The sequence below is a fragment of the Microbacterium sp. LS_15 genome, from assembly GCF_041954735.1.
Lineage (GTDB): Bacteria > Actinomycetota > Actinomycetes > Actinomycetales > Microbacteriaceae > Microbacterium.
On sequence record NZ_JAVAYD010000013.1, the window covers coordinates 1 to 93,624 of the forward strand.

At 69.7% G+C, this 93,624-nt stretch carries 93 protein-coding genes; 41 read left to right on the top strand and 52 right to left on the bottom strand.

What is annotated here, in order from left to right; genetic code table 11:
- Together deoD and RAC69_RS14075 are read left to right on the top strand one after the other, a co-directional pair.
- On the top strand, positions 1-714 hold the full coding sequence (gene deoD / locus RAC69_RS14070) for a purine-nucleoside phosphorylase (RefSeq protein WP_375087361.1): 714 nt from the start codon (positions 1-3) through the stop codon (positions 712-714).
- Positions 715-813: 99 nt separating this feature from the next.
- A complete protein-coding gene (locus RAC69_RS14075) occupies positions 814-3,321 on the top strand; it encodes a DEAD/DEAH box helicase (protein WP_375087362.1) in 2,508 nt (835 codons plus the stop codon).
- Here the strand turns inward: RAC69_RS14075 and RAC69_RS14080 are convergent.
- The 7 genes from RAC69_RS14080 to amiA form a co-directional block, all read right to left on the bottom strand.
- Positions 3,293-4,972 carry an ATP-binding cassette domain-containing protein gene (locus RAC69_RS14080; protein ID WP_375087363.1) on the bottom strand — a complete coding sequence of 560 codons (1,680 nt, stop codon included), beginning with the start codon at positions 4,970-4,972 and terminating at the stop codon, positions 3,293-3,295. The genes RAC69_RS14075 and RAC69_RS14080 overlap by 29 nt on opposite strands.
- On the bottom strand, positions 4,969-6,615 hold the full coding sequence (locus RAC69_RS14085) for an ATP-binding cassette domain-containing protein (RefSeq protein WP_375087364.1): 1,647 nt from the start codon (positions 6,613-6,615) through the stop codon (positions 4,969-4,971). Before RAC69_RS14085 ends, RAC69_RS14080 begins: the two co-directional genes overlap by 4 nt.
- On the bottom strand, positions 6,612-7,616 hold the full coding sequence (locus RAC69_RS14090; RefSeq protein WP_375087365.1) for a hypothetical protein: 1,005 nt from the start codon (positions 7,614-7,616) through the stop codon (positions 6,612-6,614). Before RAC69_RS14090 ends, RAC69_RS14085 begins: the two co-directional genes overlap by 4 nt.
- A 25-nt stretch (positions 7,617-7,641) precedes the next feature.
- Positions 7,642-9,021: a YcaO-like family protein gene (locus RAC69_RS14095; protein WP_375087366.1), complete on the bottom strand. Its 1,380-nt coding sequence runs from the start codon at positions 9,019-9,021 to the stop codon at positions 7,642-7,644.
- Entirely contained in the window at positions 9,018-9,992 is a 975-nt protein-coding gene (locus tag RAC69_RS14100; protein ID WP_375087367.1) for a CocE/NonD family hydrolase, read from the bottom strand. Before RAC69_RS14100 ends, RAC69_RS14095 begins: the two co-directional genes overlap by 4 nt.
- The gene (locus RAC69_RS14105; RefSeq protein WP_375087368.1) at positions 9,989-10,798 is read right to left on the bottom strand and encodes a hypothetical protein; all 810 of its coding nucleotides are present in this window, start codon (positions 10,796-10,798) and stop codon (positions 9,989-9,991) included. The genes RAC69_RS14100 and RAC69_RS14105 overlap by 4 nt, the downstream gene beginning before the upstream one ends.
- A 77-nt stretch (positions 10,799-10,875) precedes the next feature.
- Positions 10,876-10,974 carry a streptamidine family RiPP gene (gene amiA / locus RAC69_RS14110; protein ID WP_268768111.1) on the bottom strand — a complete coding sequence of 33 codons (99 nt, stop codon included), beginning with the start codon at positions 10,972-10,974 and terminating at the stop codon, positions 10,876-10,878.
- 110 nt (positions 10,975-11,084) lie between these two features.
- Between amiA and RAC69_RS14115 the strand changes: the two genes are divergently transcribed.
- The 5 genes from RAC69_RS14115 to RAC69_RS14135 are packed head-to-tail and all read left to right on the top strand — an operon-like array spanning position 11,085 to position 16,902.
- Positions 11,085-12,290 (top strand): hypothetical protein, encoded by a 1,206-nt coding sequence (locus RAC69_RS14115; RefSeq protein ID WP_375087369.1) that lies wholly within the window; start codon positions 11,085-11,087, stop codon positions 12,288-12,290.
- Positions 12,287-13,972 carry a prolyl oligopeptidase family serine peptidase gene (locus RAC69_RS14120; RefSeq protein ID WP_375087370.1) on the top strand — a complete coding sequence of 562 codons (1,686 nt, stop codon included), beginning with the start codon at positions 12,287-12,289 and terminating at the stop codon, positions 13,970-13,972. The genes RAC69_RS14115 and RAC69_RS14120 overlap by 4 nt, the downstream gene beginning before the upstream one ends.
- Positions 13,969-15,078: a FecCD family ABC transporter permease gene (locus tag RAC69_RS14125; protein ID WP_375087371.1), complete on the top strand. Its 1,110-nt coding sequence runs from the start codon at positions 13,969-13,971 to the stop codon at positions 15,076-15,078. The genes RAC69_RS14120 and RAC69_RS14125 overlap by 4 nt, the downstream gene beginning before the upstream one ends.
- Positions 15,075-15,872, top strand: coding sequence for an ABC transporter ATP-binding protein (locus RAC69_RS14130; protein WP_375087372.1), 798 nt, complete (start codon positions 15,075-15,077; stop codon positions 15,870-15,872). Before RAC69_RS14125 ends, RAC69_RS14130 begins: the two co-directional genes overlap by 4 nt.
- A 10-nt stretch (positions 15,873-15,882) precedes the next feature.
- Positions 15,883-16,902, top strand: a complete 1,020-nt coding sequence (locus RAC69_RS14135; protein WP_375087373.1) for an ABC transporter substrate-binding protein — start codon at positions 15,883-15,885, stop codon at positions 16,900-16,902.
- A gap of 66 nt (positions 16,903-16,968) precedes the next feature.
- Here RAC69_RS14135 and RAC69_RS14140 read toward each other — a convergent pair whose 3' ends face one another.
- The 5 genes from RAC69_RS14140 to RAC69_RS14160 all read right to left on the bottom strand — a co-directional run bounded on the left by RAC69_RS14140 (position 16,969) and on the right by RAC69_RS14160 (position 20,767).
- Complete coding sequence (locus tag RAC69_RS14140) at positions 16,969-17,124, bottom strand: zinc transporter permease (protein WP_375087374.1); 156 nt, start codon at positions 17,122-17,124, stop codon at positions 16,969-16,971.
- 108 nt (positions 17,125-17,232) lie between these two features.
- The gene (locus tag RAC69_RS14145) at positions 17,233-17,514 is read right to left on the bottom strand and encodes an ArsR/SmtB family transcription factor (RefSeq protein ID WP_375087375.1); all 282 of its coding nucleotides are present in this window, start codon (positions 17,512-17,514) and stop codon (positions 17,233-17,235) included.
- Positions 17,515-17,574: 60 nt separating this feature from the next.
- Positions 17,575-18,873, bottom strand: a complete 1,299-nt coding sequence (locus RAC69_RS14150; RefSeq protein WP_375087376.1) for a glycosyltransferase family 2 protein — start codon at positions 18,871-18,873, stop codon at positions 17,575-17,577.
- Complete coding sequence (locus RAC69_RS14155; protein ID WP_375087377.1) at positions 18,870-19,841, bottom strand: hypothetical protein; 972 nt, start codon at positions 19,839-19,841, stop codon at positions 18,870-18,872. The genes RAC69_RS14150 and RAC69_RS14155 overlap by 4 nt, the downstream gene beginning before the upstream one ends.
- A complete protein-coding gene (locus tag RAC69_RS14160) occupies positions 19,838-20,767 on the bottom strand; it encodes a WcbI family polysaccharide biosynthesis putative acetyltransferase (protein ID WP_375087378.1) in 930 nt (309 codons plus the stop codon). Before RAC69_RS14160 ends, RAC69_RS14155 begins: the two co-directional genes overlap by 4 nt.
- Positions 20,768-20,965: 198 nt before the next feature.
- Between RAC69_RS14160 and RAC69_RS14165 the strand changes: the two genes are divergently transcribed.
- From RAC69_RS14165 to RAC69_RS14180, 4 genes are read left to right on the top strand one after another with little or no spacing between them, the layout of a single operon-like run.
- Positions 20,966-21,967 (top strand): glycosyltransferase, encoded by a 1,002-nt coding sequence (locus RAC69_RS14165; protein ID WP_375087446.1) that lies wholly within the window; start codon positions 20,966-20,968, stop codon positions 21,965-21,967.
- Entirely contained in the window at positions 21,964-23,121 is a 1,158-nt protein-coding gene (locus RAC69_RS14170; protein WP_375087379.1) for a glycosyltransferase, read from the top strand. Before RAC69_RS14165 ends, RAC69_RS14170 begins: the two co-directional genes overlap by 4 nt.
- Positions 23,118-24,131, top strand: coding sequence for a hypothetical protein (locus tag RAC69_RS14175; RefSeq protein ID WP_375087380.1), 1,014 nt, complete (start codon positions 23,118-23,120; stop codon positions 24,129-24,131). Before RAC69_RS14170 ends, RAC69_RS14175 begins: the two co-directional genes overlap by 4 nt.
- Positions 24,128-24,952 carry a galactosyltransferase-related protein gene (locus tag RAC69_RS14180; protein ID WP_375087381.1) on the top strand — a complete coding sequence of 275 codons (825 nt, stop codon included), beginning with the start codon at positions 24,128-24,130 and terminating at the stop codon, positions 24,950-24,952. The genes RAC69_RS14175 and RAC69_RS14180 overlap by 4 nt, the downstream gene beginning before the upstream one ends.
- Before the next feature lie 36 nt (positions 24,953-24,988).
- Here the strand turns inward: RAC69_RS14180 and RAC69_RS14185 are convergent, their stop codons facing one another.
- Genes RAC69_RS14185 through RAC69_RS14215 form a run of 7 tightly spaced genes read right to left on the bottom strand, consistent with a single transcriptional unit; the run spans position 24,989 to position 32,735 of the window.
- On the bottom strand, positions 24,989-26,521 hold the full coding sequence (locus RAC69_RS14185; RefSeq protein ID WP_375087382.1) for a GMC family oxidoreductase: 1,533 nt from the start codon (positions 26,519-26,521) through the stop codon (positions 24,989-24,991).
- Between the two features lie 11 nt (positions 26,522-26,532).
- On the bottom strand, positions 26,533-27,942 hold the full coding sequence (locus tag RAC69_RS14190; RefSeq protein ID WP_375087383.1) for an alpha/beta fold hydrolase: 1,410 nt from the start codon (positions 27,940-27,942) through the stop codon (positions 26,533-26,535).
- Positions 27,939-28,838, bottom strand: coding sequence for an SDR family oxidoreductase (locus tag RAC69_RS14195; RefSeq protein ID WP_375087384.1), 900 nt, complete (start codon positions 28,836-28,838; stop codon positions 27,939-27,941). The genes RAC69_RS14190 and RAC69_RS14195 overlap by 4 nt, the downstream gene beginning before the upstream one ends.
- Before the next feature lie 9 nt (positions 28,839-28,847).
- Positions 28,848-29,927 (bottom strand): acyltransferase family protein, encoded by a 1,080-nt coding sequence (locus RAC69_RS14200; protein ID WP_375087385.1) that lies wholly within the window; start codon positions 29,925-29,927, stop codon positions 28,848-28,850.
- Complete coding sequence (locus tag RAC69_RS14205; RefSeq protein WP_375087386.1) at positions 29,924-30,880, bottom strand: D-alanine--D-alanine ligase; 957 nt, start codon at positions 30,878-30,880, stop codon at positions 29,924-29,926. Before RAC69_RS14205 ends, RAC69_RS14200 begins: the two co-directional genes overlap by 4 nt.
- The gene (gene alr, locus RAC69_RS14210) at positions 30,877-32,133 is read right to left on the bottom strand and encodes an alanine racemase (protein WP_375087387.1); all 1,257 of its coding nucleotides are present in this window, start codon (positions 32,131-32,133) and stop codon (positions 30,877-30,879) included. The genes RAC69_RS14205 and alr overlap by 4 nt, the downstream gene beginning before the upstream one ends.
- Positions 32,130-32,735 (bottom strand): M15 family metallopeptidase, encoded by a 606-nt coding sequence (locus RAC69_RS14215; RefSeq protein ID WP_375087388.1) that lies wholly within the window; start codon positions 32,733-32,735, stop codon positions 32,130-32,132. Before RAC69_RS14215 ends, alr begins: the two co-directional genes overlap by 4 nt.
- 103 nt (positions 32,736-32,838) lie before the next feature.
- Here RAC69_RS14215 and RAC69_RS14220 point away from each other — a divergent pair, with 103 nt between their 5' ends.
- The gene (locus tag RAC69_RS14220; protein ID WP_375087389.1) at positions 32,839-33,528 is read left to right on the top strand and encodes a response regulator transcription factor; all 690 of its coding nucleotides are present in this window, start codon (positions 32,839-32,841) and stop codon (positions 33,526-33,528) included.
- Positions 33,509-34,615: a sensor histidine kinase gene (locus tag RAC69_RS14225; RefSeq protein ID WP_375087390.1), complete on the top strand. Its 1,107-nt coding sequence runs from the start codon at positions 33,509-33,511 to the stop codon at positions 34,613-34,615. Before RAC69_RS14220 ends, RAC69_RS14225 begins: the two co-directional genes overlap by 20 nt.
- Positions 34,616-34,646: 31 nt before the next feature.
- On the opposite strand, the gene RAC69_RS14230 is transcribed toward RAC69_RS14225, so the two are convergent.
- Positions 34,647-35,300: an FMN-dependent NADH-azoreductase gene (locus RAC69_RS14230; protein WP_375087391.1), complete on the bottom strand. Its 654-nt coding sequence runs from the start codon at positions 35,298-35,300 to the stop codon at positions 34,647-34,649.
- Positions 35,301-35,377: 77 nt separating this feature from the next.
- On the opposite strand from RAC69_RS14230, the gene RAC69_RS14235 reads away from it, so the two are divergent.
- Positions 35,378-35,716, top strand: a complete 339-nt coding sequence (locus RAC69_RS14235; protein ID WP_341935849.1) for a helix-turn-helix domain-containing protein — start codon at positions 35,378-35,380, stop codon at positions 35,714-35,716.
- 95 nt (positions 35,717-35,811) lie between these two features.
- On the opposite strand, the gene RAC69_RS14240 is transcribed toward RAC69_RS14235, so the two are convergent.
- The 3 genes from RAC69_RS14240 to RAC69_RS14250 form a co-directional block, all read right to left on the bottom strand.
- Complete coding sequence (locus RAC69_RS14240) at positions 35,812-37,332, bottom strand: SDR family NAD(P)-dependent oxidoreductase (protein ID WP_375087392.1); 1,521 nt, start codon at positions 37,330-37,332, stop codon at positions 35,812-35,814.
- A 224-nt stretch (positions 37,333-37,556) separates the two neighbouring features.
- Positions 37,557-38,765, bottom strand: a complete 1,209-nt coding sequence (locus tag RAC69_RS14245) for a hypothetical protein (protein WP_375087393.1) — start codon at positions 38,763-38,765, stop codon at positions 37,557-37,559.
- A gap of 66 nt (positions 38,766-38,831) precedes the next feature.
- Entirely contained in the window at positions 38,832-40,031 is a 1,200-nt protein-coding gene (locus RAC69_RS14250; RefSeq protein ID WP_375087394.1) for an ABC transporter, read from the bottom strand.
- Between the two features lie 129 nt (positions 40,032-40,160).
- On the opposite strand from RAC69_RS14250, the gene RAC69_RS14255 reads away from it, so the two are divergent.
- The 5 genes from RAC69_RS14255 to RAC69_RS14275 all read left to right on the top strand — a co-directional run bounded on the left by RAC69_RS14255 (position 40,161) and on the right by RAC69_RS14275 (position 43,165).
- Positions 40,161-41,225, top strand: coding sequence for a M4 family metallopeptidase (locus RAC69_RS14255; RefSeq protein ID WP_375087395.1), 1,065 nt, complete (start codon positions 40,161-40,163; stop codon positions 41,223-41,225).
- On the top strand, positions 41,200-41,505 hold the full coding sequence (locus RAC69_RS14260; protein ID WP_375087396.1) for a protealysin inhibitor emfourin: 306 nt from the start codon (positions 41,200-41,202) through the stop codon (positions 41,503-41,505). Before RAC69_RS14255 ends, RAC69_RS14260 begins: the two co-directional genes overlap by 26 nt.
- A gap of 69 nt (positions 41,506-41,574) precedes the next feature.
- On the top strand, positions 41,575-41,808 hold the full coding sequence (locus RAC69_RS14265; protein WP_375087397.1) for a hypothetical protein: 234 nt from the start codon (positions 41,575-41,577) through the stop codon (positions 41,806-41,808).
- Positions 41,809-41,924: 116 nt separating this feature from the next.
- A complete protein-coding gene (locus RAC69_RS14270; RefSeq protein WP_375087398.1) occupies positions 41,925-42,755 on the top strand; it encodes a ribonuclease H in 831 nt (276 codons plus the stop codon).
- 20 nt (positions 42,756-42,775) lie between these two features.
- Positions 42,776-43,165: a DoxX family membrane protein gene (locus RAC69_RS14275; RefSeq protein WP_375087399.1), complete on the top strand. Its 390-nt coding sequence runs from the start codon at positions 42,776-42,778 to the stop codon at positions 43,163-43,165.
- Positions 43,166-43,222: 57 nt separating this feature from the next.
- Here the strand turns inward: RAC69_RS14275 and RAC69_RS14280 are convergent, their stop codons facing one another.
- Positions 43,223-44,200, bottom strand: a complete 978-nt coding sequence (locus RAC69_RS14280) for an SRPBCC family protein (RefSeq protein ID WP_341935860.1) — start codon at positions 44,198-44,200, stop codon at positions 43,223-43,225.
- Position 44,201: 1 nt separating this feature from the next.
- Positions 44,202-44,609 (bottom strand): ArsR/SmtB family transcription factor, encoded by a 408-nt coding sequence (locus RAC69_RS14285; protein WP_375087400.1) that lies wholly within the window; start codon positions 44,607-44,609, stop codon positions 44,202-44,204.
- Between the two features lie 116 nt (positions 44,610-44,725).
- Here RAC69_RS14285 and RAC69_RS14290 point away from each other — a divergent pair, with 116 nt between their 5' ends.
- From RAC69_RS14290 to RAC69_RS14300, 3 genes are all read left to right on the top strand, one after another.
- Complete coding sequence (locus RAC69_RS14290; protein ID WP_375087401.1) at positions 44,726-45,409, top strand: TetR/AcrR family transcriptional regulator; 684 nt, start codon at positions 44,726-44,728, stop codon at positions 45,407-45,409.
- A complete protein-coding gene (locus RAC69_RS14295) occupies positions 45,406-46,452 on the top strand; it encodes a lysostaphin resistance A-like protein (RefSeq protein ID WP_375087402.1) in 1,047 nt (348 codons plus the stop codon). Before RAC69_RS14290 ends, RAC69_RS14295 begins: the two co-directional genes overlap by 4 nt.
- Before the next feature lie 133 nt (positions 46,453-46,585).
- Entirely contained in the window at positions 46,586-47,338 is a 753-nt protein-coding gene (locus RAC69_RS14300) for an SDR family NAD(P)-dependent oxidoreductase (RefSeq protein ID WP_375087403.1), read from the top strand.
- A 10-nt stretch (positions 47,339-47,348) separates the two neighbouring features.
- On the opposite strand, the gene RAC69_RS14305 is transcribed toward RAC69_RS14300, so the two are convergent.
- The 4 genes from RAC69_RS14305 to RAC69_RS14320 all read right to left on the bottom strand — a co-directional run bounded on the left by RAC69_RS14305 (position 47,349) and on the right by RAC69_RS14320 (position 49,795).
- The gene (locus RAC69_RS14305) at positions 47,349-48,572 is read right to left on the bottom strand and encodes an MFS transporter (protein ID WP_375087404.1); all 1,224 of its coding nucleotides are present in this window, start codon (positions 48,570-48,572) and stop codon (positions 47,349-47,351) included.
- A 55-nt stretch (positions 48,573-48,627) separates the two neighbouring features.
- Positions 48,628-48,912, bottom strand: coding sequence for a hypothetical protein (locus RAC69_RS14310; protein ID WP_375087405.1), 285 nt, complete (start codon positions 48,910-48,912; stop codon positions 48,628-48,630).
- 2 nt (positions 48,913-48,914) lie between these two features.
- Positions 48,915-49,250 carry a hypothetical protein gene (locus RAC69_RS14315; protein WP_375087406.1) on the bottom strand — a complete coding sequence of 112 codons (336 nt, stop codon included), beginning with the start codon at positions 49,248-49,250 and terminating at the stop codon, positions 48,915-48,917.
- Positions 49,251-49,318: 68 nt separating this feature from the next.
- On the bottom strand, positions 49,319-49,795 hold the full coding sequence (locus tag RAC69_RS14320; protein ID WP_375087407.1) for a MarR family winged helix-turn-helix transcriptional regulator: 477 nt from the start codon (positions 49,793-49,795) through the stop codon (positions 49,319-49,321).
- 97 nt (positions 49,796-49,892) lie between these two features.
- On the opposite strand from RAC69_RS14320, the gene RAC69_RS14325 reads away from it, so the two are divergent.
- Positions 49,893-50,132, top strand: a complete 240-nt coding sequence (locus RAC69_RS14325) for a hypothetical protein (RefSeq protein ID WP_375087408.1) — start codon at positions 49,893-49,895, stop codon at positions 50,130-50,132.
- Positions 50,132-50,692 (top strand): MarR family winged helix-turn-helix transcriptional regulator, encoded by a 561-nt coding sequence (locus RAC69_RS14330; protein WP_375087409.1) that lies wholly within the window; start codon positions 50,132-50,134, stop codon positions 50,690-50,692. The genes RAC69_RS14325 and RAC69_RS14330 overlap by 1 nt, the downstream gene beginning before the upstream one ends.
- Positions 50,693-50,701: 9 nt before the next feature.
- Here the strand turns inward: RAC69_RS14330 and RAC69_RS14335 are convergent, their stop codons facing one another.
- From RAC69_RS14335 to RAC69_RS14345, 3 genes are all read right to left on the bottom strand, one after another.
- Positions 50,702-52,285, bottom strand: coding sequence for an MFS transporter (locus RAC69_RS14335; protein ID WP_375087410.1), 1,584 nt, complete (start codon positions 52,283-52,285; stop codon positions 50,702-50,704).
- A gap of 96 nt (positions 52,286-52,381) precedes the next feature.
- Entirely contained in the window at positions 52,382-52,555 is a 174-nt protein-coding gene (locus RAC69_RS14340) for a CsbD family protein (RefSeq protein WP_375087411.1), read from the bottom strand.
- Positions 52,556-52,600: 45 nt separating this feature from the next.
- On the bottom strand, positions 52,601-52,858 hold the full coding sequence (locus RAC69_RS14345) for a hypothetical protein (RefSeq protein WP_375087412.1): 258 nt from the start codon (positions 52,856-52,858) through the stop codon (positions 52,601-52,603).
- A gap of 93 nt (positions 52,859-52,951) precedes the next feature.
- Between RAC69_RS14345 and RAC69_RS14350 the strand changes: the two genes are divergently transcribed.
- Positions 52,952-54,535, top strand: a complete 1,584-nt coding sequence (locus RAC69_RS14350; protein ID WP_375087413.1) for an SDR family oxidoreductase — start codon at positions 52,952-52,954, stop codon at positions 54,533-54,535.
- A 15-nt stretch (positions 54,536-54,550) separates the two neighbouring features.
- Here the strand turns inward: RAC69_RS14350 and RAC69_RS14355 are convergent, their stop codons facing one another.
- The 3 genes from RAC69_RS14355 to RAC69_RS14365 form a co-directional block, all read right to left on the bottom strand.
- Complete coding sequence (locus tag RAC69_RS14355; RefSeq protein ID WP_375087414.1) at positions 54,551-56,551, bottom strand: BCCT family transporter; 2,001 nt, start codon at positions 56,549-56,551, stop codon at positions 54,551-54,553.
- A gap of 138 nt (positions 56,552-56,689) precedes the next feature.
- A complete protein-coding gene (locus tag RAC69_RS14360) occupies positions 56,690-58,378 on the bottom strand; it encodes an ABC1 kinase family protein (RefSeq protein WP_375087415.1) in 1,689 nt (562 codons plus the stop codon).
- Positions 58,379-58,401: 23 nt separating this feature from the next.
- A complete protein-coding gene (locus RAC69_RS14365) occupies positions 58,402-59,025 on the bottom strand; it encodes a helix-turn-helix transcriptional regulator (RefSeq protein WP_341935876.1) in 624 nt (207 codons plus the stop codon).
- Positions 59,026-59,192: 167 nt separating this feature from the next.
- Between RAC69_RS14365 and RAC69_RS14370 the strand changes: the two genes are divergently transcribed.
- Entirely contained in the window at positions 59,193-60,770 is a 1,578-nt protein-coding gene (locus tag RAC69_RS14370) for a glycosyltransferase family 2 protein (protein ID WP_375087416.1), read from the top strand.
- A 36-nt stretch (positions 60,771-60,806) separates the two neighbouring features.
- Here the strand turns inward: RAC69_RS14370 and map are convergent, their stop codons facing one another.
- Entirely contained in the window at positions 60,807-61,577 is a 771-nt protein-coding gene (map, locus tag RAC69_RS14375; RefSeq protein WP_375087417.1) for a type I methionyl aminopeptidase, read from the bottom strand.
- 68 nt (positions 61,578-61,645) lie between these two features.
- On the opposite strand from map, the gene RAC69_RS14380 reads away from it, so the two are divergent.
- Together RAC69_RS14380 and RAC69_RS14385 are read left to right on the top strand one after the other, a co-directional pair.
- Entirely contained in the window at positions 61,646-61,927 is a 282-nt protein-coding gene (locus tag RAC69_RS14380) for a helix-turn-helix transcriptional regulator (protein WP_341936179.1), read from the top strand.
- A gap of 1 nt (position 61,928) precedes the next feature.
- A complete protein-coding gene (locus RAC69_RS14385) occupies positions 61,929-62,687 on the top strand; it encodes an SDR family oxidoreductase (protein ID WP_341935879.1) in 759 nt (252 codons plus the stop codon).
- A 115-nt stretch (positions 62,688-62,802) separates the two neighbouring features.
- Here RAC69_RS14385 and RAC69_RS14390 read toward each other — a convergent pair whose 3' ends face one another.
- Entirely contained in the window at positions 62,803-63,108 is a 306-nt protein-coding gene (locus tag RAC69_RS14390; protein WP_144876006.1) for a helix-turn-helix transcriptional regulator, read from the bottom strand.
- Positions 63,109-63,189: 81 nt separating this feature from the next.
- On the opposite strand from RAC69_RS14390, the gene RAC69_RS14395 reads away from it, so the two are divergent.
- Positions 63,190-64,428: an MFS transporter gene (locus RAC69_RS14395; RefSeq protein ID WP_375087418.1), complete on the top strand. Its 1,239-nt coding sequence runs from the start codon at positions 63,190-63,192 to the stop codon at positions 64,426-64,428.
- Between the two features lie 169 nt (positions 64,429-64,597).
- On the opposite strand, the gene panB is transcribed toward RAC69_RS14395, so the two are convergent.
- The 3 genes from panB to RAC69_RS14410 are packed head-to-tail and all read right to left on the bottom strand — an operon-like array spanning position 64,598 to position 67,028.
- Positions 64,598-65,467 carry a 3-methyl-2-oxobutanoate hydroxymethyltransferase gene (gene panB, locus RAC69_RS14400; RefSeq protein ID WP_375087419.1) on the bottom strand — a complete coding sequence of 290 codons (870 nt, stop codon included), beginning with the start codon at positions 65,465-65,467 and terminating at the stop codon, positions 64,598-64,600.
- Positions 65,464-66,306 (bottom strand): pantoate--beta-alanine ligase, encoded by an 843-nt coding sequence (gene panC / locus RAC69_RS14405; protein WP_375087420.1) that lies wholly within the window; start codon positions 66,304-66,306, stop codon positions 65,464-65,466. The genes panB and panC overlap by 4 nt, the downstream gene beginning before the upstream one ends.
- Positions 66,303-67,028, bottom strand: coding sequence for a DUF2520 domain-containing protein (locus RAC69_RS14410; RefSeq protein ID WP_375087421.1), 726 nt, complete (start codon positions 67,026-67,028; stop codon positions 66,303-66,305). The genes panC and RAC69_RS14410 overlap by 4 nt, the downstream gene beginning before the upstream one ends.
- 238 nt (positions 67,029-67,266) lie before the next feature.
- Here RAC69_RS14410 and RAC69_RS14415 point away from each other — a divergent pair, with 238 nt between their 5' ends.
- From RAC69_RS14415 to RAC69_RS14425, 3 genes are all read left to right on the top strand, one after another.
- Positions 67,267-67,830 carry a TetR/AcrR family transcriptional regulator gene (locus RAC69_RS14415; RefSeq protein WP_375087422.1) on the top strand — a complete coding sequence of 188 codons (564 nt, stop codon included), beginning with the start codon at positions 67,267-67,269 and terminating at the stop codon, positions 67,828-67,830.
- Between the two features lie 82 nt (positions 67,831-67,912).
- On the top strand, positions 67,913-69,328 hold the full coding sequence (locus RAC69_RS14420) for an MFS transporter (protein ID WP_375087423.1): 1,416 nt from the start codon (positions 67,913-67,915) through the stop codon (positions 69,326-69,328).
- Between the two features lie 209 nt (positions 69,329-69,537).
- Positions 69,538-71,040: a SulP family inorganic anion transporter gene (locus RAC69_RS14425; protein WP_375087424.1), complete on the top strand. Its 1,503-nt coding sequence runs from the start codon at positions 69,538-69,540 to the stop codon at positions 71,038-71,040.
- 21 nt (positions 71,041-71,061) lie between these two features.
- On the opposite strand, the gene RAC69_RS14430 is transcribed toward RAC69_RS14425, so the two are convergent.
- Together RAC69_RS14430 and RAC69_RS14435 are read right to left on the bottom strand one after the other, a co-directional pair.
- Positions 71,062-72,153, bottom strand: a complete 1,092-nt coding sequence (locus RAC69_RS14430) for a Fic family protein (RefSeq protein ID WP_375087425.1) — start codon at positions 72,151-72,153, stop codon at positions 71,062-71,064.
- 261 nt (positions 72,154-72,414) lie between these two features.
- A complete protein-coding gene (locus tag RAC69_RS14435; RefSeq protein WP_375087426.1) occupies positions 72,415-72,738 on the bottom strand; it encodes a hypothetical protein in 324 nt (107 codons plus the stop codon).
- 204 nt (positions 72,739-72,942) lie between these two features.
- Between RAC69_RS14435 and RAC69_RS14440 the strand changes: the two genes are divergently transcribed.
- The 5 genes from RAC69_RS14440 (at position 72,943) to RAC69_RS14460 (ending at position 78,954) form a co-directional block, all read left to right on the top strand.
- The gene (locus tag RAC69_RS14440; RefSeq protein ID WP_375087427.1) at positions 72,943-74,019 is read left to right on the top strand and encodes an extracellular solute-binding protein; all 1,077 of its coding nucleotides are present in this window, start codon (positions 72,943-72,945) and stop codon (positions 74,017-74,019) included.
- A 37-nt stretch (positions 74,020-74,056) separates the two neighbouring features.
- On the top strand, positions 74,057-75,073 hold the full coding sequence (locus RAC69_RS14445) for an ABC transporter ATP-binding protein (RefSeq protein ID WP_375087428.1): 1,017 nt from the start codon (positions 74,057-74,059) through the stop codon (positions 75,071-75,073).
- Between the two features lie 97 nt (positions 75,074-75,170).
- A complete protein-coding gene (locus RAC69_RS14450) occupies positions 75,171-76,982 on the top strand; it encodes an ABC transporter permease (protein WP_375087429.1) in 1,812 nt (603 codons plus the stop codon).
- Positions 76,979-77,992 (top strand): LacI family DNA-binding transcriptional regulator, encoded by a 1,014-nt coding sequence (locus RAC69_RS14455; protein WP_375087430.1) that lies wholly within the window; start codon positions 76,979-76,981, stop codon positions 77,990-77,992. The genes RAC69_RS14450 and RAC69_RS14455 overlap by 4 nt, the downstream gene beginning before the upstream one ends.
- A 68-nt stretch (positions 77,993-78,060) precedes the next feature.
- Positions 78,061-78,954 (top strand): phosphodiesterase, encoded by an 894-nt coding sequence (locus RAC69_RS14460; protein ID WP_375087431.1) that lies wholly within the window; start codon positions 78,061-78,063, stop codon positions 78,952-78,954.
- A gap of 167 nt (positions 78,955-79,121) precedes the next feature.
- Here RAC69_RS14460 and RAC69_RS14465 read toward each other — a convergent pair whose 3' ends face one another.
- From RAC69_RS14465 to RAC69_RS14485, 5 genes are all read right to left on the bottom strand, one after another.
- Positions 79,122-79,502 carry a hypothetical protein gene (locus RAC69_RS14465; RefSeq protein WP_375087432.1) on the bottom strand — a complete coding sequence of 127 codons (381 nt, stop codon included), beginning with the start codon at positions 79,500-79,502 and terminating at the stop codon, positions 79,122-79,124.
- Positions 79,492-79,638: a hypothetical protein gene (locus RAC69_RS14470; protein WP_375087433.1), complete on the bottom strand. Its 147-nt coding sequence runs from the start codon at positions 79,636-79,638 to the stop codon at positions 79,492-79,494. Before RAC69_RS14470 ends, RAC69_RS14465 begins: the two co-directional genes overlap by 11 nt.
- A 106-nt stretch (positions 79,639-79,744) precedes the next feature.
- Complete coding sequence (locus RAC69_RS14475; RefSeq protein WP_375087434.1) at positions 79,745-80,761, bottom strand: hypothetical protein; 1,017 nt, start codon at positions 80,759-80,761, stop codon at positions 79,745-79,747.
- On the bottom strand, positions 80,758-81,477 hold the full coding sequence (locus RAC69_RS14480) for a hypothetical protein (protein WP_375087435.1): 720 nt from the start codon (positions 81,475-81,477) through the stop codon (positions 80,758-80,760). The genes RAC69_RS14475 and RAC69_RS14480 overlap by 4 nt, the downstream gene beginning before the upstream one ends.
- A gap of 118 nt (positions 81,478-81,595) precedes the next feature.
- Entirely contained in the window at positions 81,596-82,525 is a 930-nt protein-coding gene (locus RAC69_RS14485) for an NADP-dependent oxidoreductase (RefSeq protein WP_375087436.1), read from the bottom strand.
- A gap of 88 nt (positions 82,526-82,613) precedes the next feature.
- Here RAC69_RS14485 and RAC69_RS14490 point away from each other — a divergent pair, with 88 nt between their 5' ends.
- A complete protein-coding gene (locus RAC69_RS14490; RefSeq protein ID WP_375087437.1) occupies positions 82,614-83,111 on the top strand; it encodes a MarR family winged helix-turn-helix transcriptional regulator in 498 nt (165 codons plus the stop codon).
- A gap of 454 nt (positions 83,112-83,565) precedes the next feature.
- Here RAC69_RS14490 and RAC69_RS14495 read toward each other — a convergent pair whose 3' ends face one another.
- The 3 genes from RAC69_RS14495 to RAC69_RS14505 all read right to left on the bottom strand — a co-directional run bounded on the left by RAC69_RS14495 (position 83,566) and on the right by RAC69_RS14505 (position 90,041).
- The gene (locus RAC69_RS14495) at positions 83,566-86,538 is read right to left on the bottom strand and encodes a DEAD/DEAH box helicase family protein (protein ID WP_375087438.1); all 2,973 of its coding nucleotides are present in this window, start codon (positions 86,536-86,538) and stop codon (positions 83,566-83,568) included.
- A complete protein-coding gene (locus RAC69_RS14500) occupies positions 86,538-88,577 on the bottom strand; it encodes a site-specific DNA-methyltransferase (protein WP_375087439.1) in 2,040 nt (679 codons plus the stop codon). The genes RAC69_RS14495 and RAC69_RS14500 overlap by 1 nt, the downstream gene beginning before the upstream one ends.
- Before the next feature lie 528 nt (positions 88,578-89,105).
- Positions 89,106-90,041: an FRG domain-containing protein gene (locus tag RAC69_RS14505; RefSeq protein WP_375087440.1), complete on the bottom strand. Its 936-nt coding sequence runs from the start codon at positions 90,039-90,041 to the stop codon at positions 89,106-89,108.
- 415 nt (positions 90,042-90,456) lie between these two features.
- Here RAC69_RS14505 and RAC69_RS14510 point away from each other — a divergent pair, with 415 nt between their 5' ends.
- Positions 90,457-91,452, top strand: a complete 996-nt coding sequence (locus RAC69_RS14510; RefSeq protein WP_375087441.1) for an SDR family NAD(P)-dependent oxidoreductase — start codon at positions 90,457-90,459, stop codon at positions 91,450-91,452.
- Positions 91,453-91,611: 159 nt separating this feature from the next.
- Positions 91,612-92,334 carry a protein NO VEIN domain-containing protein gene (locus RAC69_RS14515; RefSeq protein WP_375087442.1) on the top strand — a complete coding sequence of 241 codons (723 nt, stop codon included), beginning with the start codon at positions 91,612-91,614 and terminating at the stop codon, positions 92,332-92,334.
- Positions 92,335-92,532: 198 nt separating this feature from the next.
- Here RAC69_RS14515 and RAC69_RS14520 read toward each other — a convergent pair whose 3' ends face one another.
- Positions 92,533-92,811, bottom strand: coding sequence for a hypothetical protein (locus tag RAC69_RS14520; protein ID WP_375087443.1), 279 nt, complete (start codon positions 92,809-92,811; stop codon positions 92,533-92,535).
- Positions 92,808-93,146: a hypothetical protein gene (locus RAC69_RS14525; RefSeq protein WP_375087444.1), complete on the bottom strand. Its 339-nt coding sequence runs from the start codon at positions 93,144-93,146 to the stop codon at positions 92,808-92,810. Before RAC69_RS14525 ends, RAC69_RS14520 begins: the two co-directional genes overlap by 4 nt.
- Positions 93,147-93,205: 59 nt before the next feature.
- On the opposite strand from RAC69_RS14525, the gene RAC69_RS14530 reads away from it, so the two are divergent.
- A complete protein-coding gene (locus RAC69_RS14530) occupies positions 93,206-93,589 on the top strand; it encodes a hypothetical protein (protein WP_375087445.1) in 384 nt (127 codons plus the stop codon).
- Positions 93,590-93,624: the final 35 nt, after the last annotated feature.

Genomic DNA, 93,624 nt, shown 5'->3' on the forward strand with positions numbered 1-93,624 from the left:
ATAAGGGGCGGCACCGCCGCAGAGCCCGGCCAGATCGCCCCCCTCGTCCTGTTCCCCGGCGACCCGCTCAGGGCGAAGTGGATCGCCGAGACGTTCCTCGAAGACGCCGAGCTCTACTCCGAGACCCGCGGGATGCTGGGATACACCGGCACCTGGGAGGGGCACCGCGTCTCGGTGCAGGGGTCGGGCATGGGGCAGCCGTCGATGGCGATCTACGCGAACGAGCTGTTCGACTCCTACGGGGTCGAGACGATCGTGCGCGTCGGCTCGTGCGGCGCCCTGACCGAGAAGCTCGCGGTGCGCGACATCGTCATCGCGAACGGCGCGTGCACCGACTCCGGCATCAACCGCGTGCGGTTCCACGGGCTCGACTACGCGCCCGTCGCCGACTTCGGTCTGCTGCGCGCGGCCGTCGAGGCGAGCGAGTCCGAGCCGATCGACTCCGCCGTGCACGTCGGCCTGCTCTTCTCGAGCGACCAGTTCTACAGCACCCGCCCCGAGCTCACCGAGCCGTTCGTGAAGCACGGCGTGCTCGGCGTCGAGATGGAGGCCGCCGGCCTGTACACGCTCGCCGCCTACTACGAGCGCCGCGCGCTGGCCATCTGCACGGTCTCCGATCACATCGTCACGGGCGAGGAGACCACCGCGCAGGAGCGCGAGCAGACGTTCGGCGACATGGTCCGCATCGCGCTGCGCGCCGCGACCGCGGTCTGAGGTCACGCCCTTTCGAATCGCTTGACTTGCAGATCTCCGGGCGTCGGAGCTGCAAGTCAAGCGATTCGAAAGCGGACGCGGGGATGAAAGGATCGAAGGATGCTCCTCGACCCGACGACCCTGGCTGACGGATCAGACGCGGATGCCGTCAACACGGCGTTCGTCGACTGGGTCGAGTCGACCGGCATCAGCCTCTACCCCGCGCAGGACGAGGCGCTGATCGAGATCGTGTCCGGCAACAACCTCATCCTCTCGACGCCCACCGGCACGGGGAAGTCGCTCGTGGCGGTCGGCGCCCACTACGCGGCCCTCGTCACCGGGCGCCGCTCGTACTACACGGCACCGATCAAAGCTCTCGTGAGCGAGAAGTTCTTCGCGCTCGTCGACGTGTTCGGCGCCGCGAACGTCGGGATGATCACGGGCGACTCGTCGGTGAACCCCGACGCCCCCATCATCTGCTGCACGGCCGAGATCCTCGCCAACCTCGCGTTGCGACAGGGACCGGATGCCGCGGTGCAGCAGGTCGTGATGGACGAGTTCCACTTCTACGCCGACCCCGACCGCGGCTGGGCGTGGCAGGTTCCGCTGCTCGAACTGCCGCAGGCGCAGTTCATCCTCATGTCGGCGACCCTCGGCGACGTCACGCAGCTCGCGTCCGACCTCACCCGGCGGACCGGCCGCGAGACGGCATCCGTCACGGGCGTCGAGCGCCCGGTGCCCCTGCACTTCTTCTACGAGGCGACGCCGATCCACGAGACGATCGACGACCTGCTGGGCACGGGGCAGGCGCCGGTCTACGTCGTGCACTTCTCGCAGGCGGCGGCCATGGAGCGCGCGCAGGCCCTGTCGAGCACCAAGGTCGCGACGCGCGAGCAGCGCGACGAGATCGCGGCGCTGATCGGCGGGTTCCGCTTCACCACGGCGTTCGGCAAGACGCTCTCGCGCTTCCTGCGTGCGGGGATCGGCGTGCACCACGCGGGGATGCTTCCGAAGTACCGCCGCCTCGTCGAGCAGCTCGCGCAGCGCGGCCTGCTGCGCGTGATCTGCGGCACCGACACCCTCGGCGTCGGCATCAACGTGCCGATCCGCACCGTGCTGCTCACGGCGCTGACGAAGTTCGACGGCACCAGGATGCGGCAGCTCAACGCGCGGGAGTTCCACCAGATCGCGGGGCGCGCAGGACGCGCGGGGTACGACACCGCCGGCACGGTCGTGGCACAGGCCCCCGAGCACGAGAGCGAGAACATCGCGGCGATCAAGAAGGCCGGCGACGACCCGAAGAAGAAGCGGAAGATCATCCGTAAGAAGGCTCCGGACGGGTTCGTGTCATGGGGCGAGCCGTCGTTCCGAAAGCTGATCGACGCGGAGCCGGAGACCCTGACCTCGCACATGCAGATCACGAGCGCCATGATGCTCAACGTGATCGCCCGCGGCGGCGACGTCTTCGCGAACATGCGCGCGCTGGTGTACGACAATCACGAGCCGCGCGCGCGGCAGCGCGAGCTGGCCCGACGCGCGATCGGGATCTTCCGCACGCTGCTCGAATCGGGCGTCGTGGAGCGCGCGCCCGACGGCGCCATCCGCCTCACGGTCGACCTGCAGCCCAACTTCGCGCTCAACCAGCCGCTGTCGCCGTTCGCGCTCGCCGCGTTCGAGCTGCTCGACCCGGATCCGTCCGCCGGCACGGGCACGGGCTCGTACGCGCTCGACATGATCTCGATCGTCGAGGCCACGCTCGACGACCCGCGCGCCGTGCTCGGGCAGCAGGAGTTCCTCGCGCGCGGCGAAGCCGTTGCGGCGATGAAGCGCGAGGGCATCGAGTACGACGAGCGCATGGAGCTGCTCGAAGAGGTGACGTATCCGAAGCCGCTCGACGAGCTCCTGACGGCGGCCTTCGAGACGTACAGCGCGGCGCAGCCGTGGATCCGCGATTTCGAACTGCATCCGAAGTCCGTCGTCCGCGACATGTACGAGCGGGCCATGTCGTTCGGCGAGTACGTCGCCCACTACAAGATCGCCCGCTCCGAGGGCGTCGTGCTGCGCTACCTGTCCGATGCGTACCGTGCAGCGTCGCAGACCATCCCCGAGGAGCTCAAGGACGAGGATCTGCGCGACCTCATCGAGTGGCTGGGAGAGCTCGTTCGCCAGGTCGACTCGAGCCTGTTGGACGAGTGGGAGGAGCTCGTGGCCGGCGTCCCGCAGGACCACGACGACGAGCCCATCGTGCCGCCGGCGCCCAAGCGCCTCACCGCGAACGTCCGCGCCTTCCGCATCCTGGTGCGCAACGAGCTGTTCCGTCGAGTGCAGCTCGCGGCCCGCGAGGATGTCGCGGCGCTCGCGGAACTCGACCCGTCGTTCGGCGCCGATGCCTGGTCGCACGCGCTCGACGGGTACTTCGCCGACCACGACGAGATCCTCACCGGCGCGAACGCTCGCAGCTCCCAACTGCTCCTCCTCACCGAGGGCGCGACGGAGTGGACCGTCCGTCAGATCATCGATGATCCGGCCGCCGACCACGACTGGGGCATCTCGGCGACCGTCGACCTCGCCGCCTCCGACGAGGAGGGCGCCGCCGTCGTCACCGTGACGGCGGTCGATCGGCTCTAGCAGCGCTGCGAGACCCATCAACGCGGAGGACCCGGTCGAGCCGATCGAGCGTCTCCCGCCGATGCGAGGCCACGACGACGGTCGCCTCGACCTCGACGAGCACCTGGGAGATCACCCGCTCCGTCGCCGGGTCGAGGCTCGCCGTGATCTCGTCCACGAGGAGGATCCGCGGTCTCCGGCACAGGGCCCTGGCGAGCGCCAGCCGGGCCCGTTGCCCCCCGGAGAGGCGGGCGCCGTGCTCGCCGATCTCGTCGTCGAGAGTGATCCACTCGCGCGCGCCGACGATCTCGAGCGCCCGTTCGAGCTCCTCGTCACCCCGGAGCGCGGAGCCGCGCCGCAGGTTGTCGCGGACGCTGCCATGGAACAGCCGGGCGTCCTGTTCGACCACCGCGACCGTGCGGCGGAGCTCGGCATCCGGAACTCGGTCCAGGCGATAACCGCGCCCCTCGTCGTCGACCAGTTCCACGACCCCCGCCGACGGATCCCAGAGGCGCGCGGCGAGCGCGATGACGGTGCTCTTGCCCGCACCGGACGCCCCGGCGAGGCCCACGTGCTCGCCCGGGGCGACCTCGGCCGACCATCCCTGCAGCACCCGGGTGCGGTCGTCGTACGAGAAGTCCACATCGCGCAGGCGCAGCCCGAGCGGCCCGTCCGGCAGCGGCACCGGGTCGGTGACGGGGGCGACCACGGGTGCGCGGCGGAGTCCGGCGTCCACCCTGGCCGCACTCGCGACCAGCGGATGCAGTTCCGACAGCGTGTGCGCGGCGTCGGCGATCGCCGCGACCCCGGCGACGGCGAGCGCGACCACGGCGGGGAGCAGGGAGGCGGTGCGACTGTCGCCGACCCCGTCGTTCACGAGGGTCGCGGCGATGACGCCGATCACCACGCCGGTCAGGGTGAGTTCGCGCGTGCCGTCGACGACGCGGGCGACCAGTTCGCGACGATGGGCCGTCACGGCCGACCGGCGGGTGCCGGCCGCTGCTTCGTCGATCACCCGCCGCTGCAGACCGTAGGAGAGCACCTCGCGGAGGGCCCCGAGGGCGTCGACCAGACGCTCGGACTGCTCCTCGCGCTCCGCCTGCTCGTCCGCGCCGATACGACGGGAGGGGCCCGCACCGAGCCAGGCCGTGAGTCCGACGAGCGCCGCGCCGGCGACCATCACGAGCGCGGCGGGGGGCATGAGCGCGAGTGCCGCACCGAGCGCCGCGAGGAACAGCGTCAGTGAGGCGCCGATCTGAGCCAGGGTGTGCGCGTAGAAGAACTCGAGCTTCTCGATGTCGGTCATCGCGACGGCCGCCGCCCGGCCGGAGTGCTCGCGGCGGCGACCGGGAACGCTGCGCGCGTACGCGTCGAACAGTGCGACCCGCAGTCGGGCGAGCACGCGGTAGGCGAGCGCGTGCGAGACGTCCATCTCGCGCCAGGTGAGCAGCGTGCGCAGCAGCACGAGGAGCACCATCGCGAGCCACCACGGCGCCGACGGCACCGCGCCGTGCACCACGGCGCCGCCGACCCCGAGCGCCGCGAGCACGGCGATCGCCGACAGCGCGAGCAGGCTGGTCGTCGACAGCGCGAACGTGCCGAGGATGCCGCGCCACTCGGGACGCAGCGGCGGGACGAGTCGGGCGAGCACGCGCACCGTGCCGCCGGTCACGACGACACCTCCACGAGTGCGCCCCCGTTGAGCGCATGCACACGGGTCACGCGGCGAAGCGCTTCGGGACGGTGGCTGATCATCAGCACGATCCGGTCGGCCGCCACTCGTGCGAGGGTCTCGGCGACCACCTCGGCGCTGCGGTCGTCGAGAGCGCTCGTCGGCTCGTCGACCAGGAGCACGGGACGCCGCGCCAGCAGCGCGCGGGCGAGCGCGAGCCGCTGCCGCTGCCCTCCCGACAGGCTCGCTCCGGCCTCGGCGACCGGGGCGTCGAAGCCGCCGGGGAGCGCGAGGATCTCGTCGAGCACGCCGGCCGCGGCGCAGGCCTCCACCAGCTCGCGCTCACCGGCGCCGAACAGGTCGATGTTCTCGCGCACGGTCGCGGAGAACAGCACCGGACGCTGCGAGACCACGGCGATGTCGGCGACGCTCAGCGGACGGCCGTCGAGCGCGATCGTCCCGCTCGCCGGCGGCAGGAAGCCGAGGATCAGGTCGAACAGCGTCGACTTCCCCGCTCCCGACGGTCCCACGATCGCCTGAACCGCTCCGCGCGTCGCCCGGAGGTCGACGCCGTCGATCACCGCACGCTCGGCACCCGGATACCTGTACGAGAGTCCGGAGATCACGAGCTCGGATCCGGCGGGTGCGGGCCGCCGCGCGGCATCCAGCGGGGAGCTGACGTCGCCAGCGGGAGCCGTGGCGAAAGCACCGAGAGCGCGCAGCCCCGGCACCGCCGTGAGACCGAGGAAGCCCGCGTGCCAGTGCCGGGAGAGCTCGCGCACCGGACGGAACACCTCCGACGACAGCAGCAGCAGCACGTACACCTCGACGGTCGTGGCGCGCCCCGAGAGCACGTCGACGATCGCGACGGCCGCGGCGACGACCACTCCGGCCTGCACGGCGAAGTCCGTGATGGCCGTCTCGGCGAGCGACGAGCGCATGACCCGCTCGGTCGCGCGACGCAGCGCCTCCGACCGCGTCTGCAGTCGCTCTCGGGTGCCCGGCACGTCACCGAGGGTGCGCAATGTCGACATGCCGCGCAGCGATTCGAGCATGTCGCCGCTCAGCTCCTCGTAGCTGTCCCAGTGCGAGAAGCCGCGGCGCGACAGCATCCGCTTCCAGACCAGGGGCCCGAGCACCGCGAGCAGCACCGCGAGGGCGAGGAAGGAGGCGACCACCGGCGACACGAGGGCGAGCAGCACAACGACTGCGGCGCTGCCGACGACGAGCTGCACGACCGCCGGGATGTACTTCGCGACGTAGGCCTCGGTGCCGTCGATGCCGTCGCCGAGAGCGAGCCTGGTCGACCCGTCGCGCAGCGTCGCATCGTGCAGACGCCCCGGAACGAGCACCGCCGCCACGGCCCGCGTGCGCAGACCCTCGCGCACGCGCCCGCCGAGACGCGTCGAGGCGTCGCCCTGCGCGAGGCCCAGGAGCAGCCGGACCACGCCGATCCCGAGGATCGCGCCGAGTCCGGCGAGCGCTCGTCCGCCGTCGCCGTGCACGAACGCCGCCAGCGCTGTGGCGAGGGCGAGGGCCTGCAGCACATGCGTGGTGAAGACGAGGAGCTGGAGGGAGATGCCGGCGGAGAGGATACGCGGGTGACGCGCGGCCTCCCGCCAGAGCTCGGGCACGATCATCATGGGCGGTCTCCGGGGACGTCGAGGAAGGCGAGAGCATGGAAGGTCCAGCGGTCGGCGGCGGCGGGGAAGCCGGACACCGCGCGGCTGCGCAGGCCCTGCAGTGCCGCGGCGTAGGTGAGGCGGGCGGCGGCGAGGTGCCCGCGCCAGAGCGCGGCGGCCATCTCGGCGGGCGGGGCGGTGACCGGCGCCGACCACGAACGGATCGACGCGGCCCCGCGCACCCACCCCTGGCCGGAGGCGCGTGCTATCCGCTCGACGCGGGAGGCCGGGCGACGGCGCACCTCGCCCGAGAGGAACTGCTGCGGCGACGGCGACCGGCGCCGGGCGAGAGCATGCACGGCGTCGGGTCGCAGCGTCGGCCGCTCCGGGATCTCGACCGCGACGAGGGGGATCTCGGGGGCGAGTCCCCGATCCGTCCAGCGCTGCGCGTCGGCACCCGCAGGCACCCCGAGCAGCGCGCGCAGTGCCGCGGAGGGGCCGTGGGTCACGGCATCCGCTCGACCGTCGAGAACGAACTCCGCGGCGGCGAGAGCGTAGGCGGTGTCGGCGATCCACAGCGGCCAGGCCCGGTGCCGGTAGCGTCCGAACGAGCGGCCGGGCTGCACCGCGAACACCAGCCGCGTCGCCGTGGTCGGCGTCTCGAGGCCCCACCCCGCCGCTCGTTCCGCAGCGGGGTCGCGGCGTCGGGCGACACCGTGCTCGTGGTCGAACACCCAGCGCTCGCGGTCCACGACCAGATGCGTCTGCACCGGATAGCAGCCTCCGGCCGAGGGCACGGGACGACGACGGATGCCGGTCGCTGCGCCATCCGCCGCGCGATGGAAGTCGCCCGGACGCCACAGCGCATCCAGCAGTGCGCGCAGCGCAGGGTCGAGCACGCTCGCCTCTGCTCCCGCCCTCCGCCAGTCGTTCACGCGGGGTCCGGGAGGACGCGGGGCACCGGGATGCTCGGGCGTGAGCGCGCGTGCGAGCGGATCGCCGAGATCCGCTCGCTCGCTCATCCGTCGAGGAGTCATGGTCGTCCGTTCACATGTGCGGCGCAGGCAGGAGCGTGACATCGTCGGGGCCGCCCGTCCACGTCGTGCGCCATCCCCGCTGCGCGGCGGCCTCGCGGAACCGCGGCATCCCGAGATACGAGAACGCGGCCGGCGCGTTGGGAACCAGGCCCGTGACGATCGTGCGCACCACCCGCAGCCGGGTGCGGCGCACATCGGAGGTCGTGAGGTCGCGCGTGAGCACCCGGTGACCACCGCGGCGGAGACGTCGGTGCACCTCGGCCATCGTCACGGCTGGCACGGCGCTCAGAGGCCGCACGCCCAGCACCGGGTCGGTGAACCGGCGAGCCTCGCTGTGCACCGCGGGGTCGAGCCACACCTGCACATGCGCCCCCAGGTCGATCACGTTCTGGCAGTGCGGACCGGCCGCCACGAGGTAGTCGGCGTCCGGGCGGAAGTCGAGCATGAGCCCCTTCGCCATGACCCCGGCCTCGACCGCGCGGAACACCCAGCCGTCGGCAGCCGTGCATCCCTGCGTGTAGATCCAGGTGTGCACGGCTTCGAGCACGGCCTTGCGCGCGGCCTTCGCCGGATCCAGCGCGACCGAGAATCCCGCGGCGTAGAGTCCGCGCTCCTCGTCGTGCACGAGCGCGGCGATCGCGGGCGCGAACTCCGTCGGCATGGCGACGAGATGCACACGCAGGCTGCTGCCGCGCAGGTCGTCGAGCAGGCCGGGCACGGTGGCCGGGTCGATGCCGAACGTCGGGCCGTCGAGGTGCCACCACACCTCGAGAGCGTCGCGTTCGATCACCTCGAGCACGCCCCGGTCGCGGGCGTCGTGGTGGCCGGCGCCGGTCGCGATGCCGGCGTAGTTCAGGTGGTGCGTGCGCGGCAGGTCGCGGAAGCGGGACTGGCGCCAGTTGAGGTGCACGAGGGCGTCGGGCAGCCAGACCCCGAGGTCCTGCTCGTCGCGGCACAGCGCCCACAGCGTGCGGGTGTCTGCATCGAGCCGGCGGTAGGCGAAGTCCGGGCGTGCGAGCTGCCAATCGGCGAAGCGCGGCAGCGCGTCGAGGTCGATCAGGTGCTCCCCGTCGGCCTGCAGCTCTGCGGCGCTCGCGATGCGGAGGTCGTCGGGCGCGAGGTGCTCGGGCAGCCAGTTGCCGCAGTAGCGCTCCACTCCCTCGCCCACCGCCGCGATCCATGCCTGGTCCACGTCGCCGAACGATGTGCCGAGCGACACCCGGTCGGCGGGCCACTCGCCCAGGGCCCTGGCATCCGAGACCGACGCGGTGAGCGCGAGGTAGCGGTGCGGGGCTCCGGGCGGATGCGGCACCTCGCGCACCGAACGGATGATGCCGGTCTCGGTGTCGACGAGCGCCTCCACGGGCAATGTCGTGTCGTGCGGGGTCATGCTGTCCTCTCGTGCTGCCAGCGGCCGGTGAGCGGGTCGAACGCCGACCGAGAGCGGTGCCCCGCCGGGACGCGGTGACGCACCGTGTCGACGCCCGAGGGCAGCCCGGCGTGCGCGAGCCAGGCGTCGAGCACACCGCCGATCCCTCCGGAGTCGCGCAGCCGCGCGCGCACCTCGTCGTCGGCGATGTCGGCCCCGAGCCGGTGCCCCCAGGGTCCGTCGACCAGGTGCACGTCGCCGCTCCACGAGGCCGCGAGGCGTCCGGCGTCGTCGTGGAAGAAGTCGTCGTCGCCGCGCACGAGCAGCAGCGGTGCGTCGATCGCGCCGTAGGCACGCGGGAGGTCGAGCGGCGGCGCCGCCCACAACCGTCGCCATCCGGCGAGCACGGTCGGGGCCCAGCCCCACTCCTCTGCCGCACGATGCACGCCGACCTCGGCGGCATGTGCGACCCTGCCGACCAGCTGCTCCTCCGTGAGCGGCGTGTGCGACCGCGGACCACGGCCGTGCTGGTGCCACCACCCGATCCGGTGGTAGAGCTGCGGCCTGCCGTCGGCATCCCACGCGGTCTCGGAGAGCCCCAGCGCCGGCACCATCAGCACGAGCGCCTCGACCTCGATCTCGCGCGCGGCCTCGAGGGCGGCGTGCGCGTCGTACGATCCACCCGAGAGCACGAGAGGGAGTCCCCGGCTCTCCGCGCGGATCGCCTCGACGACCGCGCGCCCATCGTCGCGTTCGGCGAGATACGGATTCCACTCGCCATCGGACGCGTGGCGCCCGCGTACGTCCTGCACGAGGCAGCGATAGCCGCGGCGCGCCCATGACCTCGCCGTGTCCCCCTGCCGCCAGGCGCCGTACGGGGTGCGCAGCACGACGACGCCGCGTGGCACGGCCGGCTCCCAGATCCAGCCGCGCAGGGCGATGCCGTCGTCGGCGAGGCACACATGCGGGCGGGCATCGCGCGGCGGGGTCATCGGCGCGCCCTCGGGTGCGCGGCGGGGTAGGCGAGCACGGGATGCTCGGTCACCCGGCCCAGCGCGGGCACGAGCTTCCACAGCGTGGTGCGAAGATCGGCGAGGGCCGGGGCATCCTGCGCCCAGGCGAGGGTCATCGTGAGCACGCGCGCGGTCACGAGGGCGACGGTCGGGGCGTCCAGCGGATGCTCGGATGCGGGGCCGTGGCCGTGCCACGCCTCGACGGCGCCCGGTGCGGTGCTCGCTGCGACCCGACGCCTCGACACGTGCGTCGCGGTGGCGTCTGCCGGATCGAGCGCGAGCGGGTCGACGAGCACGCATTCCCCCTCGCGGTACACACGCAGGCGAGCGGCGCCAGGCGCGGGGAGATCGTCGAGCACGGCGCGGTCGTGACGCTCGTCGGCGCCGTCGGCGACCGAGACGAGCAGGGCGGTGTCGTCCAGGACGGCGGGCTCATCCAGTGCCGCGGCCGAGGCCGCCCTGGTCACACGCGCACCCCAGTCCTCCAGCGCGCGGGCGATCTCCTCCGCGAGCACCCCCGTACCCACCACCCCGACGTGCCGGCGGGCGGCGGGCCAGCGGCGCTCGTCGTCGCGGCGCTCCCGCTCCTGCACCTCGAAGACCAGGCGGCGGAGGTAGCCGGATGGAGCGGTGTCGGCGGCGAGTTCGTCGTGCAGCGTCGCGGGCGGGGAGTCGAGTGCGACGTGGTGGCCGGTGCGGAGACGGAGCAGCGGCGGTGCGCCGTCGACCGCGACGACGTGGGCGCCGGTGGACGGCAGGGGGCTGATGCGGGGGGCGCGATTCATTCGGGTCTTTCCGGTGGTCCCGGCCGGGCGTGGAACGCCCGGCCGGGGAGGTCGCGCCGCAGGACGCGACCTCGGTGTCACTCGAAGGGGTTCTCGACGAGCGCGTTCGAGTGGGTCGCCGACAGATGTGCCAGCTGCTCGGTCTCTTCGATCTCGGACAGGATCTGCTTGTCCATTTCCTTCTCCTTCTCTCTGCGTCCGCCTCGCGGGTGCGAGGCGGGGTTCACGATGTGAACACGACCGACTTTAATGAGAATGATTCTCAATATCTACTAGGATCGTCGACATGATCCTCTCGATCCCCCTCCTCGCCGCTGACCACCGGGCCGGAACCGTGTTCGCGATCACCCCCGGCTCTCGGCGTGTCGCCGCCCCGCACGCCTGGCTCGCCGAGCATGCCGGCGCGCTGCGGCTCCCCACCGGAGACCACGGCGACTGGGCCTTCGCCGACGACCGGGGCGGCGCGCTGGTCGTCGCCGGGCGCGAGGGGATTCGACGGATCCCGATCGCGATCCCCGCCGAGCACCTCGCCGCCGCCCCCGACGGCCGCCACATCGTCGTCACCCCGGGGCTGGGCGAGAACGCGGAGGCGTGGAACGACGTCGTCACCGTCGTCGACCTCGCCGACGACTCCTCCGTGCGCTTCCGCACCCGCGTCGGCGAGCCCGGCGTCGTCGTCGTGCCCGATCGCGTCACCGGAGAGCCGACGATCGTGCTGCGCCACCGCGAGCCCGGCGCGATCGAGGCCGTGCGGCTCACCGACGCGCTCTCCCTCGGCGCACACGTTCCCGTGCTGCGCGGAACGCTGTGCGACGACCTCGCCGACGACGGTCACGGCGACGTCGTCGATCACGGATCCGGCGTCCTCGCCGTCGCCACCGGTCGCGGCCTCGAGCGGTTCGCGGTCGACGACGGCGTGCCCGTCGCGCTCGGCGTGCTCCCCTGGCCCGTCGAGGGCCGAGCCTTCTTCCTGCGCCGCGCCGCCGACACGGGGCATGCGACCGGCGTGCTCCGCGGCGGGTCCGCCGACCCCTCGCGCTGGCCCGAGTGGACGAACGCGTTCGCCGAGATCGACCTGCACACCGGCGCCTCCCGCAGTGTGCCGCTGCCGCCGGGCCTCGTGTTCCGCTTCGCGCTCGCCGCCGGCATCGCCGCCGCGGCCGTGATCCACCCCGACGGCGACGCGCTCGTCGTCGTCGACCGCGACCGGGCGCGGGTCGCGCGCACCGTGCCGCTGCCGCCGCTGACCTCGCCACCGCAGCCCGGACGGATGCCGTGGGATGCGGTGGACGGACGCCCGGCCCAACGACGCGCCGTGGCGATCGACCCCGCCACGGGCGTCATCGCCGTGACGGCCGGCGGCGACGCCGCGATCCACCTGATCGACGGCGACCGTGTCGAGACGATCGAGATGCCGACGCCCATGGACGAGGGCGGGCACCTGCTGTGGCCGGGGGGATCCGGCGCGTTCACGGATCCGGTGGGCCGATGAGCGCGCTCCGCTCCTCGCTCGACGCCGCACTCGCCCGGCACGAACGCCACGGCCGGCCCGGTCTGCCGGTGCGCGGATTCGCGCTCGACCGAGCCCCGGGGCGTCCGCTACCCGGCATCCGCCACACCTCCGGACGCCGCGTCCTCGACCCCGACGCGCACCTGCATCGGATCTCGCCCTCGCCCGACGGCACCCGCATCGCCGTGGAGTGGGCCGACACCGCCGACGAGGACGCCGTGCTCGGCATCGTCGACGTCGCCTCCGGCGCTGTGGCGCTGCACCCCGGCATCCGTCTCCGCTACGACGAGGTGCTGTGGGGCGACGATTCCCGCAGCCTCGAGGTCGTGTCGAGTCGCGACGACCTGATCGTCGCACTCGATGTCGACTGCGGCGAGTGGACGGCGACGCCCACCGAGCCGGCCGCGCGTACGCGACTGTTCCCCGGCGGCGCTCGCGGACTGCTCGCGCAGACCAGGAGCGGGAGCGGAAGCGGAACGACGCTGCGCGACCGCGCCACCGGATCTCTGCTCGGACGATGGGCCGCGCTGCACCGCGCACTGCCCAACGGCTCCGGCGTGGTCGCGTGGCACAGGGACGGCCTCGACGTGGTCGACCCGGCCGGCGCCGTACGGTGGACGCTGCGAGACGACGCCCTGAAGATCACCGACGTCGCCGTGCTCGACGACCGCGTCGTGGTGCTCGGGGTCAGGGACGGACGCACGGTCGTCGACGTGATCGATGCCACACGCACCCGGCCGGTCGCCGTCCCGTCCGGAGTCACCGTCACGGGGCTGGCGGTGGACGACGGCATCCTGCACCTCGCCGTGGAGGGCCCGCTCGTCCCGCCGCGCGTCGTCACCGGAGCGGATGCCGGAGCCGATGCCCTCCCCGGCACCACGACGCGCGTCGAGCTGCGCGCCACCGACGGCGAGACCCTCACGGTCGACCTCACCGTCCCCGCGGCCGGCGACGGACCATGGCCGACGCTGTTGACGTGCTATGGCGGGTTCGGCGTGCCGCACCTGCCCGTGTTCGAGCCGACCGTCCCCGCGTGGATCGAGCACGGCGGAGCCTACGCGACGGCGCAGATCCGCGGCGGCGGTGAGCGCGGCGACGCGTGGCGCGCCGCCGGGCGCGGGGCCCGCAAGCAGCAGGCCGTCGACGACCTCGCCGACATCGCACGCGGGCTCGTCGAGCTCGGCCTCACGCGCCACGACCTGCTCGTGCTCGTGGGCGCCTCCCTCGGAGGCGTCGTGGCAGCGAGCTGTGCGTTCCAGCATCCGGAGGTGTGCGCGGGCGTCGTGACCACGGCGGCCCCGCTCGACCTCCTCGCCCTCGCGCAGCACCCGCTCGGCTTTCGCTGGCGCGACGAGTTCGGCGACGACGGCACGGTCGACGCGCAGGCACGTCTCCGTCGGCTCTCGCCGCTCGCCCTCGCCGAGGCCGCGACAGATGCCGCCGAGCTCCCCGCGTTCCTCGGAATCGTCCTCGGCGCCGACACGCGAGTGCGCGCCGACGACACACGACGCACGGTCGAGGCCGTGCAGCGCGGCGGCGGCTCGGCGCGCCTGTGGACGGCGTCCGAGGCGGGTCACGGCGGGAATGCCCTGGGGGATCTGCACGACCTCGGGCTCGCGGTGCTGGACTTCGCAGCCGAGCTGACGATGGGGGCGTCCCGATGAGCGCGACGGCGCAGCGCGCGACCCGCACGCACTCGGCTCCTCCCCGCGCACCGCGCGGACGGCGGATGCTGCCGCTCGGCGCGACCGTGGCCGGCAGCACCGTGCTCATCGTCGTGACCGTGGTGCTGTCGGGGGCGATCGGCCCGGTCCCGGTGCCGCCGCTCGACGCCGCGAAGATCGTGCTCGGCCACCTGCTGCCCGGTATGCCGTGGATGACGGACGGTTCGCTCACGCCGCTGCAGGATCAGGCCGTCTGGCAGTTCCGCCTGCCGCGCGCCCTCCTCGCGGGACTCGCGGGCGCCGGCCTCGCTCTCGCAGGGGCCACGATGCAGGCCGTCGTGCGCAACCCGCTCGCCGAGCCGTACATCCTCGGCGTCTCCTCCGGTGCGAGCGTCGGCGCGGTGCTGGTGATCGTGTCGGGAGGCGCCGCGTTCCTCGGGCTCACGATGAGCGGCGCGGCGTTCGCGGGGGCGGTGGGCTCCTGCATCCTCGTGGCCCTGCTTGCTCGCGCTCGCGGTGAGCTGTCCCCGACCCGCATGATCCTCGCGGGAGTCGCGCTCGGGTCCCTGCTGAGCGCGGTCACCAGCTACCTCACGCTCACGACCGACGCACAGAATGTGGTGAGCGTCATGTTCTTCCTCCTCGGCAGCGTGTCGGCGGCCACCATGCCGTCTCTCGCGATCCCCGCACTGGCCCTGGTGATCGCGCTGATCGCGGTCGCCGGGCTCTCCCGGTCGATGAACGCGCTGCTCGCGGGCGACGAATCGGCCGTCGCGGTCGGCGTGCGCACCACCCGGGTGCGCGCCCTGCTTCTCGTGGTCGCGTCGCTGCTCACCGGAGTGATCGTCGCGGTGAGCGGCGGCATCGGGTTCGTCGGACTCGTCGTCCCGCACGTCGCGCGACTGCTCGTGGGATCCGACCATCGGCGGATGCTGCCGGTCGCCGTACTCGGCGGCGCGCTGTTCCTCATGGTCGCCGACCTTCTCGCGCGCACTGTCGCGGCGCCGACCGAGATCCCCCTCGGCATCCTCACCGCCTTCGTGGGCGCCCCGTTCTTCCTGTGGCTCATGCGCCGCGGTGGCGAGCGGGCGGGGTTCGACCGATGAGCGTGGTGTTCGACGCGGTGAGCGTGGAACTCGGCGGGCGCCGGGTGCTGCACGGCATCGACCTCGAGGTCGGCGAGGGGCGCATCCTCGGACTGCTGGGCCCCAACGGCAGCGGCAAATCGACCCTCCTGCGCACCCTGTTCACGGGCCGACGTCCACACGCGGGCCGGGTCACGATCGACGGCGCCGACGTCGCGACGCTGCCGCCGCGCACGCTCGCACGCACCGTCGCCGTCATGCTGCAGGATGCGCCGTCGGAGTTCGACCTCACGGTGCGCGAGACCGTCATGGTCGGGCGTTCGCCGCATCGACCGCCGTTCAGCCGCGACAGCGCCGACGACCACCGCATCGTCACCGAAGCGCTGCGCACGGCCGACGTGCTCGACCTCGAGCACAGACTCGTACGTCGCCTCTCCGGAGGGCAGCGGCAGCGGGTCATGCTCGCGCGCGCGCTGGCGCAGCAGGGGTCGATCCTCGTGCTCGACGAACCGACCAATCACCTCGACATCGCTCACCAGCTCGACCTCATGCGCGTGGTCAGCGGCCTCGGCACCACCGTGATCGCGGCTCTGCACGACCTCAACATCGCCGCCGCGTTCTGCGACGAGGTGGTCGTGCTCGACGAGGGGCGCCTGGTGGCCGCCGGGCCACCGGACGCCGTGCTCACGCCCGCGCTCGTCGCCGAGGTGTTCCACGTGACCGCGCGGGTCGCGACCGAAGCAGGCACGGGCGCCCGCGTCCTCGCCTTCCACCCCCGTCCACCACACGGATCACCGGGATCCGACCCGGTATAAGGAGAACCGAATGACACAGCATCCCACCCGCCCCCTGCGCCTGATCGTGGCCGCCGCCGGAAGCCTCGGGCTGCTCGCGCTGACCGCGTGCGGCACCGCGGTCGCCCCCGCCGGTGACGCCGCGTCGGCGGGAGACGCCCTGACGATCGAGAACTGCGGTGCCACGGTGACGATCCCCGACGTCCCGACCGCCGCGGTCGGCTTGCACCCCTCGCAGACCGAGCTGCTGCTGCGCCTCGGACTCGCCGACTCCCTCGTCGGCCAGGCCCAGGCCACCGTCGAGGAGCTGCCGGACGACGTCGCCGGTCTCGCGGCGGACGTGCCGGTGATCGGCGGCGCGACGCCGCCGAGCCGCGAGGACCTCCTCGCCGTGCACCCCGACTTCGTCTACGCGCCGACCACCTACGAGTTCACGGCCGAGCAGGGCTTCGCGAGCATCGAGCAGTTGAGCGAGGCCGGGGTCGCGGCCTACACGGCGACGGGCGGATGCTTCGACCGACGCATGTCGGGCACGGTCGACGACCTGTTCGTCGACCTCGAGAACCTCGGCGAGATCTTCCACGTGCAGGATGAGGCAGATCAGCTGATCGCCGACTCGAAGGCGCAGCTCGAGTCGGTGCACGCGGCGATCGAGGGGCTCGAGAAGCCGCGCGTCGCGCAGATCTACGTCGACGGCACGACACTGAGCGGCATCGGCGCGGGCGTGGAGTACGACATCCTCCGCCACGCGGGCGCCGACACCGTCTTCACGCCGGAGGACCCTGCCTTCGCGGACTTCTTCGCGGCGGAGATCACACCGGAGTCGCTGGCGGCCGAGGCGCCGGACGCGCTCGTGTTCGCCGTGACGGATGCCGAGCACGAGAAGGCGACGCGGGCCTACCTCGCGGCGACGTTCCCCGACATGCCCGCGGTGCGCGACGATCGCCTGATCGCCGTGTCGAGCTCGGACATGTTCCCCGGCACGCTGGGCAACGTCTCGGTCGTGCGACGGATCGCCGAGGGGCTCTACCCCGACGCGACCTTCGAGTGAGACGACGCTGCCGGGCTCCCCGACCAGGGGAGTCCGGCAGCGATCGCTCGTGACTGCGCCGGGCGTTCAGTGCTCGTCGTAGTGGCCGTCGTGCAGCGCGTGCTTGTGACCGTCGTGCACGTAGTCGACATGGTCGTCGTGCGCCACGGCCTCATGCCCGCAGGAGGTGCCGTGCTCGTGGTCGGCGACGGTGTGCTCGGCGTGGATGTCAGCAGTGCTCATGGTGGTCTCCTTCTCCGGATGAGCCGCGGGGTCCCCCGGGGCTTCGAGGTCCGAGTCGACCATATACATAAACACATTGCAATATATTTTTGCAATTGCGAGTGATTATCATCCCTCGGAGGCGTGCTTGACCGCGTCGTCGACGATACGGGTGACGTGCTGGTCCGACACCGAGTAGTGGGCCTCGCGACCCGACCGCTCGACTGCCACGAGCCCGGCAGCCCGCAGCGACCGCAGGTGCTGTGAGACGAGGGGCTGCGAGAGCCCGCTCGCCTCGACCATCCGCGTGACGGACAGCGGGCCGTCGGCGAGGATGCGGAGGAGTGTCAGGCGCGATTCGGAGGACAGGGCCTTGAACAGCTCAGCAGCCGCCCGCAGTTCCTCATGCATGACCCCATATAAGCAGACCGCGATACATCGCGGCCGCCGCACCGCCCCGACGGCGGACCGTCAGCAGAAGGACTCGACGCCACCCCATCCGCCGACCCAGGCCTCGACCCGCGGATCGGCTCGCAGCGCGTGGATGCCCTCGGCCGGCATCCGCACGCTCTCGAAGCCGTGCTCCGTTCCCCAGCGCGCTGCGCGGTGCGTGGCGCGGCGGGAATGCAGCGACCCGAGCGACGAGCCGTCCTCGGTGACGAGCTCGACCGAGCCAACGCGCCCCGCGCCGAGGCCGTGCACCAGGTCCTGGATCCACGCGGCATCGAGCACGACGACCGGGCGAGGCATCTCCCAGACGACGCGGGCGTCGATGTCTCCCGACGCCACGGCCACGCGGGGATCCTCGGCCAGCTCCGCCGGCACGTCGTCCACGAACAGCCTCGCTCGAGGGAACGCGGCGAACAGCGAGTCCGCGGCGACGAACAGGGCTGCCGTCGAATGCTCCCCGCGCAGTCGCGCGACGAGGTCCGCCGATCCCGACCACAGCGCGCGCGGCGACGAGCCGGGCACCGGGATCGACGACTGCAGCCGCAGGGTCTGCGCGTTGGCGCGGTCCATCCCCGACCCGTCACGGTCGGCCCATTCGGGGCCGTCGTGCCATGCCACCGCATCCGGCACATGCGCGAGCACCGCGCCCGCCTGCCACATGCGGTGCGCCCACTCCCAGTCCTCGCCGCCGTAGGACGTGAACGTCTCGTCGAACCCGCCGACCTCGTCGAACAGACGCCGTGAGCAGCCCATGACCGCACCGATCACGAACCGGTACGAGCGATCGTCGGCGTCGAGGAGGCCTCGGCTGCGCGCATACTCCTCCGCCAACCAGGCGGGTTCCGCCAACTCGCGGCCGACGGCGGCCTCGACGACGGGCGCTTCCGGGGCGATGCCCGTGAAGTCGGCGTGACGACGACGCCCGACCACGACCGCCTCGGGCAGTAGAGCCGGCAGCCGCGTGAGCGCCCGCACATATCCCGGCTCCGGCGACGTGTCGGCGTCGAGGAAGCACAGCACGTCCCCGCTGCTGGCGCGGACGCCGAGATTGCGTACGGCGGCGAGGCGGAATCCGCGATCCTCCTGCCGCACGAGGACCACGCCCTCCGGCACCTCGACCTCACCGGGCGAGCCGTCGTCGGCCACGACGATCTCGAGCAGCTCCCGCGGATAGTCCTGCGCGGCGAGCGCATGCAGCGTGCGGGCGAGCTCGCCGGGCTGGTCGTAGTGCGAGACGATGACCGACACGGGCGGCAGCGGGTCCGGCACGACGCCGTCGACCGCATCCCACGCATTGCCGACGGCCCACGGCGTCGTCATGAGCCCTGTCCGTCCCACAGGCGCAGGTAGGCGTCAGCGGCATCCGCCCGCGAGTGCGGCAGGCGCGCGAGTCCGTGCCAGGTCGTGTCGGGGTCGGCCGCCGCCACACGCAGCGCACGGGAGAGCTGCGCCTCGTCGACCGTCGTCAGCGTTCCCGGTCGCAGGGCCGCCATCTCGTCGATGTAGCGGTTGCGCACCGCGACGGGGCGGCGGCCCCAGCCGACCCAGGAGGCCAGAGATCCGGATGCCGAGATGTGCCGGTGCGCGATCACCGGCACCGTCACGGCGCGTCCGCGTCGCGCGATCTCGTCGTCGTCGAGCCACCCCGTGACGTCGACCGCGACGCCGAGGTCGGCGGCGCGGCGGACGAACGTCTCGAGCTCGCCGGCATGGCCGTCGGACGCACGCCCGAGCACGGTCAGCGTGCGGATACCGGCCGCCGCTGCGGCATCCGCCGCCTCGTCGTGCCCCTTGCCGGGGTAGAAGTACCCGAGGACGCCGACCGATCCGTCCGCAGCAGCCCGTCCGGCATCCGTCGCGAGCTCGACCGGCAACGGGATGGCGGCAGAGGGCCCCGTCCACACGTCCTCCTCGCGCAGCAGCGCCCGCTCGTGCTCGCTGTTCACGACCACGGCCTGCGCGGCAGCCGCGACGAGCCCGTACGCGGCGCGACGTCGGTGGCGGTTCTGCTCGCCGTCGGACTCCTGCGGCACGTCGTGCAGGGTGACGCTCAGGCGCAGCCGGGTCGCGAGGTCGGCGAAGGTCCGCGAGGCATCCTCGGGGGTGTCGCCCCAGAGCCGGTCGGTGAAGTGCGCGTGCACGGCGGCGCCGTCTGGCACGTGCGCGAGGTCGGCCGGATCGACCGTCTGCACGTCGGCGAGGCCGCCGATCGCAGACGCCATGTCGCGGGCGTAGACCGCGACGCCGTGCTCGCCGGGGTGGACGAGCAGCAGGGGCGCGCGGGTCACGCCGCACGCCAGATCGCGAGCAGCGGCGCGAGGCGCTCGATCGCCGCGTCGACGAACTCGGGGTGGGCGGCGTACCAGGCGGTGTGCGCCTCGCGCACCTCCTCGTCGTCGACCGTCTCCCCCTCGACGATCCACTCCGCGCGCGGCTCATCGGGCAGGTCCCATGCCTCGACGACCTCGGGGGCGAGCGGAGCCCGCACGGCGTCGAGCAGCGGTCGACCAGGGTCGACGGGCCCGTCGGTGTCGCCCAGCGCGTCGAGCACCCGCGCTCCGAGCGGGAGCCAGATGGCGTTGCCCGGGTGGTTCACCGTGCGCGCGTGATCGGCGGTGACCGCGTCGAACAGATCGGACACCCGCACGCCCGCAGTCGACTCGCGGGTGCGGAGGACCTCGACCGAGGAGCGGCCGATCGCGCGCACGGCCTCCGGTGAGATCGACACCGACACCGGCAGACCGGCCGCCGCCGCGAGGGTGCGGATGTCGTGATACGCCACCACGGGCGGCTCCTCCTCGACTCCGGGGACGCGGATCGCCGCCTGGAACGGATGCAGACCGGCGAACCGGACCGGTGGCACCGTGAGCACTCTCGCCGACGTGGCTGCGGCGACCTGCCGCGTGCCGAGCGGGAGGTCGTGATAGTCGTCGCGCACGGGCTGGGTGACCACGGTGTGCGCAGCGGGGACGAGCTCGTGCAGACGCCGCGCGTCCTCTTCCGTCATCTCGTGCACCGGCGGGACGCGGACGAACCGTCGCTCGGGAGAGTCCATCACGAGCCGCAGCGATTCGGCCTGACAGTTGCCCAGCACGACGCCGAAACTCTCGGGAAGCGGGGCGAGGCCGTAGAACTCCCCGTAGTGCTTACGGCGTCCTAGCACCGCCGACCCGGCGGGCGCAACGGTCGTGACGTCAGGGGCAGAGAGGTTCATGATTCGAACGTATACCTCTCCCTTTCCCTCCCTGACCCCGTTGCATTTCGGCGCTTCCGCCCCCGCGATTGTGAACTCACAGCGCTCAGTCATGCAAGGAAGACTCCCATCGTCACAGTCTCCGGACCCATTCGGGTCACCTCCATCCCGTCCTCTCACCCCTACATCCACGCGATCACCGACCCGCACCGGGTCTCGCTGCTGCCCGACCCTCCCGTGCCCGGAGCCCCACCCGAGCAGTGGTGGCCGCCGATCGCCCTGACCGCGCCCTGGCTCAGCGAGAACGCCGCCCGGTACGATCTGCTGCACGTGCACTTCGGCCTGGAGTCGTTCTCGCCGGACGACCTGCGCGCCGGCATCGATGCGGCTCGGCAGGCGGGGCACCCCGTGGTCTTCACGGTGCACGACCTCGACAATCCCCAGATCGTCGACCAGGAGCCGTACCGGGCACTGCTCGACGTGATCGTGCCCGCCGCCGACCGGCTCGTGACGCTCACGCCGTCCGCCGCGGCCGAGATCGAGCGGCGCTGGGGTCGCACGAGCCTGGTGCTCGCCCACCCCACACTGCTCGACGACGCTGCCGCGCCGGTTGGCGAGGACGACCCGGTTCGCGAGGACGACCCGGTGCGCGTCGGCATCCATCTGCGCGATCTCCGTCCCAACATCGACGCGGAGCGCGCGGTGCACGCGGCGGTGGACGCGGTGCGGATGCGCGACGGGGCCGGTCGGCCGGTCGAGGTCGAGGTGCTGCTGAACGAGCGGGTGCGCGACGAGCGCGTCGCCGAGCGGGTGCTCGCCGCGGCCTCCGGGCAGACCGCCGTGCGAGTGCAACGCACCCCGTACCTGGACGATGCCGAGGTCGAGGCCTGGCTCGGCGGACTGGACCTGTTCGTCCTCCCCTACCGCCATGGAACTCATTCCGGGTGGGTCGAGCTCTGCTACGACCTGGGCGTGCGCGTGGCAGGAACCGACGTCGGACACATTCGGGCGCAGCATCCGTCCGAGTTCCACGTCGTGGATCTCGACGACCCCCGCACGCTGGCGGACGCCGTGACGTGGGCGGGCGATGCCCGGCACCCGTCCTCGCCCGTCGGAGACCGTCTGGCGAGCCGCCGGGCCGAGCGGCGCGAAGAGCGACTGTCGGTCCGCGATGCGCACGCCCGCCTCTACGCCGACGCGATCGCGGGGGTTCCGGCATGAGCGCCGGTCTCCGGCTGCGGGTGCTCGTCGTGGCGCCCGAACGGCACGCGCTCCGCCAGCCGCACGCCGGCGGCCTCGAGGCGGTCGTGTGGAACCGGGTGCGGTGGTTGCGGCGCCGTGGACATCATGTCGATCTGTGCGCTGCCGAGGGCTCCGACTTCCTCGATTCCGCGGTCGACCTGCACCTGCCGCGACCCCGCTGGCATCACGCGCGCGACGTGTCCGATACCGAGAACCCCGCGGGGCACCGCGGACGGATGTCGGATGCCTTCGCCCGTGTCCGCGCCCGGCTCACCGATCCGCTCGATCGCGTGGACGTCATCGACAACCACAGCCTCCACGGCGATCCGATCCTCTGGAGCAGGGACATCGGGGTGCCCGTCGTGACGACGCTGCACACCCCGCCGCTCCCCGACATGGTGCAGGCCGCACGCTCACTTCCACCGTCCGCCCCACACCGCTTCCTCGCCGTGAGCCAGTACACGGCTCGCGCGTGGTCGGCGGAGGGCGTCGACGCGTTCGTCTTCCCCAACGGGGTCGACAGCGCGCAGTGGCAACGAGGGGCGGGCGGCGACCACTGGGTCTGGTTCGGGCGCATCGTCCCCGAGAAGGCCCCGCACCTCGCGATCCGCGCCGCCCGCCTGGCCGGTGCGCGGATCCGGCTCGCCGGGCGCATCGGCGACGCGGACTACTTCACCCGCGAGGTCGAACCGCTCCTCGGCGAAGACGTCGAGTACGTCGGCGCGTTGCGTCAGCCCGAGCTGTGCGCTCTCGTCGGCGCCTCGTCGGTCGCGCTCGTCACCCCCGTCTGGTCCGAGCCTTTCGGGCTGGTGCTGGCGGAGACTCTCATGACGGGCACGCCGGTGGTCGCATTCGACGAAGGGGGCGCAAGCGAGGTGCTGGCCGGCCTCCCGGGATGCTCCGTCGTCGCCGCCGGGGACGTCGCCGCGCTCGCCCAGACGGCCGCCGCGCTCGCCCGCGGCTCGGGCTCGAGCGAGATGCGCGATCGGGTGCGGGCTGCCGCGATCACCCGTCACTCGCTCGCCCGCCGCCATCGCGAGGTCGAACGCGTGCTGGCCGTCGCGGCACAGAGTCCTGCCTCGGTCGCCGAGGAGACCCGGCCCGTCGAAGAGGTGGAGGCGGTCGGAGCATGATCGGCTGGTACGTGCATCATCACGGGTGGGGACACGTGACGCGGATGCGAGCGATCCGTCGCCATCTGGGCGAGGAGGTCACGGTGTTCTCGAGCCTCCCCGCTCCCGACTCCCTCGACGACGGCACGACGTGGATCCGTCTGCCCGCGGATGCCGACCCCGTGGTCGGACCCGACGGAGTGAGCCGCAACGCGCACGAGCTCGGCGATGTCACGGCGGGTGGCGCCCTGCACTGGGCTCCCATCGGACACCCGGGGCACCGAGAGCGCCTTGCGCTCATCGCCGACTGGATCGCCCGCAACCCGGTCTCGGTGTTCGTCGTCGACGTCAGCGTCGAGGTGACCGCGTTCGTGCGCCTGCTGGGTGTGCCGACCGTCGTGTTCGCGCAGCCCGGCGACCGCACCGACTCCCCGCACCGCCTCGGCTACGACATCGCGGATCGGATCGTGGCGCCGTGGGCGTCCGGCACGATCGACGCCGCGGAGCTGGCGGGCCGTATCGACCGCGTCCGTCATGTCGGAGCGATCTCCCGATACGACGGACGGGACCGCGACGGAGGAGAGGATGACGCCGCGAGGCGGGTGCTCTTCCTCAGCCGCACGCTCGATCAGTCGGAGCTCGCAGAGACGGCCGATCTGCTGACTGCGCGGGGCTGGGTGGTCGAGAGCGCGGGCGCGCGGGGCGACGACCGGGTCGACGACGTCTGGCCGATGCTGTGCCGGGCGACCGTGGTGGTGAGCGCGGCCGGCCAGAACGGCGTGGCCGACCTGGCGGCCGCCGGAGCCCGTGCCGTCGTCCTCCCGCAGGACCGGCCGTTCGGCGAGCAGGAGCACACCGGGCGGGTGCTGCAGTCCGACGGCTACGCGTGGACGGGCCCGGCCGATTCGACGCCGCAGCAGATCGTCGAGCTCATCGAGCGGGCCGCCGCCTCGACGCCCGACTGGGCGGGATGGGGCGTGCGAGGCGCCGCCGCGCGCGCCGCCAGGGCGATCGAGGAGGTCGCATCATGACCGCCCGCATCGCCGTGATCACGCCGGCATCCGAGAACAGGCTCGCCCACCTGCACCGCCAGCGCCGCTTCCTCCGCGAGGTCTCGTCGCCGGGGCACGAGGTCGTGCGCATCGAAGCCTGGCTCGACGAGTCGGAGCCGCCCGCGTTCGATGCCGCCGTGCACGTGCACGTCCCGCCGGGGCGCGACGGCATGCGGGTCGGAGCCGCGCGCAACGCGGCGGCCGAGGTCGCTCTCGCCGGGGGCGCCGACCTGCTCGTGTTCCTCGACGTCGACTGCCTGCCGGGGCCAGACCTCCTCGACGGGTACGTCGCGGCCTCGCACTCGCACCCCGACGGTCTGCTCTGCGGACCGGTCACCTACCTCGAGAGCGTGCAGCGGCCGTCGTCCCCCGACGACCTCGCGGCGGCGACGAACCCGCATCCGGTGCGTCCGGATCCTTCGACCGGGACCATCGAGACCGCCGGCTTCGCCGAGTACGACCTGTTCTGGTCGCTCTCCTTCGCCGTCACGCCCACCACCTGGGGGCAGCTGGGCGGTTTCGACGAGCGGTACGAGGGCTACGGCGCGGAGGACACGGATCTCGGCCGTCGCGCACGATCGCTCGGCATCCCGCTGCACTGGGTCGGCGGAGCGCACGCATACCACCAGTGGCATCCGGCCGGTACCCCGCCCTGGCGCCATCTCGACGACATCCTCCGCAACGGCGCGCTGTTCGCCGAGCGCTGGGGCGAGTGGCCGATGGGCGGCTGGATCGACGATTTCGTCGCCGCGGGCGCCGTCGAGGAGCACGCGGGCGGGTACCGCCGCACGACGGTCTGACCGGTGGGGGATGCCGCGGCATCCCCCACCGCCGGGTCACCGCGCCGCGAGCATCCGATCCGCGGTGCGCAGCGACAGCGCCATCTGGGTGAGCCCGGGGTTTGCGGCCAGCGCGCTCGGGAACGTCGAGTTGTCGCACACCCAGAGGTTGTCGATGTCGTGCGAGCGCCCGTCGGCGTCGACCACGCCGTCATCGGGATCGTCGCTCATGCGGCAGGTCCCGAGCGTGTGAGCGGTGCGCGCGAGCACCCGCGTGCTGCGGGCCCCGGCCGCCTCGAGGATCGCGGTCATCGTGCGCACGGCATGCTTGTCGAGCGCCTTCTCGTTGACCCCCTGCGAGAACGAGATGCTCGCGCGGGGCAGACCCCACTCGTCCTCCTCCGACGACAGCTCGAGCAGGTTGTCGTCCGACGGCAGGCAGTCGGCGTTCATGCCGATGCCGGCGCTGTAGCGCGAGACCTCGAGGTCGGCCATGAGCTCGGGCCCCCAGAGACCGCCGCCGCGGACGAGGGTCGTGGCGTAGGTGAACGGCATGACGCCGAGGCTCTGCAGCAGGTACCCGCCGGCGAAGTCCGCGTCGTTCGGACGCAGGAAGTCCTCGGTGATGAGGGCCGACGGGTAGCCGCGGTAGCCGCGGATCTGCTCGTCGAAGCGACCCCACACCTGGACGGCGCCGTGGGCGAGGAAGTTGCGTCCGACCTGGCCGCTGGAGTTGGCGATGCCGTTGTGCAGCAGCAGCCGAGGCGTCTCGACACCGCCGCCCGCCAGCACCAGCGCAGCGCAGCGCTGCCGGTGATCGGTGCCGTCCTTGCGGTAGACGACGGCGGTGACCCGACCGTGCGCATCGCGTTCGATCGTGTGCACGACGGCATCCGGTCTGATCTCCGCGCCGGCTGCGACGGCGGCGGGCAGGTAGGTGATCGCCGTGGTGGCCTTCGCGCCATGCCGCTCGCCCTGGTGGATCGAACCGACGTTCGTGGTGGCATGCCGGAGTCCGTGATGCGGCTGGTGCCGGTCGCGGGTGATGATCGCGGCCGGGGCATCGGCCGAGCGGATGCCGAGCGCTGCCGTGCCGACGGCCATGAGGTCGGCCGGGGCGTTGCGCTGCGGCGGCTCGTACAGGTACCTCCGCGAGGGGTCCCACGGGTAGGGGGTGGGTCCGGAGACGCCGATGTACGCCTCGACCTCCGCCACGTAGCGGGTGAGTTCGGCGTGGTCCACGGGCCAGTCACGGCCGACGCCCGTCTCGGTGCGCAGCCGCAGGTCGCGTTCGTCGGGCCGGGGCGTGAAGGCCCCCCAGTGCACGGTGCCGCCGCCGACTCCGAAGCCGCTGTTGTTGGGGCCGAACGCGGTCGGGGCGTCGCCGCCGCTGAAGCGGCTCGACATCCAGTTGATCGCCGTCGCGTCGATCTCGTCGGGGGTGTAGTCGGCGGGGTCGTGGTTGGGTCCGGCTTCGAGGGCCACGACGCGCAGGCCGTGCTCGGCCAGTCGGGCCAGCAGCGGCGCCCCGCCCGCTCCGGTGCCGACGACGACCACGTCGACCACCTCGTCGAGCGGGTGTGTCTTCATCGCGTCGAGTTTCACGCGGCATCCTCCTTCGACGCGCCCGGAGTGGCATCGGGTGTCGTGCTGACTCCGAGGTCGGAGGGCTCCCAGTCGTCCCGCGCACCGGCCGCGAGGTCGCGGTAGCCGGCGAAGTCGACGTCTTCCGCGCCGGTCGCGAATCCGTCGTAGCCGACCCGCGCCAGGGAGGCCGGGTGCGTGAGCCACTCCCGCGCGACATCGACCCGCAGATCTTCGAACCAGCGCCGCAGGGCGTCGGCTGTCAGGCGCCCCCCGGTCTCGCTCGTGCCGTCGATGACGTCGCGGATGAGCGCATCCTGCTCGTCGGTCGCCTCCGGCCAGACGGTCGCGAGGGCGTCCAGACCCTCCTGGTACGCCTCGTCGTCGGAGAGGGCTCCCGCCGGTCGCCACCCGTCGCCTCCCCCGGCCGCCAGGTCGGAGTCGACGCGCGCCGCGAGATCGATGCGTCCGCCGTCGGGCTGCGGCACGAGTCGGTCGGCGATGCGACGGAGCAGGTCCAGCTGCGCCGGGCTCAGGACGCGCGGGCGGTACCGCGGATCGTCGGGCAGCGCTCGGCGGGCCAGTGCACTGCGCACCTTCGGCGTCGTGCGCGCCGAGGCGATGACGAGTCCCCACTCGTGCGGCACGAGCGCGCTGTGCGCGGAGGCGTCGTCCCACAGCTCACCGAGCGCACAGGCGACCTCGGCCGGACGCTCGTACGAGAGCAGGTGCCCTGCCCCGGGCAGCGTCACGAACCGGGCACGGGGGTAGACGTCGGACAGCAGCTCCGGCTGCGCGTCGGCGCCGAGCAGGTCGTCCTGATCCCCGCCGAGCACGGTGCACGGCAGGTCGAGGATGCCGATGCCGGCCGACACGTCTTCGACGCTGCCCTGCTCGAGCCAGCGCCGCCACGCGACCGGTGACATCGCCCGCACGGATTCCACGACCGAAGCCTGGAACTCGGCGGGCAACGACGCTCCGACGTTGTCGTCGACGAAGGTGCGGGCGTCGGCGTCGGAGATCGGTCCGTCGTCGACCCAGGAGAGCATCTCGTGCCGCTTCGAGTCGGGCATGGGCTCGGGCGTCGGCGGTGACGGGGCGAGCAGCACCACGCCCATCAGCCCGAACAGCGGTGCGCAGCCGTCGCGCACGCGCGCGGCGATCCCCGCCGCGATCTTCCCGCCCATGCTGTGCGCGCACAGGACCCACGGCCCGCCGTCGGCGCGCGCCGCGATGGCCGCGACCGCGGCATCCACCTGCGCCGTCACCGATCCGTCCGGGGCGTCGGGCGCGTCGCCCTGCCCCGGCAGCTCGATCGCGATCACGCGGAAGCGCGCGTCGAGTTCGCGTGCCACCGGGACGACGGCCGAGGCGTCGAGCCCGAGGCCGGGGAGGAAGACGACCGTGCACTCCGCCGCGACGGTCACGGGGTGACCATCCCGCCGTTGACGTTGAGCGTGGCGCCCGAGACGTAGCCGGACTCCGCCGACGCGAGGAACACGAAGGCCGGCGCGAGCTCGGCCGGCTGACCCGCGCGCTGGTAGGTGTTCTCGTCGTCGAAGTTCTGCATCTGCTCGTCGGAGACGCCGTCGGACACCTGCAGCGCGGTCCACACCGGGCCGGGAGCGACCACGTTCACGCGGATGCCGCGCGAGGCGAGCTGCAGCGCGAGACCCTTCGAGAGGTTGTTGATCGCCGCCTTGGTCGCCGCGTAGTCGATGCGGTCGGGAGACGGCTTGTACGCTTCGAGCGACGCGGTGTTGACGATGCTCGCCCCCTCGCCGAGGTGTGCGAGCGCCGCCTTGGTGATCCAGAAGTTCGCGAAGACGTTGGTGCGGAAGGTCTCCTCGAACTGCTCGTCGCTGAGGTCCTCGACCCGGTCGACGGCGATCTGCTTGCCGGCGTTGTTCACGAGCACGTCCAGACCGCCGAGGAACTCGACGGCCTCCGACACGAGACGCCGGCACTGCTCGGCCTGGGAGATGTCGGCGACGACGGCGCGTCCCCGCTGGCCGGCGCCCTCGATGAGGGACAGCACGTGCGCGGCATCCTCCTCCTCGCCCGGCAGGTGGGCGATCACGACGTCTGCGCCCTCGCGCGCGAACGCGATCGCCGCGGCAGCGCCGATGCCGGAGTCGCCGCCGGTGATGAGCGCCCTGCGCCCGGCCAGGCGGCCGGTGCCCCGGTAGGTGGCCTCGCCGAGATCGGGGACGGGCGTCATCTTCGCCTGCACCCCCGGCTCCGGCTGATGTTGCACGGGCGGTTCCACGCGCTCGTACTGGGTGACGGGATTGACCTGGTCGTACTGATCGCGCTGCGGCATGCGACCACGCTAGGAGGAAGAGGCACTCGGTTTCGCGGGCTTGCTTTTCCGACTCGAAAGATGCAGTCGAATGGATCGGGCGCGGTCGAACAGGGGCAGCGGGTCGAACAGCATCCCCAATCCGCACCGCACGAGGAGGGCGTGCAGCGCGAGGCAGATGACGATGACGACAGCGGTGAGCACGACGGGCCCGATGGCCTCGATCATGGGGGCGACCCGCCACCCGGCGGTCCGCAGGCCCGCGTCGAGCAGCGCGAGCGGGATCATGTGCAGCACGTAGATCGGCAGCGTCCTGCGGCCGATCCACCGCAGCGGTCGGGCGAGCGGCGCCGCACTCCGGTCGACGAGCGCGCACACGGCGACCCCGCACGCCACGGCCACGGCGCCGAGCAGCGGCCACACCCCCGGCCACTGCCGCATCCCCAGCACACCGACCACGGCCGCCGCCCCGAGGTACAGCAGGCCGAGACCCACCGCGCGCACGGGATCGGATGCCGCGGCGAACCGCTCGATCCCCTCGCGAAGCCTCAGCCCGGCGAGGAAGAAGAGCAGGTTCTGCGCGACCTGCCACAGGTTGCCCAGGTCGGGGATGACGCCGGCGGCGGCCACCGCCGACACCGCGAACGCCACCGGCAGCACGACCGCCGTCGACACGTCGCGGGTGAGCCGCGCCACGGCGAGGTAGGCGGCGAGCGCGAGCAGGTACCAGAGGTTGGTCGGACTGATCGTCAGTTGCGCGAGCAGCTCCCATCCGGTCTCGGCCCTGGCCGTATCGAAGTCGGGCGTGAGCGCGAGCACGGCGGTCTGGATGAGCACCCAGATGACGTACACCGCGAGCAGTCGTCCTGCTCGCCGCCGCCACGTCGACCCGTCGGCCGCCAGCACGGCCCGCCCCGCGAACATCCCCGAGATCAGGAAGAACAACGGCATGCGCAACGGCAGCAGCTGGGCGTTCACCGTGGCCCACACGTCGGTCACGGTGCCGGCGCCCGGCATCCCGACCGCGTGCTTGGTCACGACGTGCCACAGCACGACGAGGATGATGCAGACGCCCTTCGCGACGTCCGGCCAACCGACCCGCGCGCTCACCGGCCCGGCACCTCGGCGGCGCGCACGAGGCGTTCCACCAGGTCGGGGTAGGAGACGTCGGCGGCGGCGAACATCCGCGGGACCTGGGATGCGGCGGTGAGGCCCGGCATCGTGTTGACCTCGTTCAGCACCGGCCCGTCGGCGGTGAGGAAGAAGTCCATGCGCGCGACACCCGCGCAGCCCAGGGCGTCGAACATGGTCAGCGCCGCCCTGGTGAGCCCCGTGTGCTCGGCCGCGGTGAGAGCGGCGGGCACCGTGAAGCGCGCCGTGCCGTCGTACTTCGTCGCGGTGTCGAACAGACCGGTCGTCTCGATCTCGAGCGGCGGAGCCGCCCACCGCACACCGCCCGCCTCCCGGATCACGGCCACGTCGATCTCGCGCCCCCGCACGACCTCCTCGACGAGCACCCTCCGGTCGTAACGCGCCGCCTCGCGCAGCGCCGCCGCGAGCCCTCCTTCCTCGCGCACGAGCCCGACGCCGTAGCTCGATCCGCTCGACACGGGCTTCACGACGACCGGGCCGTCGAACTCGGCATCCCCCAGGTCGGCGGCGTCGACGACCCGGCCGCGCGCGATCCGCAGACCGGCTGCCTGCGCGGTGAGCTTCGTGGCCCATTTGTCCATGCCGATCGCCCCGGCGCGCAGACCGGAGCCGACAACCCGAACCCCCGCGAGGGCGCACAGCGCGGCGAGCGCCCCGTCTTCCCCGAGCGGGCCGTGCACGGCGGGGAACACCACGTCGGCGTCGCCGAGCAGCGGCAGTGCGGCGGCCAGTGAGGCCGCCGCATCCGCTCCCTCCGCGAGCCCCGGTACCTGCCACACCCCCTCCCGGGAGATCGTCACCTCGCTCACCGCGTGCCCGCGCGACCGCAGCGCCTCCGCCACCGCGGCGGCCGAGGCGAGCGACACCGCATGCTCGGCGTTCTGTCCCCCTCCGATCACCAGCACCCTCATGCGGGCCCCTCCTGCTCGCGCACTGCGTGCCCGCGCTCTGCCGGCCCGCGCCCGCAACGAAGGAGGTCTCTCGCAACGAAGGACGACATCTGCCCTTCCGTCCTTCGAGACGCGAGATCTCCTGCGATCCCCCGCTGCACACGCGCTCCGATCCCCGTGACGATCGTGTGCGGGATGCTGCCGGCCCACCGCGCCCACTCCTGCACACTCGGCACCGCACCACCCTCGGGCCCGAACACCACCGCCGTGGCACCTCGCGGCACGCGGCGGTCTCCGGTGTCGACGACGATCTGGTCCATCGACACCCGCCCGACGAGCGGGCAGCGGATGCCGTCGATCGCGACAGCCGCCCCCGATGCGAGCTCGCGAGGGATGCCGTCGGCGTACCCGACCCCGATCACGGCGAGGTGCGTGTCGCGGTCGGTCGTGTGCGCCCCGCCGTAGCCGACGGGCGTCCCCGCCGCGACGGCGCTGCTGTGCACGACGGATGCCGTGAGCCGCGCCGCTCCCTGCAGTGCGACGGTCTCCGACGGGTCGATGCCGACGAGCCCCGCGCCGACCCGCACGAGGTCGAAGTGGGTCGCACGGTCGGTGAGCGCGCCTGAGGTCGCTGCGAGGTGCACGAGCAGCGGCCCGAACCCCGCCCGCAGCACCGTGTCGCGGCCGTGTCGCAGACGCCGCACGGCCGGCGCGTTCGCCGCAGGGTCCGCCCTGTCGGCGTCGGGGAGATGCCCCATGACCCCGACGACGTCGAGGCGGTCGCGGGCCCCTCGCGCCACGCGAAGCAGCTCTGCCCAGTCGTCGAGCGGCACCCCGCCCCGCGTCATTCCCGTGTCCAGGTGCAGGTGCACGCGCAGCAGCGGCGCCCCGGGCGCCGCATCCGCCACGAGCTGGCGCAGTTCGTCGACCGAGCCGACGGCGATGTCGATGCGGTCGGCCGCGGCCTGCGCGGCATCCACCCCCGACGGGTTCAGCCAGGCGAGGATCGGCGCCTCGATGCCGGCCGCACGCAGGGCGCCGCCGTCTGCGGCATCCGTGACTCCGAGCCATTCCGCACCGGCGGCGAGCGCAGCCCTGGCGACCGTGAGCGCGCCGAGTCCGTAGCCGTCGGCCTTGACGACCGCCATGATGCGGGCGTCCGTCGCCTCGCGGATCCGCGCGACGTTCGCGGCGACAGCCGCGGCAAGCGTCTCGAGCGTCGGAGCGTGCAGTCGTGACAGGGTGAGGCGCGTCGTCGGCGCCGTCAGGGTCATCGCTGCACCCGCGGGTCGGCGGTGGGATCGGCGTACATGAGCGGGCAGCCGTTCGCGACGGCACCCGGCCGCAGCTCGAAGTGCCAGCGCTCGTTGGCGTAGATCTGACACAGACCGAACTCTGCACCGTGCTGCGACAGCCAGTCCTGCGCCGCCACGGGGCCGAGGTCCACGGCATCCCCCGACACGTGCTCGGAGTTCTCCGGCGTCGCCACCCAGCGCGCCGCCTCCTCCTCGGAGCCGTACCGGCTGACGGCATCCTGTCGCAGCTGCTGCTGGTACGCGGCCGAGCGCCACCCGCTGTTCACGTGCATGCGCACGCCGTCGCGCTCGGCAGCGGCCGTCGCTGCCGAGCGCACGGCGGCGAGCAGGTCTGCGTCGAGGTTCGTCACCGCCGGCACGTCGTCGAACACCGACACCGTCCCCTCTTCGCGGATCAGCCCGTCGGCCTGCGTCACGGGTCCGGAGAGGAGGGGAGTGGATGCCGCGGCCAGCGACTGCTGTCCGATCAGCAGCGCCGATCCGGCGATCACGGCGGCGAGCAGCACGGCGCCGATCACCGTCACGCGGCGGCGCTGTCTGAGAGCGGGAGAAGTGTTCATGGCACTCAGTCAACGAGCGCGGGTGTTGCCGGGTCGTATGCGATTTTGCATATGCTCGCGATATGTCGGGGTGCGTAAGCTCTCAGCACATGGGAGTCCTGTCGTGCGCGTGCTGATCGTCGAGGACGAGCCGTATCTGGCCGAGGCCGTGCGCGACGGGCTTCGCCTCGAGGCGATCGCCGCCGACATCGCCGGAGACGGCGACACCGCGCTCGAACTGCTCGGCATCAACAGCTACGACCTCGCCGTGCTCGACCGCGACATCCCTGGACCCTCCGGCGACGATGTGGCCCGGTGGATCGTGGCGTCGGGCAGCGGCATCCCCATCCTCATGCTCACGGCCGCCGACCGCCTCGACGACAAGGCCAGCGGCTTCGAGCTCGGCGCCGACGACTACCTCACCAAGCCGTTCGAGCTGCGCGAGCTCGTGCTGCGCCTGCGCGCCCTCGACAGGCGTCGTCAGCGCGTGCGGCCGCCGGTGCTCGAGATCGCGGGGCTGCGGCTCGACCCGTTCCGCCGCGAGGTGTATCGCGACGGTCGCTATGTCGCCCTCACCCGCAAGCAGTTCGCCGTCTTGGAGGTGCTCGTCGACGCGGCGGGCGGCGTCGTGAGCGCCGAGGAGCTGCTGGAACGCGCCTGGGACGAGAACGCCGATCCCTTCACGAACGCCGTGCGCATCACCGTGTCATCGCTGCGCAAGCGCCTCGGGGAACCGTGGCTCATCCGCACCGTGCCGGGAGTCGGCTACCGCATCGGAGCGGAGGAGACGGCGGATGCCGACGCCGAGGCGTAGACGGCGCGGGATCACCGCCCGCTGGAAGCTCACCCTCAGCTACGCGGGCGTCGTCGTCGTGTCGGGGGCGCTGCTGCTCGCCGCCGTGGCGCTGTGGCTGCTGCGGTACGTGCCGGATGCCGTCGATGTGTTCCCGAACCGCTACGACCTGACTCGCGCATTCATCCCCGCAGCGGTCGTGGTGATGTTCGTGCTGCTCGCGATCGGCATCGGCGGCGGTTGGCTGCTCGCCGGTCGGATGCTGGCGCCGCTCGACCGCATCGGCCGCGCCGCCCAGCTCGCCGCGCAGGGGTCGCTGTCGCACCGTGTCGACCTGGAGGGGCCGCGCGACGAGTTCCGCGACCTCGCCGACGTCTTCGACGCCATGCTCGAACAGCTCGAAGCGCAGGTCGCGGAGCAGCAGCGGTTCGCGGCGAACGCCTCTCATGAGCTGCGCACCCCGCTCGCGATCTCGCAGACGATGCTCGAGGTCGCCCGCGACGACCCCCGCCGCGACGTCGACGGGCTCATCGACCGTCTGCAAGACGTCAACACCCGGGCGATCGAGCTCACGGAGGCTCTGCTCCTGCTCAGTCGCGCCGAGCGACGGGTGTTCACGCGCGAGCCGATCGACCTGTCGCTGCTGGCCGAGGAGTCCGTCGAGACGCTGCTTCCGCTCGCCGAGCGCCGCAGGGTGACGATCGACGAGGGCGGCGACACCGCGAACGTGCTCGGCTCCCCCGCGCTGCTGCAGCAGCTGATCATGAACCTCGTGCACAACGCGATCGTGCACAACCTGCCGGCCGACGGCACCGTCGTGGTGCGGACGCACGTGCTGCCGGAAGCGGTCGCGGTCGTCGTCGAGAACACGGGACCGGCGCTCGCGCCGCACGTCGTGTCGACTCTCGTCGAGCCGTTCCAGCGGGGCGCGGAGCGGGTGCGCACCGAGGGCCGATCCGGCGATCACGTCGGCGTCGGGCTCGGCCTCGCGATCGTGCAGCGCATCGCACAGGCCCACGACGGATCGCTCGTGCTCACCCCGCGGCAGGGCGGCGGCCTGAACGTCACGGTGTGGCTCCCGCATCCCTATCCCCCGCGCCCGGCCTGACGCGCCCGACACCGGGGACCGGATGCCGGGGTCAGGCGACCTCGCCCCGGCGCGCCGCGAGCTCGCGGCCGTAGGTGCGGGCGTCGGACTCGGCGTTCTCCTTGAGCTCGCGCGCGGTGTCGGCGAAGGCGTCGAGCGCGGGGTTCACTCCGACCAGGGTGAAGGGTCGCTCGACGACGCGCAGGTCGAGACCCCACACGTCCGCGAGCACGCGGCGGAGCCATCCGGTGGAGTGGTCCCAGCCCTCCTTGGGCGTGCCGGGGGCGTAGTTGCCGCCGAGCACCGTCACGAGGGTGGCGGGCTTGCCGCGCAGCGCGGTGCCCTGCGGGTCGATGCGCGGGTCGGTGTACGCGAGGTCGAACCAGGTCTTGAAGTGCTGCGAGACGCCGTAGTTGTAGAGCGGCACGGCGAAGAGCAGGGCGTCGGCGCCGATCAGTTCATCGGCGAACGTGGTCGCGAGCGCGCGCGCCTCGTTCTGCGCCGGAGTGCGCTGCGCCTCGTCGACGAAACCGCCCGTCACCGCATCCGCCCAGGCGGTCGCGGGCACGGGGTCGGCGGCCAGATCGCGGCGCGTCACGGTGGAGTCGGGGTGGGATGCCGTCCACTCGGCCTCGACGAGGTCGGCGAGCGATCGGCTGGCGGACGACGCGGGGAGGATGCTGGCATCCAGGCGGAACAGGGACATGGGACTGCCTTTCGTTTTCGTAGTCGCTCTGTTTTTCTTAGCGACTCGCCTTAACGTAGCACAGTTACAATGGGGACATGCCCGAGGCCGACCACGACCTGACCAGGTGCGACGCCGCCGTCACCCTGGCCTTCAGCGTGCTCGGGAAGCGATGGAACGGCATGATCGTGTCATCCCTCGGCGGCGGACCGTCGACCTTCGTCGCCCTGCGCCGCGCGGTCACCGGGATCAGCGACACCGTTCTGTCCGACCGCCTCGCCGAGCTCTCCGATGCCGGACTCGTCGCCCGGTCGGTCGACGCCGGTCCGCCCGTCACGGTGTCCTACGAACTCACGCACGGCGGACGCGGTCTGCTGCCGATCCTCGACCAGCTCGGCGAGTGGGCGTCGGCCACCCTCGAGGTGCGGCCGCGGTAGCCCCCTCTCCCGGCGTTCGAATCGCTTGATGTGCAGATTCCGGCGGTCGAAACCTGCACATCAAGCGATTCGAAACGCGGTGCGGGGCCGTCAGCTCACCAGGGGCTGGGCTCGTAGTCCTTGAGGAACACGCCCTGGATGTCTTCGCCGGCCTCGCCGCGCACGATCGGGTCGTACACGCGGGCGGCGCCGTCGACGAGGTCGAGCGGGGCGTGGAAGCCCTCCTCCGCGAGGCGCACCTTCGTGTAGTGCGGGCGCTCGTCGGTGATCCAGCCCGTGTCGACGGCGGTCATGAGGATGCCGTCGGTCTCGAGCATCTCCCCCGCGCTCGTGCGCGTGAGCATGTTGAGCGCGGCTTTCGCCATGTTGGTGTGCGGGTGACCCGGTCCCTTGTAGCGGCGCGAGAACTGCCCCTCCATCGCCGAGACGTTCACGACGTACTTGCGGCGGGCGGGCGACGCGGCCATCGACGCGCGCAGGCGGCTGATGAGCAGGAAAGGGGCGGTCGTGTTCGCGAGCTGCACCTCGAGCATCTCGAGCGGATCGACCTGGTCGACCGACTGCACCCAGCTGTTCACGCGGTTGACGTCCGGCACGAGACCGCCGGCGTCGATCGCGGTGCCGTCGGCGTGCTTCTCGAGCGACGACGATCCCGGCGCCATCGCGAGACGGGCGAGGTCTTCGGCGGTGAGCGCCTGGCCGCCCTGCTCCGCGACGGTTCCTCCGAGTGCCGCGACCGACAGCAGCGGGTGCGCGTCGACCGACGCCTGCAGCGCCTGCGGATGCGGATCGGCGGTGTGCCCGAAGGTCTCCATCTCGGGCAGCGGACCGTCGGGGAGCGGCTGCAGCTCGGCATCCGCCAGCAGCGAGTACGCACCCGGCGAGCGCCGAACCGTCTGCGCGGCGTTGTTGATGAGGATGTCGAGGGGGCCCTGTGCGGCGACGGAATCCGCGAGGCCGATCACCTGGGCCGGGTCGCGCAGGTCGATGCCGACCACACGAAGGCGGTGCAGCCAGTCCGCGGCATCCGGGAGCGCCGAGAAGCGCCGCACGGCGTCGCGCGGGAACCGCGTCGTGATGGTGGTGTGGGCGCCGTCGCGCAGCAGACGGAGTGCGATGTGCATGCCGATCTTCGCGCGGCCGCCGGTGAGCAGGGCGCGCTTGCCTGTGAGGTCGGTGCGGGCGTTGCGCTTGCCGTGGCTGAACCGGGCGCAGTCGGGGCAGAGCTGGTGGTAGAACGCGTCGACGAGCGTGTACGGCTGCTTGCAGATGTAGCAGTTGCGCGGCTTGAGCAGCTCGCCGGCGATCGGAGCGTCGACCACGCTCGATGCGAGGTCATTGCCACGGGTCTCGTCGTCGATGCGGTCGGGAGCACCCGTCGCGGTGCGCGCGACGACGGCCTTGTCGGCCTCGGCGATCGCGTCGCGGATCTGCTTGCGGCGCACACGCTTGACGTCTTTGAACATCGCGGCGGTCGCCTGGCGCACGGCGATGAAATCAGGATGCTGGTTGTCGACCTTGTGCAGTTCGGAGAGCACGCGCAGCGTCGTGGCGAGGTCTGCGGGGTCGAGGCCCGGTCCGAGGTCGGGTGCGGCGTCGGAGTGGGCGTCGGTCATTGTCCTGATTTTACGCGACTGACCTGGGCGGCGGAGGCGCGTGCTCGCGCTGCCGCACGGCATCCGTTCTCCGTCGCGATCCGCGCGTGCCGTGCCGCCCCTCGCCGGACCGCGCTGCCCGCGCCGCCCCCTTCGCCGAGTCGGCACCTCCGGCGGGAATCCGCGCGGGATTCCCACCAGAGGTGCCGACCGAACACGCGGGCGGGCGAGCCGCACACGCGGGCTCAGTGCCCGGCGGCCCCCACGACGACGAACTCGTTGGGCGTGACGTCGAGGGTCACGTCGGCCGTGATCTCGCCGGTGTGCAGGTCGACGGCGAGGATGCGGTCGGACGCCGGCTCCGTCACGTAGGCGATGTCGCCGACGACGCGCAGGCCGGGGTGCGGCTGCTGCCATTCCTCGGGGCTCTCCCACGGGTCGATGATGTCCCAGGAGTCGACGATCTCGCCCGACTCGTCGAGCACGTTCAGTGACCCGTCCGCGGCGAGCAGCACGATGTCGTCGTGACCGCTGCGACCGACGCCGCGCCACGTGTACTCGACCCCCTCGGGCAGGTCGACGATCGAGAGGGACTTGGCGTCGGCGTCGACGAGGGCGAGCTTCGAGAGCAGGTAGCCCTCGGCATCCGGGTCGGTCTTGTAGTCCATCGCGGCGAGTGCGCTGGTGTCGGTGACGTACGCGTTGCCCGAGCGGCCGAAGGCGTCAGGCGCGGCGATCTTGGTGAACTCGCCGCCGTCGAACAGCAGCACGCCGTTCTCGCAGCCGAACACGACGGCTTCGCCCTTCAGTGCGCCCTCTCCGTGCACGCCGGGGCACTCCTCGTTGCGGGCGAGCTCCGAGCCGTCGGCGGCGAGGTGCCGCACGCCGCTGCGGGATTCCGACGTGCCGATGGTCGACAGCAGGGTCCCGTCGGAGAGTTCGATCGCGACGCCGTGGTGCGCCTGCTCCGAGGTGACGGTGTCGTAGTCGGGCAGCGTCCCGGTGCCGATCGCGTCGGTGTCGAAGATACGGACGTCGCCGGTGCCGTCGTCGAACAGCGCGGTGCGTCCGGCGTGCGGGGTGGCGTGCCCGGCGGCTGCGGCTTCGAAGACCTCGCCGGTGAGTTCGACGGTGTCGGAGGTGAGCCCAGTGTCGAGCACATGGAAGCCGTCGGCCGCGGTGATGAAGACGTGTCCGTCGTGGTCGCCGGCACCGTTCACGCGCAGGAATCCGTCGAGGTCGACGGCGTCGATCGGCTCGAGCGTCTCGCCGTCGAGCACGGTGACGCCGCCGTCGTACGCGACGGCGACGCGGGTGTCGGCCTGGTGGTCGTGCTCGGGCGCCTCGGATCCGCCGGATGCCGACGGCTCGGCGCTCGCGCATCCGGCGAGCGCGACTGCGGCGAGCGCGGCCAGCGCGCCGGCCGCGAGGCGGCTGCGTGCAGGTCGGGACATGGATGTTCTCCTTCTTCTCGGTGGGTGCGCGGGTGCGCGTGACGGCTGGGCCGTCGGTGGGTCTGGTCAGCCGACGAGCTGGACGTATCGGGGCTCGAGGTCGCTGAAGGTGCGCGTGACGGCACCGTCGCGGTGGTCGATCTCGTGGACGGCTCCGGATGCCGGGTCGGCCACGTACGCGTGGCGCGCGTCGACGAGCACGGCGATCCGGTCGCGGGCGGCGGGGTCGGAGGCGGATGCTGCGAGCAGCGGCTCCGTGCGGGAGATCTCGACGCCGTCGTGGCCGAGCACGCGCGCCGTTCCGTCGGCGGCGACCACGACCGTGCGGCTGTCGTCATCGCCGATCGCGGCGGCGGCGACGAGCGGAGCATCGGTGGCCAGGAGCGTCCAGGAGCGGGCCCGCGTGTCGAGCAGCAGGGCGCCGTGATCTCCCGCGATGCCGGCGAGGTCGGGTCGGTCGGCGCGACCGACGAGCTGCGCGGGCGGCTGCGATCCGGCCGGGTACGGGATGCTCTCGGCGGCGAGCTGTCCCCCGATCTCCCGCGTCACCAGCACCGCTCCCTCCGCGCAGGCGATCACCGCGCCGACGCGGGTGATGTCGGCATCCCTCGGCTGCGTGCAGGGCGCGGAGACGCCGATCGGCTCGCCCGCCGCGTCGAGCACGTCGACCGTGCTGCCGGCGGCTGAGATCAGGTGGGCCGCGAAGGGGATGACCGGGCCGGTGCCTGGCAGGTCGAGGCGGGTCACGTCATCGAGGTCGAGCGTCTCGTGGTCGAGCAGGACGACTTCGCCGCCGAGGCGTATCGCCGTCGCCTGATCCCCGACAGTCGCGAGGGCCGGCCCCTCGCCCTGGATCGTGCCGACGACCCGCGCCTCGCCGCGGAAGGAGTGGGAGTGGTCGCCGTGCGGCACTGTCCAGCGCCCGGAGTCGACGACCTCGACGACCGTCTCGCCGCCGGACTCGCGGGTGCGGTGGAGGAACCGCCCCGTTCCCGTCGCGACACCGTCTCCGTCGAGCTCTTCGCGCTCATCGGTCTCGAGGTCGAGCAGGGTGAGGGCGCCGTCGTCGTCGGCGATGACCAGAGCGGATGCCGGGGACGCGACCTCCGCGGCTCCGCCGCCGTCGACGCCGTCGTTCGACGGGAGGGCGGTGGAGGTCGGGTCCGCGGCCGGGACCGAATGGTCGGCGCACGCGGTGAGCGCGAGGGCGGTCGAGAGGGAGAGGGCGAGCAGGGCGCCGGCGCGGCGGGAGGTCGTGGGCGTCACGATATTCCACAGTATTGAGAACGATTCTCAATCTCAAATCGGAGGCGTGCGATGCAGAGCGACGAGCGAGCACGCCGAGCCGCCGCCGGGACCCACCCCGACGTCGGCGCCCCGGCGTATGGTCGGAGCATGAGCAGCCACGTCGCATCCCCCGGAGTCGTCCCGTCCTACCTGCTCGCGCGTCTGGCCGCGTCCGGCCGCTACCCGCGCGCGGCGGCCGCAGCCAGACAGACGCTCACCGCCGGGCGTCCGCCCTTCCGTGCGCGGCTCGACCTCTCCATCGACGAGAACGGCGACCTCGTCGCGCAGCTCTCCGACGCGCCCAACCGCACGATCAGCGACGCGGGCAACACTCAGAACCTGCCCGGCGCGGTCGTCCGGAGCGAAGACGAGCCGCCCGTCGACGACACCTCCGTCAACGAGGCCTACGACGGGCTCGGGGCCACCTTCGAGATGCTGCTCGCGGCCTTCTCCCGCAACTCCCTCGACGACGCCGGCGCTCCGCTCGACGCGACCGTCCACTACGGAGTCGACTACGACAATGCGTTCTGGGACGGTCAGCGCATGGTGTTCGGAGACGGCGACGGCGAGGTGTTCCAGGGCTTCACCTCCTCCACCACCGTGATCGGGCACGAGCTCGCGCACGGCGTCGTGCAGTTCACCGCCAACCTCGAGTACCAGGGGCAGCCCGGGGCGCTGAACGAGTCGATCGCCGACGTGTTCGGGGCGCTCACCGAGCAGTACCTGCTGGGGCAGACCGCCGATCAGGCGACCTGGCTGGTCGGAGCCGAGATCTTCACGGATGCCGTCGAAGGGCGCGCGCTGCGCTCGATGATCGAACCGGGCACCGCCTACGACGACGACGAGCTCGGCAAAGACCCGCAGCCCGCACACATGGACGGGTTCGTCCGCACCACGGAAGACAACGGCGGGGTGCACATCAACTCCGGCATCCCGAACCGCGCGTTCGCGCTGTTCGCGATCGATCTGGGCGGCAACGCCTGGGAGACCGCGGGGTCGGTCTGGTACGCGGCGCTCACGGGCGGACTGTCGAGCACGGCCGACTTCACGGAGTTCGCCGACGCGACCGTCGCCGCGGCGGCCGCCGTCGACGAGGCGACCGAGGCTGCCGCTCGACGCGCCTGGACGACCGTGGGAGTCTATGGAGATGAGCGAGTCCCCTCGACAGACTGACGGCCCCGTCGTCATCGCGGTGGTGCGCACCGGCGGGATCGCCGGCATCCGCCGCCAGTGGACCGTCGAGCCCGACCCCGCCGAAGCACCGCGGTGGATCACCATGGTCGAGCGACTCCCGTGGGACGACGACGCGGATGCCGGGCGCGGCGCCGACCGTTTCGTGTGGCTGATCCGCGTCCGGACCCCCTCGGAGCGCCGCGAACGCGAACTTCCCGACTCCGCCCTGGACGGCCCGTGGCGGGAGCTGGTCGACGCCGTGCGCGCGGCATCCCGCTGACCTTCCGCCATCCGATCGATCCGGTGTGAATCCGTGCCGGCCCGTGTCCCGCAGGGCGACAATGGGTGCATGGGACTGTTCCAGCAACGACCCGAAGAAGAAGAGAAGCAGTGGGCATTGCCGTCCGAGCCGCTCGAACGCGGTGCGTCCGAGGTGCTCGACACCGCGCCCGCGGTCGACCCGCTGTCGATCGGCCTCGGCGCCGAGACCGGCGGGAGCGTGAGTTCGATCGTCTTTCCCGTCGCGCCCCCGGCTCCGTCGGCCCCCTCGACCGGACGCCGCGAGCCGGACCCCGAGGACTGATCGCACTTTCGAGTCGCCTGACGTGCAGTTCTCGACGCCTACGACCTGCCCGTCGCGCGATTCGAACGGAGAGGGTGCGGGCCGGCAGTGTCGCCCGCCGCGGCTACGGTGGAGGGATGACGATCACCGCCGCGGCAGACGGTTCCGCCCTGGGCAACCCGGGCCCCAACGGATGGGCCTGGTACATCGACGACGCGAACTGGGCCGCGGGCGGCTCGCCGCACGGCACGAACAACCAGGGTGAGCTGCAGGCCGTGCTCGAACTGCTGCGCGCGACCGCCGGTACGACCGAGAAGCTGCTGATCGAGTGCGACAGTCGCTACGTGATCGACTCGGTGACCAAGTGGATGCCGGGCTGGAAGCGCAAGGGGTGGCGCAAGTCCGACGGCGGCCCGGTGCTGAACCGCGACCTGCTCGAGGGCATCGACGAGGCGATCCGCGGGCGCGACGTCGAGTTCTCGTGGGTGAAGGGTCACGCCGGCCACCCGCTCAACGAGGCGGCCGACGAGCGCGCGAACGCCGCCGCGAAGGCGTACCAGCAGAAGCAGGAACCGCGCCGGGGCCCCGGATTCACGATGGCGACGGACGCAGGAGCCGCCGTCGCAGCCTCCGCGCCGATCGCCGCGAACGCGGGCGGCTGGTCGCCCTCCGACGATGACGCCGCCTGGGCGGATGCCGTCGAGGCCGACGCCGCACGCGTCGGAGTCGACGGCGGGGGGAACGCGTCGGTCGGCGCCGCCGCGGCCACGTCCCCCGCCACTGCCGCGTCGCTCGCCGAGCCGCTGTGGGCGGAGGCCCCCGACCTGTTCGACGGCTTCGACGACGAGCCGTCGACCGACCCGATCGAGCTCCGCGTGCAGCTGTCGGGCGAGGAGCACGCGCGCCTCGCCGACCGCGCCGATGCCCAGGGCGTCTCGCTCGAAGAGGCGCTCCGCCGCCTCATCTGACCGCGGCGTAGACTCGCGCCATGTCGACACCTGCGCGCACGATCGGCCGCCTGTTCCTCGGATCCTCGCTCGTGTTCGCGGGCGTCTCGCATCTGACGTTCGCCAGGGAGGAGTTCCAGGCGCAGGTGCCCGAATCGCTGCCGCTCGATCCGGATACGACGGTGCTCACGTCCGGCGTGGTCGAGATCGGCCTCGGCTCCGCGCTGCTGTTCGCACACGGTAAGCGCCGACTCGTCGGAGTGATCGCCGCCCTGTTCTTCATCGCCGTCTTCCCGGGCAACCTCGCCCAGTGGGTGCACCATCGCGACGGCTTCGGCCTCGACACCGAGATCAAACGGTTCGTGCGGCTGTTCTTCCAGCCCGTTCTCGTGCTGCTCGCGCTCTGGTCGACGCGCGGACCACGCCGTTGACACCGACGCACCGCCCGGCTCGCGAGAACCGGGCGGTGCGACTGCGGCGACTCGAGCTCAGACCGCGAGCAGTTCCCGCTCGAGCCGGTCGTACGACGCCTCCATGCCGTCGGCCATGCCGGTGGCGAGGATCATGTCGCGCGTCTCCTTGTCGGGGTACTCGATGTAGAGCGTGATGAGGGTCGCGCCGTCCTCCTCGTAGAGGTTGAGGTCGTTCAGCGTCTCGACCGGCATCCCGATCATCCGCTCGGTCTGCACCGAGCGCCGAGGTGCGTCGATCACGAGCGCCTCACCCTCGAACCCAAAGGGCTGACCCTCGGTGTCGCCGACCGGTGCCCAGGAGGTGCGGTACGTCTGTCCGACCTCGGTCGCGACCACGCACTCGGTCATCTCCCATCCGTCGGGTCCGAGCAGCCACTTCTTCATGAGCTCCGGATCGTTGTGGGCACGCCACACGAGATCGCGCGGGCCGTTCACGAGGCGCGTGATGCGCACGTGGGTGTCGTCGAGGATGTCGACGACCGTGCCCTTGCCCTGCGCGTAGTCACGGAGGTCCTGCAGCACGGCGTCGAGCTGGCTCATCGCCATGCGGATGCCCTCGACCTGACCCATCTCGACGACCTGTTCGAGTGCATCGACCGAATCGAAGTGGCTCGTGGTCACCATGCGCGTGCCGTCGGCGGTGGATTCGAACGCGAACGTCATGCGCTGCGCGGGGAAGCCGTCGAGCGGGTTGCCGTCGGCATCCGCGAAGGAGTCGAGCACCTCGAAGCCGCGGGGCTCGTCGATCGACAGGAACTCCCACGAGCCCGACGAGGACTCGCCCCGCGGGCCGTTCATCGTGTAGTTCGCGCGCCCGCCGACCGTGTGGTCCCAGGCGGTGAACGTGGCCGGCCAGCCGGGAGGGCCCCAGAAGCGCTCCAACTGGCGGGGGTCGCTGTACGCGCTCCAGACCCGCTCGATCGGCGCCGCGAAGTCCGCGACGACGGTCATGGTGAGGTTCTCGGCATCCGTGGTGATATCGGTGACAGGCATGTCAGTCTCCTTCGTCGGTTCGTGAGGTGCTGCTGTTGTCGGTGGAGGTGGTTCGCTGGGTGCCCGAGCTTGGCGAAGGCTCGGCCAGCAGATCGTCGAGGCGGGCGATGCGCGACCGCCACAGCTCTTCGTATCGGGCGAGGAGCGCCCTGGCGCGGGCGATCATCTCGGGGTTCGCGCGGACGAGCCGCTCGCGTCCCTCGGCGCGCTTGACGATGAGGTTCGCGGCCTCGAGCACGGCGACGTGCTTCTGCACCGCGGCGAACGACATCTCGTATTCGGAGGCGAGGGTCGAGACGGACTGCTCCCGCTCGATGGTCCGACGCAGGATGTCGCGTCGGGTCGACGTCGCCAGTGCGTGGAACACACGGTCGACCTCCGCTTCGCTCAGTTCTCTTTGTGCAACCATTTGGTTGTACGTTAGACCCGGGCAGGGCGGGTGTCAACAGCGAGTCGTCGAGGGATTCCACCGATGGAACCGCCGTTGCGGCCGTGGAGGCCCGCGACGCGTGATACTGTCACAAAGTGACAGATGAGACAGCTGGGCTTCCACGTCCCACTCTTCAGCCGGAGGCGGCGCCGGACCTCCGCCGCGACCCCACCGCACCGCTGAAGGTGTCCCGCGTCGCGGCAGCGTTGTTCTGGCGGGACGGACTCACCGCCGCACGCGGAGAGGACATCGCCGCTTCAGCGGGGATCTCCGTGCGGACGCTCTGGCGCTACTTCCGGTCGAAGGAAGCGTGCGTCGAACCCATCCTCGAAAGCCTCGCCGCCCCGCTGCTCGAACTTCTCGACGCATGGCCGGACGAGATGAGCTTCGAGGCCTACATCCGCGGCGTCACCAGGCGCGGTCCGGTCGAGTTCTCCGCCGACCAGGTGCACGGCATGCAGATGGTCACCCTCGCCGACACCGAGCCCGCGCTGCGAGCGATCTGGCTGGTCATCTGTGACGCCTACGAGAAGCGCCTGCGTCACATCGTCGCCCGCCGCCTCCACGAGCCTGCAGATAGCGCCGATGTCGTCCGCATCACCGCGGCCGTTGCTGCCGCGAACCGCGCTCTGAATGACCACCTCGCGGAGGAGTACACCCGCACCGGGCGCAGCCCCGAAGCCGAGACCCTGGCCGCGGCCCTGAACGCGTGCGTCACCGAATCTTCCGGCGGACGCCTCGGCCCATCGACCACCACGACGACGGAAGACGAGAAGTGACCTCCACCACCCACCCCACCCCCGGACGCACACTGCGCGTCTGGCAGTTCCTCGCCGTCGTGATCGGCTACCTCGTGATCGTCCAGGGTCTGGCCATCGCCCTGGCCGCAGGCGACGACGACCGCGGCGCCATCGGGTCCGTGGACGCTCTCGTCCGCGGCATCGTCGTACCCGTCGGCATCGGCGCCGCCTACGTCCTGGTGGTGACCGCGTTTCTCGGGAAGTGGCAGCGCCTGTTCACAGACCCGAGGCGGTTGCGGCCCTGGACGTGGTGGCTGGTCGCAGCACTCGGTCTCGGCATCCTCGCCATCGCCAACTACGGCGGCCTGGCCGCCGCTGGACTGCTGCACGCCCTCGTGTTGCTCGTGGCGGTGCTGCTGGTCGGCTTCTCCGAAGAGTTGCTGTTCCGCGGTATCGGCCTGGACACTTTTCGTGCCGGCGGGCGCCGGGAGGTAATGGTCGCCGTGTGGAGCTCACTCGCATTCGGTCTCGCACACGGGACCAACGCCGTAGTCACGGGCGACGTTCCTGGAGCGCTCCTACAGGTGGTCCTGACGACCACGGTCGGTGCAGTGCTCTACCTGGTCCTCCGGGTCACCGGCAGCCTCGTCGCAGCGATGGCGGCTCACGCGCTGTGGGACTTCTCGGTCCTGTCCACCCAGATCGACCTGTCGAACACGCACGACATCGTCAACGCTGCGCCGATCGTCATCATCGGAATCCTGGTGACGGTGATGTTCCTTCGAAAGCGGTTGACCCGGGAGCCGGCGCATGCCGTCGGAGCGAAGATCGACGAGATCCGCGATGCCATCGCGCGGCTACGAGCCGCAGCGACGCACGACGACGACGCTCCTCGGGGCGAGGTGGCCGACCGGCTCGCGCGCCGGTTCGAGGGCATCGACGGACCCGCCGACGCGCGCGCGGCGGCCCGCGACGCCCTGCGCCTCTATCGCGGGGGCATGGGATCGTTCTCCGACACGGGGACCGCCGTCATGGACGCTGCCGTCGAGCGCCTGCGTCGCGCGCTCGAGCGCGCGGTCTAGCGAGCCGGACTCGGTCGCGATAGTTCCATTCAACTGAATCCATATCCCGTATTCGGGCGTAAGGTGGAAGGAAGGACGGACCCGTCCGAGAAGATCTCCCGGAACCGGTGCCCGCCCGGGAAGAAGCCCACCCATGGCTCAGTACGACGTCTCCGACCGCTCCGCGATCGTGACCGGGGGAGGCAGCGGGATCGGCCGGTCGACGGCACTCCTGCTGGCGAAGAACGGCGCATCCGTCGTGATCAACGACCTGAACGCAGACAACGCGAACGCGGTGGTCGAGGAGATCCGCGCCGCCGGCGGCACTGCCGAGGCCTCGGTGGGCGACGCGACCGACACCGACTGGATCGCATCGTCGATCACGCTCGCCAACTCGCTGGCCCCGCTGCGCATCGGCGTGAACAACGCGGGCATCGGGGGGGCATCCGCTCCCACCGCCGACTACGACGACGACGCGTGGGACAAGGTGATCTCGATCAACCTGAACGCCGTGTTCCGCAACATGAAGGCGCAGATCTCATCGATGCTCGAGAACGGCGGCGGCTCCGTCGTGAACATCGCGTCGATCCTCGGCAGCGTCGGGTTCGCCAACTCCCCGGCCTACGTCACCGCCAAGCACGGCGTGGTGGGCATGACCAAGTCGGCCGCACTGGAGTACTCCGACAAGGGCGTTCGCGTGAACTCCGTCGGCCCCGGCTTCATCGACACCCCACTGCTCGCGACCATGGGCGACGAGGCGAAGGCGTTCCTCGTGAGCAAGCACCCGATCGGTCGTCTCGGCCGCCCGGACGAGGTGGCGAACCTCATCGCGTTCCTCGCCAGCGACGCCGCGAGCTTCATCACGGGCAGCTACCACCTCGTCGACGGTGGTTACACCGCGCCCTGATCGCGCACCGTCATGCGCGGGGCTTGCGCGCCTCGAGCACGCCGGCGAGCAGCGCCGCGACGAGCGCTGCCGCCGGCGCCACGATGAGACCGACCCGCAGGCCCTCGGTCTCGGCGAGGAAACCGACGAACGGCGGGGACAGCAGGAATCCGAGGCGCAGCAACCACGAGACGATCGTGAGCCCGGCACCGGCACGGAGTCCTGGTAACTCGTCGGCGGCATGCATCGCGGCGGGGATGAGCGTGGCGATGCCGAACCCGACGGCAGCGAATCCGGCGATCGTGCCCGGCACGCTGGGGAACACGAGCGCGAGGGTCATGCCGGCGGCGGCGATGAGTCCGCCCAGGCGGGCCACCGCGCGCTGGCCGAACCGATCGGTGAGGCCGTCGCCCAGCATCCGTCCGATGAACTGCGCACCGACGAGCGCGATGAAGCCGAGCGGGGCGACGGCCGCCGCGGCGCCCAGCGACTCCGAGAGGTAGAGCGTCGCCCACGAGTTGCCCGCGTCCTCGGCGACCGCGCCGGCCATGGCGATGAGAGTGAGCGCGACGAGGATCAGGACGAGTCGCGGCGTGACGCGCCGGCGCACGGCCGTGGCGACCTCGGCCGGATCGGCTGTCGCCTCGGCATCCGCGTCCTCATCCCGCCCCGGCAGACAGAACGCCAGCGCGACGAGCGCGACCGTCACGAACACGGCGGTCGAGATACCCAGGTGCACGCCGAGCGGCAGCTGCAGCGCGATGGCCGCCGCGGCCATACCGCCGCCGAGCACGGCGCCGATCGACCAGATTGCGTGGAACGAGTTGATGATCGACCGCCCGTAGCGGCGCTGCACCCGCAGCCCGTGGGCGTTCTGCGCGACGTCGGTGATCGCATCCGACGCGCCGCCGATCAGCAGGGCGACGGCGAACAGGATGCCGGAGGGCGACAGCGCCGCCGCGAGCAACCCGAGGCCGGTCGCGATCGTGCCGAAGACGGCCATACGCGCCGAGCCGAAGCGACGGATGAGCACGGCGGCGAGGAGTCCGGCGGCGATGGCTCCGGCGGGGAACGCGGCGATCGCGAGACCGTAGCCGACATTGTCGAGACCCAGGCTCGCCTTGATCTCGGGATAGCGCGGGAGGATGTTCGCGAACAGCGCGCCGTTCGTGAGGAAGAGTGCCGAGACGGCGATGCGCGCACGACGGACGGTGCGGTCTGGCGTGGTGCGTCGAATCGTTTCGGCGGAGCTCATGCGTACGATCGTACACGTAGCGTGACGGCCGCCCGATATCCGCCGGGACCGCGATTCAGCGAAGGAGGGACTCGCCCTCCGGAGCGACCGACGCCGACGCCGACGCCACGGCCGCCTTCGCGTCGTCGAGGTCGGAGAAGATCCCGATCACGTCAGACCGAGGCCCCGACGCTTCGAACCCCCGACCGGGGACGACCGTGATCGACCCGAGGTACTGCAGCCCGTCATTGCCGACGTGGAAGCCGGGCTCGACCTCCACCCACAGCCCGCGGGGCGTGGCGACTGCACGAGTGCGTGCTCCTGCCGCGGCGCGTGCCGCGACTCCGATGCGCTTCGACATCGTCAGGCGCTCATGGCGTGGAGCTGCGGAGCAGCCGCCACCTCTGCGAACTCGGCACGGGTGAGGTCGAGGCCTCCCGAGGAGTTCGCGGCGTTCATCATCTTGACGAGCAGCGCCCGGTCGATGGGAGTCTCCTCCTCCATCACGAAACGCAGCGGGATCGCCGCCTGCACCCACAGCGTCTCGACGCCTCCCGGCGTGTGCAGCGTCAGGGCGAACGATTCGTTGCGCCGAAGCTTGGTGAGGGTGACGGCTCGGACGTGCGTCAGAGTCTCGTCCTCGACGTCGATCGGCAGTGTCGAGTTCCCGTAGGTCAGGTGTCCCATCGTGTCTCCCATCCCGTGATTCCTTCAACATTTAGATTACTAGGTTACCTAGCTAAATGCCAGCCGAGGGAGAATCGAGTTCACGAAAGGTCGCTGATCTCCTCCGTCAGGCGGCGCAGGAAGCGCGAGACGACATCGCTCTGCTCGGGCGTGAACTCGCTCGCGATGTCCTCGATGCGCTGCGTGAGATCGTCGGCGGGAGAGTTGAGATCGCGCAGCGACGGTCGAAGCACCTTCGACCTCGCGTCCGCGGGGTGCGGTGCGACGACGATCTGACCGCGCTCCTGCAGGCGACGGAGGACGCTGGTCACCGCCGCCGTGCTGACGTTGAGGTGCGCGGCGAGATCACCGGGGGTCGCGGGGGAGTCGGCCGGGGCCTCGGCGATGAAACGCAGAGCCTCACGGTCGGTGTCATTGGGTGCTCGACGCGAGGAGAGCCTGCGAGCGAGCTGCGATTCGGCACGACGGAGGTCGTCGACACGCTCCACCAGTTCGCGGGTCGTCACCTGTGTCGCATCCTTGATCTCGGCCATGCCGTCACCCCCTGACTGAATCATTCTACAAGAGAACCTCGTAAGCAGGCAGACTAGGGATATGCGATGCATTGCACCTCGTGATCGGGTGAGAAGATGGAGTCCTGTCGGAAAGGACGCCATGGGAGAGCGATTCACGCCCGAAGAGGCGGGGTACATCCTGTACTCCGAGGTCATCGAGCGCCTGCGCGAGCGTTTCCCGACGGTCCCCGACTGGCGGCTCGAGCAGATCGTCGCCGCCGAGAACGAGGCGATCACCGGAGGGATGCTGAGCATCGTGCCCGCGGAGGTCGAATCCGGAGCGGTCGAGATGCTCACGCGCGAGCAGGATCGCATGAGCGACGACGACGAGGTGGCCTGATGTCTCAGTCTCCCGAGGAATTCACGCGGTCGGGCTACTGGTACCCCGACGCCGAGTCCGCGAGCACGGTCGACGTGCTGAACCTGCTGCGTCGCTACCGGTCGGCCGAGACCGCGATGCGGGCCCGTACCCGCGCCTCGATGAAGATGAACGAGACCGATCTCGTCGCGCTGCGCTTCCTGCTGCGCGAGCAGCGCGCCGGCCGGATCGTGCGCCCGATCGACATCGCCCGCATGCTCGACATCTCCACGGCTTCCACCACCACCCTCATCGACCGCCTCGAGAAGAGCGGTCACGTGCGTCGTGAAGCACACCCGACCGACCGCCGCGCGGGCGTCGTGGTGCCGACCGTGAGCAGCGACGACGAGGTGCGCGAGACGCTCGGCGCCATGCACCGCCGCATGCTCGCCCTCGTCGACGAGATGAGCGACAAGGAACGCGCCGTCGTGACGCGCTTCCTCGCCGGCATGACCTCGGCGATCGAGGAGGCGACCGACCTCGACCAGGAGCTGCGCGACGTCATCCGCTCGCACGAGGAATCCGAGTCCTCGGGCGAGTAGCCTTGGGGCTCAGGCCCGCTCGCCGGTCTCGACCCGCCCGCCCGCCTCGTCTCGCGCGCCCGCCTCGTCCCGCGCGCCCGTCTCGACCCGCTCCGGGAACAGCTCGTCGAGATCGAGGTCGGGGTTCTCGTCCTGCGTCTCGACGAGCTCGACGGCCTCCTCGATCGTCTGCACGCTCGGCATCGCCCCGGGGAGCGGTCGGCGCGCCGACTCCTTCAGCACGATCACCGCGATGAATCCGGCGATCGAGGTGCCGATCACGTAGAAGGCCGGCGCCAGCGACGACCCGGTCCACTGCACGAGCGCCTCCATCACGACCGGCGCAGTGCCGGCGAACAGCGCCACCGCGAGGTTGTAGGAGATGCCCATGCCGCCGTACCGCGAGGAGGTCGGGAAGAGCGCGGGCAGCGACGACGCGAGGTTGGCGACGTAGAACGTCACGGGGAAGGCGAGCAGCACGAGGCCGAGCACAGTCGACCAGATCTCGCCGTGCATCATCAACAGGAAGGCGGGCACGGCGAACACGATCGCCGAGACCGAACCGATGAACAGCACCTTCCGGCGGCCGATGCGGTCCGAGAGCCGACCCGTCAAGGGGATGCAGAGCGCCATCGCCACGAGCACGGGCAGCGTCAGCAGGGTGCCGTGCACGGGGTCGTACCCGAGGGTGCCGGTCAGATACGTCGGCATGTACGAGGTGAGGGCGTAGCCGACGGTGTTGGCGGCGGCGACGAGCACGAACGCCGTCAGCAGCTCGCGCCAGTAGGAGCGGATCAGCGCGAACACGCCCTTTGGGGCGTCGGCGGACGCCTGCGCCTCATCGGCCGCGCGCTTCGCGGAGTCCTGCGCCTCCTGGAAAGCCGGGGTGTCCTCGATCTTGAGTCGGAAGTAGATCGCCACCGCGCCGAGAGGCAGGGCGACGAGGAACGGGATGCGCCAGGCGAAGCCCTGCATGACGTCATCCGAGAGCGTGAGCTGCAGGATCGACACGAACGCGGCACCGACGGCGAAGCCCATGTACGACCCCAGGTCGAGCAGCGACGCGTAGAAGCCGCGGCGCTTATCGGGCGCGTACTCGGTGATGAAGGTCGTGGCACCGGCGTACTCGCCGCCGGTCGAGAATCCCTGCGCGAGCTTGAGCACGATGAGAAGGATCGGCGCCCACACGCCGATCACGGAGTAGTCGGGCAGCACGCCGATGAGGAAGGTCGCCGCGGCCATCATGATGAGGGTGAAGGCCAGGATGCGCTGACGCCCGAGGCGGTCGCCGAGCTGTCCGAGCACGATGCCGCCGAGCGGACGCGCGACGAAGGTCACGGCGAAGACGCCGAGCGAGAACAGGGCCTGAGCGCCCTCCGAGGCGTCGGGCAGGAACGCCCGGCCGATGATCACGGCCAGGTACCCGTACACGCCGATGTCGTACCACTCCATGAGGTTGCCGACGACGGTGCCGGCCACCGCGCGGCGGAGCATCGGTCGGTCGACGACCGTGACGTCGTCGACCGTGAGACGGCGCGGCTCGTCGTCTTTGACGAGACCCAGTCGGCGGCCCAGCCGTCGCCAGAGGGATTCGCTCTTGAGTGATTCGGACATGATGTTCTCCCTGCTCCCCCGGTTCGCGCGCCGGATGCACGCGGAGAGGCACGACGGGGAGGCGGCACCGCCGCCTCCCCGCGTGACGTGAACGCCTCAGTTCTTGAAGGCGTCCTTGACGTTCTCGCCGGCCTTCTTGGCGTCGGCCTTGACCTGGTCGGCCTTGCCCTCGGCCTCGAGCTTCTCGTTGTCGGTCACCTTGCCGACCGCCTCCTTCGCCTTGCCGGCGATGTCCTGAGCGGCGTTCTTGATCTTGTCATCGAGTCCCATGAGGGCTTCCCTTCTCTCTTCCAACGGTGGTCTGCGGTCTGCGGCTCACGCCTGCAGGAGCTGTGTGACGATCACGGTCATCAGCGGCACGGATGCGGCGGCGACGAGCACCATGAGCCCTGCCGCTCCGAGGATCTCGCGACCCGGTCGAGCGGAGACGAGGGACGCGCGATCGATCCCGATCGCGCGTCCCACGGCCTCGCTGGCGGGGAGCGGCGCGAGGCTGGCCGCATCCGAGAGCGTCGACGTCGCGTCATGTGGGGCCTGATCGACGCGAACGGGGGAATTCGCTGCTCCGGACATATCCATCACCTACCTTCGATGGCAGGTTACTAGATGAACTAGTGATTCGGAAGCCTAGTGAAAATTCCGGTGTCTAGGCATACCCTCGGGAGCATGACGGAGCTCACTCAGCCCACCGGCCACGAAGACGCGCTGCGCGCAGTCCCCCGCGACGACGGATCGATGCCCCGAGCTCTCGTCCTCGGCGCCACCGGATACATCGGCGGGCGCCTCACCCCGCGGCTCCTCAACGCCGGCTACCGCGTGCGCGTACTGGCGCGCGACGCGGCGCGCGCGGCATCCTTCCCCTGGGGATCCGACGCCGAGATCGTCGAAGGATCCGCCGACGACGAGGATGCCGTCGCCGAGGCCATGCGCGACGTCGACGTCGTCTACTACCTGATCCACTCGATGTCGGCGGGCAAGGGCTTCGAGGAGAGCGACGAGCAGGCAGCCCAGACGGTGGCGGATGCCGCGGCGGCCGCCGGAGCGCGACGCATCGTCTACCTCGGCGGACTGCACCCCGACGACGTGAAGCTCTCGGCTCACCTGCGCTCGCGCGTGCACGTCGGCGAGATCTTCCTGGAGTCGGGCGTTCCGACACTCGTGCTGCAGGCCGGCGTCGTCATCGGATCGGGGTCGGCGTCGTTCGAGATGATCCGCCACCTGACCGAGGTGCTGCCGTACATGCCGGCTCCGAAGTGGGTGCGCAACCGCATCCAGCCGATCTCCGTGCGCGACGTGCTGCACTACCTGCTGGGCGCCGCCCGCGTCGACGACAGCGTGAACCGCGCCGTCGACATCGGCGGCCCCGACGTCCTCCGCTACGGCCAAATGATGAACGGATACGCCGTCGAAGCCGGCCTCCCCCAGCGGGCCATCGCCGCGCTGCCCGTGCTGACCCCTGGCCTCGCCTCGCACTGGGTGAACCTCGTGACGCCCGTGCCGCGCGCGATCGCACGACCGCTCGTCGCGTCTCTGCAGAACGAGTGCATCGTCAAAGACCGCGCCGTGGACGAGCTCATCCCCCGGCCCGACGGCGGACTCACACCGTACCGTCAGTCGGTGCGTCTCGCACTCGGACGCGTGAACGCGGACGCGATCGAGACGAGCTGGCAGGACTCCGAGGTCTCCGGCGCTCCGAGCGACCCGCTGCCGAGCGACCCCGAATGGGCCGGGCGCATGGTCTTCACGGATGCGCGGTCGCTGCGCACCACCGCCTCGGTCGAGGGGCTCTGGCGCGTGATCATCGGCATCGGCGGAGAGAACGGCTGGTACTCGTCGCCGTTCCTCTGGGCCGTGCGTGGATGGATGGATCGCCTCGTCGGCGGCGTCGGCCTGCGCAGGGGCCGCCGCAACAAGGCCGCAGCGCGGGTCGGCGACGCGATCGACTTCTGGCGCGTCGAGGCCGTCGAGGAGCCGGGACGCGACACCGAGGCCTCCGACGCGAGCGGCGGACTGCTGCGCCTGCGCGCCGAGATGAAGGTACCCGGCGAGGCGTGGCTCGAGCTGCGCGCACTCCCCGACGGCAGGGGCGCGCGCTACGAGCAGCGCGCCGTGTTCTTCCCCCGAGGACTCGCCGGACGACTGTACTGGTTCGCCGTGCTGCCGTTCCACGGGTTCATCTTCGCCGGGATGGCGGCGCGCATCACGGCTGCCGCGGAGAAGCCGGTCGAGACCGTCGCGCCCGGTCGCTGACGCGGGAAGGGCGGGTCAGCGCTCGGTCGGGGCGGTGCCGCCTGCCTCGTCGACCGACTCGGCCGTGTCCTCGGCGAGCGCCGCGGGCGGGTCCGTCGGGGCAGGGGATGCCACGGCATCCTCTCCCGCCTCCGTGCCCGCCTCCGGGATGATGTCGATCGCCTCGGTGGCCGTCGCGTAGACCTCGGCGAGGCTGTCGTCGACCTCGGCCTCGTCGATCCAGGCGAGGTCGTCCTCCGAGTGGTCGTACTCGACCGGCACGAGCGCGAAGTCGTCGCCGTACTCCTCGAGTCCGGCCATGACGCTGTGCCGCACGGCCATGCGCGCGTAGCGCTCGCGCAGGATCATGGGGTCGCGACGCAGGTCCTTCATGAAGGCGACCATCATGAAGGCCATGATCACCGCGAACGGCAGCGCGGCGATGATCGTCACGTTCTGCAGCGAGCGCAGACCGCTGCCCTCCTCGCCGCTGACGAGCAGCACGGCCGCGATGACTCCGACGAGCACACCCCACACCACCGCGACCCAGCGCGACGGATCGGGGCGGCCCTGCTGCGACAGCGTGCCCATCACCAGAGACGCGGAATCGGCGCCGGTGATGAAGAAGATCGAGATCAGCAGGATCAGAAGGATGCTGGTGATCAGCGGGAACGGAAGGTTCTCGAGCACGCCGAACAGCACCTCCTCCGGCGGGTCGACCGTGAGGCCGGCACCGTCCATCTGCTGCTGGATCGCCGTGGTGCCGAAGATCGCGAACCAGACGAGCGAGATCACGGCCGGCACCACGATGACGACCGACACGAACTGGCGCAGCGTGCGTCCGCGCGAGATCTTCGCGATGAACATGCCGACGAACGGCGACCACGAGATCCACCACGCCCAGTAGAAGATCGTCCAAGTCGAGAGGAACATCTGCGTCTCGTCGCCCTGGGATGCCGAGCGCGCGATCATCTGCGGCAGATCGCCGAGGAACTGCACGGCCACCGAGGGGATGACGTTGAGGATCAGCAGCGTCGGCCCGACGAAGAACACGAAGAACGCCAGCACGAGGGCGGCGACCGCGTTGATGTTCGACAGCGCGCGGATGCCCTTGCTCACACCCGAGACGGCGGATGCGATGAAACAGGCGGTGAGCACCGCGATCGCAGCGATGAGGACGCCGTTGCCGAGCTCGCCGATGCCGCTGACGATCTCGACGCCGTGTCCGATCTGCAGGGCGCCGAGGCCGAGCGACGCGGCCGTGCCGAACAGGGTGACGATGATCGAGAAGATGTCGATGGTGCGGCCGAGCGGTCCGGTGGTGCGACCCTCGCCGAGCAGCGGAGCGAAGATCGACGAGATCAGCGGGGTGCGGCCGCGGCGGAACGCGCCGTAGGCGATCGCGCCGCCGACGAGCGCGTAGAACGCCCACGCCTGCGGACCCCAGTGGTACAGCACCTGGGCCTGGGCGGTGTGCACGGCCTCGAGAGTGTTCGCCTCGACCGTGCCCGGCGGCGGCGACTCGAAGAACGTCAGCGGCTCGGCGGCGCCCCAGAAGACCAGGCCGATGCCCATGCCCGCGGCGAAGAGCATCGAGATCCACGAGAACATCGAGAACTCGGGCTCCTCGTCGTCGCGACCGAGCGGGATGCGTCCGTACCGGCTGAAGCCGATGAACAGCATGAACACGAGGATGACGGTCGCGATCGTCGTGAAGAAGAATCCGAAGTACTCGACCACCCATGCGAGCACCGCCGACGTCGTGCCGGCGAGGTTGTCGCCCGCGAACACGCCCCACGCGATGAACGCGATGGTGAGGGATGCGGCGACGCCGAAGACCAGCGGATCGGTGCGGTACGTGCGTCCGGTCTCTTCGACCGAGACCCCGGGCACGAGGGCCGGGTGGACGCTGCGCGGCGGGACGGCGGCGATGTCGCGGACGATCTTGCCCGCCTGCATCCCGGCCTGCCGCAGGGCTCCGGTGGTGGTCTTCTGAACGTCGGTCCGCGAGGGGGGTGTCTCGTCAGGAGTGTCCATGACTCCCGATTCTCCCATGCCGGCATATCGGGGCCGGTTCGCGCCCGTCGGTCGTCACCCCCGGTCGTTGAGCGCGGACGACGAAGTCGACCGAGACGAAACGCGACGACCCCTCGCTCAAAGCCCCGCGAAGCAGGCTCAGCGCGAGCGGCGACCGAGGCCGGCGAAGACGGCGTGCAGCAGCGGGAGCCCCGACGCGCAGATGAGGGTGATGCCGAGGGGTTCGAGCGTCGGCGCCAGCAGCGCCCCGCCGACGAGCATCGCCGCGAACAGCACACCCGACCCGATGCGCCGGGCGATGCCCTCGAGCCGGTCGAGGCGGCGTTCGAGTCGCGACGTGTCGAATGTCACGGTTCCCGCGTCGACGCGGGAGATGATCGCGTCGATCCGCTTCGGCAGACGGTAGGTGATCGCGGCGGTCTCCATCGCCTGGTCGGCCATGTCGCGCATGAGACCGCTGCTCTGCTCGCGCAGCAGGCGTCCGGCGTAGGGCTCTGCGGCATCCCACACGTTGAAGTCGGGGTCGAGGCTCGAGCACATGCCCGAGGTCAGCGACACGGCGCGGATGAGCAGCAGCATGTTCTCGGGCAGCTGCAGGGGCAGCGAGCGCACCATGTCGCCGAACTCGTTCGCGAAGTCCGTGAACTCGCGCGGATCGACCGTCGCGAGTTCGGCGAACCCCATGCCGCCGAAGCGGGCGAACAGCGCGGTGAGCGCGCGTTCCAGCTCGCCGGTGTCGGCCGAGGGCAGCAGCACTCCGATCTCCTGCGCGGCGGCGACGAGTCCGCGACTGTCGCGCGCGGTCACCGCGATGAGCAGGGTGCGCAGCCCGTCGCGCAGGTTGTCCGGCACTTCGGCCATCATCCCGAAGTCGATGAAGGTGAGCCGGAAGCCGGTCGGCAGAGACGCGTCGGGGGTGACGAAGATGTTGCCGGGGTGCGGATCGGCGTGCACGAAGCTGTGCGTGAACACCTGGTCGAACATGACCTCGGCGAACGCGTCGGCGACGGCGGAGGGGTCGATGCCCGCGGCGCGCAGAGCTTCCGTGTCGTTGATCTTGATGGCCGTGACGTCGGAGAGAGTGAGCACCCGTCGGGTCGAGCGCTCCCAGACGATCTCGGGGGCGTCGATGCGCGGGTCGTCGGCGAAGTTCTCCCGGAAGCGCTCGGCGCTGCGGGCCTCGTGCAGGTAGTCGATCTCCTCGAAGCTCGTCGCCGCGAACTCCTCGACGAGGGCCGGCGCGTCGACGCGGTCCGACACGAACCGAACGCGCATCGCCCAGCGCGAGACGCGGCGCAGGGCGGAGAGGTCGACCGCGACGATCCCGTCGATGCCCGGCCGCTGCACCTTGACGACGACGTCGCGGAGGCCCGTGTCGGCGGCATCCTCGTCCGACAGCCGGGCGCGATGCGCCTGGCCGAGGGATGCCGCGGCGACCGGCGTCTCGTCGAACCAGGCGAACACGCGGGCCAGCGGGGCGCCGAGCTCGGCTTCCGCGACGCGGCGGATATCGGGCAAGGGGACGGCCGGCACCTCGTCCTGCAGCCCCTCGAGCTCCTTGGTGATCTCGGGCGGCAGCACGTCGAGGCGCGACGACATGAACTGCCCGACCTTGATCATGAGACCGCCGAGGTCGATCGCGAGGGTGTGGAACCGCCGCGCGAAACGCTGCATGCGCGACCCGCGGGTCCGCTCGGCGATGCCGGTGAGTCCGAACCGTGGGAGCACGAGTTCGAACCACCAGATCGCGATGAACTCGCGGGCCGCGAACGACACGATGCGGCGGTAGCGGGCGCGGTGGGCGCCCTGCGCCGCGGCATCCGTCATCGATGGTTCCCGTTCGTTCGCGTTCAGTCCTGAGCGAGGATCGTGTACAGCCTACGGCGGGCCTCGTCGAGCACGTCGATGGCCTGCTGCACCTGCTCGGGACTGCCGCTGCGTCCGACCTGGGCGGCGGCGGCTGCGAGGTCGACACCGGCCTTCGGCAGCGCGGAGAAGCGCGGGTCGTTGCGGTGGCCGTCCTTGGTGGAGCTGGACTCCCACGGCGCGGGCGTCTCGGTCGACTCGGAGGCGACGGCGCGACCGGCTTCGGTGAGCGAGTAGGTCTTGCGACCGTTCTGCTCCTCGGCCTCGATCAGGCCCTCGTCGGCGAGCAGCTGCAGCGTCGGGTACACCGATCCTGCGCTGGGCTTCCACGATCCGCCGCTGCGCTCGGCGATCTCGCTGATGATCTGGTAGCCGTGCATGGGGCGCTCGGCGAGGAGCGAGAGCACGGCGGTGCGGACGTCGCCGCGGGCCATGCGCGTCCCACCGCTGGGGCGCTGCTGGTCGAACGACTTGCGCAGCTGGTCGAGCGCGTCGAAGAGCGCGCCGGCCGGACCGTTCGGGCCGCCGAAGCCGCCGGATCCGAAGATGCCGCCGAGCGGGTTGTCGCCGCCGGTGGAGCCGGTGCCGAAGGGGAATGCGTTGTTCATGATGACCTCCCAGTGCTGTTGGTGGAGCCGGTGAGCGATACTCAACGATATATCGTTAAGTCTGGGCATGGGGTGGGAGTCTCGCTCGAGACTGCACGTCCGCAGACGTATCGCAACCCCGTGCGCATCCATAGCCGACACTGATTGACTGCTTCACGATGTCGACAGTGTCCGAAGACCCCCAGTCCCCTCCCGCCGAGTCGTCCGCTCCCGAGTCGGTGCGCGTGAGCGTGGTCGTGCCCGTGTTCAATCCGAACGAGGCGTTCGACCAGCTCATCTCCTCCCTCGACCGGCAGACCCTCGACCGCACGCAGTTCGAGGTGCTGCTCTGCGACGACGGATCCGACGAGAAGACCAGGAAGCGACTGGCGGAGGTCGAGAGCACGCGGCCGTACGTGCGCGTGCTGTACCTGCCGCACTCCGGGTGGCCCGGCACTCCGCGCAACGAGGGCGTCGCCGCCGCGCGCGGCCGCTACGTGCAGTTCGTCGATCAGGATGACTGGCTGTTCGAGTCGGCGCTGGAGGCGCTGTGCGACTACGCCGACGAGCACGGCTCCGACGTCGTCGTGGGCAAGGAGGTCGGTATCGGCCGACCGCTGCCCCGCCGCATCTACCGCCGCGACGTGCCGAACGCGCAGCTCGGCGAAGACCCGCTGCTCGAGATGCTGACGCCGCACAAGATGTTCCGCACCGCGTTCCTGCGCGAGAAGGGCGTGCGGTTCCCCGACGGCAAGGTGCGCCTCGAGGACCACCTCTTCGTGATGCGCGCGTACTTCGAGGCACGGACGATCTCGATCCTCGGCAGCGTCCCCTGCTACGCCTGGGTGAAGCGGTCGGGGAGTGCGAGCTCGGCGCGCATCGACCCGGAGTCGTACTTCCCGCACCTCGAGGCGGTGCTCGATCTCGTCGAGCAGTACACCGAACCCGGCCGGTTGAGAGACCGCCTGCTGCGGCACTGGTTCCGCGGCAAGATCCTCAAGCGGGTGTCGGGCAAGCGCATGGTCGCCTACCCGGCCGAGTACCGCAACCGTCTGCTCGACGCCGTGATCCCCATCGTGCAGCGCCGGTTCGGACCGGGGGTCGACGCCGGGCTCGCGTTCCCTCAGCGGATCAGGGCCGCACTGCTGCGCGCCGACCGCCGTGCCGAGCTCGTGACGTTCGCGCGCTTCGAGAAGGAGATGGACTGCCGGGTCACCGTCACCTCGGCATCCTGGTCGCGCGGCGGCGGACTGAGACTCGCCCTGCGCGTCGCCATCATGCGCGACGGGCGGGAGGCGCTGACCTTCGACGACGGCGCGCTGACGTCGCTGCCCGTGGCGTTCGACGGACTCCCCACCGGACTCCTCAACGCAGGGCGGGAGCTGCAGAACGACCGCATCGAGCTCGTCGTCCCTGGCGAGGGCGACTCGGTCAGGCACGTGACGAGCGCGTCGTTGCGCAAACGGTCGACCACGACCGTCGCGATCGACCCGCTGCGCGTCTTCGGCCCCGACGACGAGTCGCGCGAGGCGCGGATCATCGCGAAGGTCCGCCGCGCCGGATGGACCTTCGACGTGCCCCTGACAGCGGATGCTGCGACGCTGGCCGGCGCCGGACGCTCACCGCTCCTCGCAGGACGCACCTGCACGCCCGTCGCGACGAGCGGCGGTGCGGTCGAGCTGCGCCGCGTCTGGCCAGGCGGACGCCTCAAGGACGTGGCCGGTCGGGCGGTGCGCAGGATCCGGAGCGGTCTGCGGAAGCGCTGACGCGCGGCGCCCGCCCCCGCAGCACCGGCACCACGGTCAGCGGGCGAGGGTCAGCACCTCCGCGCCGTCGTCCGTGATGGCGATCGTGTGCTCGGTGTGGGCGGTGCGGCATCCGGTCGCGCTGCGGAGGGTCCAGCCGTCGGCGTCGGTGACGAGCTCGGCGGTGTCAGCCATGACCCAGGGCTCCAGTGCGAGCAGGAGTCCGGGGCGCAGTCGGTACCCGCGTCCGGGGCGTCCGTCGTTCGCGACGTGCGGATCCTGGTGCATGGTCGACCCGATGCCGTGCCCGCCGAATTCGAGGTTGATCTCGTATCCGGACTCGCTCAGCACGGTGCCGATCGCGTGCGACAGATCGCCGATGCGCGCATCGGGCCCGGCGGCGCCGATCCCGGCGGCGAGAGCGCGCTCGGTCGCGTCGATGAGGGCCAGGTCCTCGGGTGCCGCGCGATGCCCGACCACGAAGCTGATCGCCGCGTCGGCCGCGACGCCGCGGAGCTTCACGGCGAGGTCGAGCGTGAGCAGGTCGCCGTCGGCGAGCACGCGATCGTGCGGCATGCCGTGCAGCACGGCGTCGTTCACCGCGGTGCAGACGTAGTGGCCGAACGGTCCGCGGCCGAACGACGGGGCGTAGTCGACATAGCAGGACTCGGCTCCGGCATCCTCGATCAGCTCTCTGGTCCACCGGTCGAGGTCGAGCAGGTTCACGCCGACCGCGGTGCGCTGCTTCAGGGTCTGCAGGATGCCGCCGACGAGAGCCCCGGTGTCTCGTGCCCGCTCGAGCTGGTCGTGGTTGAGGATCTCAATCATGTGCTGCGCCGCCCATCGTTGCGATAACTATCCCGGTAATACTATCCCGGTATTAGAATGGGCGCATGATGGTCCGCCTGCCGTTGAGTCCCGCCGAAGTCGAGCGGGGAGAGCGCCTCGGCGCCCTGCTGCGTCGCGCTCGCGGCGAGCGCTCGATGCTGAGCGTCGCGCTCGACGCCGGCGTCTCACCCGAGACCCTGCGCAAGATCGAGTCCGGCCGCGTCGCCACTCCGGCGTTCCCGACGATCGCCGCGATCGCCGGCGTGCTGCACCTGTCTCTCGACGCGGTGTGGGCCGAGATCGAGCCGATCCGCGACGTGCGCGACGCCCGCGGACGCGTCGCGTCCTGACATGGCGACCGCTCTCGTCACCGGCAGCTCGCGCGGCATCGGCCGCGCTGTCGCGCAGGCCTTCGCCCGCCGCGGCGACCGGGTCGCGGTGCACTACGGCGCCGACCGCGACGCCGCGGAGCAGACTCTCGCGTCGCTCGACGGCTCGGGGCACGCGATCGTCGGCGGAGACCTCGGCGATCCGGCGGGCGCCCGGGACGTGGTGGATGCCGCGATCGCGGCGCTCGGGTCGCTCAGCATCCTGGTGAACAATGCGGCCGTCGCGCCGAGTGCGGCGAACGAGCACCGCGTGGATGCGACGACCTACGAGGCCTGGCAGCAGGCGTGGGCGCAGATGACGGCCGTGAACCTGGTCGGCGCCTCGAACGTGACGATGCTCGTCGCGCAGCACATGATCGCGCGCGGCGACGGCGGGGCGATCGTGAACATCGGGTCGCGTGGAGCGTTCCGCGGCGAGGCCGACCACCCCGCCTACGCGGCGACGAAGGCCGGACTCCAGGCGTTCGGGCAGTCGATGGCGCTCGTGCTCGCGCCGCACGGCATCTCCGTCGCCTCGGTCGCTCCGGGCATGATCGCCACCGACCGGCAGACGCCGAAGCTCGAGGGAGCCGGGGGCGACGGCATCCGCGGGCAGAGCCCGTTCGATCGCGTCGGCACCCCGCAGGAGGTCGCCGAGGCCGTGGCCTATCTCACGTCGCCGGGGGCCGTGTGGGCGTCAGGTGCGGTGCTCGACCTGAACGGGGCATCGTACTTCCGGTGAGCGCCGCGCGTGCGTCGCACTTGTGCGTCCGCGTCGCAGGTCTGCCGCGCATCCGTGCGACGCGGACGCGAATCTGCGACCGCAGCGCACGGCGGAGAGACGGGAGGATGCCGCGTCAGCCGCGCAGCACGGAGTCGAGGAGCCCGGGGAAGAGGGCGTCGAGGTCGTCGCGCCGCAGTGTCAGCATCCGCCGTCGCCCGTTCGGCTCGTTGCGAATGACGCCCGCTTCGCGCAGCACCTTCATGAAATGCGACTTGGTCGACTTCGGCAGGTTCGGGTCGGTGGCGTGGCAGGCGGCCATGTCGAGCGGGCCGTCGGCGAGCTGGCGCGCGATGGCGAGGCGCTCGGGGTCGCTGAGGGCGAAGAGCACGTCCGTGAGCTGGATGTCGGAGCGCTCGGGGTGCGGCAGGTCACCAGGCATGGTTCGAGAATAGTTGAACAATCGCTCGAGGGCGAGTACGCTCGCCAAGGTTCGATGATTCTCGAACCGAACAGGAGCCCCATGACCACCGCGCCGATCGCCACCTCCGCGTCGACATCCGCCGCGACGCCCGCCGACGCGCAGCCCGGCAGCCGTCGCCATCGCTTCGGTTTCGCGCTCGCGATCGTCGCGCAGATCGCCATGATGACCGGCGCGAGCGCGCCGTCGCCGTTCTACCCCGTGCTCGCAGCCGAGATCGGCTTCGACGCGATCGTCATCAGCGCCGTGTTCGCGGTGTACGCGATCGCCCTGCTGCTGGCATTGCTCACGGCCGGCTCTCTGTCGGACCACGTGGGCCGCCGGCCGGTCGCGATCGCCGGATTCCTGCTCCTCGCGGCGAGCATGCTGCTGTTCTGGCATGCGGACGCGGTCGTGACGCTCATGCTCGCCCGCATCCTGCAGGGCGCTGCGAGCGGAGTGCTCATCTCGACGCTCTCGGCCGCCGCGCTCGATCTCGCGCCGCACGGTCGCGCTCGGACCGCCGCCCTGTGGAACGCCCTCAGCCCGGGGATCGGCCTCGCCCTCGGCGCCCTGCTCGCCGGCATCGCCCTCGACCTCACGCGCGCCGCTCTGCTCGACGTGTTCGCCCCGCTCACGGCGGTCTACGTCATCCTCGCCGGTCTCTTCTTCGTGGCACCCGAGACCGCTCCCCTGCGAGCGGGCGCCTGGGCGTCGCTGCGGTTCCGCCTGTCGGTGCCGTCGGCCGTGCGCGGCGACTTCTGGCGCGGAGCGCCCGCGATCATCGCCGGATGGGCGACCGGCGGACTCTTCCTCTCGCTCGGAGCGACCATCGTGCGCAGCGAGCTCGGCGGCGAGGCGCACACCTGGCAGGGCCTGTCGGTGGCGATGCTCGCGGGCGTCGGAGCGATCACGGCGTTCGCGTTCCGTCACCGCTCCGCGCGCACTTCGGTGATCTTCGGGACATCCGCACTCACGGTCGGCACCGCACTGTCGCTCATCGCGCTGAGCGCCGGATCACTGCCGTTCTACCTCGTGGTCACGGCCATCACGGGCATGGGGTTCGGCACCGCCTTCTCGGGAGTCGTCGCGTCCCTGGCGCCGCGCATCCCCGCGACCGAGCGCGCCGACGCCTTCGCCGTCATCTACGTGCTCGCCTACCTCGCCTTCGCCGTCCCGGCCGTCGTCGCCGGCATGCTCGTCGGAGTCTTCGGCCTGACCGCGGTCTGCCTCGGATACGGCGCCGTCGTGATCGCCCTCGCCGTGATCGCCCTCGTGCTGCGCGTGCGTCGGTCCGCGTAGGCGCGCTGCGCCGCGGCATTCCTGCGCTGGGAGCCCTGACCGCGGGGTGGTTCCCGCGGTCGGATGCCGTTCGCTCGGCCACATCCCACCCTCGCGGCCGAGGGAAGAGAAGAAGGCCGAGGGAAGACGAGAAGGCCGAGGGAAGAGAAGAAGGCCGAGGGAACGAGTTCTACCGCTCCGCGAGCAGCTCCTGCAGCCGCGCGGCCTCGGCCTCCGGCATCCCATACCCGTGCTCGGGAGCCGGGTACTCTCCCGACCGCACCTCGCTCGCGTAGGCCGAGACCCCGGCGACGGATGCCGCGCGCACGTCGGCGTACCGCTTGACGAAGGTCGCTGCGGGTCCGTCGTAGATGCCGAGCAGGTCGTGGAAGACGAGCACCTGGCCGTCGGCATCCCCTCCGGCTCCAATGCCGATCACCGGCACACGCAGCAGGGGCATGAGCGCCGCCGTCACCGCCGAGGGCACGGCTTCGACGACGAGCAGCGAGACTCCGGCATCCTGCAGTGCGAGGGCGTCGTCGATCACGGCGAGCGCGGCCTCGGCGGTGCGCCCCTGCGCGCGGAAGCCGCCGAGCGCGGTCGCGGTCTGCGGCGTGAGGCCGACATGTCCGACGACGGGGATGCCGGCGTCGACCAGCGCACGGGCTCGCGCCACCGTCGTGCCACCTCGCTCGATCTTGACGAGGTCGACGCCCGCCTCCTTCACGAACCGCTGCGCGGTCTCGAGCGCGAGGGCATCGGAGGCCTCGTACGATCCGAACGGCAGGTCGCCCACGAGGAGGGGCCGCGACAGTCCGCGCCGCACGGCCTTGGTGAGCATGAGCATCTCGTCGATCGTGACGGGCACGGTGCTGTCGTAGCCAAGCACGGTCATCGCGGCGGAATCGCCGACGAGCACCATGTCGACGCCGGCGTCTTCGACGATCTGCGCGCCGGGGTGGTCGTAGGCGGTGACCATGACGATCGGCTCACCAGCGTCCTTCTTGCGAGCGAGATCGGCGATCGTCAGGCGTCGCGACGGAGCGGCGTGGGCGCTCATGCGGGGCTCCTCCTCAGCAGGTGGTTGTCGATCAGGCGGGCGGCGCCGACGCGGGCGGCGACGAGCAGCAGGGCGTCGTGGTCGACCCTCTCGACCGGGGCGAGAGTCTCGGCATCCCGGAGTTCGAGGTACTCGGGATCGATCCCCGCCTCCGCGAGCACCGCCAGAGCGGCGGGCAGGATACTGTCGCCCGCCGCGTGCGCGATCTCTGCCGCGTCGAGCGCCCGGCTCAGCGCGGTGGCCTGTGCGCGGGCCTCCGCGTCGAGATAGACGTTGCGCGAGCTCATCGCCAGTCCGTCGGGCTCGCGCACGATCGGGCAGGCGACGATCCGCACCCCGAGGTCGAGGTCGCGCACGACGCGGCGCACGACGAGCACCTGCTGCGCGTCCTTCTGCCCGAAGTACGCGCAGTCGGGGCGGACGATGCCGAAGAGCTTCGTGACGACGGTCGCGACGCCGTCGAAGTGGTGGGCGCCGCGGCTCGCGCCGTCGAGCACCTCGGTGATGCCGGCGACGTGGATCGTCGTCGCAAAACCGTCCGGGTAGATCTCCGACGGATCCGGTGCGAACAGGATGTCGACGCCCACACTCTCGGCGAGCGCCGCATCGCGGGTCTCATCGCGCGGGTAGGTGCTGAGATCTTCGTTCGGCCCGAACTGGGTCGGGTTGACGAACAGCGACACGACGACGAGGCCGTGGTGCATCCGCGCCTCGCGCATGAGCGACAGGTGCCCCTCGTGGAACGCCCCCATCGTGGGGACGAGTCCGACCGTGCGCCCCTCGGCGCGCGCATCGCCGACAGCGGCGCGCACCTCGGCGATCGTTCGGAGGATCCTCATGCGTCGTCCTCCCGTCCGGCGAGGTCGCGCGTCGCGGCGGCGAGCGCGTCGAAGAGGTCGCCCCGGCGGCCGGATGCCGCGCGCTGCCGTGCCACGGTCTCCTCGTCGCCGCGGGCGATGGGCCCGGTGAGCACGGCAGCCGTGCCGGACGCGGCCCAGTTCTCGACGGCCTGCCGCACGAGCGGCACGAGGTGCGCGCGTTCGACCCCGGCCTCGTTCGCGAGCTCCTCGGCCGCGTCGAGCACCGTGAGCACGAAGTTCGACGCGAAGGATGCTGCGGCGTGATAGCTCGCGCGGTGCGCGTCGTCGACCCGGAACGGGTGCATGCCGAGGGTCGTGGCGATCTCCGTGGCGAGTGCGAGATCGACATCCGTCCGTCCGTCGACGGCGGCCCCGATTCCGGCGAACACCTCGGGCGGCTCCCCGCCCGTGAACGTCTGCAGGGGATGGATGCTGAGGTCGACGCCGTCGAGCCCGGTGGCCCCGGAGACGTGGGCGAGGCGGTGGGCCCGCGAGCGGGCGGTTGCCGCGGCGTCAGAGATCGCAGCATCCGGCACGCAGAGGATCGCGAGGTCGACGGTCGAGAACTCCGCGTCGCGCCTGAGAGGGCCATGGACGGTGAAGCCGGCCGCGCGCAGGGCGCCGGCGAGGACAGTGCCGAGCCGTCCGGCGCCGAGGACGGCGATGGTCGGCGCGAGGGCGGGAGAAGGCGTGGAGGTCATGATGTCAGCTACCCCGAGGCGGTCGGAGCAGATGCGTCGAGTATCCGCCGTGCGGGGCACCGTCGCCAAATGCGGGATCAAAACGACAATCGCAATGGATGCTTCATGCATCACTATCGCCTATATTGATCGTCTCAGGTTGGCATTCTGCTTTCGCGCCGGTTCGGCACCCACGGGCCTGATGACTGCCGCCTGAGAGTGATTGACCAATCACTCTCATGCGCGTACAGTCGCTTCCATGACCCCGCGCACCCCTGTCCTCTCCACCGCCGACGTCCGCCGCCCCCTGGTCGCGGCGGCGGCACTGGCGGAGTTCGCTCGGGGCGGGTACTTCCGCACGACCGTGGCCGATGTCGCTCGCGAGGCGAAGATCTCGCCGGCGTACGTCTTCAAGCTGTTCCCGCGCAAGGAGCAGCTCTTCGTCGCAGCGCTCGAGGCGTGCTTCGAGCGCATCGTCGAAGCTCTGGATGTCGGAGCCGATGCGGCCGAGTCCCCCACCCCCGACGAGGTGCTGGATGCGATGGGCGAGGCGTACGCCGACCTCATCCGCGACCGGTCACTGCTGATGCTGCAGGTGCATGCGCAGTCCGCGGCGGAGATCCCCGAGATCGGCGATGCGTTGCGCGCCGGCCTCGCGAAGGTCACCGAGTTCGTGCGGCAGCGCTCGGCGGGGAGCGACGACGCCGTGCAGCGCTTCATCGCCTACGGGCAGCTCTGCCACCTGATCGTCACGGCGCGCGTGGACGAGAGCAGTGCGCCGTGGGCGAAGATCGTCGCGCACGGCATCCGTCACCCCGAGTGAGCCATCCCGCCCGGGCTCGCTTCTTCATGCCCTCTCAAGTGAGTGACCACTCACTAACACCACTATCGACAAGGAGTTCGCCATGGCTTTCACCACGTCCGCACCCGCTACAACCGCCCGGAGCACCCGGCGCTGGCTGGCACTGACCTTCCTCGCTCTCGCGCAGTTCCTCGTCGTGCTCGACGCGTCGATCGTCAACATCGCACTGCCCGTGCTCGGCGATCAGCTCGACATGAGCACCGCCGCGCTGGCGTGGGTGATCACGGCCTACGTCCTCGCGTTCGGCGGACTGCTGCTGCTCGGAGGACGCCTCGCCGACCGGTACGGCCACCGCCGGATCTTCCTCCTCGGCACGGCGGGGTTCGTCGGGGCATCCGCTCTGGCCGGCCTGTCGTTCTCGAGCGAGATGCTGCTCGCGGCGCGTGCCCTGCAGGGGGTGTCGGCCGCGCTGCTCGCTCCGTCGGCGCTCGCACTGCTGACGCAGCTGTTCCCCGAGGCGCGTGACCGTTCGAAGGCGCTCGGCGTGTGGGGCGGGGTCGCCGGGATCGGCTCGGCCGCCGGCGTGCTGCTCGGCGGGGTGCTCACCGGAGCGTTCGGGTGGCAGTCGGTGTTCTTCGTGAACGTCCCCGTCGGCATCGTCGTGCTCGTCGCCGTGCCGCTGCTGATCTCGCGCGACACCGCGTCGCCGAGCGAGAGGCTCGACGTGTGGGGCGCCGTCACCATCACCGGTGCGCTGGTCGCAGTGGTCGGTGCCCTCAGTGCCGTCGAGCAGGTCGGCATCCTGCACGCGCTCCCTCTCGTGCTTCTCGTCGCCGCCGTCGGGCTCGGAGCCGCGTTCGTCGCGATCGAGCGCCGCACGGCATCCCCGCTCGTCCCGCTCAGGGTGTTCCGCAACCGCACCCTGTCGATCGGCAACGCGGTCGTGCTGCTCGTCGGCGCCGGAATGGTCGCGCTGTTCTTCGCGCTCTCCGTCTACATGCAGGCGGTGCTCGGCTACGACGCGCTCACCACCGGGCTCTCGCAGCTGCCCCTCGCCGGAGCGCTCGTCGTCGTCGCGGGCGTCGTCCCCGCGCTCGTGCAGCGCCTCGGCCTGACCGCGACGCTGATCGGATCGCTGCTCGTGCTGGCCGCGGGTCTCGTGTGGCTGTCGTTCGCGCCCGCGGATGCCGGATTCGTCGCGCAGCTGCTGGGGCCCACCCTGCTCATCGGCGTCGGCCTCGGCGGCGCGTTCGTCACCGCGACGCAGCTGTCGGTCGATGGCGTCGAGGGCGGCGAGGCCGGACTGGCCGGCGGGCTCGTGAACACCAGCCAGCAGATCGGCGGCGCCCTCGGGCTCGCCGTGCTCGGCACCGTCGCCTCGCTGCGGACCGAGACGCTGACCTCGGCCGGGGTCTCTGCGCCGGAGGCCCTGACCGGCGGGTTCTCGTGGCTGTTCCTCGGGGCCGCGGCGGTCACGGTGGCCGGAGCCGCAGTGGCGGGGTTGGCGCGGCGGGGCTGAGGTCGTTCGCTCGGTGATGTGCGCTTCGCTCGGCCGGATTCCGCGAATCCGGCCGAGTGAAGCACCTCTTACCGCGGAAACCCTCAGGTCGTGGAGCGAGCGAAGCGAAACGAAACGGGTGATGAGCTCCGGCGGCGGCGAGCCCGTGGCATCCGCTCTACTCTGGACTGTCGGCCCCATTCGCGTGGCCCTTCTCTGGAGCATCCCCCATGTCTGCACTCACGGTCGATGATCGTGCCCGCTATCGGGCGAAGCCTTCTGTTCTCGACGCGCTGAAGAGTCCGCGGATGCTGACGCGCGAGGTCCTGGCGGGACTCGTCGTCGGACTGGCGCTGATCCCCGAGGCGATCGCGTTCTCGGTGATCGCGGGCGTCGACCCCAAGGTCGGCCTGTTCTCGTCGTTCATCATGGCGGTGTCGATCGCGTTCCTCGGCGGGCGTCCGGCGATGGTGACCGCGGCGACCGGAGCCGTGGCGCTCGTGATCGCGCCCGTCGCTCCGACGTACGGGATGGACTACTTCATCGCGACCGTGATCCTGGCCGGTGTCTTCCAGGTGATCCTCGGGGTGCTCGGCGTCGCGAAGCTCATGCGGTTCATCCCCCGCAGCGTCATGGTCGGGTTCGTGAACGCGCTCGCGATCTTCGTGTTCAGCTCGCAGTTCCCGCAGCTGATCGATGTGCCGTGGCTCGTGTATCCGCTCGTGGCCCTCGGCATCCTGGTCATGATTGTCATGCCGCGGATCACGAAGATCGTGCCGGCGCCGCTCGTGTCGGTGATCATCGTGACCGCGGTCGTGCTGACGATGGGCATCACGGTGCCGACGGTCGGCGACCAGGGCGAGCTGCCGCGGAGTCTGCCGTCGCTCTTCCTGCCCGACATACCGTGGACGTGGGAGACGTTCGGCATCATCGCGCCGTTCGCGCTCGGGGTCGCGCTCGTCGGCCTCATGGAGTCGCTGCTCACCGCGAAGCTCGTCGACGAGATCACCGACACCCACTCCGACAACACCCGTGAGTCGTGGGCGCAGGGCGTCGCGAACATGCTGTCTGGATTCTTCGGCGGCATGGGCGGATGCGCGGTCATCGGCCAGACCATGATCGGCGTCAAGGCGTCAGGCGCGCGGACCCGGATCTCGACGTTCTGCGCCGGACTGTTCCTGTTCGTCCTGGTCGTCGTGTTCGGCGACTTCGTCGCGACGATCCCGATGGCGGCGCTCGTCGCGGTCATGATCATGGTGGCGATCGGGGCGTTCGACTGGCACTCCGTGAAGCCGTCGACTCTCAAGCGGATGCCGAAGAGCGAGACGTTCGTGATGATCGCCACCGTCGTGCTCGTGCTGCTGACGCACAACCTCGCCATCGGGGTCGTCGGCGGAGTGTTGGTCGCGTCGGTGCTGTTCGTGCGGCGGGTGGCACACTTCGTGTCGGTTTCGCGTGTTGTCTCGTCGGCTGGTGATTCGGTGACGTATGCCGTGACCGGCGAGCTGTTCTTCGCGTCGAGCAACGATCTGACGACGCTGTTCTCATACTCCGATGACCCGTCGCGGGTACTGGTGGATCTCTCACGATCGCACGTGTGGGATGCGTCGACCGTCGCCGCGCTGGATGCGATCGAGACGAAGTACCACGCGCTGGGGAAGTCCGTGGAGATCGTCGGGATGAACGAGAGCAGTCAGCGGATGCGGAAGCGGTTGACGGGCGGGTTCGAGTAGGGCGATCTACCCGGGTAGATCTCAGTCCGTCGTGTCCTTCGAGAGGATGCGCATGAACCGGTGGTTGACGAACAGACGTTCGCGTCCGATCTTGAAGTCGACGAGCACGTCGTTCTCGACCAGCGCGTTCAGCCATCCGGTCGCGGTCGGTCGGGAGACGCCGCACCGTGCCACGACGTCGCCGATGCGCGCGTAGGGGTTCTCGAAGAGCACGTCCAGCAGATCGGAGTTACTTCCCGCGGTCGTGTGCTCCTTGACCTCGATCCGCATGGTGTTCTGCAACTCCTGGATCGCGTCGATCTTCGCCAACGTCCCGGCGGCGGTCTCCTCGATCCCCTTCAGGATGAACAGGATCCACTCCTCCCACGCGCCGTCGGTCGTGACGGCCAACAGCAGGCGGTAGTACTCGTCCTTGTTCTGGATGATGTATCGGGAGAGATAGAGGATCGGATCGCGGAGAAGGTCCGCCGCGACCAGCTGCAGGACATTGAGGATGCGCCCGGTGCGGCCGTTGCCGTCGGCGAAGGGGTGGATGGCTTCGAACTGGTAGTGACAGATCGCCATCACGACTAGGGGATCGTAGTCTGCGTCGGTGTGCACGAACTCGACCCAGTCGCTCAGCATGTCGCGGATCACACGCTCACCCGTCGGGGGCGTGTAGATCGCTTTTCCCGTGGCCTGGTTGCCGATGTACGTTCCGGGGAGTGTGCGCACGCCCATGTCGCGCTGGTGGATGTTGGTGCAGACCTCGATCGCCGTGTTGATGGAGATCGGCCGATCCGCGATAGCGCGCAGTCCGCTGAACAGCGCCGCCCGGTAGCGAAGCGTCTCCTTCGTGTCCGCGCTGGCGGAGTCGGTCGCATCATGCGCGAAACGGAACAACTCGTCCGTCGTCGTGACGATGTTCTCGATCTCGGAGCTGGCCTGCGCCTCGAGGAGTGAGATCGAGTTGACCAGAACCATCGGGTTCTGCATCCGCTTGCTCGCCTCATCCATCGCGGCCAGCGCCGTGCGAGCGCGGATCGCAGCTTTCAGCACCGCTCGTGATTCGAAGTCGACCTCCGGCGGCAGCGGCGGAAGCTCGTTGTACGGCGTCTCAGCGCTCCAGGTCATCTGTAAAGGTTACTCACACGTCCGACATTTATGTAAAAAAATCGCGGCTTTTTTTACATGTTTTCCGGACAGTCGAGATTCCTTTACAGATGGCTTGCCGTACTTGCCGCGCAACCCGCACGATTCCTCGGGGTCGTCAGATTGATCGAGCAGTGGGGCTGGACTCGCATGACGTGCCGTCGCATCGGCGCGCCGACTCCTTCGGCGTCTGTCTGTCAGGAGTGCCGGTGCATCGCGGTGATACACACCCGCGGCGAGCGACTAGCCGAGCGCGGCCTGGATCTGCCCCGCGAGCTTCTCGACGGCCTTCTTGTTCTTCACGCCGTCCATGAGTGCCGGCGGACGGTTGTGGTGCACGTTCAGCGACAGGTGCACGTCGGATCCGGATGCCGCGGGCACGACGTTCGCGCGGCCCAGCAGCTCCCAGTTCAGCAGCGTCTTCTTGGTCTGGAAGTCGATCTGCGTCCCGTCGGGGCTCTGCCCGAGGACCTTGCTCTTGTTGTCGGCGAGCACGCGCTGCACGGCAGCCGCTGTGGTCGCCGCGTCGGCGTTCGAGTGGAAAGTGGTGGTGGCTTCTGCGGACATCGTGATCCCCTCCGGTCATGGTGTGTGCTCTCACGCTATCGGAGTCGTGATCGTTCACCCGGGTGCAGGCTCGCGTTCACCTGCGAGGTTTATCTTGAGTGCGGTCGCGCGAACGCGGCCAAGATTTGCGCACTTCATTGTGCGTTAGCCACAATTTCTGGGTATGGTCGATCTGACATACCTCGATGACGAGAAAGGGCGACCATGGTCGACATCCGAAACAAGCGCTGGTCTCTTCTGGGGATCGCGGCGATCGCCGCCGTCACCCTGAGCGGGTGCGCAGGCGACGCCGGCGGCGAAGGCGGTTCGGGCGACGGCGGTGGCTCCGACGACACGCTCATCGTCTACACGAACTCCAACAGCGACGGCCGCGGTGAGTGGATCACCGAGAAGGCAGCGGATGCCGGCATCGACATCGAGATCGTCGGGCTCGGCGGCGCCGACCTGACGAACCGCATCATCGCCGAGAAGAACAACCCGGTCGGCGACGTTGTGTTCGGCCTGAACAACATGTTCTTCGAGCAACTCAAGGCCGAGGAGGCCATCACCGCGTACGAGCCCGAGTGGAGCGGCGAGGTTCCGGCCGACGCGGGCGACCCCGCCGACGGTGCGTTCTGGCCGCTCGTGCAGCAGGCGATCGTGACGGTCTACGACGAGAACCGCGTCTCCGACGCCCCCTCCGACGAGGAGGACCTGTGGACCGACGAGGAGTACGCGGGCCGCTACGAGGTCAACCCCGCACTGGGCCAGGCGACGCCGCAGCTCGTGCTCGCCGGCATCCTCTCCCGCCACCTCGACGAGGACGGCGACCTGGGCGTCAGCGACGAGGGCTGGGACCTGGTGAAGTCGTACTACGCGAACGGCTCCCCCGCGGTCGAGGGCACCGATCTGTACGCCCGCATCTCGCGCGACGAGGTCGACTACGGTGTGCTCCCGTCGAGCGGCATCGCCGCGCGTGACGCCGAGTACGGCACCTCGACCGGCATGATCGTCCCTGAGTACGGCGTGCCGTACGTGACCGAGCAGATCGCGCAGATCGCCGGCACCGACAACGAGGCGAAGGCTCAGGAGTTCATCGACTGGTTCGGCAGCGCCGAGGTGCAGGGCGAGTTCGCCGCCGAGTTCAACGCCATGCCGGTCAACGAGGGCGCGGTCGACAAGGCCAACCCCGAGGTCGTCGAGCTCATGGACTCGCTCCCCCGTCAGGACATCGACTTCGGCTTCGTGAGCGAGAACCTCGGCGCCTGGGTCGAGAAGGTCACGCTCGAGTACATCGGCTGACCCCCGCACACGACACGACACGATCGAGGAAGACACCATGATCCGTTTCGAAGACGTCGACGTCGCCTTCGGCAATCACCGCGCGGTCTCGCACCTCGACCTGGAGATCCGGGAGGGTGAGTTCTTCACCCTCCTGGGTCCCTCGGGTTGCGGCAAGACCACGGCCCTCCGCACACTGGCCGGGTTCGTCGAGCCCACCGGCGGACGCATCCACATCGCCGGTCGCGACGTCACGCGCGTGCCGAGCGAGAAGCGCGGCGTGGGCATGGTGTTCCAGAACTACGCGCTGTTCCCGAGCATGAACGTCCGAGAGAACATCGCGTTCGGACTCTCGATCCAGAAGACGTCGAAGGCCGAGCAGCGCCGCCGCGTCGATGAGGTCGCCGACCGCACCGGTCTCGCGCTGTCGCAGCTCGAGAAGAACGTGTCGGAGCTCTCGGGCGGCCAGCAGCAGCGCGTGGCCATCGCCCGCGCCCTTGCGCTGACCCCCAGCATCCTGCTGCTCGACGAGCCGCTGTCGAACCTCGACGCGAAGCTGCGCGTGCAGTTGCGCGAGCAGTTGAAAGACCTGCAGCACGAGGTCGGCGTGACCACGGTCTACGTCACGCACGACCAGGAGGAGGCGCTGACCCTCAGCGACCGCATCGCCGTGCTCGACGCGGGCACCCTGCAGCAGGTGGGAACGCCCGAGGAGATCTACGACCGCAGCGCCACGCCGTTCGTGTGCCGCTTCATCGGCGAGAACAACCGCCTCACCCCGGCACAGCTCGCCGGCCTCGGCGGAGGGCTGGATGCCGAGGCCGAGAGCTACGTGCGGCCCGAGAAGCTGCACCTCGCCGGCGCTGACGACGCGTCCGCCGCACCGGCGTCCCTCGACGGAACCGTCGTCGATCGCACGTACCACGGCAGCCACTCCGTCTACACGGTCACGGCGGCGGATGCGGCGCTGCGGGTCAGCGTTCCCGCGGCGGCGAGCGCTCGCCAGTGGAACCCGGGCGACGCCGTGCGCGTTGACGTCGACCCGCGCTGGATCCTGCAGTACCCGGCGGCCTGACATGTCGAACGCGCAGGAGCCCCGCGACCCGCAGAACCCTCGGAATCCCCAGAACCCTCAGAACCCTCAGAACCCCGTGGTCCCGCCGTCTGCCGCCATGACCGGAGGTGCAGGCGCTCTGACGACCGAGGCGGTCGTCGAGGAGCAGACGCCGGGACCGCGGCCCCGCCGCAGGGGCCGCCCCGGCAGCATCCGTGCGATGCTGCGTTCGCCGCTCGCCTGGGTGACCGGCATCGTGGTGGTGTGGTTCGCTGCCGCGTTCCTCGTGCTGCCGAACGCCGCCCTGCTCGGCGTCACGTTCTTCCCCGACGGACAGTTCAGCATCCGCGCCGTCGAGAAGCTGTTCGGCAGCGAGCGCGCGCTGAAGACCCTCGGCAACAGCTTCCTGCTCGCGATCACGCTGTCGGTCACGGTCAACGTGGTGGGCGTGTTCATCGTGCTGGTCACGAAGTACTTCCAGGTGCGCGGTGCGCGTCTGCTGTGGCTCGGCTACGCGACCACGCTCATCTGCGGCGGCATCGTGCTCGCCGCCGGCTACAACTTCATCTACGGCCGCTTCGGGTTCTTCACGAACATGATGGTCAACTGGTGGCCCGACATGGACCGCGACTGGTTCTCGGGCTACTTCGCGGTCGTCTTCGTGATGACGTTCGCGACGACGACGAACCACATGCTGTTCCTGTCGTCGTCGCTCGGCAAGGTCGACTACGCCTCGATCGAGGCCGCGAAGCTCATGGGCGCCTCGACGTGGACCATCCTGCGCCGCATCGTGCTGCCGGTCATGAAGCCGATGCTGTTCGCGGTCACGGTGCTCACATTCCTCATCGGGCTCGGGGCTCTGACGGCCCCGCTCGTGCTCGGCGGCCCGGACTTCCAGACCGTCGCGCCGCTCATCATCGACCTCTCTCGGAGTCCGATCACGCGTGACATCGCGGCGCTGCTGGCGATCGTGCTCGGCATCGCGACGATCATCCTGCTCGCGATCATGAACCGGTTCGAGAAGTCGGGCGTGTACTTCTCGGTCGCGAAGGTGGCGACGCCGATCCAGAAGCAGCGGATCCGCAACCCGTTCGCGAACATCGCCGTGCACGTCGTCGCGTACCTGCTGTGGGTGATCTACCTCATCCCCGTCGTGCTGATCGTTATCTTCTCGTTCGTCGATGCGCGCAGCATCCTCGCCGGGTCGATCACCCTCGATAGCTTCACGCTCGACAACTACATCACCGTGTTCTCGAGCGCGTCGGCGATCCGCCCGTTCATCGTCAGCGTCGTCTACAGCGCGCTCGCGTCGCTGATCGTGGTCGGCGGTCTGCTGTTCGTCGCACGGATGCTGCAGAAGCACCGCAACCTGTTGACGACGGCGATCGAGTACGTGCTGCACATCCCGTGGATCCTGCCGATCGTGCTCATCGCCCTCGCGCTGGTGACCGCGTTCGACAAGCCGCTCGCGATCGTGGGAGGGTTCGTGCTCACCGGCACGCCGATCCTGCTGCTCATCGCGTACATCTCGGTGAAGATCCCGTTCACGCTGCGGCTGCTGAAGGCCGGGTTCGCGTCGGTGCCCGATTCGCTCGAAGACGCCTCGCGCATCCTCGGCGCGAAGTCGCTGACCACGTTCCGCCGAGTGCTGATCCCGCTCGTGCTGCCGACGGCCGCCGCGATCACGGCGCTCAACTTCAACAGCCTGCTCGACGACTACGACGCGGCGATCTTCCTCTACCACCCGCTGTACAAGCCGCTCGGCGTCGCGATTCAGGAGAGCACCCGCGGCGAGAACAATCTCGACGCGATGCCGATCACGTTCGTCTACACGGTGCTGCTCATGGTCATCATGGGTGTCACCATGTATCTCGTGTACGGACGAGGATCGCGCGCCGGAGCGCCCCGCAAGCGGAAGACGCCCGCATGAACTCTGACTCGACGCCTGCCCTTCGGGTGACGATCTCCGACGTCGCGACCGCGGCCGGGGTGTCTCGCGCGACCGCGACGAGGGCGCTGAAGGGCGAGGGGCGGTTCGCTCCCGAGACGCAGGAGCGGATCCTCGCGGAGGCCGAGCGCCTCGGATACGTGCCGAACACGATGGCCGCCGAGCTCGCAGCCGGACGCACCGGCACGGTCGGACTCATGCTGCGCGACGCCAGCAACCCTGCGTACGGTCTGCTGTTCTCGCGGTTGCAGGACGAAGCGCACCAGCGGGGACTCGACCTGCTCACCGTCACGATCGGTGCCGACGAGCAGGGCGCCAAGCAGGTCGGCGCGCTGCACCGACTGCTCGGCATGCGCGTCGCCGGGCTCATCGTCGCGACCGGCGGCATCACCACCGCGCAGCTCGAGCCGTTCGCCGACCAGGTGCCGATCCTGCGCGCCGGTCGCGCGGAGACCTCGGGGCGCATCCACTCGGCGCACTACGACGATCCGGCGCACGGGCGGCTGCTCGCCTCGCACGTGGTGTCGCTGGGGCACCGTCGGGTGGTCGTGCTCGCCGGCGACGAGGAGGCGTCGTTCCCGGAGCACCTGCGGGCGCTCGCGATGCAGCAGACGCTGACGGATGCCGGGGTCGATGTGACTCTCGTGTCGACCGGGGCGCGGCCCGACGAGGGCGTGGCCGAGGCGCTGTCGGCCGTGCGCGGCGGCGCGACTGCCGTGATGTGCGCGTCGGACTACCGGCAGCTCGCCGTCATGCGGGCTCTGCGTGACGCTGGCCTCTCGGTGCCCGGCGATGTGAGCGTGACGGGGTGCGACGGCATCCTTCCCGGCGCCGACCTGCTGGGGCTCACGACCGTGCGCATCCCCGTGGAACGGGTCGCCGCCGCGGCCGTCGAGACCATGCAGGAGCTGCTGACCTCTGACGCGGCGACTCCGGTGCGGCGCGGGTTCGCCGGGGAGCTGGTGCCCGGGGCGACCGCCGGAGCCCTCTGACCGTCGTTCGCGCGTCGCGTTGCTCGCACTGCCCGTTCGCTGACACCTTTTGCCGATTTGGAAGAGACATGATCCTCACCGAACACCCCCGTCCGTCGCACACGTTCGTGCACATCTCCGACACGCACCTGCCCGGCGAGAGGTCGCCCCTCTACGGCAGCGGGGCGGATGCCGATTCGAACCTCGACCTCATGCTGTCGCGGCTGATCGCCTCGGGACTCCGGCCCGACGCGCTGCTCATGACCGGCGACCTCACCGACCGCGGGGATGGGTCGGCGTACGAGCGGCTGCGGGCCCTGGTCGACCCGGCCGCTGAGGCCCTGGGGTGCGAGGTCGTGTGGGTCGCCGGGAACCACGACGACCGCGGGACGATGCGGTCTGTGCTGGCGCTGTCAGGGTCTGGCTCTGATCCGATCACCGGGGTGCGCTGGTTCGGCGGGCTGCGCGTGATCGTGGTGGACTCGACCGTGCCCGGTGCGCACTGGGGCGAGGTCCCAGCCGAGCAGCTGTCCTGGCTCGCCGCGGAGCTCGCATCGCCCGCGCCCGACGGGACGCTGCTGCTCATGCACCACCCGCCGCTGCCGACCGTGCTCGACCTCGCGGTGACCGTCGAGCTGCGCGATCAGCCGGCGCTGGCAGAGGTACTGCGCGGGTCGGATGTGCGCGGCATCCTCTCGGGTCACGTGCACCACCCGTCGTTCGGCACGTTCGCGGGGATCCCCGTCGCGGTCGCATCATCGAGCGCGTACGGGCAGGATCTCGCGCAGCCCGTCGGGGCGACGCGGGGTCAGGACGCCGCGCAGGGCTACAACCTCGTGCACGTCTACGCCGACTCGGTCGTGCACTCCGTGGTGTCGCTGGAACGCGGCGCCGATGTGGGCGAGCCGGTCGGAGCGGAGGATGCCGGGACTCGCATCGCCGACCGCGGCATCACCTGGCGGGATTCCTCTCCCGTTCGTTGAGCGATCGAAGCGAGACGAAACGCGGTCCCCCCGCAGAGCACGAACCCGCCCCCTACCGTCCCGCTCGATGGTCGCGACGTTCTCGGGGTCGAAGTGACGGATCACGCCGTCGAGATCGAACAGGACGAGACGGATCGCAGACATCGGACGACGCTAACCGATGCGGTTCACCGGACCCAGGAGATGCAGGCTTCGCCGTCCGTGCGCACTCCGAGCCTCGTGACCAGGACGGGGTAGTCCGAGAACGACTCCGTCACCTCGACGATGAATTGGCCGTCTTCTTGAGACGCGACCTCGAGAGAGTGGCTCTTGAGCTCTGGCAGGTCCGAGTTCACGCCGCCGAGAATCGGGCCGCATGACAGGGCTTGCGCCGATTCCTCGTCGCCCGTTCGACTCGCGTCCACCCAACGCTTGGCGATCTCACGGGCGCGTTCTTCAGGGCTCAGCTCGACCGCGGTGCAAGCGACCAGCGAGAGCGAAGCAAATGCGGTGACGATGAGGAGGGCAGCGGCTCTCGCGACACTCCTTCGCCGGACGTCAGGAGTCATCGGAGAGAGCCCGGAACCACTGCAGACACAGGCCGCTCTCTGAGGCGGTGCGCTCGTTCGGGTTGTCCCACTGGATCACCCGCGGCGGCTCCCACTGCGTGAAGTACTTAGGGTACAGATCATTATGTGCCGCCACGCTTTCAAGGTGTTGTCGAGGGCCCTTCAATCGATCTACCCAAATCGCTCGACCAACGAACCGGCCGCGCAAGCTCGTTGCGATACTCGAGTTGGTCCCCTCTGGCTCAGTTCGGACGCAAGCGCTCTTGCAGTTCGCTTTCGATGCGAACAATCTCGCCGGGGCTAGGGTCGGGGCCACCCCATACGAGCTGAACGTTCAATTGATCCTCACTGTAGCTGCGAGTGACCTGCAGAGCTCTGTCACGACGAATCATGCGGCCCCCCACCACCCATTCGTGCGGATCGTTGAGCTGTGTCGGCGAAATTCCCAGTACTTCGATCTTCTCTTGCCACGACTCCAACGTGGAAGTAGGTCCGGCGCCCATCCGCAGTGACGCAAGAGTGAGGCGGCCGCCCTCGTGAACCGACTCGATCGGCGTATCCCGAATCACCGTGACTACTGGATCGAGTGACTGGATCCGCTCGGCGACCGAATCGATCGGGTTCCGGAGGAGGGGGTCCGCCTCAGGCAGATCAAAATCCCAGTCCTCGATCCTTCGTTCCGTGACACGTCGGTTGTGGACCGGAGCCAGCTTCCTGTACTCCTGGCGCCATCTGTTCGCGTCCGCGGACTTCACAGCCACGAGCAATGGGGCTAGGTCGATCGCACGACGCCACGGAACGACCACGCCTGCGTTAGACGGAAGCGTCGTGCGCCGTCGGGGAAGCATGTAGACCTCCGCGCCCAACCTTGTTGCCTCCCGCGCCGCGGGCGACCGCTCGGCGGGGTTGAGGACGAGCACGATTACGGACTCCTTTGCCGGCATCCGTGTCAGAGAGCTCGCGAGATGGCGGGCTGCGACGCGCGACTCGAGGTCGGAGCCCGCTTCCAGGCGTTGAGCGATCTCCCGCGGATTCTCGATCAGCGCCGAATCCCAGCGACGGGCCAGGGGCACACCGAGATCTTCCATCATTCTGCGAAGTCCAACGGAGCTGCTTCCAGTCTCGTCGACAACCAGCGACGCCTTTTCGCCGCCAGCCAGCTCGGTCCGAACACGTGACGCAACGCGATCGACGCCCAGGGCGACAGATCCGCGACTGATCTGATTGGGAACGATCTCCCTCGAGTCTTCGGAAGTCACGGGTTAACCATCCAATCAGTCGCCTGAAAATGGCTCGACACCGGGCCTGTGGACACAGGAGGACCAGCCGCGTCAAAAATGGCGACGGAAACGGGCCGACGGATCATCTCGCTTGCGCGCGTCCGCCACAGGCTGAGACGGATGAACTGCGATTCCGTCAGGTACTTCTCAAAGAAGTTGTAGTCCTCGTGCTTTGCGCGAACACTATCGGGCGAGATGCGGAGATTTCGAACGGCACTCTCGATCAGTCGCTTCGCCGCATCGCTCGACACCTGAAAGTCGAGATCACTCTCTTCTTTCGCCGCCCCTATCACGTACAGCGCATCGAACGGCCGCTGTTTCGGCCCACTCTCGGCCCAGCGTGAAGCGAGCCTCTCTTCCATGCGGGAGGTCTCGTACTGGCTAGGAAGCCGTTGATGTTGGTTCGCGAACTCCTGTACGAGTTCCGCCCTGGTGTAAAGCATCGGCTTCTTCAGGGAGGAGAAGAAGCGGGCCGCGCTCCCTTGCAAACGAACGTCTGCGTCATCAATTCCATCGGCCCGCAGCGCGTCGAACAGAGTCCGCCGGAGTTCGACGTAATCAGCCGGAGATACGGCAAGCGGCGTCTCTCCTCGCGCCCACGAATCAAAGCAGTCACGGGTGATGCCGAGAAAGCGCAGATCGTCGTCGGTGATCTGGTAGCCGCTCTGATCCGTGGCTGTAAGAACAACAGTCATGTCGCGAATCTAGCGGAACGAAAGATACATCGCTTGATCAATGAGCTCTCGTGCGCGTCCCGAACCGCCCTACGGGTGATCCACCGGAGTGAACACCCGGCTGAACACGATGCGCACATCACGGGATGACGATGACCTTGCCCGCAATCCGTCCCTCCGCAGCTTCGGCGTGCACGGCGGGCAGCTCGTCGAGCGAAACTCGGCGGGTGACCTCGACGGTCAGCACCCCGGCATCCGCCAGTCCGACGAGTTCGCGCAGCTTGTCCGCGTCGCTCTGCACGAACACGACGACCGAGCGCACGCCGCGGTCGGCGTCGTCGGGTGCGGGCATCCACGCGGTCGTGCTGACGACGACTCCCCCGTCGCGCACGAGGCCGACCATGGCGGTGAACTCGTCGGGTTCGATGGGGGCGAGGTTGAGCAGCAGATCGACCTGGTCGGTCACGGCATCCTGCACCGTGGACTGTGTGTGGTCGATGATCTCGTCCGCGCCGGCTGCGCGCACGGCATCCGCACTTCGCGGGCTCGCGGTCGCGATGACGGAGGCGCCCGCACGCTTGGCGAGGGCGATCGCGTACTTGCCGACGACTCCGCCGGCGCCGACGATGAGCACGCGCTGGCCGTCTTCGACTCCGCCGTCATCGAACAGCGCCTGGCGCGCGGTGAGGGCGACTGACGGGAGTGCGGCGGCATCCGCCAGCGGAACGCTCGTGGGCGCCGCGACGATCGAGTCGGCGGGAGCGACGACGTACTCGGCGGCGCCTCCATCGTCGGTCATCGGTAGAAACCCGATCACCGCGTCGCCGACCGCGAAGCCCTCGACGCCGTCGCCGATGGCGTCGATCGTTCCGGACACGTCGTATCCGGGGACGTGCGGGAGCTTCACCGGGATCGGCAGGAATCCGGCGCGCATGCCGTTGTCGGCGGCGTTGAAAGCGGATGCCGCGACGCGCAGCCGCACCTGACCCGCCGCCGGAGTGGGCTGGTCGATCTGCTCGATGCGGAGCACTTCGGGACCGCCGACCTCGTGGAACCGTACTGCCTTCATGTCTTCACCCCTTTCGTAAGTACTTCGAATTCGAAGCATATGCTGACAGTAGCACTGCTTCGAATTCGAAGCAAACTATACTGGGGTCATGAGTCGTCCCGCGCAGCTGTCCCCGCTCGAGCTCTCGGCGTACTTCGCGTTCACCGAGGTCAGCAGCCTGCTGCGGCACGAGGTCGAAAAGCAGCTGCGCGACGTCGGCAAGCTCAGCTACGTGCAGTTCCAGCTGCTCGCGCGGCTGGGCGATGCCCCCGGCGGGGCGCAGCGGATGACGGACCTCGCGGACGGCGTCGTCTACAGCCGAAGTGGGCTGACGTATCAGGCGCAGATGCTGGAGGAGCGCGGGCTGGTCACGAGGTCGCCGTCACCGGAGGATGAGCGGAGCACCCTGGTGACGCTGACCGATGCGGGGCGGGTGGTGCTGGCGGAGGTGTTCCCCGGGCACATCGCGGTCGTGCGGGGGTTGCTGTTCGAGTCGCTGGATGACCGGGATGTGGAGGTGCTGGAGCGGGTTATGACGCGGGTTTGTGGGCATCTTCGGGCGAATCCGCCGCGGAGTGCTGGGGGGCGGAAGCGGAAGGGCGGATAGTCACCCCCGCGGAGTCCGACAAGACGCGCGAGTCGTGGGCGCAGGGCGTCGCGAACATGCTGTCGGGATTCTTCGGCGGCATGGGCGGCTGCGCCATCATCGGCCAGACCATGATCGGCGTCAAATCGCCCGAGACAGAGCAAGTGACCGAGACGAAGTGCGCTACCCGCCGCCCGAACAGCGCCGACGCGACCAGCACCCCACCGACGACGCCGATCGCACCTCGCGGCCGTCGACATTCAAGCGGATGCCGAAGAGCGAGACGCTTCCGCCGCGTATGTCGTGGACCTCAAATGGCACGTAACGGAAGACCGTCCGGCCAACGAGCACAATCTGTGACCCACAGCGCCGCTCCGCGTGCGCGACACCAGCGTCCTCACACCCTCTCGGTCAAGGAGAGATATTGGAAGAACCGGAATCAAGCAGCCCCACGCCGCGCCGGTGTCGGCCACCGTCATAGGTTCCAACTCCCTGGAGCGGCGCGGGCGTAGTCGTCGATTCCGATGGCTTCAAAGTGGAGCTTGGCGGACTTGATCTTTGCGAGCTCGCTCGGGCGAAGCTTCGCATCTTCGAGCGTGCTTTTGGTCTCCCGAATCATGTAGACACGATCCTGTCCATCTTCGCGCTTGATGATCGCCCAGTCCGGGTTATAAGGGCCGACAGGCGTATCGATCTTGAACTTGGCCGGCAGCTTCATGAAGAGCTTGATGTCCTCGCGGCTGTCAAGCAGCTCAGCGAACTGACGCTCCACGTCAGAGTCGAAGACCACGAAGTCGAAGTCGGTCTTCTGCGAGTTCTGCACCTTGTACATATGGTCGAGGAAGCGGTCCTTCTCCTCCTCCCCGTCGCGCTGAAGTTCCCGAAGTTCGTAAACCGAGCCAGCGATCATCTCGTACTGGATTCCATCGACGACGATCTTCGCGAGCTCCGACTGGATCAGACGCTTGACAGTGGCGATAAAGTCGTTCGGGTTGCCGATGAACTCGGGAAGCCGCTTGCTTTGGACAAGGATGTCGACGATGGTCTTCCGAGTCAGTGAGGTCGCGCTCTGGAGCTCGGAGATGATGTCGGGAAGGTCGTAGCTCCCCTTTAGTCCCTCCGACCGGGTGCCGAGTTCTTCACCCTTGGAACCGCCGCGCAGCACCTTCACGCCGGCGCGGGTCACCTGGATCCGCAACGGATCGATCTGCGGAGCCGACCGGATCGCCGCCACCGCGCGGTCGACGATCTGGTCACGATCGACACTCACCCGGTAGGTCGTCCGGCGGCTGATGGCGTGCCAGAACTCTTCGAACTCCGGGGTCGAGTAGAGCTGCTTATTGAGCAGACGCGGGCGCCGCTTGCTTGCCGGCTTCACGTACGTGCCGATATGCGCACGCTGCACAAGAGCACAGATCTCAGTTTCATATTGCTCGTACTCTTCGGGTAGGGACAGCGAGAAGCCGAGCGTGTTCGGCTGGAACTTGCTCGTCACCTTGCCGTCTGCGATGAAGCCTTTCGCGGCGAGGTGCTCCCACACCGCGAGCGAGCGCTGGAAGCCGAACAAGTCGTCCGTGAGCGCGCCCGCAGCGTCCTGCAACAGGATCTTCGAGAACTCGCTCTTTCGAACTTCCCCGATCTCCACACCCGCCGTCTTGTACTCGTTCTGGAGACTCTTGGCGAACGCCGTGTAGGACTCGTTCGCGACCACCGTGAGGGTGGCGATACCGGGATCGGCAACGCGCACGAAGCCGTCCGCGGTCTTCGCGACGGGCAGACGGAGCCCTCGGCCGATAGTCTGACGACGCTCGGTCTCCGCGCCCATCTCGCGGAGGGTGCAGATCTGGAAGACGTTCGGGTTGTCCCAGCCTTCGCGAAGCGCCGAGTGGCTGAAGATGAAGCGGACGTCCTCGCCCTCGTCCAGCAGTCTTTCTTTCGCCTGCATGATCAGTTCGTAGGCATCGTCATCGGCCTTCGTCGTTCCCGAACTGTCCTGCGCAACAGTCACCTTGCCGCGCTTGATCTGCGAGAAGTACGCCCGGCGCAGCGCTGACGGTTCCTGCGGCAGCAGTTCCTGGTAGCGCGATACTTTTGCACGTTCCTCGACAAGGACTTCGTCGAACCAGCGAGCGAACTCCCCGTCCGCCGTCTCGTTGGTCGTGCCGTCTCCCATGTAGCTCGCGACCTTATCGACAAAGAAGAGGCTCAGCACTTTGATGTCGCGAGGCCGAAGCAGGGCCTCCTTGCGGAGGTGCTCACGGATTGTCTCGCGAATCATCTCCTTGTAGATCGCACCGGTTGAGGCGCCAATGCTCTTCCCCTGTTCGAGGAAGCCGTGGAGCGTGAGGTCGACGTAGGCGGGTTCAAGACTGATCTCGTTGATGCGCCAGCCTTCGTAGATCGGGTTGCCCGTCACACGCTCGTCGGATAGCTCCTGGTGAGGCTTCACCGTCACGATTCGCCGCTCGAAGGTGCCATCCGCCTTTCGGCACGAGAGCTCCAACCGGGCGGCCCAGTACGGCTCGCGCTTCACCTCGACGAGCTTGATGTACGGCGTGGCGTCGGCGCCCTGCTGCTGCACATCCGCGACGACGATCTGCTTGACCAAGCCGAGGTCGTGGGCATCGACAGGGTCGAGCCGGTAGACGACGTTGCGCTGCTTCTTGTGGGTCGCGCTGTACCGGAGCGTGACCACAGGATCCAGCTCGCCGACCGCAGACTGGGACAGGACCGATTCCATGTTCTGGGGCTCGTCCATGATGACGACGGGATGCGTCGCCTTGAGGTAGTCGATCGGGCGCAGCCCGTTCAGCTTGTCCTTCGCCTGGTGGATGATACGGGTGTTGGCGGTGCCACGGATCGCATCGATCGTCATCACCATTATTTGGATGGTCGTGGACGTGGCGAAGGCTTGCACCTCTTCCGCGTTCTTGCCGCGGTAGACCGAGAAGTCGAAGGGCTGGCCGGGATACAGGTCGCCGAAGTGGCCGCGCATGAGCCGGATGCTCGTCGCGACACCCTCACGGATAGCCACGCTCGGCACGAGGATGACGAACTTTGTGAAGTTGTAATCCTTTGCGAGTTCGAAGATCGTCCGGAGGTATACGTACGTCTTACCGGTGCCGGTCTCCATCTCGATGTCGAATTCCAGCGCGGAGTCGACGAGCTTTGGCGCCACCTCCAGGCCATTGCGGTCCTGGACTCGCTGGAGATTCGCAAACACCGTGTCCGGGTCGAGGACGAGGTTGTTGCCGATCGCGCCCACTTCTTGCGTGAGGTCGAGGTCCAGGGTCGCCTGATCGGTCTCCTCCAGCGCCGCCTGCCCTCGAAGCGTGAGTTCGAGCTTGTCTGCGTCCTTCGGCTGACCGTCAAAGAGGTCGACGACGGCGCCCACCGCTTCAAGCTGATACGGCTGGCTCGGATCGAACTGGAATGCTGCGCCACTCATTAAGCGGTCCAGAGCTCCACGCCGTTCGACTTCGCGAGCTGGACGAGATTCGTCTTCAGCTCGTCGTCGCCTTGGAACGCGTCCTCGAGGATGATTATGCGCGCTGGGCCGGCGCCCACGACAGTGCGCAACTGTTCCAGCGATGGCTTGGTGTGCTCGTCAAGGTAGGCGAGCACGCCGAAGTCGCCATCGCTGTCGTACACCGCGCGCAGGTCTAGGCCATCGATCTCAACGCGGGCGATCTTCTCGGTCAGCGAGTAACCCTGCTTCAGCAGGATCTCGGTGAGGAGGTCGTCTTGAGTTGCGTCGTCGGCGCTGCTGCTCTCCCGAAGGTCGAGCAGGTGCTGCTCCAGCGCATTCGACTCGACATCACTAGTGACACGCCACTTCGCGAAGTTGGTGTCCGCGAGTCGGAACGCTCGAAAGCCGAGGTCCGTCTCCTGCTCGGAGCCGATACTGAGCTGGTTCTTGCGTGTTCCAGCTAAAGCCTCGCCAGCCTTGGCAATGCGACGTCGCGCGAGCTCAGCCAAAGTCGTTCGTTCGTCAGCTACGGTGGCCGGCTCGGGCAGCTGAATCTGGATGTGACGTCGGTTCCCGCCGTCTCGGAGGTTGGCCGCCATCACAGCGTGGGCGGTCGTTGCGGAACCCGAGAAGAAGTCCAGAATCAGCGCGTCCTCGCCCGGGCGCGTGAACACTGTGATCAGATACTCGATCAGCCCAACCGGCTTCGGGTACGAGAACTTAAGGCCCCAAGAAGCGAGAACGGAACTGTTCTGCTTGGTGGTGCCGAAGTTCCGAAGCACTGAAAGGACATGCCCCTGATCCTCAGCGCGTCGCTTCAGCATGTAGATCGCGCCGGTGTCCCGAAGCTCGAACCACGTCTCGCGTCCCTCCGAATCTTCGATGGGTACGCAACCGTTTCGAATGAACAGGTCGAGAAGGTTGCGCGAGCTCCAGCCACTCCGGACCCGCGCTGGTGCAGCGACTTTGCCATCGGAAATGACGAGCTCGTCCAGCACGTGGGGATAGCTGTCTTCGCGCACGCCGATCACGCCGGAGTCGAAGTTTGCCGGAAACCCAACGGGGAGCTCCACCTCTGAAGGCGGATTTGCGGGGCCGTTCTTCGTGATCGAGTTCTCGATCAGTTCGCGATAGAGCTTGCTGTCGTCGTCGATGTTCGGATCAATGACAGAAGGACGCTTCACCTCGGCTGCGCTGCGGGCGTATGCCATGACATACTCGTGGACGCCCTTGACCTTGCTCTGTTGGTCGACGTTCCCCTCGTTGACCCAAATGAACTGCGCAACCAGGTTGTTCTCCCCGAAGACTTCGTCGCAGAGTCGCCGAAGCTGAGCCTGTTCCTTGTCGTTGATCGAGATCAGAATGACGCCATCGTCGCTCAAGAGGTTCCGCGCGAGCTTCAGCCGCGGATACATCATGTTGAGCCAGTTGCTATGGAACCGACCTTCCGTCTCGACGTTGCTCGTGACGGGCTTACCTGATTCATTCACCTGCCGAGACCATTCGAGATAGCTCTCGACACCCTCGCGAAAGTCGTCGGGGTAGATGAAGTCTCCGCCGGTGTTGTACGGCGGATCGATATAGATCAGTTTGACCTTGTTGTGGTAGTGCTTCTGCAGAATCTTCAGCACTTCAAGGTTGTCACCCTCGATGAAGATGTTCTTCGTCGCGTCCCAGTCTTTCGAGTTATCGGGATCCGGACGCAGCGTCGCCGTCGTCGGCTCCTGCGCAGCGCGCAGCGCCCGCTTCTTGCCGGGCCAGAAGAGGCCGAACCGCTCGTTGGCGTCGGCCGCATCCCCAGCGAGGAGCTCCTGCAGTTTGACGACGTCGACTTTGCCGTCGGTAATCGCCTCCGGCACCAGCTCCGCTAGCTGTGCGGCCAGCTCAGTCTGGAAGTTGGGAGTTGACGATGGTGTCTCGCGGATGTCGTCGTGCATTCGGTGGGGGCTTTCAATTTCGTTCGTCGTGGGGGTCTCCGGCGCGGGCTGCGGCTCTACCCACCAGAAGGTCGAGGACAAGAGATCCTTGTACTGCGTGCCCCGCGGGGACAACAGCCCGATGACGTCCCGGCACTCGTCGGCCTTCTCGAGGAGCTTTGGCGGTCTCTCCCCGAACTGCTCGTCGGCATCTTCGCGCGCTGCTGCTACTGGCGCCGGTCGTTTTTATGCCGAAGCTGTTCCATCGGGTCCTCGGCCTGTCGGGCCAGCCGGCGAACTTGCCGATGCGATCACTGGGGTAGTCGCGCTGCACCTCGATCCGCATGTTCTCAGAGTATCGACCAGTCCATCGGCAGTTGGGATTGTGAAAGGTGTGGTGGACGCACACTGCGGTGCCACTCAAGGGCTCCTCGGCTGCGGATATCTGGGCGGGACGGCGGATGCTTCGGGCTGCATGGGTAGCGACTACGCGGGAGGCGAGGGCGAGCCCGCCGCGTCAGCACGAACGATGCGCATTTATGCGGTTCGAGATGCGTGTGTGCGCGGTGAGCCAAACGCTTACACATTCGGATCAGCGGCATGCTCTCGCGTGGGGTCTTGACCTCATCGTCAGTCGATCTCGGTAAGGTCAGCTCCATGAGTCGCGAGTCCAAACAGATCCGGGTACATCGACCCGTGATGCAGGCCGTGCTCCTCGAACAATTGTTTCCGTATCTCCGGTTTCGCGCTGGCCGCGATTCTGAGCGTATACGCCGCCTGTGACTTCAGCGATGTGCGCTGATCGAGGCTCTTCAAGAAGACTGAGACGGAAGTCACCTCACGGACGTTGCGTGCAGGCATGGTCTTCATGTTTCCGTGCTGCCACGCCCCTGGCATCCGGTACCGAGAGTTCTGACCATGAGGCAAAGATGGGACGCCGCCCACCAAGAACGCTCCCTTCTGCGCGATAATTCGCTCATTGAGGGCGGCGGGTGGGTTCCAGACAAAAGGAAGCTCGGTTTCCCACCCGTTCTCCTCCCTTGCCCAATTGCTCCACGGTAGTTCCCGCGAACCCCACTTGGCATCAAGCTCGATAGTCCGATCCTGAGACTGGAAGGCGAAGACGCGGCCGTCAACGTCGGGCAACGGTTTGTGCGTCCTTCCGTCGAATTTCTGCTCAGTGGCGAAGAACACCGCGATCATCGCCGAATGGCTCACATCGATTAACCGCGTAGGTCCGCCGTAATGCTGGATGTGTGCGAGCGTCTCGAGAGCACTTCCGCCACGATCGGGCCAAGTGCTGCGAGCTACCGCCAGCAGACCGGATTCCAGCTCGCGCATTCGCGTTTCCGACGGGACGCCTCCGTCGCGGTCCTTCAATCGGCGGTAGGCAGAACTCAATAGCCCGTAGGAGTCATTGTGGACGCCGCGCCACACGAGGTGTCGCCCTCGCGACACCCGCTCCACATTGCGAAGCTCTTCACCGAGATCGGCCCAGCCGTCAACCGTGTGCTCCCAAGCGCGGAAGTAGTTTTGCGGATCCCATGCCGGCGCAGGAGTAGTCATGAACGCGAGCGTACAGGCCAGAGCGTGAGGCGGCGGATCGTCGGCTCTACCGGACCACGTACGCTCGGAGCCCCGGACCGTGGATGCTACCGGGCGTCGCTCGGCTCACCATGCCCGTCGCCGTGGGCGCGTCGACGGCTGGCTCGGAACGAACGGCAATGCCGGGCCACCCATTAGCCGGTCCGGAGTTCGACGCTTTTCGACTTCGCGAGCTGGGCGAGGTTCGTCTTGAGCTCGTCGTCGCCTTGCAACGCGTCTTCGAGAATGCTCATGCGCGTCGAGGTTTGCGACGTTTGCTCCGCCCGGCCAGCGGTCGACGATCCGCAGCGGAACGACGCCGCCCACCATGAACACCGCTGGCGTACACTCGGACCTAACGAGACGCACCGTTGCGAAACCCTGAAGGAGTACCCGCATGTCCCTCACCGCCCACTCCACGATCGGCGACTGGCTCAACGACCCAACCGGCGGCCCGCTCATCCGCGGACTGTTCGAACAGACCGGGGCCGACCCCGAGCTCCTCACGCCCGTTCTCGGCCTCCCGCTCCAGCAGCTTGTCGCGATGAGCCAGGGCCAGCTCCCGCAGTCGGTCGTCGACGACCTCGTCCGCGCGGCCAACAACGGCGAGATCCCCGAAGACACGAACACCGAGGGCTGGACCGAGACCCCCACCCCCGGACGCTTCGCCGGCAAGACCGTGATCGTCACTGGCGCCGCGTCCGGGATCGGCAAGACCACGGCATCCCGCATCGCCCGCGAAGGCGGACGCGTCATCGCCGCTGACATCTCCGCCGAGAAGCTCGATGCGCTGGAGTCCGAGCTGCCCGACATCGTCACGGTCGCCGGCGACCTCACCCAGCAGGACGCAATCGACGCCGTCATCGCCGCCGCAGGCGACACCATCGACGGCCTCGCGAACGTCGCCGGCATCAACGACGATTTCTCCCCCGCGGGCGAGACGACGAATGCCGTGTGGGACCGCGTCATCGCCATCAACCTCACCGCCCCGTTCAAGCTCATGCGCGCGGTGCTGCCGATCATGGAGAAGGCCGGCCGCGGCGCGATCCTCAACGTCTCGAGCGAGGCGGGCCTGCGCGGCAACGCCTCGGGCAATGCCTACACGGCGAGCAAGCACGGCATCATCGGCGTCACGAAGTCCGCAGCGTTCATGTACGGGCCGAAGGGCATCCGCGTGAACAGCGTCGCTCCCGGCGGGGTCGCCACCGGCATCCCGATGCCGCCGAACATGTCGGAGTACGGATCCGGACGCCTCGCCCCGTTCCAGCAGGCCATCCCCACCGTCGCGACCGCCGAGCACCTCGCCGCATCGATCACGTTCCTGCTGTCGGACGACGCCGTCAACATCAACGGCGCCGTGCTGGCCTCGGATGGGGGATGGTCGGTGCAGTAGACCAGTCCCGGCTGCGGCAATCACGGTGTCATTAGCGCTCATCGACATCACCAACGGCACAGCTCAAGAGCACTGAACGATCGCTCGATTGGGTTCCGCGGGCGGGACGCGCCGTACCCGCCGTCTCACCAAGCCGAAATACCGGAATACAGTTCAGGGATGCAGAGCTGGAGGGAATCGATCGTTGAGGCGCTAGTCGCGCTCGGCGGAGAGGGACACTATCAAGAGATCTACGCGGAGGTAGCCTCGCGCAGACCGTCTCGTCCTAGAACATGGCAAGAAGTCGTCCGGCGGACCATCCAGCAGTCGTCATCTGATTCAAACGCGTTCATCGCTCGCAACGGCGATATCTTCTTCTCAGTCGACGGAATCGGCCACGGCCGATGGGGACTTCGCTCTCGCGCCGATGGAGTGTCCGACACATCCAGTTCGATCGTGGAGACCTCGACCGTCGGACAGGGAATGCATGCCGACTCTGTCGTTCGCATCGCAATCGAGAAACACGCCGTCTCCGCCGCCGTGGCCCACTACAGTTCCCTGGGCGCGCTCGATGTGATCGAGGTAGGCAAGCCCTACGATCTGAAGATGATGCTCGACGGTTACGAAATGCATGTAGAGGTCAAAGGCTCTACCCGAACCGTGAACGCCGTGACGCTGACCCGCAACGAAGTAACTCACGCACGAGCGTTTCCAAACACTCAGCTGTTCGTGGTCGACGCAATCGAGATCGCTACCGACCAGGCCGGGAAGATCGCGACCTCCGGCGGGCGGACGCGTGTGTGGCTCGACTGGCAACCTACCGATGAGTCACTCCAGGCGACTGTGTACCAGCACACCCTTCCAACATCCGAATCTGAGATTCCGACCCCAACGTCCCCATAGCAAGTCAGCTCTGGAACGACGCGCGATCGAGCATCGGGCTCCCCTGTTTCGCGAGGTCCGCGGCCTTCGTGTCACCGTATCGTGGGCGATGGCAGGCGGGCTGACGATCGTTCTCACTGCTCTCCATCCTTCGTCGTTCTGCGCCGCTACGGCTCGCTCGCCCGCAGCGCACCCGCTACTGATCCACTGGGTCTTCGCTTACTCCCGTGCGCGCAGGTCCCGCCGCTTGCGAAGCCAACCTGGCACCGTGCCGACGACGAAGGAACCGGCGATGAAGCACAGCAGTCCGACCACCAGTGCGATCGCGTGATCCCTCGCCTCTTGCTCGCCGAACTCCCCGTTGAGCTGGGCCTGCATCAGGAACCAGAACCAGACGAGCACCGGCAGCAGCGCCAGCGCCGTGCCGAGCTTCCGTCCGGAGCGTTCGACGATCGCCCCCAGCACGAAGAGCGTGACACCGATCGCGACGAACATCATTCGGTCATGTCCCGCTCGACGGCCGACCCGCGACCGATCAGCAGCGCAAGACCCACGAAACCGATGATGAATGGGCACCCCACGATGAGCACGTAGTGAAGCCAGAGTGGATCGGCGACCGGGTGGTACGAGGTGATGAATGCGCCGATGCTTCCCATCAGCAGCAGCGGGAGCAACCAGCGACCGACCGCTCGCACGTGATCTGTGATCCACAGGGTGCGAATGATCACGCCGAGCATCATTGCGGTGCCGACGACTCCGACCGTGATCAGGAACGTTCCGAACGACATGCGGCCCATCGAACCACACGGATGAGGACGCTCCGCGTTCTCCACAGTCACTTCGCCACCGCCTGACGCCCGGCCTCACATCTCCGCCGGTTACCCTGGCTCGCATGAAGAAGCTTCCCGCTCTCGCCACGCTGACCGTCGGCATCCTGCTGCTGTCGGGATGCTCCGAGCAGGTGTCGAAGCTCACCGCCTGTGGTGAGGTCGCGTCGCAGGCGGTGCAGGTGAGCGGTGCGATCGATGCGCTCAGCTCGCCGACGCCGGAAGCGGCACGGGCGGCGCTCGACGAGGTGCGCGGTGTGGTCGAGAAGATCCGTGGCATCGACGGTCCCGACGAGTTCGTCACCCTGCGCGAGACGTGGACCACCAGCATCGACGCCGTCATCACCGAGGGCGAGAACGCGCTGGCCGGGAATCCCGGGAACATGGATGTCGTCACCACCCAGCTGCGCACCGCGACCGAGGCGATCGTCGGGTACTGCACGCCGTAGGGTCGAGGCGTTTCGTCTCGCTTCGCTCGCTCAAC

Coding starts and splice junctions, on each gene's coding strand:
- RAC69_RS14365 (WP_341935876.1), bottom strand. CDS start 59,025: ATGAACAACGCATTCCCCTTCGGCACCGGCTCCACCGGCGGCGACAAC.
- RAC69_RS14485 (WP_375087436.1), bottom strand. CDS start 82,525: ATGAAGGCAGTACGGTTCCACGAGGTCGGCGGTCCCGAAGTGCTCCGC.
- RAC69_RS14415 (WP_375087422.1), top strand. CDS start 67,267: ATGACCCCGCGCACCCCTGTCCTCTCCACCGCCGACGTCCGCCGCCCC.
- RAC69_RS14270 (WP_375087398.1), top strand. CDS start 41,925: ATGACGATCACCGCCGCGGCAGACGGTTCCGCCCTGGGCAACCCGGGC.
- RAC69_RS14390 (WP_144876006.1), bottom strand. CDS start 63,108: ATGCCTGGTGACCTGCCGCACCCCGAGCGCTCCGACATCCAGCTCACG.
- panC (WP_375087420.1), bottom strand. CDS start 66,306: ATGAGGATCCTCCGAACGATCGCCGAGGTGCGCGCCGCTGTCGGCGAT.
- RAC69_RS14490 (WP_375087437.1), top strand. CDS start 82,614: ATGAGTCGTCCCGCGCAGCTGTCCCCGCTCGAGCTCTCGGCGTACTTC.
- RAC69_RS14380 (WP_341936179.1), top strand. CDS start 61,646: ATGGTCCGCCTGCCGTTGAGTCCCGCCGAAGTCGAGCGGGGAGAGCGC.
- RAC69_RS14520 (WP_375087443.1), bottom strand. CDS start 92,811: ATGATGTTCGTCGCGATCGGTGTCACGCTCTTCGTGCTGGGGGCGATC.
- RAC69_RS14215 (WP_375087388.1), bottom strand. CDS start 32,735: ATGAACACTTCTCCCGCTCTCAGACAGCGCCGCCGCGTGACGGTGATC.
- RAC69_RS14120 (WP_375087370.1), top strand. CDS start 12,287: ATGAGCGCGCTCCGCTCCTCGCTCGACGCCGCACTCGCCCGGCACGAA.
- RAC69_RS14420 (WP_375087423.1), top strand. CDS start 67,913: ATGGCTTTCACCACGTCCGCACCCGCTACAACCGCCCGGAGCACCCGG.
- amiA (WP_268768111.1), bottom strand. CDS start 10,974: ATGGACAAGCAGATCCTGTCCGAGATCGAAGAGACCGAGCAGCTGGCA.
- RAC69_RS14090 (WP_375087365.1), bottom strand. CDS start 7,616: ATGAGCGAGCGAGCGGATCTCGGCGATCCGCTCGCACGCGCGCTCACG.
- RAC69_RS14330 (WP_375087409.1), top strand. CDS start 50,132: ATGTCTCAGTCTCCCGAGGAATTCACGCGGTCGGGCTACTGGTACCCC.
- RAC69_RS14455 (WP_375087430.1), top strand. CDS start 76,979: ATGAACTCTGACTCGACGCCTGCCCTTCGGGTGACGATCTCCGACGTC.
- RAC69_RS14225 (WP_375087390.1), top strand. CDS start 33,509: ATGCCGACGCCGAGGCGTAGACGGCGCGGGATCACCGCCCGCTGGAAG.
- RAC69_RS14240 (WP_375087392.1), bottom strand. CDS start 37,332: ATGACCGACGCCCACTCCGACGCCGCACCCGACCTCGGACCGGGCCTC.
- RAC69_RS14340 (WP_375087411.1), bottom strand. CDS start 52,555: ATGGGACTCGATGACAAGATCAAGAACGCCGCTCAGGACATCGCCGGC.
- RAC69_RS14285 (WP_375087400.1), bottom strand. CDS start 44,609: ATGGTTGCACAAAGAGAACTGAGCGAAGCGGAGGTCGACCGTGTGTTC.
- RAC69_RS14260 (WP_375087396.1), top strand. CDS start 41,200: ATGAGCGAGTCCCCTCGACAGACTGACGGCCCCGTCGTCATCGCGGTG.
- RAC69_RS14245 (WP_375087393.1), bottom strand. CDS start 38,765: ATGTCCCGACCTGCACGCAGCCGCCTCGCGGCCGGCGCGCTGGCCGCG.
- RAC69_RS14430 (WP_375087425.1), bottom strand. CDS start 72,153: ATGACCTGGAGCGCTGAGACGCCGTACAACGAGCTTCCGCCGCTGCCG.
- RAC69_RS14345 (WP_375087412.1), bottom strand. CDS start 52,858: ATGTCCGGAGCAGCGAATTCCCCCGTTCGCGTCGATCAGGCCCCACAT.
- RAC69_RS14170 (WP_375087379.1), top strand. CDS start 21,964: ATGAGCGCCGGTCTCCGGCTGCGGGTGCTCGTCGTGGCGCCCGAACGG.
- RAC69_RS14230 (WP_375087391.1), bottom strand. CDS start 35,300: ATGTCCCTGTTCCGCCTGGATGCCAGCATCCTCCCCGCGTCGTCCGCC.
- RAC69_RS14105 (WP_375087368.1), bottom strand. CDS start 10,798: ATGAATCGCGCCCCCCGCATCAGCCCCCTGCCGTCCACCGGCGCCCAC.
- RAC69_RS14445 (WP_375087428.1), top strand. CDS start 74,057: ATGATCCGTTTCGAAGACGTCGACGTCGCCTTCGGCAATCACCGCGCG.
- RAC69_RS14360 (WP_375087415.1), bottom strand. CDS start 58,378: ATGACGGATGCCGCGGCGCAGGGCGCCCACCGCGCCCGCTACCGCCGC.
- RAC69_RS14320 (WP_375087407.1), bottom strand. CDS start 49,795: ATGATTCAGTCAGGGGGTGACGGCATGGCCGAGATCAAGGATGCGACA.
- RAC69_RS14315 (WP_375087406.1), bottom strand. CDS start 49,250: ATGGGAGACACGATGGGACACCTGACCTACGGGAACTCGACACTGCCG.
- RAC69_RS14075 (WP_375087362.1), top strand. CDS start 814: ATGCTCCTCGACCCGACGACCCTGGCTGACGGATCAGACGCGGATGCC.
- RAC69_RS14460 (WP_375087431.1), top strand. CDS start 78,061: ATGATCCTCACCGAACACCCCCGTCCGTCGCACACGTTCGTGCACATC.
- RAC69_RS14095 (WP_375087366.1), bottom strand. CDS start 9,021: ATGACCCCGCACGACACGACATTGCCCGTGGAGGCGCTCGTCGACACC.
- RAC69_RS14280 (WP_341935860.1), bottom strand. CDS start 44,200: ATGCCTGTCACCGATATCACCACGGATGCCGAGAACCTCACCATGACC.
- RAC69_RS14425 (WP_375087424.1), top strand. CDS start 69,538: ATGTCTGCACTCACGGTCGATGATCGTGCCCGCTATCGGGCGAAGCCT.
- RAC69_RS14395 (WP_375087418.1), top strand. CDS start 63,190: ATGACCACCGCGCCGATCGCCACCTCCGCGTCGACATCCGCCGCGACG.
- RAC69_RS14305 (WP_375087404.1), bottom strand. CDS start 48,572: ATGAGCTCCGCCGAAACGATTCGACGCACCACGCCAGACCGCACCGTC.
- RAC69_RS14300 (WP_375087403.1), top strand. CDS start 46,586: ATGGCTCAGTACGACGTCTCCGACCGCTCCGCGATCGTGACCGGGGGA.
- RAC69_RS14310 (WP_375087405.1), bottom strand. CDS start 48,912: ATGTCGAAGCGCATCGGAGTCGCGGCACGCGCCGCGGCAGGAGCACGC.
- alr (WP_375087387.1), bottom strand. CDS start 32,133: ATGACCCTGACGGCGCCGACGACGCGCCTCACCCTGTCACGACTGCAC.
- RAC69_RS14265 (WP_375087397.1), top strand. CDS start 41,575: ATGGGACTGTTCCAGCAACGACCCGAAGAAGAAGAGAAGCAGTGGGCA.
- RAC69_RS14125 (WP_375087371.1), top strand. CDS start 13,969: ATGAGCGCGACGGCGCAGCGCGCGACCCGCACGCACTCGGCTCCTCCC.
- panB (WP_375087419.1), bottom strand. CDS start 65,467: ATGAGCGCCCACGCCGCTCCGTCGCGACGCCTGACGATCGCCGATCTC.
- RAC69_RS14505 (WP_375087440.1), bottom strand. CDS start 90,041: ATGACTACTCCTGCGCCGGCATGGGATCCGCAAAACTACTTCCGCGCT.
- RAC69_RS14325 (WP_375087408.1), top strand. CDS start 49,893: ATGGGAGAGCGATTCACGCCCGAAGAGGCGGGGTACATCCTGTACTCC.
- RAC69_RS14275 (WP_375087399.1), top strand. CDS start 42,776: ATGTCGACACCTGCGCGCACGATCGGCCGCCTGTTCCTCGGATCCTCG.
- RAC69_RS14175 (WP_375087380.1), top strand. CDS start 23,118: ATGATCGGCTGGTACGTGCATCATCACGGGTGGGGACACGTGACGCGG.
- map (WP_375087417.1), bottom strand. CDS start 61,577: ATGATTGAGATCCTCAACCACGACCAGCTCGAGCGGGCACGAGACACC.
- RAC69_RS14480 (WP_375087435.1), bottom strand. CDS start 81,477: ATGACTGTTGTTCTTACAGCCACGGATCAGAGCGGCTACCAGATCACC.
- RAC69_RS14100 (WP_375087367.1), bottom strand. CDS start 9,992: ATGACCCCGCCGCGCGATGCCCGCCCGCATGTGTGCCTCGCCGACGAC.
- RAC69_RS14235 (WP_341935849.1), top strand. CDS start 35,378: ATGCCCGAGGCCGACCACGACCTGACCAGGTGCGACGCCGCCGTCACC.
- RAC69_RS14195 (WP_375087384.1), bottom strand. CDS start 28,838: ATGCCGCAGCGCGATCAGTACGACCAGGTCAATCCCGTCACCCAGTAC.
- RAC69_RS14515 (WP_375087442.1), top strand. CDS start 91,612: ATGCAGAGCTGGAGGGAATCGATCGTTGAGGCGCTAGTCGCGCTCGGC.
- RAC69_RS14185 (WP_375087382.1), bottom strand. CDS start 26,521: ATGAAGACACACCCGCTCGACGAGGTGGTCGACGTGGTCGTCGTCGGC.
- RAC69_RS14085 (WP_375087364.1), bottom strand. CDS start 6,615: ATGATGATCGTGCCCGAGCTCTGGCGGGAGGCCGCGCGTCACCCGCGT.
- RAC69_RS14495 (WP_375087438.1), bottom strand. CDS start 86,538: ATGAGTGGCGCAGCATTCCAGTTCGATCCGAGCCAGCCGTATCAGCTT.
- RAC69_RS14385 (WP_341935879.1), top strand. CDS start 61,929: ATGGCGACCGCTCTCGTCACCGGCAGCTCGCGCGGCATCGGCCGCGCT.
- RAC69_RS14530 (WP_375087445.1), top strand. CDS start 93,206: ATGAAGAAGCTTCCCGCTCTCGCCACGCTGACCGTCGGCATCCTGCTG.
- RAC69_RS14160 (WP_375087378.1), bottom strand. CDS start 20,767: ATGAACCTCTCTGCCCCTGACGTCACGACCGTTGCGCCCGCCGGGTCG.
- RAC69_RS14510 (WP_375087441.1), top strand. CDS start 90,457: ATGTCCCTCACCGCCCACTCCACGATCGGCGACTGGCTCAACGACCCA.
- RAC69_RS14435 (WP_375087426.1), bottom strand. CDS start 72,738: ATGTCCGCAGAAGCCACCACCACTTTCCACTCGAACGCCGACGCGGCG.
- RAC69_RS14180 (WP_375087381.1), top strand. CDS start 24,128: ATGACCGCCCGCATCGCCGTGATCACGCCGGCATCCGAGAACAGGCTC.
- RAC69_RS14255 (WP_375087395.1), top strand. CDS start 40,161: ATGAGCAGCCACGTCGCATCCCCCGGAGTCGTCCCGTCCTACCTGCTC.
- RAC69_RS14150 (WP_375087376.1), bottom strand. CDS start 18,873: ATGACGACGCCGTGGGCCGTCGGCAATGCGTGGGATGCGGTCGACGGC.
- RAC69_RS14440 (WP_375087427.1), top strand. CDS start 72,943: ATGGTCGACATCCGAAACAAGCGCTGGTCTCTTCTGGGGATCGCGGCG.
- RAC69_RS14135 (WP_375087373.1), top strand. CDS start 15,883: ATGACACAGCATCCCACCCGCCCCCTGCGCCTGATCGTGGCCGCCGCC.
- RAC69_RS14465 (WP_375087432.1), bottom strand. CDS start 79,502: ATGACTCCTGACGTCCGGCGAAGGAGTGTCGCGAGAGCCGCTGCCCTC.
- RAC69_RS14335 (WP_375087410.1), bottom strand. CDS start 52,285: ATGTCCGAATCACTCAAGAGCGAATCCCTCTGGCGACGGCTGGGCCGC.
- RAC69_RS14130 (WP_375087372.1), top strand. CDS start 15,075: ATGAGCGTGGTGTTCGACGCGGTGAGCGTGGAACTCGGCGGGCGCCGG.
- RAC69_RS14140 (WP_375087374.1), bottom strand. CDS start 17,124: ATGAGCACTGCTGACATCCACGCCGAGCACACCGTCGCCGACCACGAG.
- RAC69_RS14450 (WP_375087429.1), top strand. CDS start 75,171: ATGACCGGAGGTGCAGGCGCTCTGACGACCGAGGCGGTCGTCGAGGAG.
- RAC69_RS14350 (WP_375087413.1), top strand. CDS start 52,952: ATGACGGAGCTCACTCAGCCCACCGGCCACGAAGACGCGCTGCGCGCA.
- RAC69_RS14205 (WP_375087386.1), bottom strand. CDS start 30,880: ATGAGGGTGCTGGTGATCGGAGGGGGACAGAACGCCGAGCATGCGGTG.
- RAC69_RS14410 (WP_375087421.1), bottom strand. CDS start 67,028: ATGACCTCCACGCCTTCTCCCGCCCTCGCGCCGACCATCGCCGTCCTC.
- RAC69_RS14355 (WP_375087414.1), bottom strand. CDS start 56,551: ATGGACACTCCTGACGAGACACCCCCCTCGCGGACCGACGTTCAGAAG.
- RAC69_RS14115 (WP_375087369.1), top strand. CDS start 11,085: ATGATCCTCTCGATCCCCCTCCTCGCCGCTGACCACCGGGCCGGAACC.
- RAC69_RS14145 (WP_375087375.1), bottom strand. CDS start 17,514: ATGCATGAGGAACTGCGGGCGGCTGCTGAGCTGTTCAAGGCCCTGTCC.